Source organism: Streptomyces sp. NPDC020807 (genome assembly GCF_040641575.1).
Classification (GTDB): domain Bacteria; phylum Actinomycetota; class Actinomycetes; order Streptomycetales; family Streptomycetaceae; genus Streptomyces.
This window is the reverse complement of the sequence record NZ_JBFADU010000003.1, coordinates 1-115,061: the sequence shown is the minus strand read 5'-3', so window position 1 is coordinate 115,061 and position 115,061 is coordinate 1. Positions and strand designations below refer to the sequence as shown.

Genomic DNA, 115,061 nt, shown 5'->3' with positions numbered 1-115,061 from the left:
GCGCAGCCGCTCAGGGCGGTGGTGAGCGCGGCGGCGGTGGCCACGGCGAGTGCGAGACGGCGTCGCTTCACGAAGGGTCCTTCCCCAGGTACGTACGGCACAGAGACGGGCGGGCGGCACGGAGCTTATCCGTGTCGCCCGCCCGTGAGGACGCCGCCGGGGGGCTAGAGGGTTCCGTCGAGGGCCTTGCGCTGGATCTCGGCCAGTTCGGCGCAGCCGCCGGAGGCGAGGTCGAGGAGGGCGTTGAGCTCCTTGCGGTCGAAGGGCTCGGCCTCGGCGGTGCCCTGGACCTCGACGAAGCGGCCGTCGCCGGTGCAGACGACGTTCATGTCGGTGTCGGCGCGGACGTCCTCCTCGTAGCAGAGGTCGAGGAGGGGGACGCCGTCGACGATGCCGACGGAGACGGCGGCGACGGTGCCGGTCAGCGGCTTGCGGCCGGCCTTGACCAGCTTCTTGCCCTGCGCCCAGGCGACGGCGTCGGCGAGTGCCACGTACGCGCCGGTGATCGCCGCCGTGCGGGTGCCGCCGTCGGCCTGGAGGACGTCGCAGTCGAGGACGATCGTGTTCTCGCCGAGGGCCTTGTAGTCGATGACGGCGCGCAGCGAGCGGCCGATGAGGCGGGAGATCTCGTGGGTGCGGCCGCCGATCTTGCCGCGGACGGACTCGCGGTCGCCGCGGGTGTTGGTGGCGCGGGGGAGCATCGAGTACTCGCCGGTGACCCAGCCTTCGCCGCTGCCCTTGCGCCAGCGCGGGACGCCTTCGGTGACGGAGGCGGTGCAGAAGACCTTGGTGTCGCCGAAGGAGACGAGGACGGAGCCCTCGGCGTGCTTGCTCCATCCGCGTTCGATGGTGACGGGGCGGAGCTGTTCGGGGGTACGGCCGTCGATTCGAGACATGCGACGAGCGTATCCGTACGGGGGCGGGCGGCCGTACGAGCAGGGGCGCACGGGCGGCCGGAGGGCGTACGGGGGCGGCGGCCGTACCAGCCCGGGGGCGCGCGGGTTCGGAGGGCGTGCGGGGGCGGCGGCCGTACGAGCCCGGGGGCGCGGGCGGCGGGGGGCGTACGACGAAGGGCCCGTTCCCCTGCCGGAACGGGCCCCTGTCGGGAAGCGAGCGGGGCGGACGGGCCGCCCCCGCTCACATGAGGTCTTCGATCTCCGCGGCGATCGGGTCGGCGTCGGTGCCGATGACGACCTGGATGGCCGTGCCCATCTTCACGACACCGTGGGCACCGGCGGCCTTGAGGGCGGCCTCGTCGACCTTCGACGCGTCGACGACCTCGGTGCGCAGGCGGGTGATGCAGCCCTCGACCTCTTCGATGTTGTCGATGCCGCCGAGCCCGGCGATGATCTTCTCAGCCTTGCTGGCCATGCGTTTCTCCCTGTCCGTTCTGTTCGCGCGGGCGCGAATCTCGGCGCACCTGAGGTCTCACCTGAGGTCCGCTTTGTCACCGTAACCCACGGTTGGCCCAACTATGCGCGCGACTGCCGCCGTTCTGCCGAATGATGACGATCACCGGCGGCCTGTCCTCAGCGGGCCCCCGAAGGCTACCGCAACTGGTCTACACCAGTGTGCAACGGAACGCGGACCCGGCTTGTTCCGGGCAGGGAGGACGCCGATGAGTACCAGCAGCGCCGCGGCGGCGCCGAAGAAATCCGCCTGGAACGGACTCTTCCAAGGCCTCCAGAAGATGGGGCGCAGCCTCCAGCTCCCCATCGCCGTACTGCCGGCCGCGGGCATCCTCAACCGGCTGGGCCAACCGGACGTCTTCGGCGCCGACGGCCTGGGCTGGAACAACATCGCCAAGGTCTTCGCGGCGGCGGGCGGCGCGCTGCTCGACTCCAACCTCGGTCTGCCGCTCCTCTTCTGCATCGGCGTCGCGATCGGCATGGCGAAGAAGGCGGACGGCTCGACGGCGCTCGCCGCCGTCGCCGGCTTCCTCGTCTACTACGCGGTGCTCCGCGCCTTCCCCGAGGACTGCGTGCCCGGCGCGAACTTCTCGGGCGCCGGCATGTGGAGCGGTCTGTGCGTGGCGGAGGACGGGACGTCCAGTCAGGCGGCGTACCAGAACCCCGGCGTCTTCGGCGGCATCGTGATGGGCCTGCTGTCGGCCTGGTTCTGGCAGCGGTACCACCGCGTGAAGCTGGTCGACTGGCTCGGCTTCTTCAACGGCCGCCGTCTCGTCCCGATCATCATGGCCTTCGTGGGCCTGCTCTTCGCCGGGCTCTGCGTCTGGATCTGGCCGCCGATCGGTGACGCCCTGACCAGCTTCTCGGAGTGGCTGGTGGACCTCGGTTCGGGCGGTTCGGGCATCTTCGGCGTCGCCAACCGCGCACTGCTCGTGGTCGGCCTGCACCAGTTCCTGAACACCTTCGTCTGGTTCCAGTTCGGCGACTACACGAAGCCGGACGGCACGATCGTCCACGGTGACATCAACCGCTTCCTCGCGGGCGACCCGACGGCCGGCCAGTTCACCTCGGGCTTCTTCCCGATCATGATGTTCGCCCTCCCGGCGGCGGCGCTCGCGATCTACCACTGCGCGAAGCCGCACCGGAAGAAGGTGGTCGGCGGCATGATGCTGTCGGTCGGCCTGACCTCGTTCGTCACCGGCATCACCGAGCCGATCGAGTACTCGTTCCTCTTCATCGCCCCGGTGCTGTACGCGATCCACGCGGTGCTGACCGGTGTCTCGATGGCGGTGACGTGGGGGCTCGGCGTCAAGGACGGCTTCAGCTTCTCGGCCGGTCTGATCGACTACGTGATCAACTGGAGCCTCGCGACGAAGCCATGGATGATCATTCCGATCGGTCTCGCCTTCGCGGTCGTGTACTACGCGATCTTCGTGTTCGCGATCAAGAAGTTCAACCTCCAGACGCCGGGCCGCGAGCCCGACGAGGTGGAGGACGAGATCGAGCGGGAGAACGTGAAGTAGCGCCGCTCCCAGGGCTCCCGACCCTGTCCGTTTCGGGGCTTTAGACCCCTCCGTAAGCCCCTCATGAGGCCCCTGGACCTGACGGTCCGGGGGCCTTATGTCGTGCATTTCCGGCTATGGCTCGGACCACAAAATTCGCAGGTTCCTTATCTAAGTCTCACGTGCTAAAACTGGTCTACACCACTGATTGGTGTAGACCACGCGGTCCAGACCACCGCGTTCCACGAGACGTCGCCTCCCCCCGTGTTCATGTCCCTGGCGGCGCCTTGCCTTACTGGAGGAAGTTGATGAGTACGGCCACCGCCCAGGCCGCGGCTCCCGCGAAGAAGCGTGGATCCGGCCTGTTCCAGGGCCTGCAGAAGGTCGGTCGCAGCCTGCAGCTGCCGATCGCCGTTCTGCCGGCCGCGGGTATTCTGCTCCGTCTCGGCCAGCCCGACGTCTTCGGTGCCGACGGCCTCGCCTGGGGCAAGGTCGCGTCGGTCTTCGCCACCGCCGGTGGCGCGGTCTTCGACAACCTGCCCCTGCTCTTCTGCATCGGTGTCGCCATCGGCTTCGCCAAGAAGGCGGACGGCTCGACCGCTCTGGCCGCGCTCGTCGGCTTCCTGGTCTACAGCAACGTGCTGAAGGCCTTCCCGGTCACCGAGGCGGTCATCAACACGACCGCCAACAAGGGTGTCGACGTCGCCGCGACGTACAACAACCCCGGTGTCCTCGGCGGCATCATCATGGGTCTGCTCTCCGCGGTCCTGTGGCAGAAGTTCCACCGCACCAAGCTGGTCGACTGGCTCGGCTTCTTCAACGGCCGCCGTCTCGTCCCGATCATCATGGCCTTCGTCGGCACCGCCGTCGGCGTCGTCTTCGGCCTGGTCTGGGAGCCGATCGGCGAGGGCATCTCCAGCTTCGGCGAGTGGATGACCGGCCTCGGCTCCGGTGGCGCCGGCCTCTTCGGCCTCATCAACCGCGGTCTGCTCCCCGTCGGCATGCACCAGTTCGTGAACTCCGTCGCCTGGTTCCAGATCGGCGACTTCACCAACGCGGCCGGCGACGTCGTCCACGGCGACCTGACCCGCTTCTTCGCCGGTGACCCGAGCGCCGGAATGTTCATGACCGGCTTCTTCCCGATCATGATGTTCGGCCTCCCGGCCGCCGCCCTGGCCATCGCCCACGCCGCTCGCCCCGAGCGCCGCAAGGCCGTCCTCGGCATGATGCTCTCGCTCGCGCTGACCTCCTTCGTCACCGGTATCACCGAGCCGATCGAGTTCACCTTCATGTTCATCGCGCCGGTCCTCTACGCGATCCACGCGGTCCTGACCGCCGTCTCGATGGCCGTCACCTGGGCGTTCGGCGTCCACACCGGCTTCACCTTCTCCGCAGGTGCGATCGACTACCTGCTGAACTGGAACCTCGCGACCAAGCCCTGGCTGATCATCCCGATCGGCCTCGTCTTCGCGGCGATCTACTACGTGGTCTTCCGCTTCGCGATCACCAAGTTCAACCTCACCACCCCGGGCCGCGAGCCCGAGGAGGAGATCGAGGACCTCACCAAGGCGTGAGTCCCACCCGCAGCAAGGGGGAAGGCCCCGGAACCGATCAGGTTCCGGGGCCTTCCCCCTTGGTCGTACCGGCCGGGCTCAGACCTCGTACACCGCGCCCGGCCGCGCCAGCTCCGCCGGTCCCGCGTACACCTCGCGCGCGTCCTGGAGGTTCCGCTCGCCGTCCGTCCACGGCGGGATGTGGGTGAGGACGAGCCGCCCCGCCCGCGACCGCTCCGCCTGCGCCCCGGCCTCCCGGCCGTTGAGGTGGAGGTCCGGGATGTCCTCCTTGCCGTGGGTGAAGGAGGCCTCGCAGAGGAAGAGGTCGGTGCCCTCGGCGAGGTCGTCGAGGGCCTCGCAGACCCCGGTGTCCCCGGAGTACGTGAGCGAGCGCCCGCCGTGCTCGACGCGGATGCCGTACGCCTCCACGGGGTGCGCGACCTTCTGCGTACGGACCGAGAAGGGGCCGATCTCGAAGGAGCCCGAGGTCAGCGTGCGGAAGTCGAAGACCTCGCTCATGGAGGAGGGTGACGGTGTGTCCGCGTACGCCGTGGTCAGCCGCTGCTCGGCGCCCTCGGGGGCGTACACCGGGATCGCGGGGCAGCGTCCGCCCTCGTGGCGGTAGTAACGGGCGACGAAGTAGCCGCACATGTCGATGCAGTGGTCCGCGTGCAGATGGCTGAGGAAGATCGCGTCGAGGTCGTACAGACCGATGTGCCGTTGCAGCTCGCCGAGGGCGCCGTTGCCCATGTCGAGGAGCAACCGGAAGCCGTCGGCCTCGACGAGGTAGCTCGAGCAGGCCGAATCCGCGGACGGGAACGACCCGGAGCAACCGACGACGGTGAGCTTCATGGAGCGTGAACCTCCGGGACGGGTGCGGGAAACGCGCTGAGGGAGGGGGAGGCTGTGCGGTCAGTCGAGCGTAAGGCGCACTCGGGCCTGTCGCTCCTTCGTGGCGGCCCGTTGTGGGCGAACTCACGGGCTCTGTCACCGGTTCGGATGGATGGCGAGGCGTCACGGCGAAGTGGGCCGCGCGCGGGTACCGTCTTGCGGTATGGACACGTCATGGTGGCCCGCGCTGGTCGCGGTCGTGGTGATCGCGCTGGTGGTGGCGGTCGCCGACGGGTGGAAGCGGTCCTCGCGCCGCCGGCCTTCGGGGCGGCCCTCGGGCCGGCCGTCGGGGCGGACCCGGCCGCAGCGGAGGCCGCCGGGTCGGCCGGAAGGGCCGCGGAAGGGTCCCGCCCGGCCGGGACGGCAGCCGAAGGCGGGCGAGATCTGGTGGGCCGACGTGCCCTTCGAGGACGGTCCGGGGTCGAAGGACCGGCCGTGCCTGGTCCTGGCGCTGCACGGCGACCACGCGCTCGTCGCCAAGATCACCAGCAAGTACCACGACGAGCGGCCGGGCGTGATCCCGCTGCCGCCGGGCGCGGTCGGTGACGCGCAGGGGCGGCCGAGCTTCCTGGAGACGGACGAGCTGCGGGAGGTTCCCGTGGCGGACTTCCGCCGGAGAGTGGGAGAGGCGGACCCGGTCGTCTGGGACCAGGTCCGCCATCTCGCGCGGTGATCTGCGGTTGTGCGGTGATCTTCGGTACGGAGGAGGGGGCTCAGGCCCAGAGCTGGTCCTGGACCGCCGCGATCGCTTCCTCCGTGGTCGCCGCCGTGTAGAGGCCGGTCGACAGGTACTTCCAGCCGCCGTCGGCGACGACGAACGCGATGTCCGCGCTCTCCCCCGCCTTGACCGCCTTGTTGCCGACGCCGATGGCCGCGTGCAGGGCCGCGCCGGTCGAGACGCCCGCGAAGATGCCCTCCTGCTGGAGGAGTTCGCGGGTACGGGTGACCGCGTCGGCCGAGCCGACCGAGAAGCGGGTCGTGAGGACCGATGCGTCGTACAGCTCCGGCACGAAGCCCTCGTCGAGGTTCCGCAGGCCGTACACGAGGTCGTCGTAGCGCGGCTCGGCGGCGACGATCCTCACGTCCGGCTTCTGCTCGCGCAGGTACCGGCCGACGCCCATGAGCGTCCCCGTCGTGCCGAGACCGGCGACGAAGTGGGTGATCGACGGGAGGTCGGCGAGGAGCTCGGGGCCCGTGGTGGCGTAGTGGGCGCCCGCGTTGTCCGGGTTGCCGTACTGGTAGAGCATCACCCAGTCCGGGTGCTCGGCGGAGAGCTCCTTGGCGACCCGTACCGCCGTGTTCGACCCGCCCGCCGCGGGGGACGAGATGATCTCGGCGCCCCACATGGCGAGCAGCTGGCGCCGCTCCTCGCTGGTGTTCTCGGGCATGACGCAGACGATGCGGTAGCCCTTGAGCTTGGCGGCCATGGCCAGCGAGATGCCGGTGTTGCCGCTGGTCGGCTCCAGGATGGTGCAGCCGGGGGTGAGCCGGCCGTCCTTCTCGGCCTGCTCGATCATGTGGAGCGCGGGGCGGTCCTTGACCGAGCCGGTCGGGTTGCGGTCCTCCAGCTTCGCCCAGATGCGGACGTCGTCCGAGGGCGAGAGCCGGGGAAGCCGGACCAGCGGGGTGTTGCCGACCGCCGCCAGCGGGGAGTCGTAGCGCATGCGGATCAGACCATGCCACCGGCGACGGCCGGCAGGATCGTGACGCTGTCGCCGTCGGAGAGCTTCGTCTCGATGCCGTCGAGGAAGCGGACGTCCTCGTCGTTCAGGTAGACGTTGACGAAGCGGCGGAGCTTGCCGTCGTCGACGATGCGGGCCTCGATCCCGTTGTGGCGGGACTCCAGGTCGGCGAAGAGCTCGGCGAGGGTGCCACCGCTGCCCTGGACGGCCTTCTCGCCGTCGGTGTAGGTGCGGAGGATGGTCGGGATGCGGACCTCGATGGCCATGGCGTGGGCTCCTGAAGGGAAGTGGCGTGATGGGCGCGCTTCTGTGGCCCCGCGCGGAGGGGGTCGTACGGTGAGGGGCGCTCGGCGGGTCGCTCAGAGCGCAGCGCGGGACGGACACATCGCGCTGGCGAGGCGGCCCAGGTCGACGTGGAGGCGCGCCACGAGCAGGGCGCTGCTCGGCATCTGTTCGCTCACGTCGTGGGAAACCATGGGCTCATCGTATCGATTCCCGGTCCGGGTTTCGGAATGTGATCTCACATGATGGAAGATCCGCGCTCGCCTGTCGGACCGTTCCTAGGCGTACGCCTCGACGACCTCGACCTCCTCCTCGGTGACCACGCCGTCGACGATCGAGAAGGAACGGAACTGGAAGGGTCCTGCGCCGTCGGTGTCGGCGGTGGAGACCAGGACGTAGTGGGCCTGGGGCTCGTTGGCGTACGTGATGTCGGTGCGCGACGGGTAGGCCTCGGTGGCGGTGTGCGAGTGGTAGACGATCACGGGCTCCTCGTCCCGGTCGTCCATGTCGCGGTAGAGCTTGAGCAGGTCCGCGGAGTCGAACTCGTAGAAGGTGGGCGAGCGGGCGGCGTTCAGCATGGGGATGAAGCGCTCGGGGCGGCCGCTGCCGACCGGACCCGCGACCACGCCGCAGGCCTCGTCGGGGTGGTCGGCGCGGGAGTGTTCCACGATCTGGTCGAACAGGGCCCGGGTGATGGTCAGCATGCCGACAGGATAAACAGACGGGCCGTCTCGTACCGAGGATTGGTACGAGACGGCCCGAATGCTGAGACCTTGCAGGTCAGGGGCGTATCGAGTGCGTCCGGAGGATCAGGAGCGTCAGGAGCGCTTGGCGAAGGCGGCGCCCTCGGGGTTGCGGGCCTTGAGCACCAGGTAGGAGACGGCGAGGACCAGGCCCCAGACCGGCGCGCCGTACAGCGCGACCCGGTTGCCGGCGTCCATGCCCATGGTCACGAGGACCATGGCGAGGAAGGCCAGGGCGAAGGCGCTGAGCCAGATGCCGCCGGGCGCCTTGAAGGAGGACTCGGGGAGCTCGCCGCGGTCGGCCTTGGCGCGGTAGCGGATGTGGCAGACGAGGATGGCGATCCAGGCCCACATGCCGGAGATGGTCGCGAAGGAGACGACGTAGTTGAAGGCGTCGCCCGGCCACTGGTAGTTGATCCAGACGCCGACCATCATCAGCGCGGCGGAGACCGTGGTGCCGATGAGCGGGGTGCCGGAGCGGGTCAGCTTCGTGAAGACCTTGGGGCCCTGGCCGTTGAGCGCGAGGTCGCGCAGCATGCGGCCGGTGGAGTACATGCCCGAGTTGCAGGAGGAGAGCGCGGCCGTCAGGACGACGAAGTTGACGATCGCGGCGCCGACGCCGAGGCCCATCTTCTCGAAGGCCGCGACGAACGGGGAGACGCCCGGCTGGAACTCGGTCCACGGGACGACCGACAGGATCATGATCAGCGCGCCGACGTAGAAGACGGCGATGCGCCACGGCACGGTGTTGATCGCCTTCGGCAGGACCGTCTTCGGGTCCTTGGACTCGCCGGCGGTGACGCCGACGAGCTCGACGGCGAGGAAGGCGAACATGACCATCTGGAGGGTCATGAGGGTGGAGAGGATGCCGTCCTCGCCTGCGAAGAAGCCGCCGAGGTCCCACAGGTGGGTGACGGAGGCGGTGTCGCCCGCGTCGGAGAAGCCGAGGGTCAGGATGCCGGCGCAGATGAGGATCATGCCGATGATCGCGGTGACCTTGACCATCGAGAACCAGAACTCGAGCTCACCGAAGAGCTTCACCGAGATCAGGTTGGCGCCGTAGAGGATGACCGTGAAGACGAGGGCCGAGATCCACTGCGGGATGTCCCACCAGTAGGTCATGTAGGTGGCCGCGGCGGTGACCTCGGTGATGCCGGTGACGACCCAGAAGAGCCAGTACGTCCATCCGGTCACGAAGCCGGCGAAGGGGCCCATGAACTCGCGGGCGTACTCGGAGAAGGAGCCCGAGACCGGGCGGTACATGAGGAGCTCGCCGAGCGCCCGCATGATGAAGAAGATCACGAGGCCGGCGACGGCGTACGCCAGGATCAGGCTCGGTCCCGCGATGGAGATGCCCTTGCCGGCGCCCAGGAAGAGGCCGGTGCCGATCGCTCCGCCGATGGCGATCATCTGGATCTGCCGGGCGCCGAGTGCCCGGTGGTAACCCTCGCCCGGGACCTCGCCGGTCGCGTCGGGCTGCTTGTCGTCGACCCTCAGAGAGGTCATGGTCGTGCGCCTTTCTCCACACCGATCCGCGCGACTGCGAGTGCGTCTGCCGCGGATCAGATCCTGATCCCCCCGGATATGGATGGAGTGCCACCGGCGGTCAGCCGGTCAAAGCGCCCTCGGGAACAGGGGTGGCGTCCCCGAGCGGTCGTGAAGATGTATCACGCCCCACGGGGTGGCAAATGTGCGCAAAAGGGACTTAATGGAGAAGAGTGACAGCCTGATGACGCATTCGTTATCCGGATTTGAGCGTCCGCTGAGCGAACGTCCGCGCCTACGGCATCAGCGTGCCGACGAGCGACTCCTGGAGCGCCCCCAGCCAGAGGTACGCCATCACCATCGGCTTGCGCGGGTCGGAGTCCGGCAGCCGGTACAGCCGCTCGCTCTCCTCGTCGTCCTGGATGTCCAGGCGGGTCCCGATGGTCAGCCGGAGGTCGTTGAGCGCGCCGAGCCAGGCCCGGGACTCGTCCGGGGTCAGCTTCAGGACGGCCCCGCCCTCGCCCGCCGAGGCGCCGGAGAGCTCGTCGAGCGCGCGGACGACCGTGAGCGCGTCCGTCCGCTTGCGGGCCCGCAGGTCGTTCTCGGTGAAGCGGCGGAAGTCGGAGGCCGCCGCCCGGAGGTCCTCGCTCTCGTCCCCGTACGCGTCGGGGAAGAGGCGCCGCAGGGCCGGGTCGGACGGGGGCTCGGAGGGGCCCTCGGCGAAGAGCGCGGCCAGTGGGTCGGCGTCGGCGTCGGGCTCGTCGCCCGGGCCGATCAGCTCCATGAGCTGCACGGAGAGGGAGCGGAGGATGGAGATCTCGACCTCGTCGAGCGCGACGGCCGCCCCGCCGCCGGGCAGGGACTCGAACTGGCCGGCCATCAGAAGCGGTCCTGGGAGAGCGTCGCCCACAGCCCGTAGCCGTGCATGGCCTGCACGTCCCGTTCCATCTCCTCGCGGGTGCCGCTGGAGACCACCGCGCGGCCCTTGTTGTGCACGTCGAGCATCAGCTTGTGCGCCTTGTCCTTGGAGTAGCCGAAGTACGACTGGAACACGTACTCCACGTAGCTCATCAGGTTGACCGGGTCGTTGTGCACGAGGGTCACCCACGGCACGTCGGGTTCGACGACGGCGGAGACCTCCTCGGCCGATTCCGTACGTTCGATCTCAATAGGCGCGACGCTCACTCAGCCCATGTTGTCACCCCTGGGGGCCCGCCGCACAAACGGGGGCTCGCCCCGCCGGGAACGCGGGCGCACCACTATTCGTCAAACTGACGATTTCTGCGCTAGCATCCTTGCCATGAACGCTGCGGACCTTGGGCTGCCGGTGGACGTGCCGTCGACCGCGCTCTTCACCGATCAGTACGAGCTGACCATGCTCCAGGCGGCCCTGAGGGCCGGAACCGCCGACCGGCGCTCCGTCTTCGAGGTCTTCACCCGCCGGCTGCCCGAGGGCCGCCGGTACGGCGTCCTCGCGGGCGTCGGCCGGGTCCTGGACGCCGTCGAGAACTTCCGATTCGACCCCGCCGTCCTCGGCTTCCTGCGCGAGCGGGGCATCGTCGACGAGCCGACCCTGGAGTGGCTGGCCGGATACCGCTTCTCCGGCGACATCTGGGGCTACCCCGAGGGCGAGGTGTACTTCCCCGGCTCGCCCGTGCTGCGCGTCGAGGGCTCCTTCGCGGAGTGCGTGCTCCTGGAGACGGTGATCCTCTCGATCCTCAACCACGACTCGGCCATCGCCGCCGCCGCCTCCCGCATGTCGGCGGCCGCCGGCGGCCGCCGCCTCATCGAGATGGGAGCCCGGCGCACCCACGAGCTCGCGGCCGTCGCCTCGGCCCGTGCCGCGTACGTCGGCGGTTTCGACTCCACCTCGGACCTCGCGGCCGGCTTCCGGTACGGCATCCCGACCGTCGGGACCTCCGCGCACGCCTTCACCCTGCTCCACGACAGCGAGCGGGACGCCTTCCGCGCCCAGGTCGACTCGCTGGGCCGGGGTACGACCCTGCTCGTCGACACCTACGACGTGACCGAGGCGGTCAGGACCGCCGTCGAGATCGCCGGCCCCGAGCTCGGAGCCGTACGGATCGACTCGGGCGACCTGCTCCTCGTGGCCCACCGGGTCCGGGCGCAGCTGGACGAGCTCGGCGCGCGGGACACGCGGATCGTGGTCACCTCGGACCTCGACGAGTACGCCATCGCCTCGCTGGCGGCGGCGCCGGTCGACGCGTACGGGGTGGGGACGCAGCTGGTGACCGGCAGCGGCCACCCGACCTGCTCCATGGTCTACAAGCTCGTCGCGCGGGCCGCCTCCGCCGACCCGAAGGCGCCCCTGGTGCCGGTCGCGAAGAAGTCCCTGGGCGGCAAGGCCTCGGTCGGCGGCCGCAAGTGGGCGGCCCGGCGCCGGGACGCGTCCGGGGCCGCCGAGGCGGAGGTCGTGGGCACGGGACCGGTCCCGCCGGAGCTCGCCGACCACCAGCTCCTCGTCGAGCTGGTCAAGGGCGGCGACGTGGTGGCCAGGGAGCCCCTCGAAGCCGCGCGGGCCCGGCACATCGCGGCCCGCGCCGGGCTGCCGATGTCGGCGATCCAGCTCTCCCGGGGCGAGCCGGTGCTGCCGACGGAGTACATCTGAGGCTTCGGACGCCCCCTCCCGCCGGGAGGGGGAAGTCTCTAGGCTCGATCTCGCCCCTTTCCCCCGCCGACGCGCTAAGGACACCCGCCATGCACCGCGCATTGATCGTTGTGGACGTTCAGAACGACTTCTGCGAGGGCGGCAGCCTCGCGGTGACCGGCGGCGCGGACGTCGCCGCCGCCATCACCGACCTGGTCGGCCAGGCCGCGGGCAGCGCGTACCGACACGTGGTGGCCACCCGTGACCACCACGTCGACCCGGGCGCGCACTTCGCGCAGCAGGGCGAGGCCCCCGACTACGTCTCCTCCTGGCCGGCCCACTGCGTGGCCGGCACGGAGGGCGTCGGCTTCCACCCGAACTTCGCGCCGGCCGTCGCCAGCGGCGCGATCGACGCCGTCTTCGACAAGGGCGCCTACGAGGCCGCGTACAGCGGTTTCGAGGGCCTCGACGAGAACGGCACGACGCTCGCGCGGTGGCTGCGCGAGCGGGAGGTCACCGAGGTCGACGTCGTCGGCATCGCCACCGACCACTGCGTCCGCGCCACCGCGCTCGACGCCGCACGCGAGGGCTTCCGCACCCACGTCCTGCTCGACCTGACGGCCGGCGTCGCGCGGGAGACCACGGACAGGGCCCTGGAGGAGCTCCGCGCGGCGGGCGTCGAGCTCACGGGCAGCCCCGTGGTGGCGTAGCCGGGGTCAGGCCGCCGGTTCCCTCGGCAGGGACCGTACGGGGTGCCAGAGCTCCTGGGCCGCGCCCGGGGTGGACTTCCACAGGAGGCCGTCCGGGTGGTGCAGGACGGCCGTGATCTCGTCCGGGGTCGGCGGCTCGCTGTTGCCGCGGAGGTAGACCGCCCGGAGGCCCAGGTTCCGGAGCCTGGTCAGGGCTCGGGCCCGGTTCGCCGCGTGGACCAGGAAGCGGACCGAACCGCCGTCGCGGGCCGGACTCGGGAGCCCTATCGCGACGACCACGCTGCCGCCAGGCAGCTTGCAGAACCCTCCGTTGGGCATGCGGAACCACTCCCCCGTGGATCAGATGTCAATAAGAACCGCGTCAGACGCACCTAAACACGATCGGCCGCCGCCCGCTAGAGGGCGACGGCCGATCATGGTTTGACCTGCGGTTTTGCTAATTACTTGGTCGAGGGACCGACCTGAACCGTGATCGTCTGGCCATCCTTCGGCTCCTTGACGACCTGGATCTTGGTGTTGGTGTCAGTTACCTGGACACCCGCGCGCTCGGTCTCCTTGAACCAGTACGTGCCCTTGCGGTCGTCGAAGGTCGGGTTGCCGGCCTGCGACGGGACCCACGTCGGGTTGCCGAGCTTGTGCAGCTGGAAACCGTCGGTGCGGGAGAGGCTGAACGGGGCGTCGTACGACTGCACGCGGTTGCGCATGAGCGTGCCGTCCGTCCACTTCAGCGGGCTCGGGTGGGCGTCGATCGGGAGGACGCGGCCCACACCGGGGTGCTTGGAGGTGTTGTTGTCCTTCTGGGACAGGTCCCACTTCCAGATGAGCAGACCGTTCTGGTACGGGTAGTGCTCGACCCAGCTCGCCTTGTCACCCGTGAAACCGAAGTTGTACGGGCCGACCTTGAGGGTCTTGTCGTACGAGACGTACTGGCGGTTCTCCGCGAGGTAGTACTGCTCGTACTCCTTCGTGAAGCCCTTCCCGACGCGCGAGAAGCCCTTCGCGACCCAGCCGTTGTCGCCGTTCTCGGCGCCGTCGGACAGGACGGCCGCACCGTCGGCGGTCACCGTGATGGCGTCGGCGGTGAAGCCCTTGCCGCCCGCGCCGCCGTCCGTCTGGTAGCGGAAGCGGAGGTCGAACTTCTTGCCCGCGTAAGCGTTCAGGCCGTAGACCAGCTTCTGGTGCGTGCCGGAGACGTCCGTCAGCGACGGGGCGCCGGAGGCGTCCTTCGGCAGGGCCACGCCGTTGGCGGTGCCGTCGAGGGCGGTCCAGTTGGCGCCGCCGTCGGTGGAGACCTCCGCGTAGAGGAAGTCGTAGCCCTTCTCGATGTCCCACCAACCCTGGAGCTCCAGGGAGGCCGAGGACTTGCCCGTCAGGTCGACGGAGCGCGTCAGGGTGTTCTTGAGGTCGTCACCCATGTCGCTCCACCACTGGGTGGCGCCCTCGGCGGGGGGCACGATCTCGGTGGTGACGGCCTTCTTCGGCAGCTCGACGACGAGCGCCTGCGGGTTCTTGGTGTTGTACTCCGCGACGCCCAGCTTGTGGGTCGTCTTGGTGCCGCGCTGCCAGTCGCTGACCTTGGCGTAGTTCAGCCAGCCGAGCTGGAGCTTGTCCCACGCGGTCATGTCGCCGGGCAGGTCGCCGATGGCGTCCTTGCCCTCGCCGAGCCACGAACCGGAGGACATGAGGGTCCAGAAGCCGGTCGAGTTCTCGCCACCGGAGGTGTCGTAGTGGTCCGGCAGGCCGAGGTCGTGGCCGTACTCGTGCGCGAAGACGCCGAGGCCGCCGTTCTCCGGCTGCATCGTGTAGTCGCCGACCCAGATGCCGGTGTCGCCGATCGGGGTGCCGCCGGCCTTGTTGTTCGACGGGCCGGTCTTGCCCGCGTCGGTGCCGTAGGCGTACCAGCGGTGGGCCCAGAGGGCGTCGCCGCCCTGCGCGCCGCCGCCGGCCGACTCGTCCTCGCCCGCGTGCACGAGCTGGAAGTGGTCGATGTAGCCGTCGGACTCGTTGAAGTTGCCGTCGCCGTCGAAGTCGTAGCGGTCCCACGCGTCGTACGTGGCGAGCTCGGCCTTGATCTGGGCGTCGGTCTTGCCCTTGGCCTTCTGGTCGGCGACCCAGGCGGTCACACCGTCGCGGACGGTGTCCCAGACGTTGTTGCAGTTGGAGTCGCCGCACCAGTTGGAGCCGTAACGGGCCTCGTTGTACGGGACCTTGACCCAGTCGGAGACCGTGCCGTCGACCGAGTAGCGGCCGGACGAGGTCTTCTCGTAGTAGGTCTTCAGGGACTCCTTGGGCTTGCCCTGGGCGTCCTTGCCGGTACCGAAGTACAGGTCCTGGAAGTGCTGCTGGTTGTAGTCCGCCTGCCAGGCCGTGGAGTTGTCGTTCGCGCGGTCGGGCTTGGCTATCGCGTTGTGCAGCGGGCCGGGCTCGCCACCGTACTTCGGCTTGAGGTCGGTGGTGTCGTCGTCGTCACGGTCGACCAGGGTGGTGGTGTCCACCTGGTCGCCGAACTCGACGAGGATCGTGAAGATCTTGTCGGTCTTCTCGCGGCCCAGCTCGACGTACTTCTTGTTGTCGAGCTTGACGACCTTGGAACCGTTGCGGTTCTCGACCTTGGACTCGCCGCTCAGGACCTGCTGGAGAGCCGCCTTGCGCTGCTGCTCCTCCTGGCCGGTGAACGGGCCCTCGAGGTCGTGGTCGACCGTCGTCTTGTCGACGGTCTGGATGCCTGCCGGCTCCACGTTGCCGTGGTCGACCGCCGTGGCGGTGGTGAAGGCCGAAGCGGTGGCGGCCGTGGCCGCGAGCGCCACGACGACTGCGGACGCTCGGAACGCCCGTCGAGTGTTGGTCACTTGGTGTAGTCCTCCCCGGCGCCCACGCCTCGGACCGAAGGTGGGGTGTCCGTCCGGCGGGTGCGCGCGTCACAAGTGACGACATTTGACCGGAGTGACGCCAGAAAAGACAGATCTTGACTTGCACAGGCCAACTGCACTATGCGGGAGTGGAATTCCGATAATCGGACACACTCCTGGCCTGGGCAGGCGCATCTCCCGGCGCGTGTGGCGGATTTCATGACGCCGTGCGCCCCTCGTGCCCCCGCACCCCGCACTCCCCTGGGTAAGGTCACGCTTACCGCCGGCACCACCCGGGCAGGGAACTCGTAGAGTCGCCCGCAGAGTCGCCCGTTGAGTCGGCCGGTCGGCCGGGAAGCCCGAGGGACGGATCAGTCATGCCGCGTCCGAACACCGCACAGCTCACCTACGGTTCGGCCACCGTCGTGCTCGCGACCGTCGCCCTGCTGCTGCTCTCCGGTACGACGACGCCCCTGGGAATCGCGGTGGTCTGTACCGCCGGGCTGCTGCTCGGAGTCCTCGTGGCGGTGACGATGCCGGTGCGCACCCGGCACGTCAAGCCCCCCGTACGCGAAGAGATCCGGGTACCGGCTCAGCGCGTGGGCGCGGGGAGCGACACCCGGATCTCTTCGTGACGTTTCGTCCGTAAGCTCCGGCTACTGCGCGGACTTCTACCGGGCCGCCGTGACGACCACCGTCTTCGCCGCCTTGTCGTGCAGGCCCTGCTTGTAGGGCTTGTCGACCAGGATCAGGATGAGCAGGATCAGCGGCCACAGGCAGGCGCAGCAGATCAGGGCGGGCAGCCACAGCACCGTGGCCCGCAGCAGCGACTGGCTCATCGGGGGCGTCGAGCCGTCGTTGAGCATCGCGACCCGGAGCTTCATCAGCTTCTTGCCGACGGTCTGCCCCGTCTGGGCCGTCATCACCGTGTCGTACGTGATGTACGCGACGATCGTGAGGAGCTGGAACACCAGCTGCCCGCCGCCGCTGAAGGTCACGGTGTCGCCGAGGTCGTCCTCGGACACCTTCTTGTAGATGTCGAACGGGATGCCGATGAGCGCGAGCGGGATCGCGATGATCAGCCAGTCGATCAGCCGGGCGAGGACGCGCCGGCCGGTCTCCGCGAGCGGCGGCATGCCGGCGAGCGGGTCCGTGCCGCCGAAGCCACCGCTGTAGCTCCCCCCGTACGGCGGCGGGGGCATGTTGTCGTACGGACTGCCGTACGGGTTACCGGGCGGCGGCCCGCCCGGCGGAGGTCCCGCGGGCGGCGGCCCGGCGGGCGGCGGCTGCCCGCCGGAGGGGGGTGTGGGCTCCTGCGGCCTCTTGAGGAACGGATCCTCCTCGGGCGGCTGGCCGGGCGGCGGCTGGTCGGTGCTCATGGGGGCAGTGCATCCCGGGAGCGGCGGCCCCGCAAAAGATCGTCCCCCGAACGGGGGACGGCTTCCGCGAACGGGGGACGGCTTCCGCGAACGGGTCAGCGGGCCACGAAGGTGCGGGCCGCCTTGTCGTGCCAGCACTGGCGCCAGGGCCGGTCGAAGAGGCACCACAGGACGTTGACGACACCGATCGCCAGCAGCCCGAGGAGGCTGTAGACGAGCCAGCGGCGGAGCGCTTTGCCGAACGAGGGCGGCTGGTGCGCCTCGATGTCTCGGACCTGGACGCCGCACAGCTTCTTGCCGAGCGTGCGGCCCCACTTGGCGGTGGGGAGCGCCTCGTACAGGACGCCGATGACGAGGAGGGCGGCGAGCACGATGCCGAACTGGACGGAGGTCGTCCCGTCCAGGAGCCAGACCTGCACGGTGGTGCCGGACTGCTTGGCCGCCTCGATCTTGCCGTCGATGTGGTCGAGCGCGGCCGTCACGAAGGGCACGGCGGCGGCGCCCACGAGGGCGCCCAGGACGACGGTGTCGATCAGCCGGGCGAGCAGCCGGCGGCCGAGCCCGGCGGGCCGGGCCGCGGCCTGCTCACGGGCCGCCTTCTGGAAGACGTCCTCGACGGGGGGCTTCCAGGGGACGACCGGCGGCTGCTGCTCCTGGGGCTGCGGCTGGGGCTGGGGCTGCTGGGCCCAGGAGGGAGTCTTCTGCGGTACGGGAGCGGGGGCCGGGGCCTGCTGGGCCGCGGGCTCGGGGGCCGGGACAGGCGCCGGGGCGGGCGCGGCGGCGGGGGCCGGCGCGGGGGCCGGGGCCGGCATGGGGGTCACCGGCATGCCGCCGAGGCGGGCGGCTCCGCCGGCGGCCCGGGGGTCCGGTGCGGGGGCGGGCGCGGGCGCCGGGGCCGGGGCCGGGGCGGGCGCCGGTGCGGGGGCGGGCGCCGGGGCCGCCGCACGGGGTTCGGCGGCCGGTTCCGTCGCGCCCGCGACGGGCCACTCCGCCGGAGTACGGGGGTCCGGCACGGACTGCGGCGCGGACTGCGGTGCGGACTGCGGTGCGGGCGCGCCCCAGGAGATCCTCTGGTCGCGCTCGCCGCCGAAGCCGCCCTGCCGGGAGGTGTCCGCCTGCCAGGCCGAGGAGGGCTCCGGCGTCGCGGTGCCCTCGTCGTCGAGGTCGTCGAAGAAGACCGGCCCGGTCTCCTCGACGGCGGGAACGGGCGCGGGGGCGGGGGCGGGTGCCGGGGCCGGGGCCGGAATCGGGGCCGGGGCCGGAAACGGAGCCGGGGCCGGAGCGGGCGCCGGGGCCGTGACCACCGGCGCGGGGGCCGGGCCGGGGGCCAGGATCGGGCCCGCGGGGATCGCCCCGGCGGGCGGGGTCGGTGTGCCCTCGCCGTCCTTGGGCGCGGGCCGGCTCGTGCCGGGCACCCAGGCGCCCCCGTTCCAGTACCGGATGTATCCGGGAATGGAGGGGTCCGGGTAGTACCCCGCCTGCGGTACTTCTCCGCCGCCTCCAGGAGGAGTAGCCACTGCCCCGACTCCGTTCAGTCACAACGCCTTTGATCCCACGGCCGCTCCCCCGGGCGTGCCGCGCCCAAGGAGGACAGTAACGAAGAACGTCCCCCGGGGATGAAAGAGCCCACGAGAAAGGCCGCCTTCGGGCGACAGGAAACGGAATGAATCACTCACGGTGATGTTCGGGCCTCTGGAGAACCTCCCGGAAAAATTTCCCGGAAAAAACTTCCCGAACCCGCGTAATGAACCGCGTGGGCCCCGCTCTCTCCAGGTGAAGGCCCGTCCGGGGCCGGTCACGAGAGGACGTACCGACCATGCAGAACACCGACAACACCACCGTCGAGCGCGAGCTGGAGCTGAAGCTGGTGCTCTCCCCCGAGCGCGCCGTCCCTGTGCCCGCGCGGCTGTCGTACCGCACCGACGACCCGTACGCCGTCCACATCACCTTCCACGTCGGCACCGACCACCCGGTCAACTGGACCTTCGCGCGCGAGCTGCTCGTCGAGGGCGTCTTCCGGGCCTGCGGCCACGGCGACGTCCGCATCTGGCCGACGAAGGTCGAGGGCAGCAGCGTCGTCCTGATGGCGCTCTCCTCCCCCGACGGCGACGCGCTCCTCGAAGCCCCGTCCGCGCAGGTGTCCGCCTGGCTGGAGCGGACCCTGCGCGCGGTGCCGCCCGGCACCGAGAGCGAGCGGCTCGGGATGGACGAGGGGCTCGCCGAGCTCCTCGCGACCACCGTCTTCACCGACGAGCTGTGGCTGAGCGACCCGTGGCCGTCGGACGAGTCGCAGGACGGCGAGCTGTGACCGGCCGTCGCCTCACCCTCGTACCGCGGCCCGGGGACGCCTCAGAAGAGCTTTCCGGGGTTGAGCAGTCCGAGCGGGTCGAAGGTGCGCTTGATCCCTCGCTGGAGTTCGAGGCCGACCGGGCCCAACTCCCTCGCCAGCCACTCCTTCTTGAGGACGCCCACGCCGTGCTCGCCGGTGATCGTGCCGCCGAGCGCGAGGCCGAGCGCCATGATCTCGTCGAAGGACTCCCGCGCCCGCCGCGACTCGTCCTCGTCCCGGTGGTCGAAGCAGACGACCGGGTGGGTGTTGCCGTCCCCCGCGTGCGCGCAGACGCCGATCGTCAGGTCGTACTTCTCCGCGATCGCCGCCGTGCCGCCGAGCATCTCGGCCAGCCGCGTCCGGGGCACGCAGACGTCGTCGATCATCGTCGCGGACTTGATCGTCTCCAGGGCGGTGAGCGAGAGCCTGCGCGCCTGGAGCAGGAGCGAGGACTCGGCGGCGTCGGCGGCCGGGACGACCTCGGTGGCGCCCGCGGCCGCGCACAGCTCCCCGACGGCGGCCAGATCGGCGGCCGGGTCCGGGGTGTCGAAGGCGCACAGGAGCAGCGCCTCAGTGGTGTCGGGCAGCCCCATGTGGGCGAGCCTATTGACCGCCTGGACGGTGGTGCGGTCCATCAGTTCGAGCAGCGAAGGCGTGTGGCCTCGCTCCATGATGGCGCAGACCGCCTCGCAGGCGGCCGCCGCGGAGGGGAACTCGGCGGCGAGCGCGAGCTGCTCGGGCGGCTGGGGCCTGAGCGCGAGCACCGCGCCGACGACGACGCCGAGACTGCCTTCGGAGCCCACGAAGAGCCTGGTCAGGTCATATCCGGCGACGCCCTTGGCGGTGCGGCGGCCGGTGGACAGGAGCCGGCCGTCGGCGAGGACGACGTCGAGGCCGAGGACGTACTCGGCGGTGACGCCGTACTTCACGCAGCACAGACCGCCCGAGGCGGTGCCGATGTTCCCGCCGATCGTGCAGGTCTCCCAGCTCGACGGGTCGGGCGGGTAATACAGGCCGTGTTCGGCGACGGCACGTGAGAGCACCGCGTTGACGACACCCGGTTCGACGACGGCGATCCGGTCGACCGGGTTGATCTCCAGGATGCGGTCCATCTTGACCAGGGAGAGCACGATGCAGCCGTCGGTGGCGTTGGCGCCGCCGGACAGGCCCGTGCGGGCCCCCTGGGGGACGACGGGGACGCGGAGCTCGGTGGCGGTCCGCATCACGTGCCGGACCTGGTCGACGGTGCGCGGGAGCACGACGGCCGCGGGGGTGCCGGCCGTGCAGAAGCTCGCCATGTCGTGGGCGTAGGAGGCCGTGACGTCCGGGTCGGTGAGGAGCGCCTCGGGGGGAAGCCCGGTGCGCAGGGCCGCGTGGAGCCGGGTCGGGAGGTCCGCCCGGCGGTCCCTCTGGAGATCGTCGTCCATGCGTCAAGACTGGCACCGGGGGCCATCGGTGTGAACCCGCCGGGGCGGGCGCTTCGTGTGGTCTTCGTACCGGCGTCGGGGGGCGCACAGTGAGCGCCATGAAGAGCGAGAACGTGTCGAGGACGGTGCTCGCGGCGGGTGTGGGGGCGGTGCTCGCGGCGGCCGCCCTGGCGTACGTCCCCGGGATCGTCGACCCCGGGCCGCCACGCGCGCCCGGTCCTGCCGAGCGGGCGACGAGCGCCGCGCACGCCGGCGCGCAGGCGGCGCTGCCGGACCTGGCCGCGCTGATCACGGACCGGGAGACCTGGCTCGGCGACCACCCGGGCGACGCGGAGTCGTGGGCGGTGCTGGGCGCCGCGTACACCGAGCGGGGGACGCGCACCGGCGACGTACGGGACTACCCGCTCGCGGAGCGGGCGCTCAAGCGCTCGCTGGCCGAGCGGCCGGCGGCGCGCGGCAATCCGGCGGCGGAGCTGGCGCTCGGGGCGCTCGCGGGGGCGCGCGGCGACTGGCGGACCGCGCGGGAGCTCGGCGAGCGGGTGCGGAAGGCCGAGCCGAAGCGCTGGCCGGTGTACCCGCTGCTCATCGACGCGTACAACGGCCTCGGGCAGTACGGGAAGGCCCGCGAGGCCCTGGAGAGCCTGGAGGGGCTGCACGGGGGCGCGGTGGTGCGGGCCAGGGCCTCGGGGACGTACCGCGACCGGGGGTGGCGCGAGGGCGCCGACGCGGCGGCCCTGGACGCCGTGGCGCTCGCGGAGGCGGACCCGGACAAGGCGGCGGCGCTCGGGCGGCTGGGGGACCTGGCGTGGGAGCGCGGCGACGCGGCGGAGGCCCTCGCCCGGTACGAGTCGGCGCTGCGGCTCGTACCGGACCACGGCCCGTCCCTCGCGGGGCGTGCGCGGGCGCACGCGGCCCTGGACCGGCCGGAGGAGGCGCTGCGCGACTGGCGGGTGGCGCTGGCCCGGCTGCCGCTGCCCGAGTACCTGCTGGAGGCGGGCGAGCTGGCCGAGTCGATGGGGCTCGACGGCGACGCGCGGACGCTGTACCAGCGGCTGCGGACGGGCTCCTGGGTGCGGGCGGAGGTCGTGCTCGGGCTGCTCGACGCGGACCACGGCGACCCGGCGGCGGCGGAGCGGCGGATGCGGGCGGAGTGGGCGCGCGGGCACCGGTCGGTGGCGGCGGCGGACGCGCTGGGCTGGGCGCTGTTCCGGGCGGGGAAGGTGAGGGAGGCGCTGGGGTACGCGAAGCTGGCCACCGAGGAGGGACTGCGCAGCGCCCTGTTCACGTACCACCGGGGCGAGATCGAGCGGGCCCTCGGCCGGGAGGGGCCGGCGCGGCGGCACCTGGCGGAGGCGGTGCGGATCAACCCGCGCTTCTCGCCGCTGCACGCGCGGCGGGCGACGGAGTCGCTGGCGGCGCTCGGGGAGTGGTCGGACGAGCTGCCGAAGGAGCTGCGCGCGCGGGAGGGGGCCCGGGGCGAGGAGCCCCGGACCCCCTCCTAGCGCGCGGGGGTGCTACAGGTTGCCGCGCTTCTCCTGCTCGCGCTCGATCGCCTCGAACAGGGCCTTGAAGTTGCCCTTGCCGAAGCCCATGGAGCCGTGGCGCTCGATCATCTCGAAGAAGACGGTCGGGCGGTCCTGGACCGGCTTGGTGAAGATCTGGAGCAGGTAGCCGTCCTCGTCGCGGTCGACGAGGATCTTCAGCTCGCGCAGGGTCTCGACGGGCACGCGGGTCTCGCCGGCCCACTCGCCGAGGGTGTCGTAGTACGAGTCGGGGGTGTCGAGGAAGGAGACGCCGGCGGCGCGCATCGCGCGGACGGTGGCGACGATGTCGTTGGTGGCGAGGGCGATGTGCTGGACGCCCGCGCCGCCGTAGAACTCGAGGTACTCGTCGATCTGCGACTTCTTCTTCGCGATGGCGGGCTCGTTGATCGGGAACTTCACCTTGAGGGTGCCGTCCGCGACGACCTTCGACATGAGGGCGGAGTACTCGGTGGCGATGTCGTCGCCCACGAACTCCTTCATGTTGGTGAAGCCCATGACCTGGTTGTAGAAGCCGACCCAGTCGTTCATCTTGCCGAGCTCGACGTTGCCGACGCAGTGGTCGATGGCCTGGAAGGTGCGCTTGGCCGGCGGCTCGACGATCGGGTTCGCGGGGACGAAGCCGGGGAGGTACGGGCCGTCGTAGCCGGAGCGCTCGACGAGGGTGTGGCGGGTCTTGCCGTAGGTGGCGATGGCGGCGAGGACGACGGTGCCGTGCTCGTCCTTCAGCTCGTACGGCTCGGTGATGCCGGTGGCACCGTGCGCGACGGCGTAGGCGTACGCGGCGCGGGCGTCCGGCACCTCGATGGCGAGGTCGACGACGCCGTCACCGTGCTCGGCGACGTGGTCGGCGAGGAAGCGGCCCCAGTCGGTCGAGACCTTGATGACGGAGGTGAACACGAAACGGGCGGCGCCGTTGGTGAGGACGTAACTGGCGGTCTCGCGGCTGCCGTTCTCCGGTCCGGAGTAGGCGACCAGCTTCATGCCGAAGGCCGTGGAGTAGTAGTGCGCGGCCTGCTTGGCGTTGCCGACGGCGAAGACGACCGCGTCCATTCCCTTGACCGGGAAGGGATCGGCCTCGCGCGCGGCGGAAGGGGTGTGCTCGATGGTCTCAGTCATGGCAGCAATGTCCCGCCGGACGGCAAGGTGCGCAAGAGTTTGCTTTTCTACTGGTCAATCTGCACAGCAGTCGCCGAGTATGGCGGTGCGACTTGTACATCCTGACCACGGAGAGGCCGCTATGGCGATCGATCATTTGGACGGCCGGCTGATCGCACTCCTCGCACGGGAACCGCGGATAGGGGTCCTGGAGGCCTCGCGGCGGCTCGGAGTGGCACGCGGAACGGTGCAGGCCCGGCTCGACCGGCTCCAGGCGAGCGGGGTGATCAGGGGGTTCGGCCCCCAGGTGGACCCGGCGGCGCTGGGCTATCCGGTGACGGCGTTCGCGACGCTGGAGATCAAGCAGGGGCAGGGCGCGGACGTGCGCGAACACCTGGCGACGGTCCCCGAGGTGCTCGAACTCCACACGACGACGGGCCACGGGGACATGCTGTGCCGGCTCGTGGCGCGCTCGAACGCGGACCTCCAGCGGGTGATCGACAAGGTGGTGGCGTTCGAGGGGATCGTGCGGGCGTCGACGGCGATCGTGATGGAGAACCCGGTGCCGCTGCGGATCATCCCGCTGGTGGAGCAGGCGGCGGGCGCGGAGTGAGCGACGGGTGAGGCGCCGGCCCCGCTCGTCTTCCCCTCGTGGCGGGGCATGGACACCGCGCCGTCGCCGAAGGACATGCCCGGCCCGCCAGGTCCGGGTGCGGCGGGCGGCGGGGTCAGCAGCTCGGAACCTTCGACTCCTGCCCCTGTCCCAGGGCCCGCAGGGACTCCACCGCGTCGTTGAGGGTGGTGACGGGGACGAGCCTGAGGCCCTCGGGCCGCTCCGCCTCGGCGTCGGAGCACTCGTCCTTCGGGACGAGGAAGACGGTGGCGCCGTCGCGGGCGGCGGCCTGGGTCTTGAGCGAGACCCCGCCGACGGCGCCGACCTTCCCGTCGGGCGTGATCGTGCCCGTGCCGGCGACGGTCTTGCCGCCGGTGAGGTCGCCGCCGTCCCCGTCGCCGTCGAGCTTGTCGACGATGCCGAGGGAGAAGAGCAGGCCGGCGCTGGGGCCGCCGATGTCGGCGAGGTGCAGGGTGACCTTCACCTTGGCGGGGTCGAGGTCGAGGTGGTCGAGGGCGGCGAGGGTGGCCGCGTCCTGCGACTGCTGCATCTGGCCGAGGTTGTGCTTCTCGATCTCCTCGTCGGACGTGCCCGTCGGGTAGACGGAGTCGTGCGGGAGGACGGCGCGGTCGGTGCGGAACCAGGCGTCGGTCACGTCCCCGAGGTCGACCTCGGTGGAGGGGCCGGTGGCGACGATGGTCGTCATCCGCAGCTGCCCGGTGGTCGGACGGACCGGGGCACCGGTGATCGTGATGACCTCGCGCCCCTTGTCCTCGCCGAGCACGTCGGCCGTCGTGCCGGGCTGCGCGATGACGTACGGCAGCGGCGCGAGCGCGACGACGGCGAACAGCGCGGCGGCGGGCAGCGCGCAGAGCGCGAGGGCACGGGGACGGGAGAGACTGGAGAGCACGTCCCCAATCTACTGGGGCCCGGAGGATCCGTTCCCGACGCCCCGCGCTCCACGGGCTGTCTACCGCAGGGCGTCGGCGACTTCCCTGGCCGCGTCGACGACGCGGGGGCCGACGCGCTCCGGGACCGCGTCGGTGAGCATGACGACGCCGACACTGCCCTCGACTCCGGTCACCCCGACGAGCGGGGCCGCGGCGCCGCTCGCACCCGCCTCCAGCTCGCCGTGGGTGAGGGTGAAGCCGGGTTCGATCAGGGAGCCCTGGCGGGCGGCGAGGATCGCGCGGCCGGCCGCGCCCCGGTCCAGCGGGTGGCGGAAGCCCGCCCGGTAGGCGACGTGGTAGTCGGTCCAGGTCGGTTCGACGACGGCGACGGCGAGCGCCTCCGCCCCGTCGACCAGGGTCAGGTGGGCCGTCGCCCCTATGTCCTCGGCGAGCGAGCGCAGCGCCGGGAGGGCGGCCTCGCGCACCAGCGGGTGCACCTGGCGGCCGAGCCGCAGCACACCGAGGCCGACGCGGGCACGTCCACCGAGGTCGCGGCGGACGAGGGCGTGCTGTTCGAGCGTGGCGAGGAGCCGATAGACGACGGTCCGGTTGACGCCGAGTTTGTTGGACAACTCGGTGACCGTCAGGCCGTGGTCGGTGTCGGCGAGCAGTTTGAGGACTCTGAGTCCTCTGTCGAGCGTCTGGGAGGTCTCCGCGGTCACGACGCCCTCTCCTTCGGAGTGAGTGGCGGCGGGCTCTCACGGGATCGCGACGCCGGTCCCGTCGGCGACGCACGTCAGAGGCCGCCGGCAGGAAGGGGTACACCGGCTGCGCTCCGCGGCGGCGCTGCCACGGGGCGATTGCTTTGAGCCGGGACAGTAGCGACCCGCTCCGCTCAGCGGAAGACCTCGTCCAGAATCCGGGCGTCGGCGACCGGATAAAGACGGTTCGGGACCTTCGCCGGCCTGATGGGGGACTTTGGCGGACAAGATCCCCCCGGCTGTGCACCTAGCGTGGACAGTGCCCGGAGATCGACCGTGGGGGCCGGTCTCCGAGTCGGATCCCGTCGCCGCGGGATGCGTGAGGCCCGTACGCGCAGACTCGTACGGGCCTCAGTCACATCTCCACGGCCTGGGCTAACGCATGCGCGTGGCCCACTCCTGGACCTTCTTGATCCGCTCGCGGATCTGCCCGGCCGTCGCCTCGGCGCTCGGCGGGCCGCCGCACACCCGCCGCAGCTCGGTGTGGATCACGCCGTGCGGCTTGCCGGTCTGGTGCACGTACGCGCCGACCATCGTGTTGAGCTGCTTGCGCAGTTCGAGCAGCTCCTTGTGGGAAACGACAGGCCGCCGCTCGGCGGGGAGTTCGAGCAGGTCCGCCTCGCTGTCCGGCTTCTTGCGGCTGTGCGCGATCTGCCGGGCCTGCCGCTTCTGCAGCAGCAGCTGGACCTGGTCGGGTTCGAGGAGCCCGGGGATGCCCAGGTAGTCCTGCTCCTCGGCACTGCCCGGGTGGGCCTGCATGCCGAACTCCGCGCTGTTGTACAGCACGCGGTCGAAGACGGCGTCGGACTCCAGGGCCTCGAACGGCAGCATGTCCTGCTCGCCGGTGTCCTCGTCCTGCTGGCGCTCGGCCTCCGCCATCTCCTTCTCGGACTCGGCGTACGGGTCCTCGTCCTCGCCCGCCTTCTTCGGCTTGTCGAGGACGTGGTCGCGCTCGACCTCCATCTCGTTGGCGAAGCCGAGGAGGCTGGGGATCGTCGGAAGGAACACGGAGGCCGTCTCGCCGCGCCTGCGCGAACGCACGAAGCGCCCGACGGCCTGCGCGAAGAAGAGCGGGGTCGAGATCGTGGTCGCGTACACGCCGACGGAAAGGCGCGGGACGTCGACGCCCTCGGACACCATGCGGACGGCGACCATCCAGCGGTCGGTGCTCTCGCTGAACTCGTCGATGCGGTTCGAGGCGCCGCTGTCGTCGGAGAGGACGACCGTCGCCTTCGTCCCGGTGATCTCGCGGATCAGCTTCGCGTACGAGCGGGCCGAGTCCTGGTCGGAGGCGATGACGAGGCCGCCGGCGTCCGGGATCGACTTCCGGACCTCGGTGAGCCGCTGGTCGGCGGCGCGCAGCACGTTCGGCATCCAGTCGCCCTTGGCGTCGAGCGCCGTGCGCCAGGCCTGCGAGACGGCGTCCTTCGTCATCGGCTCGCCGAGCCGGGCCGCGATCTCGTCGCCCGCCTTGGTGCGCCAGCGCATGTTGCCGCTGTAGGAGAGGAAGATGACCGGCCGGACGACGCCGTCGCCGAGGGCGTTGCCGTAGCCGTACGTGTAGTCAGCGGACGACCTGCGGATGCCGTCGTTGCCCTCCTCGTACGTGACGAAGGGGATCGGGTTGGTGTCCGACCGGAAGGGCGTACCGGTGAGCGCGAGGCGGCGCGTGGCGGGCTCGAAGGCCTCCAGGCAGGCCTCGCCCCATGACTTGGAGTCACCGGCGTGGTGGATCTCGTCGAGGATGACGAGGGTCTTGCGCTGCTCGGAGCGGTTGCGGTGCAGCATCGGGCGGACGCCGACGCCGGCGTACGTGATGGCGACGCCGTCGTACTCCTTGCTGAGCGGCCCGGCGCTGTAGTCGGGATCGAGCTTGATCCCTATCCGGGCCGCGGCCGCCGCCCACTGCTTCTTCAGGTGCTCGGTGGGCGCGACGACGGTGATCTGCTGCACGACGTGGTGGTGGAGCAGCCAGGAGGCCAGGGTCAGCGCGAAGGTGGTCTTACCGGCGCCGGGCGTGGCGACCGCGAGGAAGTCACGGGGCTGCTCCTGGATGTACTTCTCCATGGCCCCCTGCTGCCAGGCACGCAGCTTGTTGGCGGTACCCCACGGGGCCCGTCCGGGGAAGGCGGGAGAAAGGTGATGGGAGGAGGCGGTGGTAGTAGTCACGATCTCCGGGTTCGACGCTCGTCACGGATGACAGTTCCAGATATGACAACCGGGCCACCTTACCGGCGGCCCGGCCGGAACCTCGTATGAAACGGGGTGCGTGTACCCGGGGTGCGACTCAGCTCACGTCGGGGGCGATCAGCTCGCGAAGGGCCTCCGCGATCACCCCGACCTCGTCGATCTCACCGGTGGCCACGGCGATGACCAGGCGTTCCGCGGCGTCGATGTCGGGCCGCAGCTGGACGCCGTTGATGGCGAGGAAGGTGACGCAGGACAGCCAGGCGGTGCGCTTGTTGCCGTCGACGAAGGGGGGGTTGACCGCCAGGGACTGCAGCAGCGCGGCGGCCTTCTCCACAAGGTGTGGGTATGCCTCTTCGCCGAACATCGCGGCCGAGGGGCGATGCACCGCCGAGTCGAGCAGTCCGGCGTCGCGAACGACGATCTTCTGGTCGTCGACCGCGTGCTCGGCGATGAGGAGGACGTCCTCGGGAGAGAGGTAGACCCAGGTCACTTGAGCCTCTCCATCAGCTCGTGCCACTTGGCCGCCTGCTCCATGGCCGTCTTGCGCACGATGGCCTCCTGGGCGGTACGCGTCAGGTAGTCGTCGACGGCCCGCAGCAGTATGGCGTGCATGCTCGTGCCCTCCTGCTCCGCGCGCAGCTTGAGGGCCTCGGTCTGGTCGTCACGGAGACGCAGGTTCATAGCCATACCAGAACGGTACCACCATGGGGTCATTCTAGTACCAGATTTATCGATCCGACCGCGGCTCCGCGTGCAGCCGCGTCGCGACCCACGCGCCCACCGCCGCCACCCCCGCCATCGGCAGGAAGACCGCCGCGAAGGCCGCCGGGTGGGAGCTCTGTGCCGCGTCCGCGGTCACCGCGTGACCGGCCGCGCCGCCGCCCAGCGCCGCGAAGGCCGCGCCGCCGACGGCGAGGAGGAGGACGTTGGAGAGGCCGTCGGAGATCTGGAGCGCGGCCGAGTTCGCGCCCGCCTCCTCCGGCGGCGACAGCTTCATGAGCAGCACGCTCGTCGAGGAGATCACCACGCCCATGCCGAAGCAGCTGAACGCCCACACCACCGCGACCACCCACACCGGCACCGCCGTGATCAGGACGCTCGGCACGGCCCCGATGCCGAGGGCGACGAGGACCATACCGAGGACGACGAGCCGCTCGCGGTACGGCTCCGTCCACGGCCGCGACTGGACCCAGGAGCCGAGCGCCCAGGTCAGGCCGCCGAGGGCCAGCGAGAACCCGGCCATGGTCACGCTCACGCCGCGCTGGGTGACCAGCATCAGCGGGATGAAGGACTCGGCGGCGATGAAGGATCCGGCGGAGATGCCGCGCAGCAGGATGACGGAGGGCAGCCCGCGCGCCGCGCGGACGGTGCCGCGCGGCAGGAGGCCCCGGATCGCGGGGACGAGGAGGGCCGCGCCCAGCGCGGCGGGGAGCAGCGCGAGCCAGCGCAGCTCCTGGCCCGCGTACTGGAGCAGCCCCGCGCCGGCCGAGATGGCGAGCGCGAGGACGATCCGCCGCCGGTCCCAGGGCGCGAGGGGCGCGTCCGGGTCGGTGGGTCCCGAGGCGGTCCGGCGGATCGCGGGGAGGGCGAGGGCGAGCGGGAAGACGACGAGCATCGGGATGCCGAGGAAGACCCAGCGCCAGCCGAGGTGCTCGGTGATCGTCCCGGCGGCGAGGGGGCCGACGACCGAGGGGACGACCCAGCTCGCGGCGAACGCGGCCATGATCGCGGGCCTGAGGTGTTCCTCGTACGCGCGGCTGACGATCACGTACAGCGCGACGATGACGAGCCCGCCGCCGAGGCCCTGGACGGCCCGGCCGAGGATGAACTGCCACATGTTGCCGGCGGTCCCGGAAAGGAGCAGGCCGGCGGCGAAGGCGGTCATGCCGCTGGTCAGGGAGGCGAGCGGGCCGCTCCGGTCGGACCACTGGCCGGCCAGGACCATGCCGAAGAGGCTGGTGGTGAAGTACGCGGAGAAGGCGAAGGCGTAGAGGTGGACGCCGTCGAGCTCGCGGGCGGCGACCGGCATCGCCGTGCCGACGGCGGTCGCCTCGAAGGCGATGAGCAGGACGACGGAGACGATGCCGATGCTGAGCGCCCGGTGGGCGGCGTCGAGGACGGTGCCCCGGGGGGCGGGCGGGTCGTCGACGGGTGCCGGGTTCCCGGCGGTGCCGAGATCGGGGGATTCGAGGGCGCTCATCCCCCCAGAGTAAGTGGCCAACCGGGCAATGACCCCTGTCGGGAGTCCTGCTCGTCCTCCGCCCTTGGTCGTACGTCCCGACACGCGTCCGGCGGCCGGTGCGGCCCGATTGTGAACGCGGTATGGCAGTCGCGTGGCGCGGCCCCGGCACCCCTTGAGCCCCTTCCGGGCCCCGCCCTACGGTCGTACCAGTGCGGAGGACGGGCAGGAACGGTCCGAAGCACCGCGACCGTGTGCCCGAGTGGTTCAGGGGCTCGCCTGCAAAGCGAGTAACGCGGGTTCAATTCCCGCCACGGTCTCTGACGAAGTACCCGTACGGGACCTTCAGGTCCGTCCGTTCCCAGCCGGTCACGGCTGACCGCGCCACTTCCTCGTCTCGAGGACGGGCCGGTCCGGCAGCCCCGCGTTGTTCTCGCACTCCAGCTTCTTCACGACCCCGAGCGCGACGGAGTGGAGGACGGTCAGGTACGCCTCCCGGGTCGCGGTGGTGTTCTCCGGGTAGGCGCCCTTGGCCGGCTTGTCGAAGGCGAGAGAGGCCCCGACGGGCGCGGGCCGCTTGTCCGAGCCCTTGAGGAGCGGGCTCGTGCACTGGACGAAGAGGTAGGCCAGCTGGTTGTCCGTGCTGGCCTCGCGGCCCATTGCGTAGAGGTACCGGCCCTGGTTCCACCACTTCGTGGTGCCGTCGTCGTACAGGGCGTCGGCGTCGTGCAGCCAGACGTCGATGCCGAGCCCCTTCCTCGGGGAGGCGTCGGTGACGATCTCGCACGTCGCGGGGTGGCCCGGCGGCCTTCCCTCCCGGGCCTGGTCCGCGATCAGCGCGTCCGTCGTCCGCCCGACCCCGAGGCCCGACTCCTGGTACTTCTCCGTGCCGAGCACCGACGCGACGGCCTCGACCGCGGCCGGCGACAGCGTCCCGTCGCACTTCGGCGCGGGCGGCGCCGCCTCGTCCTCGCCGCTTCCGCAGGCGGTGAGGAGCAGCCCGAGGGCCAGCACGGTCGACACGGACCTCGACGCGGTCCTCGGCACGGACCTCGGCACCGACCTCGGCACGGACCTCGGCACGGACCTCGGTACGGACGCTTTTCTCATCGGACTTCCTCGGCGGTTCGGTGGGGGGACGGGGCGGCGCGGCCGGATCAGCCGGTCTCGGGGGCGTTGCCGATCTGGTTCGCGTGGTCGTTGCCCTTCGCGTAACCGCCGTCCACGGACTCGATCATGTCCTGCTTGAAGTCGCTGCTCACCTGGCCGCTGTGCATCGCGAGGAAGCGTTCCATCGGCGACTCGGCGCTGTACCGGCCCGCCGTGTAGATCGCCGCGTTGTCCTCGTGGATCTTGTCCTCGGTCGCGTCCTTGTGGTCGTCGACCGACTTGTCCGACCAGTCGCCGATGACCTGCCCGGCGAGCTGCTCCATGACCCCCGAGCCGGTGTCGACGGCGAGCGGGACGAGGACGGCGGCCGCGCCGACGGCGGCGGTGGCCGGCAGGAAGGCGACACCCGCCGCGATGCCGACGGTGGCGCCGAGCTCGACCCAGCCGGCCTTGGCCGCCTGCGCCTTCTCGTACTCCTCGTGCTTCTTCATGCCCTCGGCCTCGACCTGGTTGGCCCGCGACTCGTCCAGGATTCCCTGGAGGGTGGCGCCCGTGTAGACGGTCGAGCGGGCCTTCCCCTCGTCGATCTTGCCGTCCGGGCCGACCTGCGCTTCGAGCACGCTGGTGGTGTAGAGCCGTTCGGCGGTCGAGACGGAGGCGTACGCGTCCGGGTGCTGCCCGAGCGTGCTGAGGAACTTCGCCGCGTCCTCGCGTTCGAGCTTCATGTGGCCCTCGGGGTCCTTCGTCGGCGCGAAGGGGCTCTCCGAGTCGTTCTTGGCGAGCGCCCAGTTGAGGTCGTCGACGTAGCCGGCGCCCATGTGGCCGAGGCTGTCCGCGAGCGGCGACTGCCACTTCTTGAGGAGCTCGGCGTCGCCGCCGTACTTCGCGACGACGTCCGTCATGATCTGGGCGGTGGTCTCGTCCCGCTTGAGCTCCGGCGTCGGGTCGTCCCAGGCGTGACCGAGCGTCGCCGCCTCCAGGGCGTGGCCGAGCGCGTCGGGCATGTAGTCGGCGGACTTCTTGGCGTCGTCCGGGTCGTGGCCGTCGATGTCGGGGAAGAGGTCGTACTTCTCGTTGGCGAAGAAGTCGAGGTAGCTCCCGATCTTCTGGCCGTCCTTGTCCTTGCCGAGGTCCAGCTCGCCGCCGACGGTGCCGTCCTCCTTGTACGAGGTCAGCGGGTCCTTCGAGAAGAACTCCTTCGAGGCCTCCGGGCTGTGGCCGAGCGCTTCGAGCATCGAGATCATCGGGTCGTACCCGGCGCCGTTGACGCCGGAGGGGTTGTACTGGTTCTTCAGCCCGCCGCTGATCATCGACTTGCTGTCGGCGAAGAGGTACGGGTCCTTCGCGTGGAGCTGGGTGACGTGCTCGGCGATCGGGACCAGGAACTTCTTGTCGTAGTCGCCGTAGCGCATGATGCCGCCGAGCAACTGGTAGCCGAAGGCGGGGTTGTTGTCGTACTTGACGAGCGGGATGCGCTCGGTGCCGAGCTTCCGCATCTCCGTGGACCACTTGTCGGTCCAGGCGTCGCCGCCCTGCGTGGCGGTCGCGAGGTTGAGGCCCAGGTTCTTCTGGAGCGCCTGGACGTCCGCGAGGCGCTCCTTGTCGACCTTCGTGTAGTCGTACGTGTCCGTCGACAGCTGACCGAAGAACTCCAGGGAGCCCTTGGGGCCGAGGCCGTCGTAGAAGGTGCGGGAGAACTCCTTCGAGCCGCTGTTGTCCTTCAGCAGCTCGTTGAGGCGGACCAGTTCCTCGTGCGAGATCTCCCGGCCCTTCTTGGCCAGGTCGACGGCGCGCTGCGCCTCCTCGGCGTCGAGGCTCGTGTACTTCGGGGCGCTGAAGTTGTGCTGGTCGCCGGTGATGTTGGCCTTGAGCGCGTTGGAGCAGGACACGTCGGCGTCGTCGCAGGTCTCGACGATCGCCTCGATCCGCTTCTGCATCGCCAGGATGTCGGCGTGCTCCTTGCGGACCATGTCCTGGAAGTCGGGGTCGTGCCGCATGCCCTGGTCCTTCGTCGAGGAGAGCGGCTCGCGCGCCTCGACGGTCCCGTCGGCCTTGACGAAGAAGCCCTTCGCGGGCGCCTCGGAGTCGGCGATGTCCTTGAGGTCGTCCTTCGCCTTCTTGAAGGCGTTGTAGCCGTCCTCCAGGACCTTGTGGATGCCGTCGGCGGCCTTGGCGGCGTCCTCGAACTCCTTGGCCGTCTTGTCCACGAACGGCTTGGTGACCTCGGCGTTCACCCCGCGCCAGTAGTCGTCCTTGGCCTTCGCGGCCATCGTCGTCCGGGCATCCTGGGCGAGCTTGTCCAGCTTGCCCTTCATCGCGGACCAGTCGTCGGCAGCGGCCTTCATCTTGTCGAGCGGCGCGTGGACGATGTTGTCGTACGTCAGCACAGCAGGTCCCCCGCCTACTTGAGGTATTCGTTGATCTTGGACGCCGCGAGGGACGCCCGGATGTCTTCCTCTTCCTTCGCGTGGGAGGCCGCGCTGTAGTCGAGGTGGTTGGAGATGTTCGCGCAGGCGTCGGCGAGCGTGTTCAGCTGCGAGCCCCAGGTCTCCTGCACGGTCGACATCGCGGAGCCGGTGCGGAAGCCGTTGGTCGACAGGCCGGTCGCGGCCTCGGTCGTGCTCGTACGGGCGTGGTTGCCGTCCTTCACCAGGCGGCCGTGCAGGGCGTACGCGGCGCTGCCGATCTCCCCGAGCTTGTCCTGGTCGACGCTGAGGTCGGCGCTGCCACCGCCACCGCCACCGGAGTCGGGGGCGACCTGGTTGAGCCTCATGCTCACGTTGGCCGTGGACGTCGTGCGTACGGACGCCCACTCCTCTTCGAACGACATGCTCTCCCCCGTGCGGTGTTCGATCCTGCGGTGTTCGATCCTGCGGTGTTCGCTCTGCGGTTCCGGCTCTGCGGTTCCGGCTCTGCGGTGTTCGCTCCGCGGTGCCCGATCGTGCGGTTCCGGCTTCGCCTCAGCAAGTTCCGGAAGTTCCGGGCCGTGGAAAACACGGCGATCGTAGTCCCCCGGCCAGGCGTTCGAGCAATTCCGGCCGGGAAATTCCGCACGGAGCGAGATCTTCACGGCGCTTCACCCGGCCCGCACCCCCACTTCACCTTCGCAACCCGGACAGCCCGGACGTACCGGCCGGGACCGGGGGAGGCGGCCTCGATAGGCTCGTCCCGCCCCGGGTGTTCCCGGGCGCGTCTGTGACGACAGGGGGAGTCAACGGTGGAACGGCCGCGCACGCGAGGAGACCGGCGCACCGGCCCGTACCGGCTCGTCACCCGCCTCGACCCGCCCGGCACCGCCGTCCCCTGCCACCGCTTCGTCGCCCGCGGCGGGGACGAGTACGGGGACGGGTTCGGGGACGGGTTCGGGTCCGGGGGCGAGGCCGGGAACAGGTTCGCGGGCGAGGCCGGGGACCAGCTCGGGAACGGGAACGGGGACAGGTACGGGGACGGCGGGCGTACGGTCTTCCTCACCGCCCCGCTGCCCGGCGCCGACCCGACGCTCTTCGCCGCCGAGGCGGAAGCCGCCCACCGGTACGTCGGCCCCTGGACCGCCCCGGTGACCGACCTCGCCGGCCCGGACCCGGCGACCGGCGACGCCCCCTGGTACGCGAGCCCGTACGTCCCCGCGCTGCCGCTCCCCGTGGCCCTCGCCGTCCACGGCGGCCCGCTCCCCGAGACCACCGTCCGCGCCGTCGGCGCCGCCCTCGCGGAAGCCCTCGCCGTCGCACACGCCCAGGGCGTCACCCACGCCGGGGTCTCCCCCGCCGCCGTCCTGCTCACCGCCGACGGCCCCCTCCTGACCTGCTTCGGCGCGGTACGGGCCGCCGGACCCGACGGCACGCCCCGCACCGGCCTGCCGGGCCTCGACCCGGGCGCCCTCGCCCCCGAGCAGGCCGCGGGCGGACGCCCGCGCCCGCCGGGCGACGTCTACGCGCTCGGCGCCGTCCTCGCGTTTGCCGCCACCGGCCACACCGTGCCCGAACGTGAGGAGCTCCCCTCGGCGCTGCGCCCGTTGGTCTCCGCCTGCCTGTCCCGCGACCCGGCCGACCGCCCCACGGCGGCCGCCCTGACGTCGTCCCTCGCCCCGCCGTCCGCGCACGACACGGTCCTCGACTCGGCCGGCACGCTGCTCACGCCGGGCTGGCTGCCCGGCCGGGTGGTCGCGGCGCTGGCGAGGCAGTCGGCGGAACTGCTGGCGGCGGAACTCCCCGTACTACCGGCCCAGTCGACCGGTCCCTGACCGGCCTGACGGGCCTGACCCGCCTAACCTGCCCGACCCGCCTGACCGGCCCGACCGGCCCGACCCGCCCGACCGGCCTGACCCGCCTGACCCGCCTGACCGGCCACCCCACCCACCCGTCACCGCTCGCCGTCCGCCCCTGAAGGACCTCACCCGCCCATGCTGTCGCCCCTCACCCACGACGACCCGGCCGCCGTCGCCACGTACCGGCTCCTCGCCCGCCTCGGCTCCGGCGGCATGGGCACGGTCTACCTCGCGCGCTCCCCCGGCGGCCGTACCGTCGCGCTCAAGACGGTGCACGCGCGGCTGGCGGCCGACCCCGCGTTCCGGGCGCGGTTCCGCCTGGAGACGGACGCGGCGCGGATCATCGGGGCGCGGCACGGCGCGGCCGTGGTCGACGCCGACCCGCTGGCGGAGACGCCGTGGCTGGCGACCGAGTACGTGCTCGGCCCGCCGCTCGACGACGCCGTGGCGCTCGCGGGCCCGCTGCCGGAGCCGACCGTCCGCGCGCTCGGCGCCGCCCTCGCGGGCGCGCTGGCGCAGCTGCACTCCTCGGACGTGGTCCACCGCGACCTGAAGCCGTCGAACGTCCTCGTCACCGCGTACGGCCCGAAGATCATCGACTTCGGCATCGCGCGGGCTGCGGGCGACGACCACCTGACGCGTACGGGCGCTGCGGCGGGCACCCCCGCGTTCATGTCCCCCGAGCAGGCGAGCGGCGAGGAACACCCGCCCGCGGGCGACGTGTTCGCCCTCGCGGGCGTCCTGGTCTTCGCCGCGACCGGGCACGGCCCGTTCGGCACGGGCTCCCCGGCCGACCTGCTCTACCGCGTGCGGTACGCGGACCCCGACCTCGCCGGCGTACCGGCGGGGCTCGTCCCGGTCCTGACGGCGTGTCTCGCGAAGGACCCGGCGGCCCGCCCGACGACGGCGGCCCTGGTCGACCACCTCCACGACGGCCACGGCGAGTTCGCCGACCACCTGCCGCCGCCGCTGCTCGCCGACATCGCCCGCCGCGCCACCGACGTCTGGACCCACACCCCCCGCCGCCTCCCGGCCCCGGCCGAGTCCGCGACGGCCCCGACCGCCGCCGACCGGGGAAGGACGCCCCGGCTCTCCCGCCGCCGCCTCCTCACCTTCGGCGGCGGCGCCCTCGTCGGCACGGCGGCGGCGGGCGGCGGCCTCTGGGCGTGGCTGGGCTCGCGCGACGACACCCCGCCGGGCGCGACCCCGACGGCCGCGGGTCCCACGGCCGTACCGGCGACGACGGCGGCGGACGGGGCACCGAAGGCGGCGTGGCGGGCGGAGTCGCTGGACCGGGAGGAGCGGGCGATGCCGTTGGTCGCCGGGGGCGTCGTGGGCTTCACCGAGACGGTGTCGTTCCGTGCGTTCGACGGGCGGAGCGGGGCGATGCTGTGGGAGGACGGGTTGGTGGATCCCGAGCAGATCACCACGGACGGCACGTACTTCTACGTCTCCGAGGGCCCCAGCGACGGGCCCTCGGCCCTGACCGTCCGGATGCTGGCTGTCCGCACCGGCGAAGAGGCGTCCAGGAAAGTCACGATCAAGGGCTTCGAGGGCTCCCAGTTCGGCACGCAGCTTCTCGCCGCTGCCGGAGGCCGCCTCTTCGCCGCCTCCCGGATCGGCGACCGGTCGACCTCCGAGACGGGCTGGCACCTGATCGCCGTCGACCCGCGCACGGGGAAGGTGACGTGGCGGGAGCCGTACGCCTGGGACGGCGTCCGCCCCTGGCTCGCCGAGGTCGTCGGCGACCGGCTCGTCCTCGGCAAGAACAGCGGGGACTGGGAGGACTTCGTCGTCCAGGTCCGGGACGCCCGCACCGGCCGCCTGCTGTGGCGCAAGAGCGTCCCCCTCAAGGACTCGTTGCGGTACAAACCCGGCCAGCTCGCCGCCGACGACCGGCACCTCTACCTCGGCGGCGACCGCCTGCGCGCGCTGCGCCTCACCGACGGCGGGACGGCCTGGGAGTACGGCAAGGGCGGGTCGTTCGGCGTCCCGGTCGTGTCCGACGGTCTGGTGTACGTCAGCGAGGGCGGCCGGGGAATCGTGGCCGTCGGCGCCGGCCAGGGCACGAAGGCCTGGGAAGAGGCCCCCTCCGGCCGGAACCTGAGCCCGGAACCCCTCTCCACGCCCGTGGTCGGGACGACGCACGTCTACGCCCCCGTCCGCGGGGGCCTGAGCGCGATCGACCGCGGCACCCGCCGCTCGGTCTGGGTCTTCCCCACGGACGCGACGCGGTACGTCGTCGACACGGCGAGGACGCGGATCATCGGCGCGGGCCCGTCGTCGGTCGTGGCCCTCCCGTACGCCTGACCACCCCACCTCTCCTCAGGGAAGCAGCCTCGTGACCATCCAGCCCCTCTCCACCGGCGACCCGCTCCGGCTCGGCCCGTACCGCCTCCTCGGCGTCCTCGGCGAGGGCGGCATGGGCAAGGTGTACGTCGGCAGGGACGACCGCGGCACGCCCGCCGCCGTCAAGGTGCTGCGTCCCGAACTCGCCCACGACCAGCACCTCGCGCAGCGCTTCGTCCGCGAGGCCGCCATGGCGCAGGCCGTCACGAGCCCGGGCGTGGCGCGGATCCTCGGCGCGCAGACCGAGGGCGGACGGCCGTGGATAGCCGCCGAGTTCCTCGCCGGGCCGACGCTCGACGAGGCCGTGCGGGCGTACGGCCCGATGGACGTGGCGACGGTCCGCGCGCTCGCCGCCCGGCTGGCCCGCACGCTGCACGACATCCACACCGCCGGGCTGATCCACCGCGACCTCAAGCCAGCGAACATCGTGCTCACCTCCACCGGCCCCCGGATCATCGACTTCGGCATCGCACGCCCCGAGCACGGCCTGACGCTCACCACGACCGGCCAGATCCCGGTCACACCGGGGTACGGCGCCCCCGAGCAGGTCCTCGGGCAGCGCGTCGGACCGGCATCGGACGTGTTCTCGCTCGGCGCGGTCCTCGTCCACGCGGCGAGCGGGCGGCGCGCCTTCGACGCCGGGCACGTGGCGGCCCTCCAGTACGAGGTGGTGCACGGCGCCCCGGACCTGAGCGCCGTCCCGGCGGAGCTCCAGGAGCTCATCGGCCCGTGCCTGGCGAAGGACCCGGCGTACCGGCCCCTCGCCCCGCAGGTCGCCGAGGCCTTCGCGCCGCCCAAGGGCGCCGACCGCGCCTGGCGCAAGGGCCCGCTCGCCGAGGACATCAAGCGCCGCGAGAACGCCACGAAGCGGCTGGCGGCGCCCGAGGACACCGCCGTACCCTCCGCCGCGCCGACCCGGCGCCGCTTCCTGACGGCGGCGGCGGTCGGGGTGGCCGTCCTGGGCGCGGGCGGCGGCGCCGGGGCGTGGTGGCTGAACCGGGACGGGGCGAACTCCGCGACCGCCGACGTGCCCCCGGCCGTGCCGAAGCCGGAGGCGGCCTTCGCCTCGCTCATCGACAGCGAACCCGGCAAGGCCCCGGACGCGCTGTGGGGGCCACTGGACGTGACCGCCCCCGGCGGGCACCTGCCCCTGCCCGTACGGGACGTCCTCGTCGTCCAGGCGAAGACGGGCGGCCTGCTCGCCCTCTCCGTGACGGACGGGAAGGAACGGTGGCGCGCCGAGGACCTGAACGGGGACGCCGGTTACGCCTCCGTAGCCGACCGGCTCGTCGTCGGCGCCGCCGAGGACGGCGTCCTGCACGCCTTCGTCGCCTCCACCGGCAAGCACGTCTGGCAGACCCCGGCCGACGCGGTCGACGTCCTCGCCGCCGACGACACCCACGTCTACGTGGTGACGAGGGACGACCAGCTGCGCGCCGTCGACGCCTGGGCCGTCAGGACGTCCTGGAGCCGCCCGATGCTCTCGCCCCGCTCCTCGCTCGGCCCGGCCAAGGCCGCCGCGGGCGGGAAGCGGCTCGTGATCCACGGCCGGGACGGACAGGTCGACGTCGTCGACACGGCCACCGGCGAGACCGTGTGGAAGCTCAAGGACCAGGGCACCCACGGCCAGGCCCCGGCGATCGGCGGCGACACGGTGTACGTCGCCGGTCCCGACCTGATCGCGCGCAAGCTCGACGACGGCTTCTCCCTGTGGGAGGAGGAGACCGGGAACCTCGGCGACCGGGACTTCGGCTGGAGCAGCCCGACCGCCGACGGCGATGCCGTCGTCGCCATCGACGGGTACCAGGCCTTCCGCCTCACCACCCTGGTGGAAGCCCGCACTTCGAGCACGGAGTGGAATGAGCCCCTCGGCGAGCTGGGCAGCACGAGCCGCTCGGTGACCGCCCCTGTGGTGGAGGGCGGGACGGTCTGGTTGCTGGAACCGGACGGCGACACCATGAAGGCGTTGAAGAAGTCGACGGGTGACACCCTGTTCACCGTGACGATGAAGCGCGAGGGCCCGTACCAGCTGGTGAGCGACGCCCACCGCGTCTTCCTCGGACGCGGCGGCCGGATCGCGGCGCTTCCGGTCTACGGCGAGTAGCCCGGCCTACGCCCCCGGCGGCACTCCCCCGGCGAGCCCGGTGTCGGCGCAGCCCAGCTCGGCGGCGACGTGGCCGGCCGCCGCATTGGCGACGGTGATCAGTCGGGCGCGGCTATCGGGGCCGCCGTCCGTCGTCGCTCCGTCAGGTCCCCACACGGCCGTCTCCACGACGAAGGGGTGGGCGGGCGCCGGGAGACGGCAGGCGAAGAACACCTTGCCCAGGTCGTCGTCGGCGTAGGCGCGCAGGCCGGTGGCGTACGACGTGACCTCGTCCGCGCGCCGGGGATCCGCCGGGGGCGCGGCCTTCACGGGCCTCAGCTCGACCCGTACGGTCTTCTCGCCGTCCTCGGCGCCGAGCAGCCAGCAGTACGGGACCGCCTGCGGCCGGTACGCGTCGGCGAGCGGCGCACGGGAGGCCTCACGGAGCAGCGTGAGGGCCTTGTCGGGCTCGGAGAGGTCGGCGCGGAACCGGTCCTCACCACCCAGACGTTGGAGCGCACCGGCGGTCACCGGGTCCTGGGCGAACCCGTCACAGACCTCGGCCGCCGCACGCCCCTCCGCCCCGGCCGGGGCGTCCTCGCCGGAGCAGCCCACGAGCGCTCCGGCGAGCACGGCGACGACACCGAGCCGCGTCAGTACGGGTCGCACAGCGGGCGTCAGCTCCGCCGCGAGCGAAGCACCGGTACGGCGATGCCGACGCCGAGCAGCACGGCCGCGCCGATCCCGAGGCCGATCCACAGCCCGGTGTTGCCACCGTCGTCGTCGGCCGTCACCTGCGTGGCCGAAGCGGTGTCGGCGGCGGATGCCGAGGCGGAGGCGGCGGGAGCGCTGGGCGCGGCGGACGAGGCTTCGGCGGAGGGCGCGCCACCGGCCGGGTCGCCGGTCGTGGGCGGCGCCGAGGTCAGCGTCTCGTCGAGGTCCTCGATGGGCCGCACCCCGGCCGGCCCCGGGTCCCCGGGCGTCTTCACCGCGCGGAGCGGCCGCAGGATGCCGTACCCGATGAAGTCGCTGCGCTCCTCACCACCGGCGGGCTTGTTGATGGTGTTGAGCATGACCTTGAGGACCTGGTTGTTGGTCCAGTCGGGGTGCTTCGACCAGATGAGGGCTGCGGTGGCGGAGGCGAGGGCGGTGGCGTCACTCGTACCGGTGCCTGTGCACGTCCCCTCCGCGCAGGTGGTGACCACGTCCTTGCCGGGAGCGACGACGTCGACCTGGGGGCCCGACTGGGAGAACGAGGCGTACTTCCCGTCCTTGTCGGTGGCACCGACGCCGATGACGCCGGGGGTCGCCCCGGGGTATTCCACCGTGTTGCTCTTGTCGCCGGTGTTGCCGACGGAGGCGAACACCAAAGCCCCCTTGTCCAAGGCGTACTTCACGGCATCGGTGAGCGCTTGCGAACCCGCCCTCGAACCCTGCGAGATGTTGAGGACCTTGGCTCCCGCATCGACGGCGAATCGGATCGCCTGGGGCACGACCGTGTTGAAACGGCGCTCGCCCTCGGTCGCGCTCTTGTCGCCGTCGGCGGAAGCCCCGGGCACTCGTACGGAGAGAATCTTGGCTCCGGGAGCGAGACCGTACGCGCCCTTGCCGCCGTTCGCCGCGCCGGTACCCGCGATGAGGACGGCCATGCTCGTGCCGTGTCCGGTGTAGTCGGTGAGCTCGTCACCGTCCTTCTGCGGCGCGAAGTCCTTCCCCTTGAGAACCTGCCCCTTGAGGTCTGGCATCTTCTGGTCCACGCCGCTGTCGATCACCGCGACGGTGACGCCCTTGCCGGTGCTGAGCTGCCAGATCTCCTCGGCCTTCATCGCGGTCAGGTGCCACTGGCTGTCCCGAACGCCCTCCGCGTGTGCGGGCACGGAAGCGATGCCCACGAGCAGCATCCCCAGGGCGGCCGAACCGGTCAGGCGGGCACGGCGACGACGAATCCTGCTGGTAGGCATCTACTTCCTCGCGCTGATCAGTCGATGACGGGCGGCGCCGGACGGCGGTTGCCCTGCTGCCAGGTTTCCTCGTCCTCGACCAGGTAGTCGGGACGCTCTCCGTTCCGCTCCTCGCGCTCCTCGCCGGGGCGGGTCGTGCCGCCGCGTACGAGTCCGGTGCCACCGGCCGTGAAGGGCCGGGCGCCGCCACTGGCGCCGCCGGAGCGCTGCGCCTTGCCGCCGACGATCCCGCCGGTCTCACCGGCGAGGCGGCGGCCGGTCGCGCCGTTGCGGCCAGCACCCGAGCCTCCGCCCATGGCACCGCCCATCCCGCCGCCCATGCCCATGCCGCCGCGCCCGACGCCCGAGCCGTTGCGCCCGCCGGTCTCACCGCCGATGACGGTGCCGCGCGGAATGCCCGTGGCGGGCCGCCCCTGCGTGCTGGGCACCGCACGGCCACCGCTGATGCCCTCACGGATGGCGCCGGGCATACCGGGCAGGCCACGCCCGGAGCCGAGCGGGCCACGGGTGCCGCCGGTGACGGGGCCGGTGGAGGGCAGCGCTCCCGGCAGTCCGCCCTTGCCGGCGGTCGGAGGGATGCCTGTGGTGGTGATGAACGGCGGCGTGGCGCCGCCGTCGGGCTTGGTGACCGGCGGCGCGCCGCCGGGGTTCTGCCCGGTCGGTCCGCTCGGCCCGGTCGGTCCGGTCGTGCTCGGAGGCAGCGTCTCGACGCTGTCGATACCGAGGTCCACCGGGGTGTCGGGCCGCGTCTCGGTGTGACTGTCGGGAGTGGTGGGCGTGCTCGGCCCGCTCGGCCCGGTGGGGCCCCCGGACGGCGGCGTCGAGGGGGTGTCGGGCGTCGAAGGGGTGTGGGACTGCGAGGGAGGCGTGCCCGTGTCGGTGTCCGTCCCGGTGTTCGCGTCCGGTCGCGTCCCTGTGACCGTGTCGGACCGCGTCCCCGACCGCGTGTCGGGGGTCGAGGAGTGCCGCTCCCCGCCCAGAGTGCCGCCCCTGCTGCCACGATCACCGGCGTAGTCCGGCACGAACTCCCCCGGCGGCGGCGGAAACGTCGGCGGCTCCATGCTCGTCATGTAGAAGCCCGACCACTGGTACGCGGACGAGAGCCGCGTCATCTCGGCCGCCGCCTCCTGCTTGCTCTGCGCCTCCTTGGCCAGGATGTCGTCCAGCTTGTCGCTGGCCGCGGCGGCCTTCGCCGCATTGCGGGCGACGACGGCCGAGTCGGGGTCGTTGGGGTAGTCCTGCGCGGCCCGCAGGTTCGCCTTGGCCTGCTCGTTCGACGTGTAACGGGGGATGGCGCTCTTCGCGCTGGCGATGGCCTGCGAGGCGTTGGCCATCCAGGTGGCCGAGTTGCCGCTGTAGTCGCTGAGCGAGAGGGTCGAGCTGACGATGCTCATCGCCCACTCGTCGAACGCCTGCTGCGCCTCGCCCTTCCACTCCTCGTTGGCTCTGCCGACGCGGCCCTTGAGCTTTTCGGCGACGTCCAACAGGTCCGCGGATGCCTGCCGCAGGCGGTCGCCCGCGAGCCTGACAGAGGGCTCGCTGGCCTCGTCCAGCCACTCCAGCATCTTCTGGTGGGTCATGGCGTAGAAGTTGGTCCCGCCGTATCCGCTGCTCTCTGCGTCCCTCATCCTTCGCCTCTTCCCCGTGTGCCTCGTGACGCCGTCCGACCGTGCCGGCCCTAGCTGTAGGCGCTGTCGCCTTCGCTCGCGGCTTCCTGGCTGCCCTCGCTCGTCGGGACGCGTCCGGCTTCCCGGTCGGCCTTCGTCTTCGCCTCGTCGGTCCGCTGATGAATGTTGATCATCTTCTGCTTGACGTCGTCGTCCATCTCCTGGAACCCGTCGCGGGAGACGACGACCGCGATGCTGAGGCCTTCGAGGCAGTCCCTGAGGAGGCCGGAGAGCTCCGTCAGCTTGCCGACGACGGTGGAGTACGACGTGTAGACGCCGTTGGCCTCGCTCCAGCCGGCACCGCCGCCGCCGAACTGGCTGCGCTGGACGGGGTCGGCCTCGACCCTGCCCTTGTCGGCCTCGGAGGCGACGAGCTGGTCGATGATGGCGTCGATGCCCTGCTTGAGATCGGTCATCGTCTCGGCGTTGTACCGCACCGCCGCCGCGCTCATCCCGCGCATCGCGTACGACCCGCCCCCGTCCACGTAGGCTTCCATGCCCGCGCTCCTCCCCCGTGTGTTCGACAGTTCACTGTACTGACGAACGACGACAGCGCGCACCTGCCAGTTGCACAAGCAACCGACATCACACGGTTACGAATTGGGCACGGCAACCGCCGCCTGCGGCCTGATCGGGAGGCGGTTGACGGGGCGTCCGGTTGCCGCGCGTACCGCTGAGGCCACTGCTGCCGGTGAGGTGACGACCGGGACCGCGCTCGCCGCCTTCGCGCCGAACGGGGCCACCACGTCGCGTTCTTCGACGAGTTTCACGATGCGAATGTCCGGGGCATCCAGGGATGTCGGAAGTGCGTATCCGGTGAGGTCGGGGTGTCGGACCAGGCCCCGCGCCGTGCGGAGGTTCTCCGTGAGGGCCGCGCCGACGCCCTGGGTGACGCCCGCCTCGATGCGCACGGCGAGCTGGGCGGGGTTGAGGATCCGGCCGACGTCCTGGGCGACGGCCATCTCCACGACGCGGACCGCGCCGAGTTCGATGTCCACGTCGACGACCGCGCGGATCGCGCAGAACGCGAGGCCGACGAAGGCGTCGCCCTGGCCGTCCTCGTCGAGGGGCTCGGTCGGGTGGGGGCGGCACTGGGCGGTGGCCCAGAGTTCCTTGCCGTCCATCGCCTCCGTCACCGTCGTCGACAGGACGCCGTCGTACGAGGTGATCTTGCCGTCGGTGATCTGGAGGAGCTCCGTCGACATGCCGAACTTGTGGGCCAGCGGCTGGAGCAGCTGCGTGCGGACCATCTTCGCGGCCCGCTCGACCGCTCCGCCCGACACCCACGTGTGGCGGCCGTGGGCGGCCGGTCCGGCCGGCGGCTGGTCGGTGTCGACGGGGGCCACGTGGACCTCGTCGATGCCGAGGGTCTCCTGCACGATCTGGCGGGCGAGCGTGGAGAAGCCGGAGCCGGTGTCCACGGCCGAGCAGATGACGGTGGCGACGCCGTCCATGACGCGCACGGTCGCCGTGGAGACCTCGTCCATGCCCTCCGCGCCGAGCATGTGCACCATGCCGAGCGCGTAGCCCACGCCCCGCCGCACCGCGCCGGGTTCGCCCGCGCCCTCGGGTCCGCCGGGCAGCAGCCAGTCGTCCTCCGGGGTGTCCTTGGGGAGGGGCGGGAGGGGGAAGTCGCGTACGGCGGCGAGGAGTTCGGCCACGGGGGCGGGGCAGGTGACGGTCTGGCCGGTCGGCAGGATGTCGCCGGTCGCCATCACGTTCCGCATGCGCAACTCGGCCGGGTCCACGCCCAGTCTGGCCGCGAGCTTGTCCATCTGCGCCTCGTAGGCCGCGCACACCTGCATCGCGCCCTCGCCCCGCACGTGGCCGGACGGGGGGTTGTTGGTGCGGACCGCCCAGCCCTCCACGAAGGCGTGCGGCACGACGTACGGGCCGCACGCGAAGGCCACGGCCGCCGCGAGCGACTCCGACGAGGAGTCGGCGTACGCGCCCGCGTCGAGCAGGATCTGCGCCTCCACCTTCACGAGGCGTCCCTCGGCGTCCGCGTGGTGGCGGTAGCGCAGCAGGGTGGGGTGGCGGTGGCCGTGGCCGAGGAAGGAGTCCTCGCGCGTGGCGGTGAGCTTGACCGGGCAGCCGGTGCGCAGCGCGAGCAGGCCGAGCGGGATCTGGAAGCCCGGGTCCTCGCGGTCGCCGGTGGCGCCGGGGACGCCGGTGACGACGACCTTGACCTGCTCGGGCGGCAGGCCGAAGCAGGCGGCGGCCAGGTCGCGGTCGGTGTGCGGGTCGGTCGACGCGGTGTAGAGCTCGACGCCGCCGTCGGGGCGCGGGACGGCGAGCCCGGCCTCGGCGCCGATCGGCGCCGGGTCCTGGCGGCCGATCCGGTACAGCCCCTCGACGACGACCTCGCCGGTGGCCTCGGGGTCGCCGAAGCGGAGCGGGATGTGCCGGATCAGGTTGCCGTCGGGGTGCAGCGCCTCGGCGGCGAAGGCCTTCTCCGGGTCGGTGACCGGTTCGAGGACCTCGTACTCGACGGTGATCGCCGCGGCGGCGAGCCGGGCCGTGTCGGGGTGGTCGGCGGCGACGGCCGCGAGGGCCTCGCCGTGGTGGCGCACGAGGTCGGCGGCGAAGACGGGCCGGTCCGCGACCTGGCGGCCGTACGTCGCCGCGCCCGGCACGTCGGCGGCCGTCACCACGGCCCGTACGCCCGGCATGGACGTCGCGGCCGAGGTGTCGATGGAGACGATCCGCGCGTGCGGGTGCGGGGAGCGCAGGATCGCGGCCCAGAGCAGGCCCTCGGCCCACAGGTCGGCGGCGTACGGGAAGGTGCCCTCGGTCTTCGCGCGCGACTCGGCCTGCGGGAGCGAGGCGCCGAGGCCGTGCGCGACGGGCTCCGGGTCCGGAGCCGCCCCGGGGACGTCCAGGAACACGGGAGCGGGAATCGCGGTGGTCGCGTCGCTGCTCACGCCATGCCTCCGTCATGCGGGTGGGGAATCTGCTGCGGTACGTGGATGCCCTCGGCGGCCTCGGGGCCGGTGGGCGCGGTCGCGGCGGCGGTCGCCTCGCGTTCGGCGACGACGTCCCGTACGGCTTCGAGGACGCCGCGGTAGCCCGAGCAGCGGCAGAGGTTGCCGGCGAGGGCCTGTCGGGTCTCCAGCTCGGTGGGGGCGTGGTTGCCTTCCAGGAGGTCGTGCACGGTCATGCACATGCCCGGGATGCAGAAGCCGCACTGGACGGTGCCGCACTTCGACATGGCCCGCTGCACGTCGGACGGCTCGCCGTCCACGGCGAGGCCCTCGACCGTCCGCACCTCGGACCCGGCGGCGGTCGCCGCGGGCACCAGGCAGGAGGCGACGAGCCGGCCGTCGACCTGCACGTTGCACGCGCCGCACTCGCCCTGCGAGCAGCCGTCCTTGGCCCCGGCGAGGCCGAGGCGCTCGCGCAGGACGTAGAGCAGCGACTCGCCGATCCAGGAACCGGTGACGGGCCGGTCGGTGCCGTTGACCCGCAGCGTGTACGAGGTGTGCGGGTGCTCCTCGCTGTCGGTGGAGGCGTACGCGGGCACGGGCGCGGGCGGCGCCGGTACGGGCGCGTGCTCCGCGTCCGGTCCGGCCTCCGGGGCGACCTCGGGCCCGGCCTCGGGCGCCGTCTCCGGCTCGGACTCGGGCTCGGGGGCCTCGACGGCCTCCGGTCCGGCGACCCCCGGTCCGGCGGCCTCCGCGGCCCCGGCTTCATCGGCCCCGACTTCCTCGGTCACGGCCTCCCCGGCCGCGGCCACCGGCTCCTCCGGGAGCGCCCACGGCGCGGGCGCGCCGCCCGGCAGCGTCGGCGGGGCGTTCTCGTACGACGGCGCCTCGGCCTCGTACAGGGCCGCCTCGGGCTCGTACGAGGGCACCTCGGGCACGACCGCCTCCGGCTCCGGGGGCGCCTCGGGAACGATCTCCGGGGCCGTCTCCGGCACCGCCGGGATCTCCCACTGGCCCGAGGGCCCGGAGACCTCCGTGAAGTTCCACTCCGCCGTCGCGTGCGGGTCGTGCGGGGCATGTACGTCGTGCGCGGCGTGCGCGGCGTGCTCCGACTGGTCGAAGTACTGGACCTGCTCCGCCTCCGTCGGCAGGTGCACGTTCCACGTGCCCGTCGCCGCCGGGTCCGTCGCCGCCGCCTGGGTCAGCGGCTGGAGCGGGACGATCATCGGCGGCGTGTAGCCGTGGCCGGGTGCCTCCAGGGGCACGCCGTCCAGCATGAAGTCGGGCGGCAGCTGCACGAAGGCCGTGGCGCCTTCGTCGTAGCCCTCGCTCTGCGGGATCGGCTCCCAGGCGCCCGGCACCCCGCCGTGGCTCCCGTACGGGTTCCCCTGCTGTTCGTCGCCGCTCATGCCAGCGCCCTCCCCAGTGCCCGTCGGGCGAGTGCGGCGACGGTGCGCCGCAGGTGCAGTACGGCGGGGGGCAGCGGCTCGCCGCCCTCCGGGTCCGGGATGCAGGCGGCGGCGACGTACTCGCCGAACGCCGTCAGCGCCTCGGGGGCCAGCGCCCGGTCGTTGTCCCAGTCCACGAGCGAGGCGATCCAGCGCTCCGCCTCCAGGGGGCGCAGCGGCATCGGGGCGACGGCGCCGACCGCGCAGCGGACGCCGCGCCGGGCCGGGTCGAGGACGACGGCGACGGAGGCGGTGGCGCGGGCGGGACCGGTGCGGCCGGTGGCCTTGAGGAAGACCTGGGGGGCGTGCAGCAGCGGCACGCGGACGAAGGCGACGAGCTCGCCCGGGACCAGCAGGTCGCGGCCGGCGAGCAGGTGGGAGACGGGGATCTCGCGGTTGCCGAGCGGGCCGACGACGACGAGGTCGGCTTCGAGGGCGGCGAGGACGGGCAGCGAGTCGCCGGTGGGCGCGGCGGTGACGACGTTGCCGCCGAGGGTGCCGGCGTTGCGGATCTGCGGCGGTCCGGCGGCGCGGGAGGCGGCGGCGAGGGCGGGGATGAGGGCGGCGAAGTCGGGGCGGCCCATCCGGGCGTGGGTGAGGCCGGCGCCGAGGAGGGCGTGGCCGTCCTGGTACTGCCAGCCGCGGATCTCGTTGATGCGGCTGAGGCCGACGAGTCCGGCGGGGCGGAGCTGGCCCCGGTTGACGGCGGCCATCAGGTCGGTCCCGCCCGCGACGGGCACGGCCGCCGGCATGGCGGTGAGCGCCGCCACGGCCTCGTCCAGCGAGGCGGGCAGCGTCACGTACTGCGCCGTCCGTGGTGCGTGCGTGGTCAACCCGCTGCCCCTTCCCGGTGTCCCGGTGGTCCCCGACTGTGCCCCGCCGACGCGCCTGCTGTCACCTCTGCCGTGACGTCCGCTGTCGCGCCCGCGTGTGGGCGTACCGTACGTGCTCACACGCCGGACGTGGCAACTCTGGCACATCTTCCGAGCCGTCCGGCGCGAGGGTCCGCGAAGGACGGTTCCGTCCGGGAAGCCCCGTGAGGGACCGTAACTTCCTCTTCGCCGCTCTTGGGTGAACCGGAGGCGCGACGTCCCTCACACGTTCGGGGGCGGGCCCTCCAGGGGACGGCCGGTCACTCCCGGGCGCCGCTGCGACGGGCGGGGCCCGGTCGGCGGGCGGTAGTCGACGCCGAGGGCGTCGAGGCGCCGGTAGTGGGTGTCCATCCGGCGCTCGAAGTCCGGGTAGTCGCGCGCCCCGGGCGCGGGGAGCGCGGACCAGGCGACCTCGGCGAAGGCGGCGAGGCGCGGGAAGACCTGGTAGTCGACGCGGGACCGGCTCTCCGTCACCTCGGTCCAGATGTTGGCCTGGGTTCCCAGGATGTGGGCGGCGGCCCCGGGCGTGAGGCCGGGCGGGACGGGCTCGAAGCGGTAGACGTCCTCCAGGGTGCGGACGTACCCGATGGGCACCGGCTCGTCCTCGCCGGGCGCCTGACGGTGGTCCAGGTAGACGTGCTGCTCGGGGCACATGACGACGTCGTGGCCGGCCTCCGCGGCGGCGATCCCGCCCGCGTACCCGCGCCAGGAGGAGACGGCGGCGCCCTCGGCGAGTCCGCCCTCCAGGATCTCGTCCCAGCCGATCAGCCGCCTGCCGCGGGCGGCGAGCCAGCGGTCGAAGTGGCGGATGAACCAGGACTGGAGGCCGTCCTCGTCGCCGACGCCGAGTTCCCGGACGCGGGCCTGGGCGGTCGGCGAGGCCTTCCACTGGTCCTTGGGGCACTCGTCGCCGCCGACGTGGACGAAGGGGGACGGGAAGAGGTCGAGGACCTCCTCGAAGACGTCCTCGTAGAAGCGCAGGACGGCCTCGGTGGGGGCGAGGACGTTCGGGTTGACGCCCCAGGTGTCCCAGACCGTGAGGGAGGCGGTGTCGACGACGTCGGTGTTGCCGAGTTCGGGGTAGGCGGCGATGGCGGCCTGGGCGTGGCCGGGGAGGTCGATCTCGGGGACGACGGTGACGTGCCGTTCGGCGGCGTGGGCGACGATCTCGCGGATGTCGTCGTGGGTGTAGAAGCCGCCGTGCGGGGTCTCGGTCCACAGCGGCGACGCCCGGTGCCCCCGCTTGGTACGGGCCCGCCAGGCGCCGACCTCGGTGAGCCTCGGGTGGCGCTTGATCTCGACGCGCCAGCCCTGGTCGTCGGTGAGGTGGAGGTGGAGGACGTTGAGCTTGTGGGCGGCGAGGAGGTCGACGTACCGCAGGACGTCGTCCTTGGGCAGGAAGTGGCGGGCCACGTCGAGGAGGAGGCCGCGCCAGCCGAAGCGGGGGGCGTCCTCGACGGCCTGCGTCAGGAGGGCGGCGGGCGGTTTCCGGCCGGCCTCGGGCGCCGTGCCGAAGGCGTCGGGACCGAGGAGCTGACGGAGGGTCTGGGCGCCCCAGAAGACGCCGGCGGGGCCGCCGCCGGTGATCTCGACGGACTGGTCCACGAGGACGTGCAGCCGGTACGCCTCCGGGGCGAGCGCCGCGTCCAGGCGGAGCCGTACGACGTTCCCCGAGGTCGCGGCGCGCGCGTCCCGGAGCGGGAGGCCGAAGGCGGGGCCGAGCGCGGCGCGCAGCCAGCGGGCGGTGCTCTCGGTGCCGGGGGCGGCGTCCAGGACGGTCTTGCGGTCGAGGAGGAACCCGCAGCGCCACGGCCCCTCCACGCGCGCGGGTGCCGGGATGAGGTCGTGCGGGTGGCGGGGCTCCATGGCCGGTCCTCCGAGCCTGCGTTGCACCCTGTGCAACGCGCGTTTCGTCTGGCACAACAGCCGTGAGCCTAGGGGCCCCTGCGCCCCTCCGGCAAGCAAAGGGAACGGCCCCCGTCGCGCGTGCCGAAACACGCGCGACGGGGGCCGCCCCGGGACTCGAGGACCTACTTCTTGTCCTTGCCGCCCTTGTCCTTGTCGCCGCCGCCGGCGCCCATGGACTCGTAGATCTCCTTGCACATCGGACAGACCGGGTACTTCTTGGGGTCGCGCCCCGGCACCCAGACCTTTCCGCACAGCGCCACGACGGGGGTCCCGTCGAGGGCGCTCGCCATGATCTTGTCCTTCTGGACGTAGTGGGCGTAGCGCTCGTGGTCGCCGTCACCGTGGGACACCTGCGGAGTCGGCTCCACGAGGGTTCCCGTACCTGCCCCGCGCTCGGGCTCGAGAGTGCTCATAACCGCCAAGGGTACTGAAAGCCGCGGGGCCGGGACGGCGGGGCTCGGACGGCCCGGCCGCTGAGGCTCGGACGGCCCGGTCGCCGGGGCTCGGACGGCCCGGTCGCTGAGGCTCGGACGGCCCGGTCGCCGGGCCTCGTACGGCCCGGCCCGCGGGCCCGGGCGGCTCAGTTGAGGGACGGGTCGTCCGGGTAGGTCGCGATCATCGCGAGCTCGCCGCGCTGGCGGCGCAGGACCTGGCGCCAGAGGGTCTCGGGGTGCGGGGCGGAGACGTCGCCGGGCTCGGACTCGACGACGTACCAGGCGCCGTCGGCGAGCTCGGACTCCAGCTGGCCGGGGCCCCAGCCGGCGTACCCGGCGAAGATCCGCAGCGAGCCGAGGGCGGGGCCGAGGAGCTCGGGCGGGGTCTCCAGGTCGACGAGGCCGATCGCGCCGTACACCCGCCGCCAGCCGAGGGGACCCTCGTCGCCGGGGATGACGGCGACGCCGAGGGCCGCGTCGAGGGAGACCGGGCCGCCCTGGAAGACGACCTCGGGCTCGCCGGCGAGCCCGGCCCAGGGCGCGAGGACGTCGCCGACGGTGACGGGGGTCGGCCGGTTGAGGACCACGCCGAGCGAGCCCTCGTCGTCGTGATCGAGCAGCAGGACGACCGCGCGGTCGAAATTCGGGTCCGCCAGCGCGGGGGTGGCCACGAGCAGCCGTCCTGTGAGCGAGGACACCTCGGTCATGCGACACATGATCCCGCATCCCGGCCGTTCGCGGGGGACGGAGGGCGTGAACGGGCGGGAACCGGGGAAGCCGGTGAACCGTCGCAGTTCACGAGGGCGAAGACGGCACCCGCCGGGGAGGCGGGACGAGGAAGCGGAGGGTAACGCTCCGCAAGGTCACGACGACTCAACGTGTTGTGCCGAATTCATTACATCTGACAGGCCCCCCAAGGCACACGATCGGGGTCCGCCCGCCCCTTACCCTTTTCTCTGGCCACCCGACCGACCCGACCGGAACGCGAGATTCATGACCGGCACAGACAGCCAAGACGTCCTGCTTGTCCACGGCGGAACCCCGCTGGAGGGCGAGATCCGCGTCCGGGGCGCGAAGAACCTCGTGCCCAAGGCGATGGTCGCCGCCCTGCTCGGCAGCGGTCCCAGCCGACTGCGCAACGTGCCCGACATCCGGGACGTCCGCGTGGTCCGCGGACTGCTCCAGCTGCACGGCGTGACGGTCCGCCCGGGCGAGGAACCCGGTGAGCTCGTCCTGGACCCGACGCACGTGGAGTCGGCGAACGTCGCCGACATCGACGCGCACGCCGGCTCGTCCCGCATCCCGATCCTCTTCTGCGGCCCGCTGCTGCACCGCCTCGGCCACGCCTTCATCCCGGGCCTCGGCGGCTGCGACATCGGCGGACGGCCGATCGACTTCCACTTCGACGTCCTGCGCCAGTTCGGCGCGACGATCGAGAAGCGGGCGGACGGCCAGTACCTGGAGGCCCCGCAGCGCCTTCGCGGTTGCAAGATCCGCCTCCCGTACCCCTCGGTCGGCTCGACCGAGCAGGTGCTGCTCACGGCCGTCCTGGCCGAGGGCATCACGGAGCTGTCGAACGCGGCCGTGGAGCCCGAGATCGAGGACCTCATCTGCGTGCTGCAGAAGATGGGCGCGATCATCTCCATGGACACCGACCGGACCATCCGGATCACCGGTGTCGACAAGCTCGACGGCTACACCCACCGCGCCCTCCCGGACCGCCTCGAGGCGGCCTCCTGGGCGTCGGCGGCGCTGGCCACCGAGGGCAACATCTACGTGCGCGGCGCCCAGCAGCGCTCGATGATGACCTTCCTGAACACCTACCGGAAGGTGGGTGGCGCCTTCGAGATCGACGACGAGGGCATCCGCTTCTGGCACCCGGGCGGCGAGCTCAACGCCATCGCCCTGGAGACGGACGTGCACCCCGGCTTCCAGACCGACTGGCAGCAGCCGCTGGTCGTGGCGCTGACGCAGGCCTCCGGCCTCTCCATCGTCCACGAGACGGTCTACGAGTCCCGGCTCGGCTTCACCTCCGCGCTCAACCAGATGGGCGCGCACATCCAGCTCTACAAGGAGTGCCTCGGCGGCTCCGACTGCCGCTTCGGCCAGCGGAACTTCCTCCACTCGGCCGTCGTCTCGGGCCCGACCAAGCTCCAGGGCGCCGACCTGGTCATCCCCGACCTGCGCGGCGGCTTCTCGTACCTGATCGCGGCGCTGGCGGCCCAGGGCACGTCCCGGGTCCACGGCATCGAGCTGATCAACCGCGGCTACGAGAACTTCATGGAGAAGCTCGTCGAGCTCGGCGCGAAGGTCGAGCTGCCGGGCAGCGCGCTGGTCTAGGAGGTACGGGGCCCCTCCGGGGGCCCGTACCGGCCCGCACCGACGCCGTGCAGGCGCCGTACGGACGCGAACAGAAGGGCGGCCACCCCCTGACAGGGTGGCCGCCCTTCGTGCGCCTACAGGCTGCCTTACTTGCCCTTGGCGGCTTCCTTGAGCTTCGAGCCCGCGGAGACCTTCACGCTGTAGCCGGCCGGGATGTTGATCGGGTCGCCGGTCTGCGGGTTACGAGCGGTGCGAGCGGCACGGAGGGTGCGCTCGAAGGTCAGGAAGCCGGGGATGGTGACCTTCTCGTCACCCTTGGCGACGACCTCACCGACGGTCTCGGCGAGAGCGGCCAGCACGGCGTCGGCGTCCTTGCGGGTCACCTCGGCGCGGTCGGCCAGGGCGGCCACCAGCTCACTGCGGTTCATGTTGTTACTCCCGTGTTCTTCTTGCCTGTGAGGCGTGCCACGCGGCGGAAGCCGCGCGATTGGGTTCAGCGAAGCCGATGCTGCCAGGGCCCTCGGACAGTCCCCGGACCCGGGTCAAATGACAGACCCTCGCGCCCAAACACGCATCCTGCCCCCACCAGCGGCGGGAAAGCCAATCCGGCACCCCCTGGGGTCACACGAAAAGCGCCGGGGACGCGGGTCGTGACGTCCCGTCGGCGCCGTGTTTTCGGCGCGGAGCCGAAAAGCCACCCTAAAGGCGGGTTTACGGCTCCGCGAATCGCGACGCGCCGTCAGTGAGATGTCAGCGGGCCGCCTTGGCGGCGTTCCGGACCGCTCCGGCGACCGCGCCGGCGACCTTGTCGTTGAAGACGGACGGGATGATGTAGTTCGGGTTGAGCTCGTCCTCGGAGACCACGTCGGCGAGGGCGGAGGCCGCCGCGAGCATCATCTCCGTGTTGACGGTGCGGGACTGGGCGTCGAGCAGACCGCGGAAGACGCCCGGGAAGACCAGCACGTTGTTGATCTGGTTGGGAAAGTCCGAGCGGCCCGTGGCGACGACGGCGGCCGTCTGGCGCGCGGCGGCCGGGTCGACCTCCGGGTCGGGGTTCGCGAGCGCGAAGACGATCGCGCCCTCCGCCATCGCGGCGACGTCCTCCGCGCCGAGCAGGTTCGGGGCCGAGACGCCGATGAAGACGTCCGCGTCGACGACGGCCTCCTTGAGGGTGCCGGTGACGCCCTCCGGGTTGGTGTTGTCGGCGATCCAGCGCAGCGGGGAGTCGGCCGGGGCGTCCACCAGGTCGGTGCGGTCCGCGTGGACGACGCCCTGGATGTCGGCGACGACGGCGTGCTTCACGCCGGCCGCGATGAGGAGCTTGAGGATGGCCGTGCCGGCGGCGCCGGCGCCGGACATGACGACCTTGACGTCCCCGATGCCCTTGCCGACGACGCGGAGGGCGTTGGTGAGGGCGGCGAGGACGACGATGGCGGTGCCGTGCTGGTCGTCGTGGAAGACCGGGATGTCGAGGGCCTCGCGGAGCCGGGCCTCGATCTCGAAGCAGCGCGGCGCGGAGATGTCCTCCAGGTTGATGCCCGCGAAGCCGGGGGCGATGGCCTTGACGATCGAGACGATCTCGTCGGTGTCCTGGGTGTCGAGGCAGATCGGCCAGGCGTCGATGTCGGCGAAGCGCTTGAAGAGGGCCGCCTTGCCCTCCATGACCGGCATGGCGGCCATCGGGCCGATGTTGCCGAGGCCGAGGACGGCGGAGCCGTCGGTGACGACGGCGACGGTGTTGCGCTTGATGGTGAGGCGGCGGGCGTCCTCGGGGTTCTCGGCGATGGCCATGCACACGCGGGCGACGCCCGGGGTGTAGATCATCGAGAGGTCGTCACGGTTGCGGATGGGGTGCTTGGCCGCCATCTCGATCTTGCCGCCGAGGTGCATCAGGAACGTCCGGTCCGAGACCTTGCCGAGGACGACGCCCTCGATGGTCTTCAGCTGCTGCACGATCTCGTCGGCGTGCGCGGTCGAGGTCGCGGCGATGGTGACGTCGATGCGGAGCTTCTCGTGGCCGGAGGCGGTCACGTCGAGGCCGGTGACGGATCCACCGTGGGACTCCACCGCCGTCGTGAGCTGGGAGACCGCGGTTCCGCTCGCGGGTACCTCAAGGCGGACCGTCATCGAGTACGAGACGCTGGGCGCCGTTGCCATGGCCGGGTTCCTCTGCTTTCCCTGAGCTTCGTTGCTACGCCGCCCCGGCTGGTTGCCCCGGCGGCGCCCTCCGATGGTCGCACCTACCTGCCGGTAGCAGGTAATGCGGTCATTTTGTTTTCGGAAAGTAGTTTCCACCATACGAGAGACGTGGGGGAAACAGAAGAGGCCCCCGTCACCGGAGGTGACTGAGGCCTCAACTTCGTACGTACGTCTAAGTGGCACCGACCCGCCATGCTCGCCTCGCGGCAAGTGGTCCCTCTGAGGGACGAAGGTTGGGCCCGGGGGCTTGGATCGAGCCGGTGCCACGACAAGGCTAACAAACCACCCTGCCCGGTGATTCCAGCGCCACAGGTTGACCTGAAATCAGCCCCCGTCAGCCCTGCCGGACCCCGGGAGGGCCGCCCCCGGACCCCGGGAGGGCCGGCCCGGACCCCGGGAGGGTCAGTCCCTGAGCAGGTCCGGCACCCCGTCCGCGTCCGGCATGTCCCGGTCCCCCGAGACGACCGTCAGGGCCTGCGTGGAGCGCGTCAGCGCCACGTACAGGACCCGCAGGCCGGCCGGGGACTCGTCGGCGATCTCGGCCGGCGAGACGACGACCGTGGCGTCGTACTCCAGGCCCTTCGCCTCCAGGGAGCCGAGCGCCACCACCCGGTCGCCGAGGTCCGCGAGCCAGCGGGCGGCCTCCGCGCGCCGGTTCATGGCGACGACGACGCCGACCGTACCCTCGACCTCCGTGAGCAGCCGCTGCGCCTCGAAACGTACGGTTTCGGCCAGATCCGCCTTCTCGGGGACCGTGACGAACCGGGGCTCGACGCCCGTCGAGCGGACCGCGCGGGGCGACTCCTTGCCGGGCATGGCGAGGGCGAGGACCTTGGCGGCGAGCTCGGCGATCTCCGCGGGGTTGCGGTAGTTCACCGTGAGCTCGAAGCGGCGGCGGGGACGGCTGCCGAGGGCCTCGTCGCGGGCGGCGGCGGCCTCGTCCGGGTCGGACCAGGAGGACTGGGCCGGGTCGCCGACGATCGTCCAGGTGGCGTGCCGGCCGCGGCGGCCGACCATCCGCCACTGCATGGGCGTCAGGTCCTGGGCCTCGTCGACGATGACGTGCGCGTACTCGGTCCGCTCGGCGGCGAGCCGCTCGGCCCGCTCGCGCTGCGTCTCCTCGCGCACGGGCATGAGCTCCTCCAGACCCGTCAGCTGGTCCAGCGGGTCGTACTCGCGCTTCTTGCGCGGCCGGGCCGGGGCGCCGAGCAGGGTGTGGAGCTCGTCGAGGAGGGCCACGTCGTGCACGGACAGCTCCGGGCGGCGCAGCGAGCGGGCCAGCCGCCGCACCTCGCCCGGGTTGAGGATCCGGCGCGCCCAGCGGCCGAGCCGCCGCTCGTCGGCCATGGCGTCGAGGACCTGACGGGGGGTGAGCTCGGGCCACCAGGCGTCGAGGAAGCCGAGGAAGGCGTCCTCGGTCGACACGTCCTCGTCGAAGGAGGCGCGCAGCTCGGCGGCGAGCTCGGGGTCGCTGTGCCGCCCCGCGGAACCGGACCTGGCGTACAGCGCGTCGAGGAGCAGGCGGCGGGCACGGGGGCGGAGCAGGTTGACGGGCGCGGTGCCGCCCAGGACGTTGTGGCGGATGCGGCGGAGCTCGTCGGCCTCCAGCTCCAGGCGGCGCCCGAAGGCGACGACCCGGAGCCGGGTCGGCGTCCCGGCCGGGGCGGCCTCCTCCTCGCCGAGCTCGGGCTGCTGGTGCGCCTTGGGCGCGGGGGTCTCCAGGGCGCCCCGGGCGGCCTTGCGGAGCACGGCGAGCATCCGGGAGGAGCCCTTGATCCGGGCGACGGCCGGGTCGTCGTACGCGGTGGCCTCGGCGCCGTCGACGAGCGAGCCGACGGCGCGGATGGCGACCTGGCCCTCCTCGCCGAGGGAGGGCAGGACGCCCTCGGTGTACGAGACGAGGAGCGGGGTCGGGGAGACGATGAGGATGCCGCCGGCGTAGCGCCGCCGGTCCTGGTAGAGCAGGTAGGCGGCCCGGTGCAGGGCGACGGCGGTCTTGCCGGTGCCCGGCCCGCCCTCGACGTACGTCACCGACGCGGCGGGCGCGCGGATGACGAGGTCCTGCTCGGCCTGGATGCTGGAGACGATGTCCCGCATGGTGTGGCTGCGGGCCTGGCCGAGCGCGGCCATGAGGGCGCCGTCACCGATGACGGGCAGCTCGTGCCCGTCGAGGGTGGCGCGCAGCTCGGGGCGCATGAGGTCGTCCTCGACGCCGAGGACGCGGCGGCCCTTGGAGCGGATGACGCGGCGGCGGACGACCCGGCCCGGGTCGACGGGGGTGGACCGGTAGAAGGGCGCGGCCGCGGGGGCCCGCCAGTCGATCACCAGGGGCGCGTAGTCGGAGTCGAGGACCCCGATCCGCCCGATGTGGAGGGTCTCGCCGATCTCGGCGGTGTTGTCGTCCCGTACGGCGTCGTCAGCGGGCTCGACGGACGTGTACGCGCCGTCGGGTCCCTTCTTCCCGTCCTTCCCGTAGAGGAGGTCGATCCGGCCGAAGAGGAAGTCCTCGAACTCGTTGTTGAGCCGGTTGAGATGGATGCCGGCGCGGAACACCTGGGCGTCGCGCTCGGCGAGCGCGCCGGGCGTGCCGACGTGGCCCTTCTGGGCGGCGTCGTTCATCAGGAACTCGGCCTCGTGGATCTTCTCCTCGAGACGTCGGTAGACCTGATCGAGATGTTCCTGCTCGACACCGATCTCACGGTCGACGACCGTGTCCACGGCTTCCTGCGCGGCCACCTAAGGCCCCCTTCTCACGTGCACTGGGCAGCCGTCGAGCGTACGGCACGAGGGGGTGCCGTGTCAGGCGCGCGGAGGCGGGTCGTCGTGCAGCAGCCGCTGGAAGAGGTGGTGGTCGCGCCAGGCACCGGCGATGTGCAGGTATCCGGGCGCGGTCCCGATCCGCCGGAACCCGCTCTTCTCCAGGACCCGTTGCGAGGCGACGTTGTCGAGCAGGGTCGACGCCTCGACCCGGTGCAGCCCGAGTTCGTCGCGCGAGGCGCGGAGGACGTGCTCGACGAGCGAGGAGGCGATGCCCCTCCCCACGTACTCCCCGTCGACCCAGTACCCGAGCGATCCGCTCCGGAAGGGCCCGAGCACGATCCCGGACAGGATCGCTGCCCCGACGATCCGCTCCCCGTCGACCACGAACCACCGCACGCCGCCGTCGGCCAGCCGCTCGGCCTGCCCCTCGGGGGTGTAGTACCGGTCGGGGTCGCGGTAGGGCTCGGTGGCGGCCATGTGGGCGCGGTTGCGGTCGAGGGCGAGCGCGAGGGCGGCGGCGTCACCGGGTTCGGCGGGCCGGATGCGGAGGACGCCGTCAACGCGAGGGGCGTTATCGGTGCGGGGGTCGTCGTCGGTGCGGGAGTCGTCGGGGGTACGGAGGGCGTCGGGGGTACGGCGGGCGTCGGGGGTACGGCGGGCGTCGGCGGTCATCCCCGTACGGTACGGACCGGGGGCCGCGCCCCGCCGCCTGCCCGGGCCAGTGCCCCTGCCAGTGCCCCGGCCCGTGCCCCGCCTCCCGCCCCGGCCCGTGCCGCTATCCGTCGTACTTGGCGTCCGCCGCCGGGTCGAGCGCCAGCCGGTAGCCCCGCTTCACCACGGTCTGGATCAGCTTCGGCGTCCCGAGGGCCGTCCGCAGGCGGGCCATCGCCGTCTCGACGGCGTGCTCGTCGCGGCCCGCGCCGGGCAGGGCGCGCAGGAGGTCGGCCCGGGAGACGACCCAGCCGGGGCGGCGGGCCAGGAGGCCCAGGAGGGCCATCCCGGCGGGCGGGACCGGGCGGAGGACCCCGTCGACGAGGACCGCGTGCCCGCGGACCTCGACCCGGTGCCCCGCCACGGGCAGGACCCGTGCCCGGGAGGGCAGTTCGGTGCAGAGCAGCTGGACGAGCGGCCCGAGCCGGAACCGCTCCGGCTGGTGGGTGTCGATGCCCTCCGCCTGGAGCGGCAGCGCGGTCACGGGCCCCACGCACACGGCGAGCACGTCGTGCCGCAGCGCCTCGACGAGCCTGTCCCGTACCCCCCGGTCCTCCGCCCGGACGAACAGCGAGGCCGCCGCCGGCGCGCTGGTGAACGTCACGGCGTCCACGCTCCGCGCGAGCACCGCGTCGAGCAGCCGGTCGAGCGGGGCGAGGTCCTCGGGCGGCATCCACCGGTAGACGGGCACGCCGACGACCTCCGCGCCGCCCGCCTCCAGCGTCTCGACGAAGCCGGGCAGCGGCTCCCCGTGCAGCTGGATGGCGATGCGCCGCCCCTCGACGCCCTCGGCGAGGAGCCGGTCGAGGACCTCGGCCATGGACTCGGAGGACGGCGACCAGGTCTCGGTGAGACCGGCGGCCCGTACCGCGCCCTTGACCTTCGGTCCCCGGGCGAGGAGTTCGACGCCCCGCAGGACGCCGAGGAGCTCCTCCCCGTACCCCCAGCCCTCGGCCGCCTCGACCCACCCCCGGAATCCGATCGCCGTCGTGGCGACGACGACGTCCGGGGCGTGCGCGATGAGTTCCTTGGTCGCGGCGAGGAGTTCGGTGTCGTCCGCGAGCGGCACGATCCGCAGTGCGGGCCCGTGGACGACGGCCGCGCCGCGCCGCCGCAGCAGCGCGATGAGTTCGTCTGCGCGCCGCGCCGCCGTGACGCCGACCGTGAAGCCGGCGAGGGGGCCGACGGGGGCGCCGTGTTCTTGCTCGTCCATGAGGCCTGAGCCTGACGCGGACGCGTGACGGATGAGGTTCGCCCGTATTTCCTGATCGTTACGGTCCACGCGGTCCGTGCCGGCCACCGCGGGTCAGACCTTCGCGTATCCGGTGCGGGGCTCCGCCTCCGTGACGGCGGCCGCGGTCTCCGGCACGGCGGTCGGCCGGCGAAGGTATACCGCCCAGGTGACGAGGATGCAGGCCGCGTAGAAGGCGAGGAAGGCGACGAACGCGCCGGTGCCGGTGCCGGCGGTCTGGAAGGACTGGCGGAAGGCGAGGTTGATGCCGAGGCCGCCGATCGCGCCGATGGCACCGATGAGCCCCATGGAGGCGCCGGAGAGCCGTCGGCCGTACGCCTCGGCCGCCTCGCCCGACAGCCCCTTGCGGTGGCCCTGGGCGAGGAAGATCGCCGGGATCATCTTGTACGTGGAGCCGTTGCCGAGGCCGCTGAGGACGAAGAGTCCGATGAAGCCGACGAGGAAGACGGTGAGCGACTCGACGACGGAGGCGTAGATGACGACGCCGGTCGCGGCGGCCATCGCGACGAAGGTCGCGAGGGTGATGCGGGCGCCGCCGTGCCGGTCGGCGAGGGAGCCGCCGACGGGCCTGATGAGGGAGCCGAGGAGCGGGCCGATGAAGGTGAGCGAGGCGGCCTGGAGCGGGGTGCGGCCGAACTGCGTCTGGAGGACGAGGCCGAAGGCGAAGCTGTAGCCGATGAAGGAGCCGAAGGTGCCGATGTAGAGGAAGGCCATGATCCAGGTGTGCCGGGCACGCACGGCCTGCTTGACCGCGCCGGTGTCGTTCCTGACGGGGGCGAGGTTGTCCATGAAGAGCGCGGAGCACACGGCGGCGACGACGATCAGCGGCAGGTAGACGCCGAGCACGATCCGGGGGTGCATCGCCCCGGCGGTGCCGATGACGAGCAGGCCGACGAGCTGCACGACGGGGACGCCGATGTTGCCGCCGCCCGCGTTGAGGCCGAGCGCCCAGCCCTTCTTCCGCAGCGGGAAGAAGGCGTTGATGTTGGTCATGGAGGAGGCGAAGTTGCCGCCGCCGACGCCGGTGAGGGCGGCGACGAGGACGAAGGTCGTGTACGAGGTCCCCGGCTCCATCACCACGAAGGCGAACCCGGCGGGCAGCAGGAGCAGCAGGGCGCTGAAGACCGTCCAGTTCCGGCCGCCGTAGCGGGCGACGGCGAAGGTGTACGGGACGCGGATGAGCGCGCCGACGAGGGTGGCGGTCGCGATCAGGAAGAACTTCCCGGCGGGGTCGATCCCGTACTGCGGTCCCATGAAGAGGACCATGACCGACCACAGGCTCCAGACGGAGAAGCCGATGTGCTCGGAGAAGACGGAGAAGAGGAGGTTCCTGCGGGCGATCCGCTCCCCCGTCTCGCGCCAGAACGTCTCGTCCTCCGGTTCCCACCGTTCGATCCAGCGGCCAGCCATCACGCACCTCCACGCAGTCGGAACCCTGACCCGACCGACGCTAGGGAGGCCGCGTTTCAGGCCGGTGCCGCGAGGTGACGGCGACGGAACCTTGCTCTCACCCGGCGCGCGCGAAGCCTGTGAGCGCCGGTCACGCCACCCCCGGCTCCCCCTCCGGCAGCCACGAACCCGGCGGGCGTTCCAGCCAGCCCTCCCGCGTCCCGATCTCCGCGGCGGCGGTCCGCAGGGCGTCGAGACCGGGGTGGTGACGGCCCTTGCGCCACACCAGGCTCACGGGTGACAGGGGTACGGGGTCGACGAGCGGCCGCTGGACGCAGCCCGGTGTCGGCGGGAAGCCGACCACGACGAGCACCGGGTTGCGGTGCTTCGCCATGATCCGCTGGAACTCCTCGTGGCCGATCGCCACCGGCCAGGACGTGGCGACCTCGATCCCGCGCCCCGCGAAGAGCCGGGCGGCGAGGTCGGTCCACTCCAGGGTGAGGTCGTTGCCCGCGCCCGCGTAGACCTGCTCCCCGGCGAGCGCGGCGAGCGGCACCTCGGGCAGGCCGGCGTGCTCGTGGTCCTCGGGGAGGAGCACGGCCATCCGCTCGTACCGCACGAGCACGCTGTCGAGCCGCGCCCTGAGCGCGGGGGCGAGCCCTCCGTACCGCCCGAAGGAGGCGTCGATGCGGCCGGCGAGGATCTCGCGCGCGGCGCCGGTGAGTCCGCTCTCGTACCGGCTCATCAGCTCCTGGTCGGGGGCGAGTTCGCGGGCCCGGCGCAGGACGCGCTCGTGGGCGAGGCCGGGGGTGTTGAGGTCGACGAGCAGGGGCCAGGGCGCGGCCCGGAAGGCGTCGGCGAGCTCCTGGTGGGCGGCCAACACCCGCCGGGCGTACGGGAGGAGGCGCTCGCCGTCCGGGGTGAGCGCGACCTGCCGGGTGGTCCGCACGAAGAACTCCGCGCCCAACTCCCTCTCCAGGCGCCGGATGTCACGGCTCAGGGCCTGCTGCGCGACGTACAGCCGGGCGGCGGCGCGGGTGAAGTGGAGCTCCTCGGCGACGGCGACGAAGGCGCGCAGGAGACGGGGGTCGGTGTCACGGGGAGCGGGAGCCGGGGAGATCACCGCGCCATCTAACAACACAGATGCGTGAATGGCGACCGATCAGGTGTTGGACCGGTGCCCGGCTCCCCCGCGAACCTTGGTCCATGCCGCAAGCCGACCTCACCCTCACCCCGGCGGGCCCGGCCCTCGCCCCGCGCTACACCGACCGCAGCCCGCTCCCCCGGAAGACCCCCCGCAGCCCCTACCTCCGCCTCTTCAGCGTCCCCGGCACCCGCGCCTTCACCGCGGGCAACATCGTCGCCCGCCTCCCCACCGGCATGTTCGGCATCAGCGCCGTGGTCATGATCTCGGGCCGGTACGACTCCTACGCCCTCGCCGGCGCCGTCACCGCCACCGGCATGGCCGCCGGAGCGGTCACCGCCCCCTGGATCGCCCGCTGCGTCGACCGGTACGGGCAGTCCCGCGTGGCCGTACCGGCCGCCGCGTACGCCGCGCTCGGCCAGCTGGTCCTGCTGCTCTGCGTCCACCAGAAGGCTCCGGCCTGGGCGCTCCTCCTGACCTGCGCGCTCACCGCCACCCAGCCGAACATGGGCGGCATGTCCCGGGCCCGCTGGGCGCACCTCCTGCGGGACGACCCGGACGCGCTGCACACCGCGAACGCCTTCGAGCAGGCCGTCGACGAGCTCTGCTTCATGCTCGGCCCGGTGCTCGCCGCCCTGGTCTGCGCGGCGCTCTTCCCCGAGGCGGGCACGCTCCTCGCCGCCACCCTCTTCCTCGCCGGGGCGCTGCTCTTCACCGCCCAGCGCTCCACCGAGCCGCCGGTCTCGCCGCGCACCGCCGCGGGCTCCCCGCTGCGCGCCCGCGGCATGGTGCCGCTGCTCGCGGTCTTCCTCGCCACCGGCGCGATCTTCGGCTCGATGGAGGTGGTCGCCCTGGCCTTCGTGGACGGCCCCGTCGCCGGTCCCGTCCTCGCCCTCCAGGCGGCGGGCTCCTGCGCGGCCGGCCTGCTCTACGGCCGTGCCCGCCGCGCCTTCGGACTCCGTACCTGCCTGGCGGCGATGACCGTCACGATGGCGATGCCGCTGCTCGCGGCCACCACCGGTTCGCTCCTCGCCCTCGCCGCCGGGCTGCTCGTCGCCGGGATGGCGACGGCCCCGACGATGGTCACCGGCATGGGCCTGGTCCAGCGCCTGACGCCCCCGGCCCAGCTCAACGAGGGCATGACCCTCGCGGTGACCGCGCTGCTCGCCGGGATCGCGGTGGGCTCGGCCACCGGCGGCTGGTCCGCCGACCACGCGCCCTTCCCGGCCTTCGGCTTCCTCGTCCCGGTCACGGCGGCGGCCGTGGCGCTGACCCTGTGCGCGGCGACCGGCGTCGGCCGCCGCGCACCGGACCCGCTCTAGGGTCTGTCCGACCCTGATCCGCCGGACAGGCCCTAGCTCTGGCGGAGGGCCGGCATCGGCACCTGGACGCCGTACGCGGTCGCGCCCGCGCCCGCGCCGCCCGCGCAGCCGTTCGGCTCCTGGGTGCCGAGGCCGCGGGTCGACGGCTTCTCGGCCGCCCAGAACATGTAGCCGAGGAGCCCGGCCGTGGTCCCGGCCCCGTTCGGGGCCGCGTTGCGCACCCAGTCGCCCGTGGCCTTCTGGAGCGAGTTCGCGAAGTCGGTGCACTCGGGCAGGGGGCTGCGCCCGTACGCGAGGTAGAGCCCGGCCGTGAACTTGGCGGGGGCCAGCGGGAGCACCGGCGGAGCGAACTGCGACTTGCCGTCGATGTGCTCCTGCCAGTTGGCGATGTGGGAGCTCGCCGAGGCGGGCCGCGCGGTCACCATCGCGTTGGCGTAGTCGAGGACGGGCCGGTCGGTGCGGAGCCAGTCGGCGGTGGCCTTGCGGTTGATGTCGATGAGCCAGCGGTCACCCGCGGCGGTGTCGATGGTGAGGCGCGCGGCCGGCTTCGCACCGGAGGCGTCGTAGGCGTGGACGGAGCGGTAGGCGTCGATGAAGGCCTGGAGCCCGGCGAGGTTCGGGTCGGTGTTCTGCTCGTAGTCGATCTCGATGCCGACGCCGAGGTCGGCGGCGACGGCGGCGGCGTTCAGGCCGAGCTGGGTGGCGTTCTCGGCAAGGGCCGCGTCCCACTCGTCGGTGTAGGTGATGCCGCCGATGGAGAGCATCACGCGGATCCCGCGCGAGGTGAAGTACTGGACGACGTCCCGGTTCATGCCGACGGGCACGCCGTTGGCGGTGGTGGCGTCGTTGGTGCGGCGCAGCAGCTTGAGCGGCTCGACGAAGCTGAGGACGACGAGGTTGACGGAGGGCCGGCCGTCGCCCCGGTCGATGATCCAGTGGTTCTTGGCGTCGAACTCGGCGATGTCGCGGACGGTGCCCCAGGTGCAGTAGTCGTCGCCGCAGTGCCAGGTGCCGTAGATCTGCACGGGCGCGGGGGCCGCGGCGCCGGCGCCGGCGGGGAGCGCGGTGGCGGGGACGACGAGGGCGAGGAGCATGAACAGGACCGCGAGGGCTCTGCGGCGCATACGTACCTCCGGGAAAGCCGTGGCGTGGGGGGCGGCGACCGAAGAGTGTCAGGTACAGACCAAGCCCACAAGGGGGCGGGACGCCCCGACCGGAGAGCATGACAAAGGCCCGGCAGTCGCTCGCGCGACCACCGGGCCTGTGCCCACATGGGATGAGTGGAGATGGCGGGAATCGAACCCGCGTCCAACGGTGCGGAATCAGGGCTTCTCCGTGTGCAGTCTGGTACGAGTTTCTCAGCCCTCCGGATCACCCAGACAAGTCCGGAACGGGCTCAGCCACTGTTTGATTTCCCTCCAACCCCCGTGACCGGGGCTGGAGGTTTAGATCCCTGAATGACGCCAGGATCCGGGTCGGGACCACCCCCGGGCTGACGCTCCTCACAGAGGCTTCTGTTCGTTACCTAAAATTAGGCAGCGAGGGCGAAGCGGGAGTTATCGCTCTTGGTGTTGGCGATTATTGGTTGCGACATATGGTTTACGAGATCATTGCCGCTTCCTCGACACGCTTCCCACTGCTTCGACATCCGCTGTCGAAACCGATCATCCCCATGTTGTGTTTTCAAAGCGCGCACCCTCTGTGGGGTGCGTGACCCATCGTACGTGACCGACGGGTGCGGTTGCCAGCGAATAAACCGCGTCAGCCGCGCGCCGCCGCCTGGGCCGCCCGCTGCCGCCGCTTCGCCGCCGCGATCGCCTTCGCGGTCTCGCGCGTGTCCTGCTTCTCCCGCAGGGTCTGCCGCTTGTCGTACTCCTTCTTGCCCTTGGCGAGCGCGATCTCGCACTTCACCCGGCCGTTCAGGAAGTACAGCGCGAGGGGCACGATCGTGTGACCCGTCTCCGAGGCCTTCGACTCCAGCTTGTCGATCTCGGCGCGGTGGAGCAGCAGCTTGCGCTTCCGCTTGGCGTGGTGGTTGGTCCAGCTGCCCTGCATGTACTCCGGGACGTGGATGTTGTGCAGCCACGCCTCGTGGTTGTCGATCTGGACGAAGCCGTCGACCAGCGAGGCCCGCCCCATGCGCAGCGACTTCACCTCGGTGCCCATGAGCACCACACCGCACTCGTAGGTGTCGATGATGTGGTAGTCGTGCCGCGCCTTCTTGTTCTGCGCGATGAGCTTGCGCTCCGGCGCCTTGTCCGCTGTCTTCTTGGCAGGCTTGCCCTGCACGTTCACGAGTCCCTTGGCCATAGTGCGGTCATTTTCGCACTAGGAGCCCCCTCCGAGGCCACTCAATACCGTTCTCGCCCGCTCCTCGGCCCGGTCCGCGGCGACCACGTCCGGGGTGATGCCCCGGCCGTCGACCGCGTGGCCCTCCGGAGTGCGGTAGTGGCCGACGGTCAGCTCGGCGACGGAGCCGTCCGGCAGCTCGCTCGGCATCTGCACCGAGCCCTTGCCGAAGGTCCGCGAACCGACGGTCACCGCCCGGCCCCGGTCCTGGAGGGCGCCGGTGAGCAGCTCGGCGGCGCTCATGGTGCCCCCGTCGACCAGCGCGACCAGGGGCCTCCCCGTGTCCCCGCCCCCCTCCGCGTACACGGCCCGCTGCTCGCCCTCGACGTCGTACGTGGCGACGAGCCCGCCGTCCAGGAACGCCGAGGCGGCGACGGCGGCCTCCGAGACGAGGCCCCCCGCGTTGCCCCGCAGGTCGAGGAGGACCCCCGCGCCGGCGGGGGCGGCCCGTACGGCGTCCCGGACGCGAGCCCCCGAGCCCGTCGTGAAGGCGGTCACCTTGATCAGCACGGCCCCGCCGTCGAGCCGTCGCACGGTGACGGGGTCCGTCTCCAGCCGCGCCCGCCGCAGGGTCTCGTCCCACACGTCCCGCCCGCGCCCGACGCGGAGCTCCACCGGCGTCCCGGGCTCCCCGTCCCCCCGCAGCAGCGACACGACCTCGGACACGGACAGCCCGTCGACCTCGCGCCCGTCGACCGCCACGATCCGGTCCCCGACCCGCAGCCCGGCCCGGTCCGCCGGCCCTCCGTCCTGGACCCGCGTCACCCGCACACCGTCGGCACCGGACCGCCCGGCCGAGAGCCCGACCCCCGTGTAGGCCCCGTCGAGGGACCGCTCGAAGGCCGCGTACTCCCGCTTGTCGTACACCGCGCTCCACCGGTCACCGCTCCGGCTCACGAACTCCTCGGCCGCCTCGGTCCCCGACTTCCCGTCGGCGATGGCCGCCGCGGCGACCCGCCGCACCGCGGCCCGGTCCCCACCCGCGCCCTCCGCCGCGGCCCCCGCACTCTCCTCCCGGGGCAGCACCCCGGTGGCGGCGGCGGTGGCGAGCACCCCGGCGAAGACCAACGTCAAAACGGCCCCACGGAGCACTCCGCGGGGCCGGATACACAGCCCTTCACCGCCGACCGGCACGCGGCCCACTCTAGGACAAGCAAAAGGCGCCGCACGGCCTTTGACCGCACGACGCCATCCGCCGTCAGTGGGCTCTTGTCACACCTTCAGGTACTTGCGCAGCGCGATGAAGGCCGCCACGGCCGGCATCAGAAGGCCGATCACGAGGACGAGCGGGAGGACCGAGAGGACGGCGTCCCAGCCGATGAACTGGACCAGCTGCATCTTCTCGGCGAGCGCGATGCCGTGGTCGATGAGGAAGTACCGGCCGACCAGCAGCAGCACGCAGGCGACGGCGCCGCCGAGGAGGCCCGCGAAGGCGGCCTCCATGATGAAGGGCATCTGGATGTAGAAGCTGGACGCGCCGACGAGCCGCATGATGCCGGTCTCGCGGCGGCGGCTGAAGGCCGAGACGCGGACGGTGTTGACGATCAGCATCAGGGCGATGACCAGCATCAGGCCCATGACGCCGAGCGCCGCGATGTTCATGCCGTTCATCAGGTCGAAGAGGTTCTGCAGAATGCCCCGCTGGTCCTGCACCGACTCGACGCCGTCACGGCCGGCGAAGGCGGTGGCCACGACCTTGTACTTCTCCGGGTCCTTGAGCTTGACCCGGAACGACTCCTGCATCTGGTCCGGCGTGATGACGGAGGCGATGGCGGTGTCGCTGTACTGCTCCTTGTAGTGCTTGAAGGCCTCGTCGGCAGTCTCGTGGTGCACGTTCTCCACGATGTCCATCTTCTCCAGATCGGCCTTGATCTGGTCCTTCTGCTGCGCCGTGACCGCGCCCTTGGCGCACTTCGGCGCCGTGGCCGCGTCCGTCTTGTTGCAGAGGAAGATGGAGACGTTGACCTTGTCGTACCAGTAGTCCTTCATCGTGCTGACCTGCTCGCGCATGAGCAGCGCACCGCCGAACAGGGCGAGCGAAAGGGCCACGGAGATGACGACGGCGAAGGTCATCGTCAGGTTGCGCCGGAGACCGACGCCGATCTCGGAAAGCACGAACTGAGCGCGCATGGGTCTGCTTTCTCCTACTCGCTACAGCTCAGTGCTGGTATCCGTAGACGCCGCGCGCCTGGTCGCGGACGAGACGGCCCTGTTCCAGCTCGATGACGCGCTTGCGCATCTGGTCGACGATGTTCTGGTCGTGGGTCGCCATGACGACGGTGGTCCCCGTCCTGTTGATGCGGTCCAGCAGCTTCATGATGCCGACGGACGTCTGCGGGTCGAGGTTGCCGGTCGGCTCGTCCGCGATCAGCAGCATCGGACGGTTCACGAAGGCGCGCGCGATGGCCACGCGCTGCTGCTCACCACCGGAGAGCTCGCCCGGCCGCCGGTCCTCCTTGCCGCCGAGACCGACGAGGTCGAGCACCTGCGGCACGGCCTTGCGGATCTCGCCGCGCGGCTTGCCGATGACCTCCTGCGCGAAGGCCACGTTCTCGGCGACGGTCTTGTTGGGCAGCAGGCGGAAGTCCTGGAAGACGGTGCCGAGCTGGCGCCGCATGTGCGGGACCTTCCAGTTGGAGAGCCGGGCCAGGTCCTTGCCGAGGACGTGCACCTGCCCTTGGCTGGCGCGCTCCTCACGCAGGAGGAGCCGCAGGAAGGTCGACTTTCCGGAGCCGGACGAACCGACGAGGAAGACGAACTCCCCCTTCTCGATCTCCAGGGAGACATCCCGGAGCGCGGGGCGGTTCTGCTTCGGATAGGACTTGGAGACGTTGTCGAATCGGATCACGGATGCACCACGGTCGGCCGGGAGTAGGTGTGCGTGACCTTACGCGAACGGCACAGGCCCGCGCAGTCGCGGTCCCGACTTACGTGGTTTATCCTTTTTCACCCTTTGCGGCGACGGCCGTGCCTTCCGGCGAGACGCGCCGAAACGTGCCGGAGCTGGCACAGTGGTAGGGGGAACGTCCGGAACTCACCGAACGTTGTCCTGGTGTGGATCCCTGTGCGGGAGGAGGAGAGCGCATGACCTACGACCGACTGGTGTGCGCCAACTGCGCGGCCCCGGTCGCCGAGGGCCGATGCCCCGTCTGCCGCGCGAACCGGGAGCGTCTGACCCCCCAGGGTCCGACCCCGGCGATGCTGCTGACGCTGGCGATCGCGCTGCTCGCCACCCTCGCCCTGCTCGCGGTGGTCCAGACGGCGTAGCCGTATCGGGCGTGGAAAGAAGGGCCGGGGAGATCTCTCTCCCCGGCCCTTCTCCGTCACACGGCCGTGCTTCGTCAGGCGGCGACGTTGCCGTCACGGGCGACGAGACGCGGCAGCATGCGGAAGCCGATGCCGCCCGCGATCATGGTCGCGGCGCCGATGATCAGGAACGAGGTCTCGGCCGCGCCGGTCTCGGCGAGCTCCTCCTTGGCCTCGCCCTGCTGCACGGGCTGCGAGCCGACGGCGTCGGTGTCGGTGTTGCCGTTGCCGCTGGCGTTGCCGCTGCCGGTGTCGACGCACTCCGCGCCGTCGAGGTCGACGGTGCAGGTGCCGACGTCACCGGAGCCGGTCGAGCCGGAGTCGCCCGAACCGGTGGAGCCGGTCGAGCCGGTCGAGCCGGAGGCGCCCTCTTCGGAACCGGTGGTTCCGGTGGTGCCCGTCGTGCCGGTGGTGCCCGTCGAACCGGTCGAACCCGTCGAACCGCTGGAGCCGTTCGAGCCGTTGGACCCGTTGGACCCGTTCGAGCCGTTGGACCCGTTCGACCCATTGGATCCGTTCGACCCGTTGTCCGTGGGGTCGGTCGGGTTGGCCGTGGGCTCGACCGTCGGCTCGACGGTCGGCTCCACCGTGGGCTCCACCGTGGGCTCGACGGTCGGCTCCACCGTCGGCTCGACGGTCGGCTCGACGGTCGGCTCCACCGTCGGCTCGACGGTCGGCTCCACCGTCGGCTCGACAGTCGGTTCCACCGTCGGCTCGACGGTCGGCTCCACGGTGGGCTCGACGGTCGGCTCGATCGTCGGCTCCGGGTCCGTGTCGCAGACCGCGGGCGGGACGCAGACCGGCGGCTCCGTCGGGTCGGCCTGGGCCACGCCCGCCACGGTCATCGAAGCGCCGGCGGCGATCACCGCACCGGCGGCGATGCGCGCGAGGCGCACTCGCGTCTTCTTCGTCATCTGGTTGCTACCCCCAGTAGCTCAACTCGTCATGGGGCAGCGCTCGGGGCCCCGCGCGCAGGGGGCGACATCGCGACTGAACCGGGCCCCCGTTCACACGCGCCCCAGAAATGCGCATGCCAATAGGCCACCCTTTCGACTTTCCGATGAGCCGTCAAGGTCGTTGCGCGTGCGATGCCGGAAAGATCCACAATCGCCCGCCATATGACGATGCAACTGTGACGTGAAGCCGTAACTCCGGCCTCCGGGAGCGCAGTTCCCTTGTCGACAAAGCGCCCGAGACCGCACTCCTCCGCTTGCTCCAGCGAATTCGTGCCCCCCTCGGAAACGGGTACGGGCCCCGCACCACCCAGGTGCGGGGCCCGTACTCGTACGAACGGGGTTACTTCTCCTGCTGCTTGCGCCAGCGGATACCGGCCTCCAGGAAGCCGTCGATCTCGCCGTCGAGGACCGCCTGCGGGTTGCCGACCTCGAACTCCGTCCGGAGGTCCTTGACCATCTGGTACGGGTGGAGCACGTACGACCGCATCTGGTTGCCCCAGGAGCTGCCGCTGTCCTTGAGCGCGTCCATCTTGGCGCGCTCCTCCTGGCGCTGGCGCTCGAGGAGCTTCGCCTGGAGGACGTTCATGGCGCTCGCCTTGTTCTGGATCTGCGAGCGCTCGTTCTGGCAGGAGACGACGATGCCGGTCGGGATGTGCGTGATGCGCACGGCCGAGTCGGTCGTGTTGACGCCCTGGCCGCCGGGGCCGGAGGCGCGGTACACGTCGACGCGGAGCTCCGACTCGTCGATCTCGACGTGGTCGGAGGACTCGACGACCGGGAGGACCTCGACGCCCGCGAAGGACGTCTGGCGGCGGCCCTGGTTGTCGAAGGGCGAGATGCGGACCAGGCGGTGGGTGCCCTGCTCCACGGAGAGCGTGCCGTAGGCGTACGGCGTCTTCACGACGAAGGTGGTCGACTTGATGCCGGCCTCTTCCGCGTACGAGGTCTCGTAGATCTCGGTCGAGTAGCCGTGGCGCTCGGCCCAGCGCAGGTACATGCGCTGGAGGCGCTCGGCGAAGTCGGAGGCGTCGACGCCTCCGGCCTCGGCGCGGATGTTGACCAGCGCCTCGCGCTCGTCGTACTCGCCGGAGAGGAGGGTGCGGACCTCCATCTCGTCGAGGGCCTTGCGGACGGAGGTCAGCTCCGTCTCGGCCTCGGCGAGGGTGTCCGGGTCGTCCATCTCCTCGGCGAGCTCGAAGAGCACCCCGAGGTCGTCGATCCGACGGCGCAGGGTCTCGGTCTTGCGGACCTCGGCCTGGAGGTGCGAAAGCTTGCTCGTGATCTTCTGCGCCGCCTCCGGGTCGTCCCACAGGGACGGGGCCGCGGCCTGCTCTTCGAGCACGGCGATGTCGGCCCTCAGCTTCTCGAGGTCCAGGACGGCCTCGATCGACCCCATGGTCGAGGAGAGGGACTTCAGCTCTTCGGATACATCGACGACTGCCACGCGTCCAGCGTAACGGCTCCGGGCCGGGAGCCGAACCTTCGCCCGTGACGCCGGGGCTCAGGGCTGCGAGGACTGCTTGGAGTCCTGCGGCGGCGCGTCCCCGTCGCCGGCGGCCACCAGGTAGCCGCCGGCGCCGAGCGCGCCCGCGACCACCACGGCCGCGACGGCCAGGGTGATCCGCCGCTTGCGGACCACACCCGCCTTGTGGCGGGCCGAGCCGGGGCGGCGGGCGCCGGCCGGCCGGGGGGCGCGGGCGGTGCCGAGGGGACCGCCGGAGAGCTCGTCGGGGGCGGGGACCCGCATGGAGGTGTGGGTGTCGCGGTTGGAGTCGGCGGAGGCGCCGGGGACCAGCGGGACGGCGGCCCGGCGCGGCCCGGGTTCTCCGGCACCGGTGCCCGCGCCCGTGGCGTACGGGTCGTCCTCGTACGGCTCCGCGGACGGCTCCGCGCCGGGCTCGTCGACGTCGAGCGGGGGGATGCCCTTGAGGAGCGGCAGGACGTCCCGGAGGCGGGCGCCGAGCTCGGAGGCGCGGAGCCGGGAGGCGGGGGCCTTCGCGAGGCACTGGACGACGAGCTGCCAGAGCTCCTCGGGGATGCCGGGGAGCGGGACGACGGTCTCGGTGACGTGGCGGCGCAGGACTGCGCCGGGGTGGCCGCCGCCGAAGGGCGTGAAGCCGGCGAGGAGCTCGTACAGGACGGTCGCGAGGGCGTAGATGTCGACGGCGGCGCGGGGCGGGAGGCCCTCGACGATCTCGGGGGCGAGGTAGTCGGGGGTGCCGATGATGCGGGTGGCCTTGGTGCGGCCGGGGGTGTCGATGAGCTTCGCGACGCCGAAGTCGGTGAGCAGGGCGGGGTGGGCGCCGCCGGGGCCGAGGGGGCCCTCCATGTCGAGCAGGATGTTCTCGGGCTTGACGTCGCGGTGGACGACCCCGGCCGCGTGCGCGGCGGCGAGGCCGTCGGCGACGTCGGCGATGATCGCGACGGCGGCCTCGGGGGCGAGGCGCCGCTCGCGGTCGAGGCGGGTGCGCAGGTCGGTGCCGCGGACGAGGTCCATGACGAGCGCGAGGTCGTTGCCGTCGACGACGAGGTCGCGGACCTTGACCACCCGGGGGTGGTCGAGACCGAGCAGGGCGGTCCGCTCCTGGACGAAGCGGCCGACGAGCTCCTGGTCGGAGGCCAGGTCCTCGCGCAGCAGTTTGACGGCGACGGGCCCTTCGGGCCCCTCGCCGAGCCACACCGTTCCGGCGCTGCCCCGCCCGAGGATCTGGTGGGCGGTGTAGCGGCTGCCGATGTTCCGTGCCAAGACTGCTCCCTCAGCGGCTGCGGTTCGCGTCAAAACTACGCGTCCGCGGCCGCCGGACGTCACTTCCGCGCGGAAATCACCCTCCGGAAGTCGACAAATCGACAGGGTTACCGCCGTTTACGACCTCCGGAGGACCGTGTCACTGGCCCTTACCGCCGGTAGTGCCACCGGAGCCGGTGGCCTCGCCGATGGTGGAGACCCAGTCGCTGACCTTGGAGATGCCGTCGCCGATGGCCTCCCAGTAGCCCTTGCCCTCGGCGATCCAGCCCTGGAGGGGGGTGAGCTCCCAGATGAGCCAGCCGGCGACCACGAACAGGACGATCGTGAAGAGGCAGCCCTTGAGGCAGCCGAGGCCGGGGATCCGCATCGGGTTCGCGCCGCGCTGGCGGGGCGGGCGCGGCTCGCGCGGGGCGGGCGGCTGCGGCGGGGCCTGCGGGGGCTGGTGCTGCTGCTGGGGCGGCCGCTGCGGCTGGGCGTACTGCTGGGGCGGCGGGGGCGCGTACTGCTGCTGGGGCTGCTGCTGGGGGTACGGCTGCGGCGGCCGCTGCTGCTGGTGCTGCGGGGGGCGCTGCTGGCCGTACGGACCCTGCTGCCCGTGCTGCTGGCCCTGCTGGGGTCCGTACGGGCCCTGCTGGCCGTACTGGCCCTGCTGCCGGCCCTGCGGTCCGCCGTACGGGCCGCCCTGCTGCGGGCCGCCCTGCTGCGGACCGGGCTGGGCCTGGGGGCGCTGGGGGCGGCGGCGCAGCGGGTCCTCGCTCGGGTCGAGGTACTGCACCTGGGTCTGCTCGTTGCGGTCGCGGGCCGCGCGCAGCTGGCTCTGCCAGGGGTGCGGGTCCTCGCTCTGCGGCGGCTGCGACGGCACGGGCGGCATCACGGCGGTGGGGTCCGCGACGCCCGCCGGGCCGCTGGTGGGCAGGACGGCCGTCGGGTCGGCGGCACCGGCCGGGCCGCTCGTCGGCATGACGCTGGTCGCGGCGGCGGGGTCGTACTGCGACGGGGGCACGGCGCCGGTGCTGGGCAGCACCTGCGTGGCGCCCGCCGGGTCCACGCCCGGGGTGTCGGGGACCGGCGCGGGGGCCGGGTCGGGGGCGAGGAGCGCGCCGACTCCGTCGGCCGCCTCGATCTGGGCGGGGGTGGCGTGGACGCCGATGCCGGCCGCGACCGCGCGCAGGGCGCGGGCGAGGTTCTCGGCGCTGGGGCGGCGGTCGGGGTCCTTGCTGAGGCAGCGCTCGATGACCGTCCACAGCGGGCCGGGGACGGTGGAGGGTCGGCGCGGCTCCTCGCTGAGGTGCCGGTGGAGGACTTCGAGGGCCGTGCCGCCGGCGAACGGGGGGCGGCCCGTGACGAGCTCGTAGAGCAGGATGCCCGCGCCGTAGATGTCGACGGCGGAGGTCTGCGGGCGGCCCTCGGCGGACTCGGGCGCCACGTACGCGGGCGTGCCGACGAACTCGTGGGTGCGGGTGAGGCCCGGGGAGTCGGCGAGGCGCGCGATGCCGAAGTCGGTGAGCATCGGGTGCATCTGGCCGTGCTGCTCGGCGAGCAGGACGTTGGCGGGCTTGAGGTCGCGGTGCACGACGCCGTCGGCGTGGCTGGCGGCGAGCGCGTCGGCGATCTGGGCCGTCAGGAGGGCGGCGGCGACCGGGGTGAGCGGGCCGTTCTCCCTCAGGTAGCGGTGGAGGTCGGGGCCTTCGACCAGGTCCATGACGAGGGCGAGGACATCGCCCTCGACGACGAGGTCGCGGGTGCGCACGATGTTCGGGTGGGTGAGCCGGAGCAGCACGGACCGCTCGCGCAGGAAGCGCATCACGATGTCCGCGTCGTTGGCCAGCTCCTCCTTGAGGACCTTGATCGCGACGGTCTCGCCGGGCTGGCCGGGAACGGCCGCCTCGGCGCCCGCCGTCTCCCGCTGGCGGGCTCGCCAGACGGTGCCCGTGGCGCCGCGTCCGAGCGGCTCCTCGAGCAGGTACTTGCTGCCGATTGGCCGCACGTCACGCGCTCCCTGCTGATCGTGGTCCTGGGTGGTCCCGTGTCTCCCGGGGTTTCCCTGTCCTCTGTTCTGACCCGTTCGGGCGTCCGACCCACTTTAGTGCCGCCGAACGGGTCCCAGACCGGTTGTCCACAGGCCGGTTCCCGGTCGGCGGTTCGGTTCCGGATCCCCGTGGAGGGGTCGGGAACCGAACCGGCGGTCGGTCCGTCCGACGACCCGCACGGGTCTCGGAGACGTCCTGAACTTGTCCGGAAGAAGACGCTCCGCGCGCCGCGATGGTTGCCGGGCATGGTCCGAAGGCATGCTCAACCAGGCATTTTTTGGACCACGAGCGACCGATCAAGATCACTTCTGGCCGACCCGGGGGCGTGTTGTCGGCAGCAGGTGCGAGGATGCCTCCAGCACGTCGCATCGGTGGGGTCGGGAGCCCCCGCGCCGTGCCGACCTGAACCGGACGACGCGTCCGTGTCGGGTGGGGGGAGTCACAGGGCGGTCCCCTGCCGGGCACCTCGCGCAGAAGGGACCGCTGACGGCGATGCAGATCCGCCTGACCGTCCTCGCGCCGCACGCCGGCCATGGCAGCCACACGGGCCATGGCGGCCACAGCGCCGCGCGCTCCTGCGACGTGCTCGTCACCGCCCCCGCCGGGACGGCCCTCGCCGCCGTGGCCTCCCATCTCGCCGCGGCCGTCACCGGCCCCGACACCTCCTCCTCGGGCACCACCGTGCTCTACGCGGGCCCGGAGCGGCTCGACGCGCAGCGCTGCGTGCTCGGCGAGCCGCCGCTCGTCGACGGCGCCGTCCTCTCGCTCCAGGTCCCCGGCCCCGACGACCGGGTCGGCGAGGCGGCCTCCGCCCGGCTCCACGTGGTGGCCGGTCCGGACGCGGGCGGCGTGCACCTGCTCCACGGCGGGGCCATCAGGATCGGCCGTTCCGTCGACGCCGACGTGCCGCTCGACGACCCCGACGTCTCCCGCGCCCACTGCACCGTGACGGTCGGCGACGACGGCCGCGTCACCGTCTCCGACCTCGGCTCGACCAACGGCACGACGCTCGACGGCTCCCCCGTCGGCGCCCGCCCGGTCCGCCTCCTCCCCGGCTCCCTCCTGCGCCTCGGCGAGTCCGCCCTCCGCCTGACGGGCCCGGGCGACGACCTCGCCGGTACGGAGACGGTGGCGACGGCCCCCGACGGCGAGGGCCACCTGCGCGTCGCGCCCTCGGCGCGCCCGGCGGACGGCGGCACGCGTGCGTACGAGCCGGCGCCCGCCGTCCGCCACCCGGAGCCGTACGCCGAGGACTCCCCCGGCCACACGCGCGTGGAGGACCCCGCGAGCGCCCACGGCGACGGCGACGGGGGCGAGGCGCACAGCAGCACCCGGCAGACCCGCCGCCAGGGCGGGAAGCGCGGCCTCGGCGCGTGGGCCCGGCGTCTCGCGGGCGGCCGCGAGGAGCAGCCCGCGCCCCGGCCGGACGACCGGCGCCCGGCCCCGGCCGCGCCCGCCGCCCCCGCTCCCGTACCTCTTCCCCTCTCCCCCTCCCTCGCGGACGCCTGGCCCGACCCGGCCACCGTCCTCCTCACGGCCCTGGGCCCCGGCCCGCGCCTGTGGGAGCGGCCCCAGGACCACCCCGAGTCCCTCGTGGTGCGGCTCGGCACGGCCGACCGCGCCGAGCTGTCCGGGGTGCCGGTCACCGTCGGCCTGCGCGAGGCCGGCTCGCTCGGCCTCGCGGGCCCCGCCGACCGGCTCGCCGGGCTCGCCCGCTCGGTCGTGGCCCAGCTCGCCGCCCTGCACTCCCCCTCCGACCTGGAGATCGTGCTGATCTGCGCCGACCGGAACCGCTCCCTGGAGGAGCGGCGCCGGGCCTGGGGCTGGCTCGGCTGGCTCCCCCACGTCCGTCCGGCCCACGGCCAGGACTGCCGCCTGCTCCTCGCGTACGACCGCGAGCAGGCCCATGCCCGTACGACCGAGCTGACCCGACGGCTCGACGACGGCCCCCTCGGCCCCGGCTGGCCCAGCGCCGACCGCGCGACCGTCGCCGAGGCCGCCGCCCGCCACGACGGTCCCTCGACGGTCGTCATCGTCGACGGCGACCCCGGTTCGGCGGCGCTGCGCGAGACGGTCGCGCGCCTCGCGGGCGTCGGCGCGGCGGCCGGCATCCACGTGCTGTGCCTCGCGGAGGCGCCCGCCGCGACCCCGGAGTCACCGGTCACCGCGACGTACGAGTCCGCGTGCGTCGCCTCCCTCGCCTTCCGCGAGTGCGGGGCCGTGGCACTCCTCAGCGGCGACGTGGCCACGGCGCTGCGACTCGTGCGCGCCTCGGGCGGGCAGGTCGCGGGCCACGGCACGGTCGGCGTGCTGGACGCGGTCTCGGTGGCCTGGGCGGAGCGGTTCGGCCGCGCCCTCGCGCCGCTGCGCACGGAGACGACGACGGCGCCCCACGGCCGGGCCGCCGCGCTGCCCCCGTCCTCCCGGCTCCTCGACGAACTGGGCCTCGCCCGGGCCACCCCGGCGTCCCTCCTCGCCCGCTGGGCCTCGGCCGGCGACGGCACGGTCGTCCTCGGCACCGGCCCGCGCGGCCCGCTCGCGGTGGACCTCACCCAGGAGGGCCCCCACCTGCTGATCGAGGGCCCCGCGGGCAGCGGCCGCACGGAGCTGCTCCGCGCCGTCGCCGCGTCCCTGGCGGCCGGCGGCCGCCCCGACCGCCTCGGCCTGCTCCTCGTGGACGGCGCGGGCGGCGAGCGCGGCGAGGGCCTCGCGGCGTGTACGGAGCTGCCGCACGTCAGCGAGCACCTGGTCGCCTCGGACCCGGTCCGGATGCGGGAGTTCGCGCAGGCGCTCGGCGCGGAGCTGAAGCGCCGGGCGGAGATCCTCGGCGACGGTCACTTCGCCGACCGGCAGGGCGCGCGGGCGGCCGAGCGCCTGATCGGCGGCCAGCGCACCGCGAGCGCGGCGGAGTCGGTGGGCTCCCGCGTGACGGTCCGCCTCCCGGAGTCGGCCGACCTCGACGGCCGCGCGAGCGGCCGCACCCTCCGCACGGGCGACGGCACCGTCGGCGCCCTCCCGAGCGGCCGCACCCCGTACCGCACCCGGGACGACGGCACCCCCGGCGACCGCCCCAGCGGCCGCACGGTCCACGTGGACGCCGCCCCGTCCGCGGCGGACCGCGAGGCCCCCGCCGGAGCCGACGACCTGAACCGCCGCCCGAGCGCCCGCATCCCGCACCCGGGCGCGGGCGGCCACGGAGCCGACGACCTGGACGGCCGCGGCAGCGGCCGCATCACCCGCCAGGGCGGGGACGACCTGGCCGGCCGCGCGAGCGGCCGCACGGGAGCGGACGACCTCGGCCGCCGCGCCAGCGGGCGGATCCCGCACCCCGGCACGGGCGGCCACGGCGCGGACGACCTCGACGGCCGGAGCAGCGGCCGCATCGCGCGTTCCGGCGCGGACGACCTGGGCCGCCGCGCGAGCGGACGCGTCCCGTACCCGAGCGCGGACGACCTCGACGGCCGGAGCAGCGGGCGCGTGGCCCGGCCCGGCGCCGACGGCCTCGACGGCCGTGCGAGCGGCCAGGTCCCGTACAACGGAGCCGACGACCTCGGCCGCCGCCCCAGCGGGCGGATCCCGCACCCGGGCGCGAGCGACCACGCCCGCGGCCAGGGGACGTACCCGGGCGCGGACGACCTCGGCCGCCGCCCCAGCGGGCGCGTCCCGCACCCCGGCGCGAGCGACCACGCGAGCGGCCGGACGCCGTACCCGGGCGGCGACGACCTCGACAGTCGCGCCAGTGGCCGCGCGGGCGCCGACGACCTGGGCCGCCGCGCCAGTGGACGGATCCCGTACCCGAGCGCCGACGACCTCGACGGTCGCGGGAGCGGGCGCGTGACGCGGGCCGGTGCCGAGGACCTGGGGCGTCGTCCCAGTGGGCGCGTCCCGCACCCCGGCGCGGGCGAGGCCGACGGTGACGACCTCGGCGGCCGGAGCAGCGGGCGCGTGTCGCGTGAGCGTGGCGGTTGGGGCGAGGCCGGGGAGCGGTCGAGTTCCCGGACCCGGCCCGCGGCCGGCGGCTACCTGCCCGACACGCCCAGCGGGCGCCTGCCCCGGCGTGACGGCGGGGCCCTGGAGGACCGCCCCAGCAGCCGGACCTACCGCGCGGACGACGCCGACCTCCGCAGCCGTCCGAGCAGCCGCACCCACCGCGCGGACGACGCCGACCTCGGCGGCCGCCCGAGCAGCCGCACCCACCGCGCGGACGACGGCGACCTCGGCGGCCGTCCGAGCAGCCGCACCCACCGCGCGGACGACGCCGACCTCGGCAGCCGTCCGAGCAGCCGGACCCACCGCACCGGCGACGGTGGCGGTGACGGTGATCTCGTCGACCGGTCCAGCGGGCGGACCCTCCGTTCGGGTCCGAGCGGCCGGACCCTGCGGACCGGGGACGGCGAGCTCGAGCAGGCCGTGGCGACGCCGGCCGCGGGCACGCGCGTGCCGCGGCCCGAGGCCGCGTACGACGGCGCGGCCGAGAGCGGCCCGCTGCCCCGGCTCGTCGTGCTCGTGGACGACTTCGACGCCCTCGTGGCCCCGGCCCTCGGCGCCCCCGGCCGCCCCGCCGCCGGTTCCGTCGTCCGGGCGCTCGAAGCCGTCGCCCGGCACGGCGAGCGGCTCGGCGTCCACCTCGTCGCGACCTCGGCGCGGCCGGACCGCACGTCCGACACGGAGCTCGCCCACGGCGCCCGCCTGCGCATCGTGCTCGACCCGCCGCCCGTCGCCCCTGGCCCGGACGTGCCCGCCGCGGGCCGTGGCCGGCTCGGGCACCCGGACGGGCGGCTGACCCCGTTCCAGACGGGCCGCGTCTCGGGCCGGATCCCCCGGACGGCGACGCTCCGCCCGGTCGTCGTCCCACTGGAGTGGGAGCGGATGGGCGACCCGCCCGCCCGCCGCCCGGTCCGCGAGCTGGGCAACGGCCCGACGGACCTGGCTCTCCTGGCGAGCGCGCTCGACCGGGCCGCCCGGTCCGTCGAGGCGACGCCGATACCGCCGCTCGCTCCCGCGACGCGCACCTGACGGGGCGCCCGACGGCGACCTGACGCGACGTCACGAGGGCGTCACGATCGCCCGCTTGACTCGGGAGGCGGTATTGCGGCGCGCTCGCCACCCGGCGTAGACCTGTCGGCACGGGACAGTGACGCGCACGGGAGAGACGGGGCTGCAGCGATGCGATCAACTCTTCACCCACGCAGGACCGCGGCGACCGCGACCGCCGCCTTACTCGCCCTGGCCCTCGCGGCCTGCGGCGGCGGTGGCGGTGGGGACGGCACCGGCGGCGGCAACGGGAGCGGCGGCGGGGACAGTTCGGCGCCCGCTCCGAACTCCCGCCCCCTCGCGGGCCAGAAGATCGAGGTCGCCGCCGTCTGGACCGGCCCCGAGCAGGAGAACTTCACCAAGGTCCTCAAGGAGTTCGAGAAGCGCACCGGCGCCACGGTGACCTTCGTCCCCGCCCAGGACCCGATCGTGAACTTCCTCGGCACGAAGATCGCCGGCGGCTCCCCGCCCGACGTGGCCCTGCTCCCGCAGGTGGGGGCCATCCAGCAGGCCGCCGCCCAGAAGTGGCTGAAGCCCGTCGGCCCCGAGGCCAAGGCCGCGCTCGCCGCGAACTACTCGCCCGGCTGGCAGGCCCTCGGCGCGGTCGACGGCACCCAGTACGGCGTCTACTTCAAGGCCGCCAACAAGTCCCTGGTCTGGTACAACACGGCTGCTTTCGAGAACGCGGGCGCAAGCGAACCGAAGACCTGGAAGGAGTTCCTCGCCACCGCCGAGACGATCTCCGCCTCCGGCGTCACCCCGGTCTCCGTCGGCGGCGCCGACGGCTGGACCCTCACGGACTGGTTCGAGAACGTCTACCTCTCCCAGGCGGGGCCGGAGAAGTACGACCGGCTCGCGAAGCACCAGATCAAGTGGACGGACCCGTCCGTCGCCGCCGCCCTCAAGACGCTCGCCGAGCTCTTCGGGAAGCCCGCGCTCCTCGCGGGCGGGACGAACGGCGCGCTCCAGACCGAGTACCCGGTCTCGGTCACCCAGACCTTCACCGGCGGCGACCGCCCCAAGGGCGCGATGGTCTTCGAGGGCGACTTCGCGGCCGTCAACATCGCCCAGACGAAGGCGGAGATCGGGACGGACGCGAAGGTGTTCCCGTTTCCGGCCGTCGGCTCCGGCGCCGCCCCCGTCGTGACGGCGGGCGACGCGGCCGTCGCCCTGAAGGACACCGAGGGCGCGCAGGCGCTGCTCGCTTTCCTGGCCTCTCCGGACGCGGCACGGATCTGGGCGGCCGAGGGCGGCTTCCTCTCCCCCAACAAGAACCTGGACCCCGCCGCGTACCCGAACGACGTCCAGCGCGAGATCGCCAAGGCGCTGATCGGCGCGGGCGACGACTTCCGCTTCGACATGTCGGACCAGATGCCGCAGTCCTTCGGCGGGACGCCGGGCAAGGGAGAGTGGAAGGCGCTCCAGGACTTCCTGAAGAACCCGGCCGACGTCGCGGGGGCGCAGGCCCGCCTGGAGGCGGACGCGGCGAAGGCGTACAAGGCCGCGGCGAAGAGCTGAGGCGGGCCGCCATGCCCCGCACTCCCGCCACTTCGCACGCTCCCAGCCCTCCCGGCACCCGCGGCGCTCCCGGCGCTCCCGGCGCTCCCGGCGTGAGGAGGCGCGCCAAGGGCCGTCTCGTCGCCGCCGCCTTCCTCCTCCCCTCCCTGCTCCTCCTCGGTGCCCTCGTCCTCTACCCCATCGGCTACTCCGTCCAGCGCTCCCTCTTCGACCGCTCCGGCGCCACCTTCGTGGGTCTCGACAACTACCTCGCGCTCGTCACCGACGACTCCCTCCGCACCGCCCTCCGCAACAACCTGATCTGGCTGGTTCTCGCCCCTACGGTCGCCACCGTCCTCGGTCTGGTGTTCGCCGTCCTGACCGAACGGGTCCGCTGGGGCACCGCGTTCAAGCTCGTCGTCTTCATGCCGATGGCGATCTCGATGCTCGCCGCCGGGATCATCTTCCGGCTGGTGTACGAGCAGGACCCGGACCGCGGGGTCGCCAACGCGGTCTGGGTCGCCGTCCACGACACCTTCGCCGAGTCCTCGGTCTTCCCGCGCGCCCGCCCGCTGCCCGTCCACCCCCTCACGGCGGCCGGCGGCGGCGCGTACGTCACCAAGGAGCCCGTCAGGGCCGGGGACCCCGTACGGCTGCCGCTCGTCGGCGTGGCCCCGGGACAGATGCCGGAGGAGGCCCGCCCCGCCCGCCAACCGGACGGCGCCACGGGCACCCCCGACACCACCAGCACCACTGGCACCCCCGACACCTCCGGAACCCCCCGCACCGTCACCGGCACCGCCTGGCTGGACTTCACCCGCGGTGGCGGCGGAAAGCCGAACGTCGTCGACCCCGCCGAACTCGGCCTCGCGGGCCTCCGCATCGAGGCCGTGCGGGACGGCGAGGTGGTCGCCACGACCACCGCCGCCGCCGACGGCACCTTCTCGCTGCCCGCCGACCGCGCCGACGGAGCCGTACTCCGCCTGCCCGCGAGCAACTTCCGCGAGCCGTACGCCGGGGTCGAGTGGCTGGGCCCCTCGCTCGTCACCCCGGCCGTCATCGGGGCGTACGTGTGGATGTGGGCCGGGTTCGCGATGGTGCTGATCGGCGCCGGTCTCGCGGCCCTCCCGCGCGAACTGCTCGAAGCGGCGCGGGTGGACGGGGCGAGCGAGTGGCAGGTGTTCCGCCGGATCACGGTGCCGCTCCTCGCGCCGGTTCTCGCGGTCGTCCTCGTCACGCTCATGATCAACGTCCTGAAGGTCTTCGACCTGGTCTTCGTCATCGCGCCGGGTTCGGCACAGGACGACGCGAACGTCCTCGCGCTCCAGCTCTACCGCTCGGCCTTCGGCACGGACGCGGACCTCGGCGTCGGTTCGGCCATCGCGGTGGTCCTGCTCCTGTTCGTGCTGCCGGTGATGGCGGTCAACATCCGCCGCATCCGAAGGGAGACCCGCAGGTGAGACCGCCCGACAGCGGGTTCGCCGCCCGACTCGCCGCCAGGGCCGGATCCGGCGCCGTCCGCGTCCTGCTGCTCCTCGCCGGCCTGTTCTGGCTGCTCCCGACCCTCGGCCTGCTGCTCTCGTCCCTCCGTTCGCCCTCCGACATCGCGGCGAGCGGCTGGTGGCAGGTGTTCACGGAGCCCGCCCGGCTCACGACCCGGAACTACGCCGACCTCCTCGCGAACGGCACGATCACCGGCTCCCTCCTCTCCACCGTCCTCATCACCGTCCCCGCCACGCTCCTCGTCCTCGTCCTCGGTTCCTTCGCCGGGTACGCGTTCGCGTGGATGGAGTTCCCTGGCCGGGACTGGTGGTTCCTGGGAGTGGTCGCCCTGCTCGTGGTCCCCGTCCAGGTCGCCCTGGTCCCGGTCTCGAAGCTCTTCGGGGCGGTCGGGCTCTTCGAGACGACGCTCGGGGTCGTCCTCTTCCACACGGCCTTCGGCCTGCCGTTCGCGATCTTCCTGCTGCGGAACTTCTTCGCCGAGATCCCGCGCGAGCTCCTGGAGGCGGCGCGGCTGGACGGCGCGGGGGAAATCCGGCTGTACGCGCGCGTGGTGCTGCCGTTGGGCGCCCCCGCCCTCGCCTCGCTCGGCATCTTCCAGTTCCTGTGGGTGTGGAACGACATGCTGGTCGCGCTGATCTTCGCGGACGCGCAGTCGCCGCCGATCACGGTGGCGCTCCAGCAGCAGGTGCGGCAGTTCGGCAACAACGTGGACGTGCTGGCGCCCGGGGCGTTCCTGTCGATGGTGGTGCCGCTTGCGGTGTTCTTCGCGTTCCAGCGCCAGTTCACGTCGGGGGTGATGGCCGGCGCCGTGAAGTGACCCGCAGCCCGGCGCGTACGCCTCAGGCCTTGAGCGCCGCCACGGCCGCGCGCGCGAGCTCGTCCACGTACCCGTCCGGCAGCTCCGTACGCACGACGACGAGGCGCCAGTACAGCGGGCCGACGACGAGGTCGAGCGCCTTGGCCGGGTCGGCGCCGGCGGGCAGCTCGCCGCGCGCGACCGCCTCGCGGACGATCTGGGCCATGACGCCCTGCTGGCTGTCGAGCAGCCGCTCGCGGATGGCGTCGGCGATCTCGGGCTGCCGCGCGGCCTCGACGAGCAGGTCGGGGATGACCTGCGAGGCGACGGGGTGGCGGAGCGCGTACGAGGCCATCTCCAGGAGCGCGCGGACGTCCCCGTGCAGCGAGCCGGTGGCGGGGACGGGCAGGCCCTGGGCGGCGAAGGCGCCCACGAGGTCGAGGACGAGGGAGAGCTTGGACTTCCAGCGCCGGTAGACGGCGGTCTTGCCGACGCCGGCGCGGCGCGCGATGCCCTCGATGGACATGCGGGCGAAGCCGACCGCCGCGAGCTCGTCGAAGACGGCGGTGCGGATGGCCTCGGTCACGTCCTCGCGGAGTACGGCGGCTCCGGCGGGGGCGCGGCGGGGCGTCGGTTCGGTCATGACGGCATCCTAACCAACGCCTACGTCACGACGATACGGTTGCGTTCCGACGTACCGACGTCCTACTGTCCACGTAGCGACGATACGGACCCGTCCCGTCGTACCCGTCCCGTCGTATCCGTCCCTTCGCACCCGTCCCGTTGTCTCCGTCCGAGCGCCACCGTCTCCGAAAGCCGCCCGCCCGTGACCACGACCACCCTCGCCCCGCCCGCCGCCCCGCGGCCCGCCACCGGGCCCCTCTCCGGGGAACCCCTCTCCGACGAGGAGCTCCACGCCCTCGCCCTCCGCCACGGCCTCACCGTCAGCGGAGCCCGCCCCTCCCTCCCGGAGTACGTCCGTCAGCTGTGGGCCCGCCGCGGCTTCGTCACCGCCTTCGCGACCGCCCGCCTGACAGCCCAGTACAGCCAGGCGCGCCTCGGCCAGGTCTGGCAGGTGGCGACCCCGCTGCTCAACGCGGCCGTCTACTACTTCATCTTCGGGATCGTCATGAACGCCGAGCACGGCGTCCCCGACTACGTCCCCTTCCTCCTCACCGGCATCTTCGTGTGGACGTTCACCGCGAACACCGTCCTCGCCGGCACCCGCGCGATCAGCGACAACCTGGGCCTGGTCCGCGCCCTGCACTTCCCCCGCGCGAGCCTGCCGGTCTCGCTCGCGCTCCAGCAGCTCCAGCAGCTGCTGCTCTCGCTGACCGCGCTCGCCGCGATCCTGGTCTGCTTCGGCGAGTTCCCCACCTGGAGCTGGCTGCTCGCCATCCCCGCGCTCGCCCTCCAGGCGCTCTTCAACGTCGGCGTGGCCTTCGTCCTCGCCCGGCTCGCGGCCCGCACCCCGGACATCGGCCAGCTGATGCCGTTCGTCCTGCGGACGTGGATGTACGCGTCGGGTGCGATGTTCTCGATCCGGAACCTGTCGACGGGCGGGCGGGTCCCCGAGGCCCTGGTCCTCCTGCTCCAGTGCAACCCGGCGGCGGTCTACATCGACCTCGTGCGCTTCGCCCTGATCAGGAGCTACACGTCCGAGCAGCTGCCGCCGCACGTCTGGGCGCTCGCCGCCGGCTGGGCGGTGCTCGCGTTCGCGGGCGGCTTCATCTGGTTCTGGAAGGCGGAGGAGACGTACGGCCGTGGCTGAGACGCACGAGGCACCCATGACCCCCGCCCCTACGGCACCCGAGCGCACGCCGACCGTCGTCGCGACCGGCGTCCACGTCACCTACACCGTCAACGGCGGCGGTGGCGGCCGCGGCAGCGCCACCGCCGCGCTCGGCCGGATGCTCCGCCGGGGCGGCACGGCTCCGGCCGGGCGCCGGGTCCACGCCGTGAAGGGGGTGAGCTTCGCCGCGTACCGGGGCGAGGCGATCGGCCTGATCGGTTCGAACGGCTCCGGCAAGTCGACCCTCCTGAAGGCCGTCGCGGGCCTCCAACCGGTCGAGCGCGGCCGGATCTACACCCATGGCCAGCCCTCCCTCCTCGGCGTCAACGCGGCCCTGATGAGCGACCTGACGGGCGAGCGGAACGTGATCCTCGGCGGCCTCGCGATGGGCATGAGCCGCGCGGAGATCCGCGAGCGGTACGCCGAGATCGTCGACTTCTCCGGCATCAACGAGAAGGACGACGCGATCTCCCGTCCGATGCGGACGTACTCCTCCGGCATGGGCGCCCGGCTGCGTTTCTCGATCGCCGCCGCGAGGAGCCACGACGTCCTGCTCATCGACGAGGCCCTGTCGACCGGCGACGCCCGCTTCCGGCGCCGCAGCCAGCAGCGGATCGACGAACTGCGGGCGGAGGCGGGGACGGTCTTCCTGGTCAGCCACTCGAACTCCACCATCACGGAGACCTGCGAGCGGGCACTGTGGCTGGAGGCCGGGACGCTGCGGATGGACGGCCCGGCGGACGAGGTCGTGGCGGCGTACGAGGAGTTCACCAAGACGGGGGGCAAGACCGGGGGAAAGCAGGGCATACCGGTCTAGAGTGCTGAGGGATGACGAACGACGCCCCTCAGCCACCGGGCGGGCCGGCCCCCCAGCCCCCGGGCGGGCCGCCCCGCAGCGCCCCACCCGCCTCGCAGCCCTCCCCTGCCACCGCCCAGGCGTCCCGCGCCGCTGCCCCAGACTCCTCCTCACCCACCGCCCAGGCGTCCCGCGCCGCTTCCCCAGGCTCCTCCTCACCCACCGCCCAGGCGCCCCCGCCCGCCCTCACCGGCTCCCCCTTCGACTCCGACACCTTCACCTCCGCCACCTTCGTCACGGTCGGCCGCGGCCCCTCCCTCGCGCTCGCCGTCCTCTGGGTGCTCACCCGGGCCGGCATGCTCGTCCTCTTCCTCCGCGACGACCTCGGCATCGGCGGGGTCTCCCGCGAGATCGACCTCTACCGGCACTGGTACGGGCAGTTCGCCTCCGGCACCTTCCCGCTCGGCGACCAGACCTGGCAGTACCCGCCCGGCGCCGGACTCGTGGTCGTCCTCCCCGGCCTCGTCCCCGCCCTCACCTACACCCAGGCCTTCGTCGCCCTCGCGCTCCTCGCGGACGCCGTCATCACCCTCGCCCTGGCCCTCGCCGACCGCGAGCGCCTCACCCACGGCGCCTGGTTCTGGGTCTGCGGCCTGCCGCTGCTCCTGCACCTCCCCCTCGCGCGGTACGACCTCCAGGCCACCGCCCTCGCCGTCCTCGCGCTCCTGGCCCTCGGCCTGCGGTCCACCGCCGCCCACCAGATCGGCGGCGCGCTGGCGGGGATCGGCGCCATGGTCAAGGCGTGGCCCGCGCTCGCCCTGATCGGCACGCCCCGGGGGCGTACCACCCGCGAGGCGTGGACCGCCGCCGTCGTCGGCGCCCTCGCGCTCACGGCCACCCTCGCGCTGCTCTTCTCCGGCCCGCTCGGCTTCCTGCGCCAGCAGGGCGGCCGCGGCGTGCAGATCGAGTCGCTCGGCGGCACGGCCCTGGGACTCGCCCGCGCGGCCGGCGTCTGGCAGGGCCGGGTCGAGATGCGCTACGGCTCGTTCGAGTACGTCGGCCCGTACGTCTCCACCCTCGGCAACCTCGCCCTGCTGCTCACCGTCGCCGCCTTCGGCTGGCTGCTCCTCTGGCGCGTACGGGCCCGCCGCTGGACCCCGGCGACCCCGCTCGACGCGGCCTTCGCCGCCGTCCTGCTCCTCACCGCGACGAGCCGGGTGATCAGCCCCCAGTACATGGTCTGGCTGCTCGGCCTCGCCGCCGTCTGCCTGACCTCACGCAGTACGGTGATGCGCCCGGTGGCACTGCTCATGCTCCCGGCGGCGGCGCTGAGCTCGCTCGCGTACCCCGTCCTGTACGCGGACGTCCTCACCGGCACGGCCTCCGGCCTGCTCGTCATGGTGCTCCGCAACGGCCTCCTCCTCGCCGCCGCCCTGCTCGCCGCCCGCCGCCTGTGGACGTCTACGGTCGCCGCACCTGCTGCGGCCCCCGCACGCGCGTGACGACCCCGGCCGGATGACGGAAGGGCCCCGCCGGAATCCGGCGGGGCCCTTCCTCACGTGCCTACCCTCAGCTGTGCGTACGGAGCAGCGTGCGCATCGTCCGCATGGCCACCGACAGGTTGGCCAGGTCGAAGGTGTCCGAGCCCTGGATCTCCTCCAGGGTGGTCCGCGCGCGGCCCAGGATCGCCGCGTTCTTCTCCTCCCAGGCCTTGAACCGCTCCTCGGGGCTCGTCGTGCCGTTGCCGACGCTCAGCACGTCCGCGGTCAGCGCCGCGTGCGCCGCGAAGAGGTCCTCGCGGATCGAGGCGCGGGCCATGGACTGCCACCGGTCGGCGCGCGGCAGCTCGATGATGCGGTCCATGAGGTCGGTGATCCGCAGGCGGTCGGCGAGGTCGTAGTAGACCTCGGCCACCGCGAGGGGGTCCTTCTCCATGCGGTCCGCGATCGCGACGACGTCGAGGATCGGGAAGGCGGAGGAGAAGCCGGCGACGCGACGCGCGAGCTCCTCCGGCACGCCGACCTCGGTCAGCTCGTCGAGGATCGACTGGTACCACTCCAGGTCCGCGCCGCGCAGGAGCTGCGGCAGATCCTGCCAGACCTGCTCGACGCGCTCGGCGAAGAACTCGATGGTCTCGCCGATCTGGAGCGGCTGCGGCCGGTTGTTGAGCAGCCAGCGGGTGCCGCGCTCGACGAGCCGGCGGGAGTGCAGCCGCATCCGGGTCTGGATCTCGGCGGGCACGTGGTTGTCGAGGGCCTCGACGGCGTCCCAGACCTGGCCGAGGCGGAAGACCTCACGGGCCGCGGTCTGCGCGCGGACGATCTCCTCGATCGACGCGCCCGTCTCCTCGCGGAGGCGGTGCAGGAAGGTCGAGCCACCGGTGTTGACGGTGTCGTTGACCAGGACGGTCGTGATGATCTCGCGGCGCAGCGCGTGGTTGTCGACGGCCTCGGGGAACTTCTCGCGCAGCAGCGTCGGGAAGTAGGCGCGTAGCAGGCCGCTCAGGTACGGGTCGTCCGGGAGCTCGGTGCCGATGAGCTCGTCGGCCACCGTGATCTTGGTGTACGCGAGGAGGACGGCGAGCTCCGGCTGGCTGAGGCCGCGGCCGTTGTTGAGGAGCTCGCGGATCTGCCGGTCGTTGGGCAGGAACTCCAGCGAACGGTCCAGGCTGCCGTCGCGGCCCAGGCGGCGCATGAAGCGCTGGTGGGCGTGGAGCAGCGAGGGCGACTGGGTGACGGCGTTGGCCAGGGCGGTGTTCTGCGCGTAGTTGTTGCGCAGGACGAGCCGGCCGACCTCGTCGGTCATCTCGGCGAGGATCTTGTTGCGCTGCTTGACGGTCATGTCGCCCTCGGCGACGAGCCCGTTGAGCAGGATCTTGATGTTGACCTCGTGGTCGGAGGTGTCGACGCCGGCGCTGTTGTCGATGGCGTCGGTGTTGACCTTGCCGCCCTCGCCCCCGGGGCCGCCGGTGCGGGCGAACTCGATCCGGCCGAGCTGGGTGGCGCCGAGGTTGCCGCCCTCGCCGACGACCTTGGCGCGGACGTCCTGGCCGTCGACGCGGATGGCGTCGTTGGCCTTGTCGCCGACGTCCGCGTTGGACTCGGCCGAGGACTTGACGTACGTGCCGATGCCGCCGTTCCACAGCAGGTCGACGGGGGCGTGCAGCACGGCCTTCATGAGCTCGGCCGGGGTCAGCTTGGTGATGCCGTCCTCGATGCCGAGGGCTGCCCTGACCTGCGCGTTGATCGGGATGGCCTTGGCGGTGCGGGGGTGGATGCCGCCGCCCGCGGAGAGCAGCGAGGTGTCGTAGTCGGCCCAGGACGAACGCGGCAGGTCGAAGAGGCGGCGGCGCTCGGCGTACGAGGTGGCCGCGTCCGGGGTCGGGTCGAGGAAGATGTGCCGGTGGTCGAAGGCGGCGACCAGGCGGATGTGCTCGGAGAGCAGCATGCCGTTGCCGAAGACGTCACCGGACATGTCGCCGACGCCGACGACCGTGAAGTCCTCGGTCTGGGTGTCGTGGCCGAGCTCGCGGAAGTGGCGCTTGACCGACTCCCAGGCACCGCGGGCGGTGATGCCCATGCCCTTGTGGTCGTAACCGGCGGAGCCGCCGGAGGCGAAGGCGTCGCCGAGCCAGAAGCCGTACGCCTCCGCGACGCCGTTGGCGATGTCGGAGAAGGTCGCGGTGCCCTTGTCGGCGGCGACGACGAGGTAGGTGTCGTCCTCGTCGTGGCGGACGACGTCGACCGGCGGCACGACCTCGCCCGCGACGAGGTTGTCGGTGATGTCGAGCAGCGCCGAGATGAAGGTCTTGTAGCTCTCGATGCCCTCGGCGAGCCAGGCGTCGCGGTCCACGGACGGGTCCGGGAGCTGCTTGGCGACGAAGCCGCCCTTGGCGCCGACGGGGACGATGACGGTGTTCTTCACCATCTGCGCCTTGACCAGGCCCAGGATCTCCGTACGGAAGTCCTCGCGGCGGTCGGACCAGCGCAGGCCGCCTCGGGCGACCTTGCCGAAGCGCAGGTGGACACCCTCGACGCGGGGCGAGTACACCCAGATCTCGAAGGCGGGGCGCGGGGCCGGCAGGTCGGGGATGGCCTGCGGGTCGAACTTCATCGACACGTAGGAGTGCTGCTCGCCGGCCGCGTTCTTCTGGAAGAAGTTGGTGCGCAGGGTGGCCTTGATGACGGTGAGGAAGGAGCGCAGGATGCGGTCCTCGTCCAGGCTCGCGACCTGGTCGAGGGCGCCGTCGAGCTCCTCCAGGATGCCGTCGGTGAGCTCCGTGCCGGCGCGCTGGCGGCCGGGCGCCATCCGGGCCTCGAAGAGGGAGACGAGCAGCCGGGTGGTGTGGACGTTGTTGCGGAGGGTGTCCTCCATGTAGTCCTGGCTGAACGTGGAGCCGGCCTGGCGCAGGTACTTGGCGTAGGCGCGCAGCACCATCGCCTCGCGCCAGGTGAGCCCGGCGGAGAGGACGAGGGAGTTGAAGTTGTCGTTCTCGGCCTCGCCGGTCCAGGTGGCGGCGAAGGCCTCCTGGAAGCGCTCGCGGGCGTCGTCGCCGACGTAGTCGCCGCCGTTGCCGCTCGGGGCGGGCATGCGCAGGCCGAAGTCGTAGACCCAGGCGTGGGCGCGGTCGGCGCAGCGGAGCTCGTACGGACGCTCGTCGGTGACCTCGACGCCGAGCCGGTTGAGGACCGGGAGGACGGCGGAGAGGGAGATCGGCTCGCCGGTCTTGTAGATCTTGAAGCGGCGCTCGCCGGGGCCCGAGGCGACGGGCTCGTACAGGGAGAGCGCGAAGTCCTTGCCGCTGGCGGCGAGGGCCTCCATGCGGACGAGGTCGGCGACGGCGGCGCGCGGCGAGTGGTCGGCCTTGTAGCCCTCGGAGAAGGCGTTGCCGTAGCGGCGGAGCAGCTCGGCGGCGCGCTCCTCGCCGAACTCGGCGTTGAGGGCCTCGCCGAAGCCGTCGGCCCAGGAGCGGGCGGCCTCGACGAGCCGGGCCTCGATGCGGTCGACGTCGGCGTCGGTCAGCTTGGCGAGCTCGGTGCCGGGCTTGACGCGGACGACGAAGTGGAGGCGGGAGAGGATCGACTCGGTGTTCCAGGCGGTGAAGTCGACGCTGGTGCCGCCGAGCTCCTCCTTCAGGATGTCGATGATCCGCAGCCGGACGCGGGTGGTGTAGCGGTCGCGCGGCAGGTAGACGAGGGCCGAGTAGTAGCGGCCGTACTCGTCCTGGCGCAGGTAGAGCCGCAGCCGGCGCCGCTCCTGGAGGTACAGGACGCTGGTGACGATGGACTGGAGCTGGTCGACCGGGGTCTGGAAGAGCTCGTCGCGCGGGTAGGTCTCCAGGATCTGGAGCAGGTCGCGGCCGTCGTGGCTGTTCGACGAGAAGCCGGCGCCGGCGAGGACCTCCTGGACCTTGCGCTTGACGACCGGGACGCGGCGGACGGACTCCGTGTAGGCGGCGGAGGAGAAGAGGCCGAGGAAGCGGCGCTCGCCGATGACGTTGCCGTCGGCGTCGAACTTCTTCACGCCGACGTAGTCGAGGTACGAGGGGCGGTGGACGGTCGCTCGGCTGTTGGCCTTCGTCAGGATGAGCAGCTTGTGCTCGCGGGCCTTGGCGCGGACGTCGTCGGGCAGCCGGCTGAAGGAGGGCGAGACCGGGTGGGCGTGGTGGCCCTGGTCGCCGCCCGCGTGCTTCGGGTCGGAGCGCAGGATGCCGAGGCCGGTGCCGGGCACGGCGGACAGGGCGTCGCCGTTGACGAGCTCGTACTCGCGGTAGCCGAGGAAGGTGAAGTGGTCGTCGGCGAGCCAGCGGAGCAGCTCGCGGGCCTCCTCGACCTCGGTCGGGCGCAGGTCGGAGGCGGTGGGCTCGTCGGCGAGGCCGTCGGCGATGCGCAGGGCCGCCTCGCGCATCTTCTCCCAGTCCTCGACGGTCTCGCGGACGTCGGAGAGGACGCGGAGCAGGTCGGCGGTGATCTGCTTGAGGTCGGCGCGGTCGGTCTCGCGGTCGATCTCGACGTGGATCCAGGACTCGGGGAGCGCGTCGTGCGGCAGCTCGCCCTGGATCTGGGTCGACAGGACCTCGATGAGCTTGCCGGTGAGGTCGCGGCGGACGAGGACCTGCGGGTGGATCACGACGTGGATGCCGCGTCCCTGGCGGGACAGCTCGTTGGTGACGGAGTCGACGAGGAAGGGCATGTCGTCGGTGACGACCTCGACGACGGAGTGGCTGGAGGTCCAGCCGTTCTCCTCGACCGTCGGGGTGTGGACGCGCACGTTCGCGGTGCCCTGCGGGCGGTTCTCCGCGAGGCGGTAGTGAGAGAGCGCGGCACCGAAGACGTCGACCGGGTCGCGGTCGCCGAGGTCCTCCGGCGCGGTGTGCAGGTAGTAGCGCTGGAGGTATTCGAGCACCGTGTCCCGGTCCGGGCGCTCGCCCGAACCGTCAGGGCCCGTCGGAAGTCGCCCCCCGACCGGGCTGTGCTCAGCTACCCGGGCGGCCCTTTCGAGCAGCTCGGCCTTGGCTTCGTCCAGCTTGGTCTGCATGTCCTCTGACTCCTGTCGCGCGCCGTTGCGTGACGTCGGTGGAAGAAAGGGCACAACGCCACGACGCGGTGATTCCGGTCGAAGACGACGTTATGCCCGAATGAGAGATGCCCGGTTCGTTATCGGCCACGGAACGCGGCGCGACCGGACGGAAGGGATCGGCGAACGCACGGTGGGCCCGGCCGCTGTCGCGTGCCGGGCGGCAGCCGGGGGCTTCACTGCCCCCTCGGCGTATCGCGCTGATCACGGGAAAAGCCTATCGCTCCCGACCCCCGAACCGTCATGAGCCGTATGTGTACAAAAGAGGGGGTGGAAGTTTGACGTTATGGACAGCGACACAGGCCCTCTTGGCAAGACGTCTCCGCGCGGGCAGCGTGGGGACCGGCAGGAACCACCTCTGATCTGGGAGAGCCATGGCGAAGATCCTGATCGTGACCGGGGACGCGGCGGAGTCGCTGGAGGTGATGTACCCCTACCAGCGGCTGCTCGAAGAGGGGTACGAAGTCGACATCGCGGCCCCGGCCCGCAAACAGCTCCGCTTCGTCGTGCACGACTTCGAACCGGGCTACGACACGTACACCGAGAAGCCCGGCTACACGTGGCCGGCGGACCTGGCGTTCTCGGAGGTCGACCCGGGCGCTTACGCCGCCGTGGTGATCCCCGGCGGCCGCGCGCCGGAGTACCTGCGCAACGACCCGGAGCTCCGCAAGATCCTCAAGGCCTTCTTCGACGCGGACAAGCCGGTGGCCCAGATCTGCCACGGCCCGCTCCTGACGGCGGCCGTCGGCGCCCTGGAGGGCCGCCGGGTCACGGCCTATCCGGCGCTCGAGATCGACATGCAGACGGCCGGCGCCACCTTCCAGGACTCGGCGGCCGTCGTCGACGGCCTCCTCGTCTCCTCCCGCGCCTGGCCGGACCACCCGACCTGGATGCGCGAGTTCCTGAAGATCCTCCGCACGAAGGCCTGACCGGCCCGACGGCACGGGGGCGGTCGCCGGCGCCGCGGCGGGTGCGGCCTGGGGGCGTTCCTAGGCCAGCTCCTCCGCCACCGCGACCGCCTCCGCCAGGGAGTCCACGACGGGGACGCCGACCCGCTCCAGGGACGTCCGGCTGTGCGATCCCCCGGTGTACAGCACGGCCTTCGCGCCGACGTGCAGCGCCGCCACCGCGTCGTCCGCCGCGTCCCCGATGACGACGATCCGGTCGGCGGGCAGGCCGAGGGCCGCGAGGTGCCGCACCATGTGCCCGGACTTGCCGTCGTTGGACGCGTCGGGCCGCCCGTCCACCCGGACGAAGCGCTCCTCGATCCCGTGCTCCCGCACGAGCGGTATGAGCCGGGCGTGCGGCGCGAGCGAGAGCAGCGACTGCGTGTGCCCGGACGCCTGCCGGGCGGCGAGCAGCTCGGAGGCGCCCTCGGTCAGCCCGCAGCCGACCGCGCGCTCCCAGTAGTGCCGGTGGAAGGCCCCGTCCATGACGAGCCACTCCTCGTCGGTGGGTAGGCGCCCGAGCAGCCGCTCGTAGAACTTCGGCACCGGCACCGTGTACAGCTCGCGGTACCGCTCCAGCGTGATCGACGCGAGCCCGAGCTCGGCGAAGGCCGCGTTCGTCGCCCCGATGACCGCGCCGGTGTCGTCGAGCAGTGTGCCGTTCCAGTCCCAGACCAGGTGCTTTCCGTGCTTCCCCATGGAAAAACGGTACCCGGGCCCACTGACGGCGAAGCCGCGGCCCTCAGCCCAGCAGGCCGGGGATCTCCTGCACGCCGAACCACAGCAGTTCGTGGTCCTCGGCACCGTCCACGACGAACCGCGCGTCGTCGTCGCCCCGGTCCGCCGCCCCGAGCGCGGCGGCCGCCGCGCTGACGTCCGCCTCGGCGTCGTCGGCGTCGGCGTGCACGGCCGCCGCCCTGGCCATCGGCACGGCGCCGGCGATCCGCACCTCGCCGATCGAGTCGGCGTCGAGACCCCGGTCCGGGTCGGCGACGGCGGCACCGTCGGCCACGTCGACGGCGACGACGATCCGGCGCCGCGGCGCCTCGGGGGCACCGGCGAGCAGCCGCAGGGAGGCGGCGGCGGCCCGGTTGAGCGCCGCGTACTCCAGCTCCTCGATGTCGTCGGAGACGTACCACTCGCGCAGCGCGGGGGTGACGGCGTAGGCGGTCAGCGGGCCGGGGCCCAGCTCGCCCGCCTTGTGCGCCTGTGCGAGACCGGGGAGGGTCAGGGGAACGTACACGCGCATGGCTGGCCGCTTTCGTCGACGGAGAGGCCCTCAGGATACGTGCGGAGTCCCCCTTCGGGCTGGGGGGCCGGACGCGCCGCCGTCCACCGCCGGGGCCGCGCGCCTGGGACCCCGGAGAGCCGATTTCCCGCGCGACCACCCGGATAGGTGAATCACCCTGCGTACACGCCCGAGGTCAGCGACGCCTTGCGAGGGTTCCGACCCCGCCCGTACAAGATCTCCAAGAGAAGTTACTGACTGGTACCAGCCGGTTACGCAACGACAGGGGATCTCATGACCACCACGCCGCCCACCACCGCAACCGGCATCACCGCAACCGCCACCGCCATTACCTCCACCGCCACCGCACACGGCGTCCCCACCGCCACCACCCGTCCGCACACCCCCCGCACCCCCCGCCCCCGCACCGCCCCCGGCGGCCCCGCCGGCACCCGACCGCGCGGCGCCGCCGGAACGCACCCGCAGACCGCACCCCGCGCCCGCCCGCCGCACACCCTCTTCGCCGAGCGCCTGCTCGCCGTCCTCAGCGGCGAGCGCCCGGTCCACTGGATGCTCGGCCACACCGTCGGAGAGGCGTACGAGCAGCTCGTCCTGCTCGCCACGACCACGCCCCTGCGCTCGCTCGGCCCCCGCCCGGTCCTGCGCCGCTGCGCCGTCCAGACGGACCCCCGCCGCACGGTCATGGAGGCCTTCGCCAGCATCGCCACCGGTCACCGCGTACGGGCCATGGCCTTCCGCCTGGAGCGCGGCGACGACCTGCGCTGGCGCTGCGCCGCCGTCGAGCTCGACGGCCTCGGCACCGCCGCCGCCCTCCGCCCATGACGAAGGGGCCGGCGCCCACCGGGCACCGACCCCTCCACCACGCTCACGCCGTCACGGCGTCGACGGCGTCACTTCTTGCGACGACGCCCACCGCTCGCGTTCTTCTGCGCCTTGCGGCGCTCCGCCCGCGTCAGGCCGTCGCCCGACTCGTCGCCGTCGGAGGCGAAATCACCCTCGACCACGCCGCCGTCGCCGTCCACGGTCGGCGCGGAGAAGTGCAGCCGGTCGGGACGCTGCGGGGCGTCGAGCCCCTTGGCGCGGATCTCCGGACGCCCGGCGCCCGCCGGCACGGCGTCCTGCTTGTCGAGCGACGGAGCGCTCGCCTGCACCGGGACCTCCTCGACCTGCTGCTCGACCTGGACCTCCAGGTTGAACAGGTAGCCGACGGACTCCTCCTTGATGCCCTCCATCATGGCGGTGAACATGTCGAAGCCCTCGCGCTGGTACTCGACCAGCGGGTCCTTCTGCGCCATCGCGCGCAGGCCGATGCCCTCCTGGAGGTAGTCCATCTCGTAGAGGTGCTCGCGCCACTTGCGGTCCAGGACGGAGAGGACCACGCGCCGCTCCAGCTCGCGCATGATCTCCGAGCCGAGCTGCTTCTCACGGGCGTCGTACTGCTCGTGGATGTCGTCCTTGACGGAGGTCGCGATGAACTCGGCGGTGATGCCCGCCCGGTCACCGGCCGCGTCCTCCAGCTCGTCCACGGTCACCTTCACCGGGTAGAGCTGCTTGAACGCGGTCCACAGCCGGTCGAGGTCCCACTCCTCCGCGAAGCCCTCGGCGGTCTCCTGGCGGATGTAGTCGTCGATCGTGTCGTCCATGAAGTGCTGGATCTGCTCGTGCAGGTCCTCGCCCTCCAGGACGCGGCGACGCTCGCCGTAGATGACCTCGCGCTGGCGGTTGAGGACCTCGTCGTACTTCAGGACGTTCTTGCGCGTCTCGAAGTTCTGGGTCTCGACCTGCGACTGCGCGGAGGCGATCGCGCGGGTGACCATCTTGTTCTCGATCGGCACGTCGTCCGGCACGTTGGCCATGGCCATGACGCGCTCGACCATCTGCGCCTTGAACAGACGCATCAGGTCGTCGCCGAGGGAGAGGTAGAAGCGGGACTCGCCCGGGTCGCCCTGACGGCCGGAACGACCGCGGAGCTGGTTGTCGATACGGCGCGACTCGTGGCGCTCCGTGCCGAGGACGTACAGCCCGCCGAGGTCCTTGACCTCCTCGAACTCCGCCTTCACGGCCTTCTCGGCGCGCTCCAGGGCGGCGGGGAGGGCCGCGGCCCACTCCTCGACGTGGTCGACCGGGTCGAGACCGGCCTGACGCAGTTCGGCCTCGGCGAGGTCGTCCGGGTTGCCGCCGAGCTTGATGTCCGTACCGCGACCGGCCATGTTCGTGGCGACGGTGACGGCGCCGCGGCGGCCGGCCTGCGCGACGATGCTGGCCTCGCGCTCGTGGTGCTTGGCGTTGAGGACCTCGTGCGGGATGCCCCGCTTGGAGAGCTGCTGCGAGAGGTACTCGGACTTCTCGACGGAGGTGGTGCCGACGAGGACCGGCTGGCCCTTCTCGTGCTTCTCCGCGATGTCGTCGACGACGGCGGCGAACTTGGCGACCTCGGTCCGGTAGATCAGGTCGGACTGGTCCTTGCGCTGCATCGGCCTGTTCGTCGGGATCGGGACGACGCCGAGCTTGTAGATCTGGTGGAACTCCGCGGCCTCGGTCATGGCCGTACCGGTCATGCCGGACAGCTTGTCGTAGAGGCGGAAGAAGTTCTGGAGGGTGATCGTGGCGAGGGTCTGGTTCTCGTCCTTGATCGCCACCCCCTCCTTCGCCTCGATCGCCTGGTGCATGCCCTCGTTGTAGCGGCGACCGGCGAGGATACGGCCGGTGTGCTCGTCGACGATCATGACTTCGCCGTCCATGACGACGTAGTCCTTGTCCTTCTTGAACAGTTCCTTCGCCTTGATGGCGTTGTTCAGGTACCCGACGAGGGGGGTGTTCACCGACTCGTAGAGGTTGTCGATGCCGAGCCAGTCCTCGACCTTGGCGACGCCGGCCTCGTGGATGCCGACGGTGCGCTTCTTCTCGTCGACCTCGTAGTCGCCGGTCTCCTCGATGCCCTTGAGGGGGTTGCCGGGCTCGCCCTTGGTGAGGCGGGTGACCAGCTTCGCGAAGTCGCCGTACCACTTGGTGGCCTGGTCGGCCGGGCCGGAGATGATCAGCGGCGTACGGGCCTCGTCGACGAGGATCGAGTCGACCTCGTCGACACAGGCGTAGTTGTGGCCGCGCTGGACGAGCTCGTCCTGGGACCACGCCATGTTGTCGCGCAGGTAGTCGAAGCCGAACTCGTTGTTCGTGCCGTACGTGATGTCGCAGTTGTACTGCTCGCGGCGCTGCGCCGGGGTCATGTTGGCGAGGATGCAGCCGACCGTCAGGCCCAGGAACTTGTGCACCCGGCCCATGAGCTCGGAGTCGCGCTCGGCCAGGTAGTCGTTGACCGTGATCAGGTGCACGCCCTTGCCGGAGAGCGCGTTCAGGTACGCGGGGAGGGTGCCGACGAGGGTCTTGCCCTCACCGGTCTTCATCTCCGCGACGTAGCCGAGGTGGAGCGCGGCGCCACCCATCAGCTGGACGTCGTAGTGGCGCTGCCCGAGGACGCGCTTGGCGGCCTCGCGGACGGTCGCGAAGGCCTCCGGAAGCAGGTCGTCGAGGCTCTCGCCGTCGGCGTACCGCTGCTTGTACTCGTCGGTGAGCGCCCGCAGGTCGGCGTCGGAGAGGTTGACGAAGTCCTCTTCGATGGAGTTGACCTGGTCCGCGATGCGGTGCAGTTTGCGCAGGATCTTGCCTTCGCCTGCACGCATGAGCTTGTTGAAGACGGACACTGAGGCTGGTCTCCTTGCCGGTCGGGCCTGGCACTGGGTCTGGTGAAGGACGCGAGCGCGGGCACGGCAGGTGGTCCCCACCGCAACGGCCATCGTAAGCGAGACCGCCCTCGCGAAGGGAGGCCCGCAGTGCCCGAGCCGCAAGGCCGCCCTCAGAGAGAACGCACGAGGTGGGCGGAAGGTGCCGCCCCACCCGAAAAGTGTTCGCTTCCGATCCGCGAGGTCACCACAATCCCGGCATGGACCCCATCACCCTCACCACCGACCGTCTGCGTCTGCGGAACTTCGTCCCCGACGACATCGACGCGGTGTACGAGATCTGCCAGGACCCGGCCATCCGCCGCTGGACCACCGTCCCCGACCCCTACACGCGGCCGGACGCCGAGTTCTTCGTGAACCGGCTGGTCCCCGACGGCTGGCGCGACGACAACTCCTACGCCTTCGCCGTCGAGCCGCTGGCCGGCGGCCCGCTGCTGGCGTCGATCGCGCTGACCAGTCGCGGCGTCGGGATCTGGGAGGTCGGCTTCTGGCTCGACGCGGCGCACCGGGGCCAGGGCTACATGACGGAGGCGGTCCGGGCCGTGGCGCACTGGGCCTTCACGGGCCTGGGCTGCGTCCGCCTGGTCTGGCACGCCGAGGTGGGCAACGCCGGATCGCGGGCGGTGGCCGAACGCGTCGGCTTCGCGCTGGAGGGCGTGCAGCGCGCCGGCCTCGCCAACAAGGGCACGCTCCGGGACGGCTGGGTGGCCTCGCTGCTCCCCTCCGACTTCGGTCTGCCGAGCCCGGTGCCGTACCTCCCGGCCCGCGAGGAGCCCGCCCAGGCCTGACACCGGCCGGATGTCAGTGCCGCGCTCTAGGGTGCGGATCATGACGACCGCTCCGCGCCCCGCCGCCGAACTGTCCGCCGACGACGCCCGCCGGATCGCCCTGCGGGCCCAGGGCTTCCTGGGCGCGCCCGACCGCAGGGCCGGTGTCCGGGGGGTGCTGCGCGCCCTCGGCCAGGTCCAGCTGGACACGATCTCGGTCCTGGCCCGCTCGCACGAGCTCGTTCCGTACGCGCGCCTCGGCGCGGTGGGCCGGCCGGCGGTCGAGAAGGCGTACTGGTCGGAGGCGCACGCCTTCGAGTACTGGTCGCACGCCGCGAGCATCCTGCCCATCGAGGAGTGGCCGCACTTCGCGTTCCGCCGCCGCGCCTACCGCGACCGCCCGCACTGGCACCACGAGCTGTCCCCGGGGGCGTACGAGAAGGTGATCGCCCAGCTGCGGGACGAGGGCCCGCTGACGGCGACGGAGCTGGGCGGCGCGAAGAACAAGGGCGAGTGGTGGGACTGGTCCGACTCCAAGATCGCCGTCGAGCGGGCGCTGATGTTCGGCGAGGTCGTCGTCACCGAGCGGCGGGGCTGGAAGCGGGTGTACGACCTGGCGGAGCGGGCGATCCCGCCGGAGCTGCGCCACGACGATCTGGACGACACCGAGTGCGTGCGGCGCCTGGTGCGGCAGGCGGGCGAGGCGCTCGGCGTGGGCACGCGCGCGGACATCGCGGACTACCACCGCATCAAGACCGAGCAGTTCGACGCGGTGGTGGAGGCCTCGGGCCTGGTGCCGGTGACGGTCGCGGGCTGGGGGAAGCCCGCGTGGGCGGACCCGGCGGCGCTGGCGACGGAGCCGCGCGGCCGGCACCGGACGACGCTGCTCTCGCCGTTCGACTCGCTGATCTGGGAGCGGCCGCGCACGGAGCGGATCTTCGGCTTCACCCACCGCCTCGAGGCCTACGTGCCGAAGCCGAAGCGGATCCACGGCTACTTCGCGATGCCGGTCCTGGCCGGCGGCCGGCTGGTCGGCCGCGTGGACCCGGCCCGCGAGGGCTCGACGCTCGTCGCGCGCCAGATCACCCTGGACGGCCCCAAGGCCGTCCCCGCGGTGGCCCAGGCGCTGCGCGAGGCGGCCGAGTGGGTCGGCTGCGACACGGTCGCGGTGGAGCGCCTTAACCATCCGCACCTGGCGGCCCCGCTCCTCAAGGCACTCGCCTAGCGGGCCGGGGCCGGGCCGGGCCGGGCCTCAGCGGATCTCGAGGATCTTCTCCCGCATCGCGTAGACCACGGCCTCCATGCGGGAGTGCAGCTGGAGCTTCTCCAGGATGTTCCGCACGTGGTTCTTCACCGTGTTCTCGGAAATGAACAGCTCCTTGGCGATGTCCCGGTTGTTCATCCCGGTCGCGACGAGCTTGAGGACCTCCAGCTCGCGGTCGGTCAGCCGGGGCGCGGGCACGAGCCTGCGCTCGTCGGTGCGCTGGATCATCGACTTGAACTCGGTGAGGAGCTTGGACGCCATCGACGGGCTGATCTGCGACTGGCCGTCCGCGACGGCCCGGATCGCGGTGGCGACCTCGTCGGTGGAGATCTCCTTGAGGAGGTAGCCGGTGGCGCCCGCCTTGATCGCTTCGTAGAGGTCGGCCTCCTCGTCGCTGATCGTCAGCATGATGATCTTCGCGCTGGGGGCCACCTCCTTGATGGAGGTGCAGGCCTCGATCCCGCCGCGCCGGGGCATCCGGACGTCCATCAGGACGATGTCGGGGAGCAGGTCGGCGGCCTTGTCCACGGCCTCGGCCCCGTCGCCGGCCTCGCCGACGACCTGAATGTCCTCTTCCTGGGCGAGGACGATCTCCAGGCCTCGGCGGAAGAGCGCGTGGTCGTCCACGACGAGAACGCGGATGGGCTCCTTGCGGTAGCCGCCGCTGTCCGGTTCCGAACGCTCCGGAGCACTCTCCGGAGGAACCTCGCCATAGGGTCCACGCCCGCTGAGTACCGGGCCGAAGCTGTCCGCCATCGTTCCTCCCCCTGAAGGCCGTGGCCTGAATTCGATTCCGGTCCTCCAACCACTGCCCACAGAGCACCGGTTGGCGTGCACGACATGATTTCATGCCCCGGCGACGCGAGGGGTGCCCACGGACGCAGGAGGGTGCCCCTGGGGGCGCGAAACGCGCTCCAGGGGCACCGGAGGGACATCCTGATGTGCGGGTGCGGTGCGGCGGCGGCCGGTCAGCCGCCCAGCGCACCACCGGCGCCGCCGCCCTCGGCGAGCGGGTCGCTCTCCAGGTGGATGACGCCGTAGTCGTACGCATGTCGCCGGTAGACGACGCTCGGCTGCTTGTTGTCGGAGTCGACGAACAGGTAGAAGTCGTGGCCGACCAGCTCCATCTCGTAGAGCGCCTGGTCGAGCGTCATGGGAGCGGCCCGGTGGGTCTTCTCACGGACCACCATGGGGCCTTCGCCCTGGACCTCGATCGAGCCCATCATCGTGGTGGGCACCTTGTCCGGCTCGTCGACCGCGAGTTGGCCGTCCCCGTTGAGCTGGGCGGCGCCGGGCACCACGTCCCCGACCTCCGCCGCCGACAGCCTGCCGTTGCCACGGCGGGTGTAGCGCTTGTCGTGCTGCTTGCGCAGCCGGGCCTCCAGCTTGTCGCTGGCGAGGTCGAGGGCTGCGTACGCGTCGGCTGCGGACGCTTCCGCCCGGATCACCGGGCCTCGGGAGTGGAGGGTGATCTCCACGCGGTCGGACCGGTCGGCCTGCCGCGGGTTGTGCTCCTTGGACACCTCGACGTCGAGGCTGATCACCTTGCCGTCGAGCTTCTGGATCTTCTCCAGCTTCAGCTTCTCGGCCACGTGCTTGCGGAACCGCTCGGGCACCTCGGTCTTGCGGCCCTTGACGACGATGTCCACGCAGAACTCCGTTCCCGGATCGCCCTGGTCGGCTCCTTGGCCGCCGGGCATCTCCCTTTGCACCAGACTCCGGTGGTCACCGGAGCTCGGACTTGGCGAGTTTCACCTCTCCTCCCCCGCCGGCACGATCCTCATCCCACCGGCACGAGGTTAATTCGCCCTTAACTCCTGTCCTGTAGGCGCAACCATGTTTGTTGTGAGGCTCTGGCATTCGCCATTCCTCACAACCGAACATAGCCCCTTCGGACGGGTGTCGGCACCCTCTGCCGAGACTTACCTCCGTTCGGGTGCTTTCACCTCTCACCACCTGCAACGATGCAAGTTCCTGGCGAGTTCCCGTTTATTTCGAACGAAGAGGGAGAGGATGCGATTACAGCCGCCCGCCGCTGTTCGAATTCGTGCTGCGCGGATCTTTCCGGCGCGCTCCGTGCCGCCGCCTCCGCCATTCCCCTGGGTAATGCCGGAATGAACGCCGGGTGTACGTCCCCGAGGGCGCGAGCCGCCTCCGCGAGCGAGGCGCCCGTGGTCATCACGTCGTCGACGAGAACCACCCTTCCGGCCTCCAGGAGCCGCCCGCCGCCCGGCACGACCTCCAGCGCCCCGGCCAGGTTCGCGCGCCTCCCGCGCGCCCCGAGGCCCGCCTGGTCCGCCACGAAACGCCGCTGCCGCAGCACGGAGACGACCCGCGCGTCCCGGCCCGCGCGCCGCAGCCGGACGGCCGCGGCCAGCGCGATCCGCCGCGTCGGATCGTGGCCACGCGCCCGTACGGAGCTCCGCGAGGACGGCACCGGCACGAGGAGCAGCGGAGGAGCCGCTGAGCCGGTGGCGGGCCCGTCGGCGGCCGCCACGGCGGCGGCGAGCGCCCCGCCGAGGGGCCCGGCGAGCGGCAGCACCCCGCGCTCCTTGTGGGCGACGAGCAGTTCCCGTACGGCACCCGCGTACGGCGCGACGGCATGGACCACCGGCAGCCCGGCCGGCTCGGGCGCGGGCCGCACCCGGCGCGGCCCGCCGTCGGTCAACTCACCGGCGCACGCCCCGCACAGGGCCGTCCGCGGCGCGCCGCACCCGCCGCAGGCGACCGGCAGCACCAGCCCGGCGATCTCGCGCCACCACCCCCGCATGACTCCACTGTGCGCGCTCCGGCCGTTGCGGACCACCCCTGTGGAAAACCCGACGAGAGCTCCCTCACCGTCCGGCGGAGTACGTCAGGTACCCCCGGCCGGACCGGCACCGGGCGCCCGCCGGACCGACGCCCACCGGCGGCCCGGGGGCCCGGCGGCCGTGCCGTGCCGTTTCGGTCAGCCGGGGTAGACGGGCAGGTCGCCCTTCTTGAGCAGTGGCTGCCAGTTCGTCCCCGGGGCGAGGCGGACGATGCCGTCGTTCCCGGAGTCCGCCACCACCGGCGCGTTGTCGCTGTTCGGCGCGGCGACCGAGGTCACCCCGTTGAGCCCGGGAAGCACCGAACTCGCCGACGTCGAACCGTCCGTCTGGAGGTAGCGGATCTGCTGGACGCCCCCCGCCTCCTTGCCGACCACGACCAACCGGCTCGGACCGGCCCAGGAGACGGCCGTGACCGACTCCATCCGCGGGGCGACCGGCTGGAGCTCGACGACGGACACCGCGGGCTCCGCCCCCGACGCCTGCCGCTCGACCCGCCCGATCTGGAGCGTGGTGCGGTCGCCGCGCGTGACGAGGAGCGCGACCCGCACCCCGTCCGCCGAGACCCGCAGCGCCTCGACCCGCGTCCCCTCGGTCAGCCACGGCGTCCGGACCTCGACGGGCTCGCCCGAACCGTCCGGCACCAACCACAGGTGCGGCGACGCCGGGTTCCGGTCGGCGACCCACAGGTCACCCCTGCCGTCCCAGCTCGGCGCCGACAGCCGGTCCCCGGGGCGGACCCCCTTGCTCGTCAGCACGGCCGGAGACGGGTCCTGCTCGGTGGTGATCGAGGAGACGAGCAGGTCGCGCCCGTTCGCCGCGACCCCCGCGGCACGGGTCTCGCCGCGGTCGACCGCGACCGACGTCAGCGGCGTCGTGCCCTGGCCGAACGGCCCCGGCACCTCCACCGCAGCGTCGTCCTGCTTGCCCTCGACGTTCAGCGACATCAGCTTGCCGTGGTCCAGGAGGTACGGCCGCTCCCTGGGCACACTGCTGCGCACCGCCGCGAACTCCGACGCCTGCCCCTGGCCCATCCGGCACAGCGAGCGGCCCGACGCGTTCTGCAGTTCGACCTGCTCGACGCGGACCGAGGTCAGGTCGCCCAACGTGAAGAGGAGCTGCGCCGCCATCCGCCGGCAGGCCTCGCCGCCCACTTCCTTGTTGAGCGGCACCTTCAGCGTGGAGGTGTCGTCCGGCGTCAGCGAGGTGATTCCCGGCTTCAGCTGCGTACCGGAGGGGAAGTACGAGTCGACGGCCCACTTCAGCCAGTTCGTCGGCCCTTCGAGAAGCGCCTTGACCGTCTGCGTCACCGGATCCATCCGGGTGACCGGGTCCTGCCGCTGCCGGATGTAGACGGGGTCGGCCACGACCCAGTCCTCGCCGGACGCGAAGTAGTACTTGTTGACGGACCGGTAGTTGCGCAGGAAGTCCGCCTCGCCGAGCACCAGGCCCGGGGGCAGGCTGTCGATGCGCCACTCCTTGCCCTTCCCGTTCGCGACGGGCTGCTGCACGACGTGGATCGACTGGAGGTACTCGGCGGGGGCGACCGGCTTGTACGCGTGCCGGGCGTCGACCGTCGCGATCTGCCGACCGGACAGCGGATAGACCCGGCTCCTGCTGTCAGGGTCGGCGTCACGGTCGGTCGGCTGACGGCCGGGCGCGTTCGAGAGCACGGTGATGCTCTGCTCCGGCTTCCAGTTCCGCAGGGCCCGCTTCGTCAGGTACTTGCGCGCGGTGGCGAAGCCGGGGTCGTCACTGGTCATCGCCTCCAGGAAGCCCTCGACGATCTCGTCCGGATCGGCGTTCTCCCGCGGCGCGACGGCGTAGACCCGCACCTGCGAGTCCCCGGCGTTCGCCCCCTTCACGACCTCGACGTCCCCGCTGTCGGGCATCGTCGCGCAACCGGTCGCGAGCAGCCCGCCGCACACGGCGAGCACCACGGCCCGGCTGCTCCTGCCCCACCCCGCGCGTCCCTCTCGGGAATCAGCGCCCACGTGTCCCGTCCTCCCGCTCCACGGACCCTGCCCCTCCGGCCGTCCCCGCCCCGCCGCCGTCGGCGTCAGCCGCCGTACGCGCCACCACCCGGGCACCGCTGCCGGGCAGGGCCGTCGGATCGACGGTCGCCCGCGGCTGCGCGGGAAGCCTCGGCGGCACGGGGAGCGCCGGCCGGTCACCGGCGGACTGCGCGGGCACCGCCGCGGCCCGCGCGCTCTCCTCCTGTACGCGGCCGGCGGCGGCCGCCTGCTCCCGGTTGCGCCGCGAGTCCTCGGGTTCCAGCGGGATCGGGGAGCCGCGCAGCGGCTCGTCCGCGGTCCTCGGCAGCGTCAGCCGGAACTGCGAACCGCCCCCGGGCTCGCCCCACGCCTGGAGCCAGCCGCCGTGCAGCCGCGCGTCCTCGACGGCGATCGACAGACCGAGACCCGTGCCACCGGTGGTACGGGCACGAGCGGGGTCGGCCCGCCAGAAACGGTTGAACACCCGGGTCGCCTCGCCGGGCTTGAGGCCGACGCCGTAGTCGCGTACGGCGATGGCGACGGCCCCGCCGGCCGCGGCGAGCTTCACCACGACGTCCCGGCCCTCGCCGTGCTCGACGGCGTTGACCACGAGGTTGCGCAGCACGCGCTCGACCCGGCGGGCGTCCGCCTCGGCCACCACGGGCTGTTCGTCACCGAGGACGACGATCCGGGTGCCCTTGCGTTCGGCGAGCGGCTCGGCACCGCCGATGACCCGGCGCACGACCTGGCGCAGGTCGATCGGCTCGGCTTCGAGCGCGGCGGCTCCCGCGTCGAAGCGGCTGATCTCCAGGAGGTCGGAGAGCAGCGACTCGAAGCGGTCCAGCTGGTCCCCGAGGAGTTCGGCGGCGCGGCCGGTGACGGGGTCGAAGTCGACCCGGGCCTCGTGGATGACGTCGGCCGCCATCCGGACCGTGGTGAGCGGCGTGCGCAGCTCGTGCGAGACGTCGGAGACGAACCGCCGCTGCATCCGCGACAGCTCCTCCAGCTGCTGGATCTTGACCTGGAGGCTCTGCGCCATCTTGTTGAAGGCTTCGCCGAGCCGCGCGATGTCGTCCTCGCCGGTGACCTTCATCCGCTCCTGGAGGCGCCCGGCGGAGAGCCGCTCGGCGATCCCCGCGGCCATCCGGACGGGCGTGACGACCTGCCGCACCATGAACCAGGCGATGGCGCCCAGCAGGACGACGACGAACAGCCCGGCGGTCGCCAGGGTGCCCTTGACCAGCGTGAGGGAGTCCTCCTCCTGCGTCAGCGGGAAGAGGTAGTACAGCTCGTACGGGGTGCCGTCGGCGTCGTTCAGCCGCTTGCCGATCACGAGACCGGCCTCGGACGGCCTGTCGTTCGTGTAGTGGATCCGGGTCGACTTCTGGAAGGTGTCCGCCCCCTGCGCGACGTTGTGCCGCAGGTCGGCGGGGATGCTCGTGGTGGGGTCGACCTCGCCGGAGGCCCGTGCGCCGCGGCTCGCGCCGACGCCGGTGTCCAGCGACAGGGCCACGACGTTGAACGCGCTCTGCCCGCCGCTGGCGAGCTGCTCGACCAGCGTGGAGCGCCAGTTCACGGACGAACCGTCCCGCGCGCCCTCCTGCTGCCCGGGCCCCGACGGCGTGGTCGCGGCCCGGTCCTGCGCGGCGGAGAACCCGCCCGCGGCCTGGCTCTGCGCGGCCCGCTCCTTGGCGTCGAGCAGACCGTTGCGGACCTGGCCGATGACGACCAGGCCGAGGAGCAGCACGACACCGAGGGACATGAGGAGGGTGCCGGTGACGACCCGCAGCTGGATGTTCCGCCGCCACAGCCGGACGGCGGGCAGCAGCGGACGACGCACCCAGCGCGCGACCAGCCGGATCACCGGTCCACCCGGTGCCCCGTCGTTGAGGAGCCGCCCGCCCAGCAGACGCCGGAAACGCGGGCCCCCCCGTCCCGGTCCGGCAGCCCGCCCCGTACGGACTCCCGGAATCCCGGGCTTCGGAGCAGCACTGCCTTCGCTCATGTCAGCTCGGTCCCGCCTTGTAACCGACACCGCGGACGGTCACCACGATCTCCGGGCGCTCGGGGTCCTTCTCGACCTTCGAGCGCAGCCGCTGGACGTGCACGTTCACCAGACGGGTGTCGGCCGCGTGCCGGTATCCCCAGACCTGCTCCAGCAGGACCTCACGCGTGAAGACCTGCCACGGCTTGCGCGCCAGCGCGACGAGCAGGTCGAACTCGAGCGGGGTCAGGGCGATGGACTGCCCCTCCCGCTTCACGGAGTGCCCGGCCACGTCGATGACGAGGTCACCGATGGTGAGCTGCTCCGGCGCGGGCTCCTCGGACCTCCGCAGCCGCGCCCGGATCCGGGCGACGAGCTCCTTCGGCTTGAACGGCTTGACGATGTAGTCGTCGGCCCCGGACTCCAGGCCCACGACCACGTCGACCGTGTCGCTCTTGGCCGTGAGCATGACGATCGGCACCCCGGACTCGGCCCTGATGAGCCGGCACACCTCGATGCCGTCCCGTCCGGGCAGCATCAGGTCCAGCAGCACCAGATCCGGCTTGGCCTCACGAAACGCGGCAAGCGCCTTGTCACCGTCCGCGACGAACGATGGATCGAACCCTTCACCCCGCAGCACAATCCCGAGCATCTCGGCCAGTGCGGTGTCGTCGTCGACGACAAGAACGCGTCCCTTCATATCGACATCATCCCATTTCCGTATCAGTCCTGAGGCGACTGGTGAGATACCTCACTGACCTGCGGCAACGCCCCTGATCAACCCGTGATGACTGCCCGTGTTCATGGGTGTTGATGTCCGTCATGAAAGGTCACCCCCGTGCCCCCGTGGTCGCGCAGAACCGTACCCCGTGACCGGCAGTCTCCTCCCCGCCCCCGCCCCGCGCGGCACGAACCGCGAAGGTACGGACAAAGGTACGAACGAGACGCGCCCACTCCGGCCCACGGCAGAGCCCCGCGTGGCACGATGGCACCCGGCCCGCCGCCGTCCCAGGTGTCGGCCGCCGTGACCGAGCCGGTTCGCCGATCCGGCACCGCGACCATTCCTCCGAGGTGGACGACCGTGAACGACACTCCGGGCTGGACCTCGCCCGGATCCGCCCCCTCCGACGGCCAGGACGGCCCGGGAACCTCCCGGCCCACCCCCGCCGACGCCGACGGCTCCGCCTCCCAGTGGTCCAAGGACCAGCCGCCCGCCGGCCAGTGGTCGCCACCGGCCGACCGGACCCCGGCGCGGTCCTCCTCCGGCCCGTGGGGTCCGCCGTCCCCGCACAGCGGGCGGGGCGCGCCCCAGGCCGCGCAGCCCGGCGTGATCCCGCTCCGCCCCCTGGGTGTCGGTGAGATCCTCGACGGATCGGTGAAGACCCTCCGCACCCACTGGCGCACGGTCCTGGCCATCGCCATCCCCGTCGCGGTCTTCACCCAGGTCGTCAGCATCCTGGTCCAGCGCTACCTGGTCCCCACCACCCCGGCGCTCAGCCCCGACGCCACCCCGGCCGAACAGCTGGAGCAGGCGGTCCAGGAGGCTCAGAACACCCTGATCGGCCTCGGCCCCGAAGCGCTCCTCACGCTGATCGCCACCGTCATCAGCACCGCCCTGCTGTCCGTCGTCGTCAGCCGCGCCGTCATGGGCCGCCCGGTCTCGCTCGGCGACGCCTGGCACGAGGCCCGCCCCCGCCTGCTCCCGCTCCTCGGACTGACCCTGCTCCTCGGGGTCATGAGCGCGGGCATCATCGTCGTCGGCGTGCTGCCCGGCATCCTGATCGGCGGCGGGGTCGGTATCGCCCTGACGACGGTCGGCGGCCTCGGCGCGGCCATCGTCACCCTCTGGCTCATGATCCGCTTCAACCTGGCCTCCCCCGCGCTGATGCTGGAGCGTCAGGGCGTCCTGACCTCGCTGAAGCGCTCGGCCAAGCTGGTCCAGGGCTCCTGGTGGCGGATCTTCGGCATCACGCTGCTCACGCAGCTGCTGGTCTTCGTCTTCGCCATGATCATCCTGATCCCGTTCACGATCATCGGCTTCGCCGTCGACGGCGGCTTCGGCTCCGTCCTCTCCAACTCCGCCGCCGACTCCGGCTGGCCCTTCCTGATCGTCACGGGCATCGGCGGCGTGATCATCAGCGCGATCACGTACCCCATCACGGCCGGCGTGAACGTCCTCCTCTACGTGGACCAGCGCATCCGCCGCGAAGCCCTGGACCTCGAACTGGCCCGGGCCGCCGGCATCCCCGGCTACGGCACCGCCCCGGGCACCGACACCGTCGGCGGCTGATGCCGTGACGGTCACGGGGGGATCGGCCGCGGCACCCGCACTCCCGCGCGCCGACGACGCACCGCTGGACATCTCCCGCCTCCCCGCCCGCGAGGCGGCGGAGCGGGAGCTGTCCAAGCCGATGTACCACGAGAACGACCCGAACATCGTCGAGCGCGGACTCGACCGCTTCTGGGACTGGGTCGACGGCATCCTCCACGCCGCCTCCCAGTCCACCCCCGGCGGCCTCGTGGGCCTCCTCGCCGTCGCCCTGCTGGGCATCGCCCTGGTCGCCGCCCTCTGGTGGCGCCTCGGCACCCCCCACCGAGCCCCCGGCGCCACCGCCGACTCCCTCTTCTCCGACGGCCCGCGCACCGCCGAGGAACACCGCGCGGCCGCCGCCCGCCACGCCATCGCGGGCCACTGGAACCAGGCCGTCCAGGAACGCATGCGGGCCATCGTCCGCTCCCTCGAAGAGCGCGCCCTCCTCGACCACCGCCCCGGCCGCACCGCCGACGAGGCGGCCGCCGAAGCCGCCCGCACCCTCCCCGCCCACGCCGACGCCCTCCGCCTCGCCGCCCGCGCCTTCGACGACGTCACATACGGCGGCCGCACCGCCGACGAAGCCGCGTACCGTCGCGTCGAAGAGCTCGACACCGCCCTGGAACGGACCCGCCCGACCCTGGACTCCGCCCCGACGGGGACGCCCTCATGAGCCGACCGGTCACCGCCCCCACCTCGACCGCCCTCTCCGCCCGGCAGGTCTGGACCCGAACCCGCGGTGCCGCCCTCGTCCTCGCTCTCCTCCTCATCGGCGGCATCACCGTCGCGGCCCTCAACTCCACCAAGGCCCACGGCGCCCTCGACCCCCGCTCCGCCGACCCCACCGGCAGCCGCGCCGTGGCCGAGCTCCTCCGCGGGCACGGCATCACCCTCACCGTCGCCACCAGCCTCGACGAGGCCACCGCCGCCACCGACAGCCGCGCCACCCTCCTCGTCACCACACCGGACCTGCTGACCGCTCCCCAACAGGCGGCCCTCCGCGCCACGATGACGAAATCCGCCGGCCGCACCGTCCTCGTCGGCGCGGGCGGCACCTCCCTCGACACCCTGGCCCCGACCGTCACCAGCGCCCTCAGCGCCCCGGTCTCCGCCCTCTCCCCCGCCTGCACCCTGCCCGCCGCGGTCCGCGCGGGCACCGCCGAACTCGGCGGCGAGCGCTACACCGTCACCGCCGGCACCGAGGCCGACAGCTGCTACCCCTCCGACGGCCTGCCGACCCTCGTCCGCCTCCCCGGCCCCGGCCCGAACCCCACCGACACCGTCCTCCTCGGCTCGCCCGACATCCTCTACAACAACCGCCTCGCCCATCAGGGCAACGCCTCGCTCGCCCTTCAACTCCTCGGCTCCCGACCCCATCTCGTCTGGTACCTCCCCTCCCTCGCCGACACCTCGGCCACCACCGACGCCCCCGCCGGCGACACCACGGACAACTTCCTCGCACTCATCCCCTCGGGCTGGCTGTGGGGCACACTCCAACTCGCCGTCGCCGCCCTCCTCGCCGCCCTCTGGCGCGGCCGCCGCCTCGGCCCCCTGGTCACCGAGCGACTTCCCGTCACCATCCACGCCTCCGAGGCCACCGAAGGCCGAGCCCGCCTCTACCGCAGGGCGAACGCCCGCGACCGCGCCGCCTCGGTCCTCCGCACGGCGACCCGCACCCGCCTGGCCCCCCTCGTCGGCGTATCCACCCGCGACGCCCACTCCTCCGAACTCCTCCTCCCCGCACTCTCCGCCCGTCTCCCCCAGACCACCGCGGACCCCAGGACCCTCCTCTTCGGCCCGGCTCCCGCCGACGACGCCACCCTCGTCCGCCTGGCGGACCAACTCGACGCCCTCGAAAGAGAGGTACGCACCTCATGAGCGCCCCGACCCCCGAGACCCCCACCGACTCGGACAGCGCCCGCGCCTCCCTGGAGTCCCTGCGCACCGAGATCGCGAAGGCAGTGGTCGGCCAGGACCCCGCCGTCACCGGTCTCGTCGTCGCCCTGCTCTGCCGGGGCCACGTGCTCCTCGAAGGCGTCCCGGGCGTCGCGAAGACCCTGCTGGTCCGCTCGCTCGCCGCCGCACTCGAACTCGACACCAAGCGTGTCCAGTTCACCCCCGACCTCATGCCGAGCGACGTCACCGGCTCCCTGGTGTACGACACCCGGACCTCCGAGTTCTCCTTCCAGCCCGGCCCGGTCTTCACCAACCTGCTGCTCGCCGACGAGATCAACCGCACACCCCCGAAGACCCAGTCCTCGCTCCTGGAGGCGATGGAGGAACGTCAGGTCACCGTCGACGGCACCCCGCGCGCGCTCCCCGAACCCTTCCTCGTCGCCGCCACCCAGAACCCCGTCGAGTACGAGGGCACCTATCCGCTCCCGGAAGCCCAACTGGACCGCTTCCTACTGAAGCTGACGGTCCCTCTGCCCTCACGGGCGGACGAAATCCAGGTCCTCACCCGCCACGCCGAGGGCTTCGACCCCCGCGACCTGAAGGCCGCGGGCGTCCGCCCCGTCGCGGGCCCCGCCGAGCTCGAAGCCGCCCGGGCAGCCGTCGCCAAGGTCGCGGTCTCCCCCGAGATCGCCGGCTATGTCGTCGATATCTGTCGTGCCACGCGTGATTCCCCCTCACTCACGCTCGGGGTCTCCCCCCGAGGCGCCACCGCCCTGCTCTCCACCGCCCGCGCCTGGGCCTGGCTCACCGGCCGGGACTACGTCACCCCGGACGATGTGAAGGCCCTCGCTCTCCCCACCCTGCGTCATCGCATCCACCTGCGGCCCGAGGCCGAGATGGAAGGAGTCACCGGTGACTCCGTCATCCACTCGATCCTCGCCCACGTCCCCGTCCCCCGCTGAGAACGGCGCCTCATGGCCCTCACCGGACGAACCGCCCTGATCGCCGCCCTCGGATCGCTCCCCGTCGGCATCCTCGCCCCCAGCTGGGCGGGGATGCTCGCGGTGAACGCGCCCCTCTCGCTAGCAATTCTGTGCGACTACGCGATGGCCGCGCCAGTACGAACGCTCCAGTTCACCCGAAGTGGTGATACATCCGTTCGACTCGGTGACGCCGCAGAAGTCCAGCTCACCGTCGCCAACCCGTCCTCCCGCCGCCTCCGCGCCCGGCTCCGCGACGCCTGGCCGCCCAGCAGCTGGCTCCCCGGCGCCGACCAGGCCGCCTCCCGCCACACCCTGACGGTTCCCGCCGGCGAACGCCGCCGCCTGACCACGACCCTGCACCCCACCCGCCGCGGCGACCGGCACGCCGCACGCGTCACCGTCCGCTCCTACGGCCCCCTCGGCCTCGCCGCCCGCCAGGGCAACCACGAGGTCCCCTGGACGGTCCGCGTCCTGCCGCCCTTCACCAGCCGCAAGCACCTGCCGTCCCGCCTGGCCCGCCTCCGCGAACTCGACGGCCGCACCAGCGTGCTGACCCGAGGCGAGGGCACCGAGTTCGACAGCCTCCGGGAGTACGTCCCCGGCGACGACACCCGCTCGATCGACTGGCGCGCCACCGCCCGCCGCGCCGAAGTCGCCGTCCGCACCTGGCGCCCCGAACGCGACCGGCACATCCTCGTCGTCCTCGACACCGGCCGCACCTCCGCCGGCCGCGTCGGCGACGTCCCCCGCCTGGACGCGGCGATGGACGCCGCCCTCCTCCTCACCGCCCTCGCTTCCCGCGCGGGCGACCGAGTCGACCTGCTCGCCTACGACCGCCGTCTCCGCGCCCAGGTCCAGGGCCGCTCAGCAAGTGACGTCCTCCCTGCCGTCGTCAACGCCCTGGCCCCACTCGAACCGGAGCTCGTCGAGACGGACACCCGAGGTCTCGCGGCCACCGCCCTGGCCCGCGCACCTCGCCGCTCGCTGATCGTTCTCCTGACCACCCTCGACGCGGCCCCCGTCGAAGAGGGTCTCCTCCCCGTACTGCCGCAGCTCACCCAACGCCACACGGTTCTGCTGGCCTCCGTCGCCGATCCCCGCATCACGGCGATGGCCGACTCCCGCGGATCGGTAGAAGCGGTGTACGAGGCCGCTGCGGCCACCCAGACCGAGAACCAGCGCACCCGCACCGCCGACCAGCTCCGCCGCCACGGCGTCACCGTCGTCGACGCCACCCCCGACACCCTCGCCCCTGCCTTGGCCGACGCCTACCTCGCGCTGAAAGCCGCCGGCCGCCTCTGACGATCTTCTTGAGGCACTCCCGAAAGGGGTTCCGTGCCGTAAACGCAGAAAAGCCCCGCACCAGAAGGTGCGGGGCTTTCCCACAATGATTGTTCGGCGGCGTCCTACTCTCCCACAGGGTCCCCCCTGCAGTACCATCGGCGCTGAAAGGCTTAGCTTCCGGGTTCGGAATGTAACCGGGCGTTTCCCTAACGCT

Annotated in this window: 93 protein-coding genes, 1 tRNA gene, 1 rRNA gene, 1 other RNA gene and 1 pseudogene (1 of these 97 running past the window's edge); 32 read left to right on the top strand and 65 right to left on the bottom strand. The window is 72.3% G+C overall.

The genetic code is table 11. The features are described 5' to 3' along the window. The 3 genes from AB0G79_RS06115 to AB0G79_RS06105 form a co-directional block, all read right to left on the bottom strand. Positions 1–71: the 5' portion of a hypothetical protein gene (locus tag AB0G79_RS06115; RefSeq protein WP_360800863.1), read on the bottom strand. 313 nt of this gene lie to the left of the window's left edge; the window shows 71 of its 384 coding nt (coding positions 1–71); the start codon lies at positions 69–71; its stop codon lies beyond the left edge, outside the window. Positions 72–164: 93 nt separating this feature from the next. Next, positions 165–896 carry a ribonuclease PH gene (gene rph, locus AB0G79_RS06110; protein ID WP_360800860.1) on the bottom strand — a complete coding sequence of 244 codons (732 nt, stop codon included), beginning with the start codon at positions 894–896 and terminating at the stop codon, positions 165–167. A 241-nt stretch (positions 897–1,137) separates the two neighbouring features. Next, a complete protein-coding gene (locus AB0G79_RS06105; RefSeq protein ID WP_360801827.1) occupies positions 1,138–1,410 on the bottom strand; it encodes a PTS glucose/sucrose transporter subunit IIB in 273 nt (90 codons plus the stop codon). Positions 1,411–1,618: 208 nt separating this feature from the next. On the opposite strand from AB0G79_RS06105, the gene AB0G79_RS06100 reads away from it, so the two are divergent. Together AB0G79_RS06100 and AB0G79_RS06095 are read left to right on the top strand one after the other, a co-directional pair. Next, entirely contained in the window at positions 1,619–2,932 is a 1,314-nt protein-coding gene (locus tag AB0G79_RS06100; protein WP_360800857.1) for a PTS transporter subunit EIIC, read from the top strand. Between the two features lie 287 nt (positions 2,933–3,219). Next, positions 3,220–4,485 carry a PTS transporter subunit EIIC gene (locus AB0G79_RS06095; RefSeq protein ID WP_360800854.1) on the top strand — a complete coding sequence of 422 codons (1,266 nt, stop codon included), beginning with the start codon at positions 3,220–3,222 and terminating at the stop codon, positions 4,483–4,485. A gap of 78 nt (positions 4,486–4,563) precedes the next feature. Here the strand turns inward: AB0G79_RS06095 and AB0G79_RS06090 are convergent, their stop codons facing one another. Next, positions 4,564–5,316, bottom strand: a complete 753-nt coding sequence (locus tag AB0G79_RS06090; protein WP_360800851.1) for an MBL fold metallo-hydrolase — start codon at positions 5,314–5,316, stop codon at positions 4,564–4,566. A gap of 202 nt (positions 5,317–5,518) precedes the next feature. Here AB0G79_RS06090 and AB0G79_RS06085 point away from each other — a divergent pair, with 202 nt between their 5' ends. Then, a complete protein-coding gene (locus AB0G79_RS06085) occupies positions 5,519–6,028 on the top strand; it encodes a type II toxin-antitoxin system PemK/MazF family toxin (protein ID WP_360800848.1) in 510 nt (169 codons plus the stop codon). 40 nt (positions 6,029–6,068) lie between these two features. On the opposite strand, the gene AB0G79_RS06080 is transcribed toward AB0G79_RS06085, so the two are convergent. From AB0G79_RS06080 to clpS, 7 genes are all read right to left on the bottom strand, one after another. Continuing rightward, positions 6,069–7,019 (bottom strand): cysteine synthase, encoded by a 951-nt coding sequence (locus AB0G79_RS06080; protein WP_360800845.1) that lies wholly within the window; start codon positions 7,017–7,019, stop codon positions 6,069–6,071. A 5-nt stretch (positions 7,020–7,024) separates the two neighbouring features. Further along, positions 7,025–7,303, bottom strand: coding sequence for a MoaD/ThiS family protein (locus AB0G79_RS06075; RefSeq protein ID WP_360800842.1), 279 nt, complete (start codon positions 7,301–7,303; stop codon positions 7,025–7,027). 93 nt (positions 7,304–7,396) lie between these two features. After that, entirely contained in the window at positions 7,397–7,513 is a 117-nt protein-coding gene (locus tag AB0G79_RS06070) for a putative leader peptide (protein WP_360800839.1), read from the bottom strand. An 84-nt stretch (positions 7,514–7,597) separates the two neighbouring features. After that, positions 7,598–8,023 (bottom strand): M67 family metallopeptidase, encoded by a 426-nt coding sequence (locus tag AB0G79_RS06065; RefSeq protein WP_360800837.1) that lies wholly within the window; start codon positions 8,021–8,023, stop codon positions 7,598–7,600. Between the two features lie 114 nt (positions 8,024–8,137). Continuing rightward, positions 8,138–9,568 carry an amino acid permease gene (locus AB0G79_RS06060; RefSeq protein WP_360800834.1) on the bottom strand — a complete coding sequence of 477 codons (1,431 nt, stop codon included), beginning with the start codon at positions 9,566–9,568 and terminating at the stop codon, positions 8,138–8,140. A 274-nt stretch (positions 9,569–9,842) separates the two neighbouring features. Continuing rightward, a complete protein-coding gene (locus tag AB0G79_RS06055; protein ID WP_360800831.1) occupies positions 9,843–10,427 on the bottom strand; it encodes a DUF2017 domain-containing protein in 585 nt (194 codons plus the stop codon). Beyond that, positions 10,427–10,732, bottom strand: a complete 306-nt coding sequence (clpS, locus tag AB0G79_RS06050) for an ATP-dependent Clp protease adapter ClpS (RefSeq protein WP_041129438.1) — start codon at positions 10,730–10,732, stop codon at positions 10,427–10,429. Before clpS ends, AB0G79_RS06055 begins: the two co-directional genes overlap by 1 nt. Before the next feature lie 115 nt (positions 10,733–10,847). Here clpS and AB0G79_RS06045 point away from each other — a divergent pair, with 115 nt between their 5' ends. Together AB0G79_RS06045 and AB0G79_RS06040 are read left to right on the top strand one after the other, a co-directional pair. Continuing rightward, complete coding sequence (locus AB0G79_RS06045) at positions 10,848–12,176, top strand: nicotinate phosphoribosyltransferase (protein ID WP_360800828.1); 1,329 nt, start codon at positions 10,848–10,850, stop codon at positions 12,174–12,176. Positions 12,177–12,265: 89 nt separating this feature from the next. Then, entirely contained in the window at positions 12,266–12,865 is a 600-nt protein-coding gene (locus AB0G79_RS06040; RefSeq protein ID WP_360800825.1) for a nicotinamidase, read from the top strand. 6 nt (positions 12,866–12,871) lie between these two features. Here the strand turns inward: AB0G79_RS06040 and AB0G79_RS06035 are convergent, their stop codons facing one another. Together AB0G79_RS06035 and AB0G79_RS06030 are read right to left on the bottom strand one after the other, a co-directional pair. Further along, positions 12,872–13,183 (bottom strand): hypothetical protein, encoded by a 312-nt coding sequence (locus AB0G79_RS06035; RefSeq protein WP_360800823.1) that lies wholly within the window; start codon positions 13,181–13,183, stop codon positions 12,872–12,874. Between the two features lie 122 nt (positions 13,184–13,305). Beyond that, on the bottom strand, positions 13,306–15,714 hold the full coding sequence (locus AB0G79_RS06030; protein ID WP_360800820.1) for an immune inhibitor A domain-containing protein: 2,409 nt from the start codon (positions 15,712–15,714) through the stop codon (positions 13,306–13,308). A 377-nt stretch (positions 15,715–16,091) separates the two neighbouring features. On the opposite strand from AB0G79_RS06030, the gene AB0G79_RS06025 reads away from it, so the two are divergent. Further along, on the top strand, positions 16,092–16,349 hold the full coding sequence (locus tag AB0G79_RS06025) for a hypothetical protein (RefSeq protein WP_360800817.1): 258 nt from the start codon (positions 16,092–16,094) through the stop codon (positions 16,347–16,349). Positions 16,350–16,385: 36 nt separating this feature from the next. Here AB0G79_RS06025 and AB0G79_RS06020 read toward each other — a convergent pair whose 3' ends face one another. Both AB0G79_RS06020 and AB0G79_RS06015 read right to left on the bottom strand, forming a co-directional pair. Continuing rightward, positions 16,386–17,093, bottom strand: coding sequence for an RDD family protein (locus tag AB0G79_RS06020; RefSeq protein ID WP_360800814.1), 708 nt, complete (start codon positions 17,091–17,093; stop codon positions 16,386–16,388). A gap of 95 nt (positions 17,094–17,188) precedes the next feature. Next, positions 17,189–18,610 (bottom strand): RDD family protein, encoded by a 1,422-nt coding sequence (locus tag AB0G79_RS06015; protein ID WP_360800811.1) that lies wholly within the window; start codon positions 18,608–18,610, stop codon positions 17,189–17,191. A gap of 299 nt (positions 18,611–18,909) precedes the next feature. Here AB0G79_RS06015 and AB0G79_RS06010 point away from each other — a divergent pair, with 299 nt between their 5' ends. Continuing rightward, positions 18,910–19,401 carry an SsgA family sporulation/cell division regulator gene (locus AB0G79_RS06010; protein WP_360800808.1) on the top strand — a complete coding sequence of 164 codons (492 nt, stop codon included), beginning with the start codon at positions 18,910–18,912 and terminating at the stop codon, positions 19,399–19,401. 41 nt (positions 19,402–19,442) lie between these two features. Here AB0G79_RS06010 and AB0G79_RS06005 read toward each other — a convergent pair whose 3' ends face one another. Then, on the bottom strand, positions 19,443–20,849 hold the full coding sequence (locus tag AB0G79_RS06005; protein ID WP_360800805.1) for an FAD-linked oxidase C-terminal domain-containing protein: 1,407 nt from the start codon (positions 20,847–20,849) through the stop codon (positions 19,443–19,445). Positions 20,850–20,947: 98 nt separating this feature from the next. Between AB0G79_RS06005 and AB0G79_RS06000 the strand changes: the two genes are divergently transcribed. After that, entirely contained in the window at positions 20,948–22,351 is a 1,404-nt protein-coding gene (locus AB0G79_RS06000; protein WP_360800802.1) for a tetratricopeptide repeat protein, read from the top strand. Positions 22,352–22,363: 12 nt separating this feature from the next. Here AB0G79_RS06000 and hppD read toward each other — a convergent pair whose 3' ends face one another. Continuing rightward, entirely contained in the window at positions 22,364–23,509 is a 1,146-nt protein-coding gene (gene hppD, locus AB0G79_RS05995; RefSeq protein WP_360800799.1) for a 4-hydroxyphenylpyruvate dioxygenase, read from the bottom strand. 121 nt (positions 23,510–23,630) lie between these two features. Here hppD and AB0G79_RS05990 point away from each other — a divergent pair, with 121 nt between their 5' ends. Beyond that, on the top strand, positions 23,631–24,101 hold the full coding sequence (locus AB0G79_RS05990) for an Lrp/AsnC family transcriptional regulator (protein WP_360800796.1): 471 nt from the start codon (positions 23,631–23,633) through the stop codon (positions 24,099–24,101). A 115-nt stretch (positions 24,102–24,216) separates the two neighbouring features. On the opposite strand, the gene AB0G79_RS05985 is transcribed toward AB0G79_RS05990, so the two are convergent. The 6 genes from AB0G79_RS05985 to AB0G79_RS05960 all read right to left on the bottom strand — a co-directional run bounded on the left by AB0G79_RS05985 (position 24,217) and on the right by AB0G79_RS05960 (position 30,142). Further along, positions 24,217–25,011, bottom strand: a complete 795-nt coding sequence (locus AB0G79_RS05985; RefSeq protein WP_360800793.1) for a S16 family serine protease — start codon at positions 25,009–25,011, stop codon at positions 24,217–24,219. Positions 25,012–25,071: 60 nt separating this feature from the next. Continuing rightward, entirely contained in the window at positions 25,072–25,713 is a 642-nt protein-coding gene (locus tag AB0G79_RS05980; RefSeq protein WP_360800791.1) for a helix-turn-helix domain-containing protein, read from the bottom strand. Between the two features lie 414 nt (positions 25,714–26,127). Beyond that, the gene (locus AB0G79_RS05975; RefSeq protein WP_360801824.1) at positions 26,128–27,924 is read right to left on the bottom strand and encodes a DEAD/DEAH box helicase; all 1,797 of its coding nucleotides are present in this window, start codon (positions 27,922–27,924) and stop codon (positions 26,128–26,130) included. Between the two features lie 115 nt (positions 27,925–28,039). Then, a complete protein-coding gene (locus tag AB0G79_RS05970) occupies positions 28,040–28,432 on the bottom strand; it encodes a type II toxin-antitoxin system death-on-curing family toxin (RefSeq protein ID WP_360800788.1) in 393 nt (130 codons plus the stop codon). Beyond that, entirely contained in the window at positions 28,429–28,629 is a 201-nt protein-coding gene (locus AB0G79_RS05965; protein ID WP_360800785.1) for a CopG family transcriptional regulator, read from the bottom strand. The genes AB0G79_RS05970 and AB0G79_RS05965 overlap by 4 nt, the downstream gene beginning before the upstream one ends. Before the next feature lie 40 nt (positions 28,630–28,669). Then, on the bottom strand, positions 28,670–30,142 hold the full coding sequence (locus AB0G79_RS05960) for an MFS transporter (protein WP_360800782.1): 1,473 nt from the start codon (positions 30,140–30,142) through the stop codon (positions 28,670–28,672). A 227-nt stretch (positions 30,143–30,369) separates the two neighbouring features. Here AB0G79_RS05960 and AB0G79_RS05955 point away from each other — a divergent pair. Continuing rightward, positions 30,370–30,441: transfer RNA gene (locus tag AB0G79_RS05955), tRNA-Cys, on the top strand. A gap of 49 nt (positions 30,442–30,490) precedes the next feature. Here the strand turns inward: AB0G79_RS05955 and AB0G79_RS05950 are convergent. From AB0G79_RS05950 to AB0G79_RS05940, 3 genes are all read right to left on the bottom strand, one after another. After that, positions 30,491–31,144: a hypothetical protein gene (locus tag AB0G79_RS05950; protein WP_360800779.1), complete on the bottom strand. Its 654-nt coding sequence runs from the start codon at positions 31,142–31,144 to the stop codon at positions 30,491–30,493. Between the two features lie 134 nt (positions 31,145–31,278). Next, positions 31,279–33,618 (bottom strand): hypothetical protein, encoded by a 2,340-nt coding sequence (locus tag AB0G79_RS05945; protein ID WP_360800777.1) that lies wholly within the window; start codon positions 33,616–33,618, stop codon positions 31,279–31,281. A 14-nt stretch (positions 33,619–33,632) separates the two neighbouring features. Continuing rightward, a complete protein-coding gene (locus tag AB0G79_RS05940; protein WP_360800774.1) occupies positions 33,633–34,061 on the bottom strand; it encodes a hypothetical protein in 429 nt (142 codons plus the stop codon). A gap of 387 nt (positions 34,062–34,448) precedes the next feature. On the opposite strand from AB0G79_RS05940, the gene AB0G79_RS05935 reads away from it, so the two are divergent. The 3 genes from AB0G79_RS05935 to AB0G79_RS05925 all read left to right on the top strand — a co-directional run bounded on the left by AB0G79_RS05935 (position 34,449) and on the right by AB0G79_RS05925 (position 39,948). Beyond that, positions 34,449–35,471 (top strand): serine/threonine protein kinase, encoded by a 1,023-nt coding sequence (locus AB0G79_RS05935; RefSeq protein WP_360800772.1) that lies wholly within the window; start codon positions 34,449–34,451, stop codon positions 35,469–35,471. A gap of 159 nt (positions 35,472–35,630) precedes the next feature. Continuing rightward, positions 35,631–37,805: a PQQ-binding-like beta-propeller repeat protein gene (locus AB0G79_RS05930; RefSeq protein ID WP_360800769.1), complete on the top strand. Its 2,175-nt coding sequence runs from the start codon at positions 35,631–35,633 to the stop codon at positions 37,803–37,805. A 31-nt stretch (positions 37,806–37,836) separates the two neighbouring features. Next, positions 37,837–39,948, top strand: a complete 2,112-nt coding sequence (locus tag AB0G79_RS05925; RefSeq protein ID WP_360800766.1) for a serine/threonine-protein kinase — start codon at positions 37,837–37,839, stop codon at positions 39,946–39,948. 6 nt (positions 39,949–39,954) lie between these two features. Here the strand turns inward: AB0G79_RS05925 and AB0G79_RS05920 are convergent, their stop codons facing one another. The 10 genes from AB0G79_RS05920 to AB0G79_RS05875 all read right to left on the bottom strand — a co-directional run bounded on the left by AB0G79_RS05920 (position 39,955) and on the right by AB0G79_RS05875 (position 51,848). Continuing rightward, entirely contained in the window at positions 39,955–40,596 is a 642-nt protein-coding gene (locus AB0G79_RS05920) for a hypothetical protein (RefSeq protein WP_360800763.1), read from the bottom strand. 8 nt (positions 40,597–40,604) lie between these two features. Further along, positions 40,605–41,888, bottom strand: a complete 1,284-nt coding sequence (mycP, locus tag AB0G79_RS05915; RefSeq protein WP_360800760.1) for a type VII secretion-associated serine protease mycosin — start codon at positions 41,886–41,888, stop codon at positions 40,605–40,607. Positions 41,889–41,905: 17 nt separating this feature from the next. After that, positions 41,906–43,516: a hypothetical protein gene (locus tag AB0G79_RS05910; RefSeq protein WP_360800757.1), complete on the bottom strand. Its 1,611-nt coding sequence runs from the start codon at positions 43,514–43,516 to the stop codon at positions 41,906–41,908. Between the two features lie 50 nt (positions 43,517–43,566). After that, entirely contained in the window at positions 43,567–44,052 is a 486-nt protein-coding gene (locus AB0G79_RS05905) for a hypothetical protein (protein WP_360800754.1), read from the bottom strand. Positions 44,053–44,148: 96 nt separating this feature from the next. After that, on the bottom strand, positions 44,149–46,443 hold the full coding sequence (locus AB0G79_RS05900) for a molybdopterin cofactor-binding domain-containing protein (protein WP_360801821.1): 2,295 nt from the start codon (positions 46,441–46,443) through the stop codon (positions 44,149–44,151). Positions 46,444–46,475: 32 nt separating this feature from the next. Beyond that, the gene (locus AB0G79_RS05895) at positions 46,476–47,888 is read right to left on the bottom strand and encodes a 2Fe-2S iron-sulfur cluster-binding protein (RefSeq protein ID WP_360800751.1); all 1,413 of its coding nucleotides are present in this window, start codon (positions 47,886–47,888) and stop codon (positions 46,476–46,478) included. Beyond that, on the bottom strand, positions 47,885–48,760 hold the full coding sequence (locus AB0G79_RS05890) for an FAD binding domain-containing protein (protein ID WP_360800748.1): 876 nt from the start codon (positions 48,758–48,760) through the stop codon (positions 47,885–47,887). The genes AB0G79_RS05895 and AB0G79_RS05890 overlap by 4 nt, the downstream gene beginning before the upstream one ends. 261 nt (positions 48,761–49,021) lie before the next feature. Then, positions 49,022–50,665, bottom strand: coding sequence for a beta-N-acetylhexosaminidase (locus tag AB0G79_RS05885; protein ID WP_360800745.1), 1,644 nt, complete (start codon positions 50,663–50,665; stop codon positions 49,022–49,024). A 164-nt stretch (positions 50,666–50,829) separates the two neighbouring features. Next, a complete protein-coding gene (locus tag AB0G79_RS05880) occupies positions 50,830–51,120 on the bottom strand; it encodes a DUF3039 domain-containing protein (protein WP_318106551.1) in 291 nt (96 codons plus the stop codon). A gap of 167 nt (positions 51,121–51,287) precedes the next feature. After that, positions 51,288–51,848 (bottom strand): YqgE/AlgH family protein, encoded by a 561-nt coding sequence (locus AB0G79_RS05875; protein WP_360800741.1) that lies wholly within the window; start codon positions 51,846–51,848, stop codon positions 51,288–51,290. Between the two features lie 286 nt (positions 51,849–52,134). Between AB0G79_RS05875 and murA the strand changes: the two genes are divergently transcribed. Then, on the top strand, positions 52,135–53,481 hold the full coding sequence (gene murA, locus AB0G79_RS05870; RefSeq protein WP_360800738.1) for a UDP-N-acetylglucosamine 1-carboxyvinyltransferase: 1,347 nt from the start codon (positions 52,135–52,137) through the stop codon (positions 53,479–53,481). 128 nt (positions 53,482–53,609) lie between these two features. Here the strand turns inward: murA and AB0G79_RS05865 are convergent, their stop codons facing one another. From AB0G79_RS05865 to AB0G79_RS05835, 7 genes are all read right to left on the bottom strand, one after another. Next, positions 53,610–53,891: an HU family DNA-binding protein gene (locus tag AB0G79_RS05865; RefSeq protein WP_360800735.1), complete on the bottom strand. Its 282-nt coding sequence runs from the start codon at positions 53,889–53,891 to the stop codon at positions 53,610–53,612. Positions 53,892–54,213: 322 nt separating this feature from the next. Further along, a complete protein-coding gene (locus AB0G79_RS05860) occupies positions 54,214–55,620 on the bottom strand; it encodes an NAD-dependent malic enzyme (protein ID WP_360800732.1) in 1,407 nt (468 codons plus the stop codon). A 444-nt stretch (positions 55,621–56,064) separates the two neighbouring features. After that, positions 56,065–58,398: a UvrD-helicase domain-containing protein gene (locus tag AB0G79_RS05855; protein WP_360800729.1), complete on the bottom strand. Its 2,334-nt coding sequence runs from the start codon at positions 58,396–58,398 to the stop codon at positions 56,065–56,067. 63 nt (positions 58,399–58,461) lie between these two features. After that, complete coding sequence (locus AB0G79_RS05850) at positions 58,462–59,094, bottom strand: GNAT family protein (RefSeq protein ID WP_360800726.1); 633 nt, start codon at positions 59,092–59,094, stop codon at positions 58,462–58,464. Positions 59,095–59,197: 103 nt separating this feature from the next. Next, on the bottom strand, positions 59,198–60,346 hold the full coding sequence (locus AB0G79_RS05845; protein ID WP_360800724.1) for a uroporphyrinogen-III synthase: 1,149 nt from the start codon (positions 60,344–60,346) through the stop codon (positions 59,198–59,200). Between the two features lie 93 nt (positions 60,347–60,439). Beyond that, on the bottom strand, positions 60,440–61,795 hold the full coding sequence (locus AB0G79_RS05840; RefSeq protein WP_360800721.1) for a nitrate/nitrite transporter: 1,356 nt from the start codon (positions 61,793–61,795) through the stop codon (positions 60,440–60,442). A 130-nt stretch (positions 61,796–61,925) separates the two neighbouring features. Further along, entirely contained in the window at positions 61,926–62,897 is a 972-nt protein-coding gene (locus tag AB0G79_RS05835) for a LysR family transcriptional regulator (RefSeq protein ID WP_360800718.1), read from the bottom strand. Between the two features lie 83 nt (positions 62,898–62,980). Between AB0G79_RS05835 and AB0G79_RS05830 the strand changes: the two genes are divergently transcribed. Continuing rightward, on the top strand, positions 62,981–64,240 hold the full coding sequence (locus AB0G79_RS05830) for an MFS transporter (RefSeq protein ID WP_360800715.1): 1,260 nt from the start codon (positions 62,981–62,983) through the stop codon (positions 64,238–64,240). Positions 64,241–64,272: 32 nt separating this feature from the next. Here the strand turns inward: AB0G79_RS05830 and AB0G79_RS05825 are convergent, their stop codons facing one another. The 6 genes from AB0G79_RS05825 to ftsE all read right to left on the bottom strand — a co-directional run bounded on the left by AB0G79_RS05825 (position 64,273) and on the right by ftsE (position 69,437). Continuing rightward, on the bottom strand, positions 64,273–65,364 hold the full coding sequence (locus AB0G79_RS05825) for a hypothetical protein (RefSeq protein WP_360800712.1): 1,092 nt from the start codon (positions 65,362–65,364) through the stop codon (positions 64,273–64,275). A gap of 154 nt (positions 65,365–65,518) precedes the next feature. Then, positions 65,519–65,912, bottom strand: a transfer-messenger RNA (tmRNA) gene (ssrA, locus tag AB0G79_RS05820). Positions 65,913–66,001: 89 nt separating this feature from the next. Next, a complete protein-coding gene (gene smpB, locus AB0G79_RS05815) occupies positions 66,002–66,550 on the bottom strand; it encodes an SsrA-binding protein SmpB (RefSeq protein WP_360800709.1) in 549 nt (182 codons plus the stop codon). An 18-nt stretch (positions 66,551–66,568) separates the two neighbouring features. After that, entirely contained in the window at positions 66,569–67,663 is a 1,095-nt protein-coding gene (locus AB0G79_RS05810; protein ID WP_360800706.1) for a S41 family peptidase, read from the bottom strand. A 138-nt stretch (positions 67,664–67,801) separates the two neighbouring features. Then, positions 67,802–68,719: a permease-like cell division protein FtsX gene (gene ftsX, locus AB0G79_RS05805; protein ID WP_360800703.1), complete on the bottom strand. Its 918-nt coding sequence runs from the start codon at positions 68,717–68,719 to the stop codon at positions 67,802–67,804. A gap of 28 nt (positions 68,720–68,747) precedes the next feature. After that, the gene (ftsE, locus tag AB0G79_RS05800; RefSeq protein WP_150269743.1) at positions 68,748–69,437 is read right to left on the bottom strand and encodes a cell division ATP-binding protein FtsE; all 690 of its coding nucleotides are present in this window, start codon (positions 69,435–69,437) and stop codon (positions 68,748–68,750) included. 236 nt (positions 69,438–69,673) lie between these two features. On the opposite strand from ftsE, the gene AB0G79_RS05795 reads away from it, so the two are divergent. Further along, a complete protein-coding gene (locus AB0G79_RS05795; protein ID WP_360800700.1) occupies positions 69,674–69,856 on the top strand; it encodes a hypothetical protein in 183 nt (60 codons plus the stop codon). A gap of 74 nt (positions 69,857–69,930) precedes the next feature. On the opposite strand, the gene AB0G79_RS05790 is transcribed toward AB0G79_RS05795, so the two are convergent. The 4 genes from AB0G79_RS05790 to AB0G79_RS05775 form a co-directional block, all read right to left on the bottom strand. After that, entirely contained in the window at positions 69,931–70,809 is an 879-nt protein-coding gene (locus tag AB0G79_RS05790; protein WP_360800697.1) for a hypothetical protein, read from the bottom strand. 382 nt (positions 70,810–71,191) lie between these two features. Further along, entirely contained in the window at positions 71,192–72,295 is a 1,104-nt protein-coding gene (gene prfB / locus AB0G79_RS05785) for a peptide chain release factor 2 (protein ID WP_360800694.1), read from the bottom strand. A 57-nt stretch (positions 72,296–72,352) separates the two neighbouring features. Next, the gene (locus tag AB0G79_RS05780) at positions 72,353–73,597 is read right to left on the bottom strand and encodes a serine/threonine-protein kinase (RefSeq protein WP_360800691.1); all 1,245 of its coding nucleotides are present in this window, start codon (positions 73,595–73,597) and stop codon (positions 72,353–72,355) included. Between the two features lie 139 nt (positions 73,598–73,736). Further along, positions 73,737–75,584, bottom strand: coding sequence for a serine/threonine-protein kinase (locus tag AB0G79_RS05775; RefSeq protein WP_360800688.1), 1,848 nt, complete (start codon positions 75,582–75,584; stop codon positions 73,737–73,739). 535 nt (positions 75,585–76,119) lie between these two features. Here AB0G79_RS05775 and AB0G79_RS05770 point away from each other — a divergent pair. The 4 genes from AB0G79_RS05770 (at position 76,120) to AB0G79_RS05755 (ending at position 84,478) form a co-directional block, all read left to right on the top strand. Continuing rightward, positions 76,120–80,643 (top strand): FHA domain-containing protein, encoded by a 4,524-nt coding sequence (locus AB0G79_RS05770; protein WP_360800685.1) that lies wholly within the window; start codon positions 76,120–76,122, stop codon positions 80,641–80,643. A gap of 150 nt (positions 80,644–80,793) precedes the next feature. Continuing rightward, positions 80,794–82,179 (top strand): ABC transporter substrate-binding protein, encoded by a 1,386-nt coding sequence (locus AB0G79_RS05765; protein ID WP_360800682.1) that lies wholly within the window; start codon positions 80,794–80,796, stop codon positions 82,177–82,179. Between the two features lie 11 nt (positions 82,180–82,190). Next, positions 82,191–83,618 (top strand): sugar ABC transporter permease, encoded by a 1,428-nt coding sequence (locus AB0G79_RS05760; protein ID WP_360800679.1) that lies wholly within the window; start codon positions 82,191–82,193, stop codon positions 83,616–83,618. Beyond that, positions 83,615–84,478 (top strand): carbohydrate ABC transporter permease, encoded by an 864-nt coding sequence (locus tag AB0G79_RS05755; RefSeq protein ID WP_360800676.1) that lies wholly within the window; start codon positions 83,615–83,617, stop codon positions 84,476–84,478. Before AB0G79_RS05760 ends, AB0G79_RS05755 begins: the two co-directional genes overlap by 4 nt. 22 nt (positions 84,479–84,500) lie before the next feature. Here AB0G79_RS05755 and AB0G79_RS05750 read toward each other — a convergent pair whose 3' ends face one another. Next, positions 84,501–85,100: a TetR/AcrR family transcriptional regulator gene (locus AB0G79_RS05750; RefSeq protein ID WP_360800673.1), complete on the bottom strand. Its 600-nt coding sequence runs from the start codon at positions 85,098–85,100 to the stop codon at positions 84,501–84,503. A 183-nt stretch (positions 85,101–85,283) separates the two neighbouring features. Here AB0G79_RS05750 and AB0G79_RS05745 point away from each other — a divergent pair, with 183 nt between their 5' ends. Genes AB0G79_RS05745 through AB0G79_RS05735 form a run of 3 tightly spaced genes read left to right on the top strand, consistent with a single transcriptional unit; the run spans position 85,284 to position 88,547 of the window. Continuing rightward, complete coding sequence (locus AB0G79_RS05745) at positions 85,284–86,228, top strand: ABC transporter permease (RefSeq protein ID WP_360800670.1); 945 nt, start codon at positions 85,284–85,286, stop codon at positions 86,226–86,228. A 16-nt stretch (positions 86,229–86,244) separates the two neighbouring features. After that, positions 86,245–87,066: an ABC transporter ATP-binding protein gene (locus tag AB0G79_RS05740; protein ID WP_360801818.1), complete on the top strand. Its 822-nt coding sequence runs from the start codon at positions 86,245–86,247 to the stop codon at positions 87,064–87,066. An 11-nt stretch (positions 87,067–87,077) separates the two neighbouring features. Further along, positions 87,078–88,547: a glycosyltransferase 87 family protein gene (locus AB0G79_RS05735; RefSeq protein WP_360800667.1), complete on the top strand. Its 1,470-nt coding sequence runs from the start codon at positions 87,078–87,080 to the stop codon at positions 88,545–88,547. 67 nt (positions 88,548–88,614) lie between these two features. On the opposite strand, the gene AB0G79_RS05730 is transcribed toward AB0G79_RS05735, so the two are convergent. Further along, positions 88,615–93,582 carry an NAD-glutamate dehydrogenase gene (locus AB0G79_RS05730; protein ID WP_360800664.1) on the bottom strand — a complete coding sequence of 1,656 codons (4,968 nt, stop codon included), beginning with the start codon at positions 93,580–93,582 and terminating at the stop codon, positions 88,615–88,617. Positions 93,583–93,995: 413 nt separating this feature from the next. Between AB0G79_RS05730 and AB0G79_RS05725 the strand changes: the two genes are divergently transcribed. Further along, entirely contained in the window at positions 93,996–94,550 is a 555-nt protein-coding gene (locus AB0G79_RS05725; RefSeq protein ID WP_360800661.1) for a DJ-1/PfpI family protein, read from the top strand. A gap of 60 nt (positions 94,551–94,610) precedes the next feature. Here the strand turns inward: AB0G79_RS05725 and AB0G79_RS05720 are convergent, their stop codons facing one another. Continuing rightward, positions 94,611–95,267 carry an HAD hydrolase-like protein gene (locus AB0G79_RS05720; RefSeq protein WP_360800658.1) on the bottom strand — a complete coding sequence of 219 codons (657 nt, stop codon included), beginning with the start codon at positions 95,265–95,267 and terminating at the stop codon, positions 94,611–94,613. Between the two features lie 43 nt (positions 95,268–95,310). Further along, a complete protein-coding gene (locus AB0G79_RS05715; RefSeq protein ID WP_360800656.1) occupies positions 95,311–95,817 on the bottom strand; it encodes a hypothetical protein in 507 nt (168 codons plus the stop codon). A gap of 273 nt (positions 95,818–96,090) precedes the next feature. Here AB0G79_RS05715 and AB0G79_RS05710 point away from each other — a divergent pair, with 273 nt between their 5' ends. After that, complete coding sequence (locus tag AB0G79_RS05710) at positions 96,091–96,639, top strand: Rv3235 family protein (protein ID WP_360800652.1); 549 nt, start codon at positions 96,091–96,093, stop codon at positions 96,637–96,639. A gap of 68 nt (positions 96,640–96,707) precedes the next feature. Here the strand turns inward: AB0G79_RS05710 and secA are convergent, their stop codons facing one another. Continuing rightward, positions 96,708–99,518 carry a preprotein translocase subunit SecA gene (gene secA / locus AB0G79_RS05705; RefSeq protein WP_360800649.1) on the bottom strand — a complete coding sequence of 937 codons (2,811 nt, stop codon included), beginning with the start codon at positions 99,516–99,518 and terminating at the stop codon, positions 96,708–96,710. A 239-nt stretch (positions 99,519–99,757) separates the two neighbouring features. On the opposite strand from secA, the gene AB0G79_RS05700 reads away from it, so the two are divergent. Both AB0G79_RS05700 and AB0G79_RS05695 read left to right on the top strand, forming a co-directional pair. Then, the gene (locus tag AB0G79_RS05700) at positions 99,758–100,345 is read left to right on the top strand and encodes a GNAT family N-acetyltransferase (RefSeq protein ID WP_360800646.1); all 588 of its coding nucleotides are present in this window, start codon (positions 99,758–99,760) and stop codon (positions 100,343–100,345) included. 40 nt (positions 100,346–100,385) lie between these two features. Continuing rightward, entirely contained in the window at positions 100,386–101,549 is a 1,164-nt protein-coding gene (locus AB0G79_RS05695; RefSeq protein WP_360800643.1) for a crosslink repair DNA glycosylase YcaQ family protein, read from the top strand. Positions 101,550–101,576: 27 nt separating this feature from the next. Here the strand turns inward: AB0G79_RS05695 and AB0G79_RS05690 are convergent. The 6 genes and pseudogenes from AB0G79_RS05690 to mtrA form a co-directional block, all read right to left on the bottom strand. Then, positions 101,577–102,251: pseudogene (locus AB0G79_RS05690) on the bottom strand (response regulator transcription factor); the annotation flags it as partial. A 305-nt stretch (positions 102,252–102,556) separates the two neighbouring features. Then, positions 102,557–103,288 carry a ribosome-associated translation inhibitor RaiA gene (gene raiA / locus AB0G79_RS05685; RefSeq protein WP_360800640.1) on the bottom strand — a complete coding sequence of 244 codons (732 nt, stop codon included), beginning with the start codon at positions 103,286–103,288 and terminating at the stop codon, positions 102,557–102,559. 242 nt (positions 103,289–103,530) lie between these two features. Beyond that, positions 103,531–104,358 carry a ComF family protein gene (locus AB0G79_RS05680; RefSeq protein ID WP_360800637.1) on the bottom strand — a complete coding sequence of 276 codons (828 nt, stop codon included), beginning with the start codon at positions 104,356–104,358 and terminating at the stop codon, positions 103,531–103,533. Between the two features lie 177 nt (positions 104,359–104,535). Beyond that, positions 104,536–106,287, bottom strand: a complete 1,752-nt coding sequence (locus AB0G79_RS05675; RefSeq protein ID WP_360801815.1) for an LpqB family beta-propeller domain-containing protein — start codon at positions 106,285–106,287, stop codon at positions 104,536–104,538. Positions 106,288–106,378: 91 nt separating this feature from the next. After that, positions 106,379–108,394, bottom strand: coding sequence for an MtrAB system histidine kinase MtrB (mtrB, locus tag AB0G79_RS05670; protein ID WP_360800634.1), 2,016 nt, complete (start codon positions 108,392–108,394; stop codon positions 106,379–106,381). A gap of 1 nt (position 108,395) precedes the next feature. Continuing rightward, on the bottom strand, positions 108,396–109,073 hold the full coding sequence (mtrA, locus tag AB0G79_RS05665; RefSeq protein ID WP_024758631.1) for a two-component system response regulator MtrA: 678 nt from the start codon (positions 109,071–109,073) through the stop codon (positions 108,396–108,398). A 381-nt stretch (positions 109,074–109,454) separates the two neighbouring features. On the opposite strand from mtrA, the gene AB0G79_RS05660 reads away from it, so the two are divergent. From AB0G79_RS05660 to AB0G79_RS05640, 5 genes are read left to right on the top strand one after another with little or no spacing between them, the layout of a single operon-like run. After that, the gene (locus AB0G79_RS05660; RefSeq protein WP_360800630.1) at positions 109,455–110,663 is read left to right on the top strand and encodes a hypothetical protein; all 1,209 of its coding nucleotides are present in this window, start codon (positions 109,455–109,457) and stop codon (positions 110,661–110,663) included. A gap of 4 nt (positions 110,664–110,667) precedes the next feature. Next, positions 110,668–111,357, top strand: coding sequence for a DUF4129 domain-containing protein (locus AB0G79_RS05655; RefSeq protein WP_360800627.1), 690 nt, complete (start codon positions 110,668–110,670; stop codon positions 111,355–111,357). After that, positions 111,354–112,562 carry a DUF4350 domain-containing protein gene (locus AB0G79_RS05650; protein WP_360800624.1) on the top strand — a complete coding sequence of 403 codons (1,209 nt, stop codon included), beginning with the start codon at positions 111,354–111,356 and terminating at the stop codon, positions 112,560–112,562. Before AB0G79_RS05655 ends, AB0G79_RS05650 begins: the two co-directional genes overlap by 4 nt. After that, positions 112,559–113,542 (top strand): MoxR family ATPase, encoded by a 984-nt coding sequence (locus AB0G79_RS05645; RefSeq protein WP_360800622.1) that lies wholly within the window; start codon positions 112,559–112,561, stop codon positions 113,540–113,542. The genes AB0G79_RS05650 and AB0G79_RS05645 overlap by 4 nt, the downstream gene beginning before the upstream one ends. 12 nt (positions 113,543–113,554) lie before the next feature. Beyond that, positions 113,555–114,865: a DUF58 domain-containing protein gene (locus AB0G79_RS05640; protein WP_360800619.1), complete on the top strand. Its 1,311-nt coding sequence runs from the start codon at positions 113,555–113,557 to the stop codon at positions 114,863–114,865. Positions 114,866–114,956: 91 nt separating this feature from the next. Here AB0G79_RS05640 and rrf read toward each other — a convergent pair. Then, a 5S ribosomal RNA gene (gene rrf / locus AB0G79_RS05635) occupies positions 114,957–115,061 on the bottom strand; the annotation flags it as partial.

Bases quoted from the DNA above. Each gene is read 5' to 3' on its own strand.
- rph (WP_360800860.1), bottom strand. From the start codon at position 896: ATGTCTCGAATCGACGGCCGTACCCCCGAACAGCTCCGCCCCGTCACC.
- AB0G79_RS06100 (WP_360800857.1), top strand. From the start codon at position 1,619: ATGAGTACCAGCAGCGCCGCGGCGGCGCCGAAGAAATCCGCCTGGAAC.
- AB0G79_RS06095 (WP_360800854.1), top strand. From the start codon at position 3,220: ATGAGTACGGCCACCGCCCAGGCCGCGGCTCCCGCGAAGAAGCGTGGA.
- AB0G79_RS06090 (WP_360800851.1), bottom strand. From the start codon at position 5,316: ATGAAGCTCACCGTCGTCGGTTGCTCCGGGTCGTTCCCGTCCGCGGAT.
- AB0G79_RS06085 (WP_360800848.1), top strand. From the start codon at position 5,519: ATGGACACGTCATGGTGGCCCGCGCTGGTCGCGGTCGTGGTGATCGCG.
- AB0G79_RS06080 (WP_360800845.1), bottom strand. From the start codon at position 7,019: ATGCGCTACGACTCCCCGCTGGCGGCGGTCGGCAACACCCCGCTGGTC.
- AB0G79_RS06075 (WP_360800842.1), bottom strand. From the start codon at position 7,303: ATGGCCATCGAGGTCCGCATCCCGACCATCCTCCGCACCTACACCGAC.
- AB0G79_RS06070 (WP_360800839.1), bottom strand. From the start codon at position 7,513: ATGGTTTCCCACGACGTGAGCGAACAGATGCCGAGCAGCGCCCTGCTC.
- AB0G79_RS06065 (WP_360800837.1), bottom strand. From the start codon at position 8,023: ATGCTGACCATCACCCGGGCCCTGTTCGACCAGATCGTGGAACACTCC.
- AB0G79_RS06060 (WP_360800834.1), bottom strand. From the start codon at position 9,568: ATGACCTCTCTGAGGGTCGACGACAAGCAGCCCGACGCGACCGGCGAG.
- AB0G79_RS06055 (WP_360800831.1), bottom strand. From the start codon at position 10,427: ATGGCCGGCCAGTTCGAGTCCCTGCCCGGCGGCGGGGCGGCCGTCGCG.
- AB0G79_RS06045 (WP_360800828.1), top strand. From the start codon at position 10,848: ATGAACGCTGCGGACCTTGGGCTGCCGGTGGACGTGCCGTCGACCGCG.
- AB0G79_RS06040 (WP_360800825.1), top strand. From the start codon at position 12,266: ATGCACCGCGCATTGATCGTTGTGGACGTTCAGAACGACTTCTGCGAG.
- AB0G79_RS06035 (WP_360800823.1), bottom strand. From the start codon at position 13,183: ATGCCCAACGGAGGGTTCTGCAAGCTGCCTGGCGGCAGCGTGGTCGTC.
- AB0G79_RS06025 (WP_360800817.1), top strand. From the start codon at position 16,092: ATGCCGCGTCCGAACACCGCACAGCTCACCTACGGTTCGGCCACCGTC.
- AB0G79_RS06020 (WP_360800814.1), bottom strand. From the start codon at position 17,093: ATGAGCACCGACCAGCCGCCGCCCGGCCAGCCGCCCGAGGAGGATCCG.
- AB0G79_RS06010 (WP_360800808.1), top strand. From the start codon at position 18,910: ATGCAGAACACCGACAACACCACCGTCGAGCGCGAGCTGGAGCTGAAG.
- AB0G79_RS06005 (WP_360800805.1), bottom strand. From the start codon at position 20,849: ATGGACGACGATCTCCAGAGGGACCGCCGGGCGGACCTCCCGACCCGG.
- AB0G79_RS06000 (WP_360800802.1), top strand. From the start codon at position 20,948: ATGAAGAGCGAGAACGTGTCGAGGACGGTGCTCGCGGCGGGTGTGGGG.
- hppD (WP_360800799.1), bottom strand. From the start codon at position 23,509: ATGACTGAGACCATCGAGCACACCCCTTCCGCCGCGCGCGAGGCCGAT.
- AB0G79_RS05990 (WP_360800796.1), top strand. From the start codon at position 23,631: ATGGCGATCGATCATTTGGACGGCCGGCTGATCGCACTCCTCGCACGG.
- AB0G79_RS05965 (WP_360800785.1), bottom strand. From the start codon at position 28,629: ATGGCTATGAACCTGCGTCTCCGTGACGACCAGACCGAGGCCCTCAAG.
- AB0G79_RS05960 (WP_360800782.1), bottom strand. From the start codon at position 30,142: ATGAGCGCCCTCGAATCCCCCGATCTCGGCACCGCCGGGAACCCGGCA.
- AB0G79_RS05940 (WP_360800774.1), bottom strand. From the start codon at position 34,061: ATGTCGTTCGAAGAGGAGTGGGCGTCCGTACGCACGACGTCCACGGCC.
- AB0G79_RS05930 (WP_360800769.1), top strand. From the start codon at position 35,631: ATGCTGTCGCCCCTCACCCACGACGACCCGGCCGCCGTCGCCACGTAC.
- mycP (WP_360800760.1), bottom strand. From the start codon at position 41,888: ATGCCTACCAGCAGGATTCGTCGTCGCCGTGCCCGCCTGACCGGTTCG.
- AB0G79_RS05910 (WP_360800757.1), bottom strand. From the start codon at position 43,516: ATGAGGGACGCAGAGAGCAGCGGATACGGCGGGACCAACTTCTACGCC.
- AB0G79_RS05905 (WP_360800754.1), bottom strand. From the start codon at position 44,052: ATGGAAGCCTACGTGGACGGGGGCGGGTCGTACGCGATGCGCGGGATG.
- AB0G79_RS05895 (WP_360800751.1), bottom strand. From the start codon at position 47,888: ATGAGCGGCGACGAACAGCAGGGGAACCCGTACGGGAGCCACGGCGGG.
- AB0G79_RS05885 (WP_360800745.1), bottom strand. From the start codon at position 50,665: ATGGAGCCCCGCCACCCGCACGACCTCATCCCGGCACCCGCGCGCGTG.
- AB0G79_RS05880 (WP_318106551.1), bottom strand. From the start codon at position 51,120: ATGAGCACTCTCGAGCCCGAGCGCGGGGCAGGTACGGGAACCCTCGTG.
- AB0G79_RS05875 (WP_360800741.1), bottom strand. From the start codon at position 51,848: ATGACCGAGGTGTCCTCGCTCACAGGACGGCTGCTCGTGGCCACCCCC.
- murA (WP_360800738.1), top strand. From the start codon at position 52,135: ATGACCGGCACAGACAGCCAAGACGTCCTGCTTGTCCACGGCGGAACC.
- AB0G79_RS05865 (WP_360800735.1), bottom strand. From the start codon at position 53,891: ATGAACCGCAGTGAGCTGGTGGCCGCCCTGGCCGACCGCGCCGAGGTG.
- AB0G79_RS05860 (WP_360800732.1), bottom strand. From the start codon at position 55,620: ATGGCAACGGCGCCCAGCGTCTCGTACTCGATGACGGTCCGCCTTGAG.
- AB0G79_RS05850 (WP_360800726.1), bottom strand. From the start codon at position 59,094: ATGACCGCCGACGCCCGCCGTACCCCCGACGCCCGCCGTACCCCCGAC.
- AB0G79_RS05845 (WP_360800724.1), bottom strand. From the start codon at position 60,346: ATGGACGAGCAAGAACACGGCGCCCCCGTCGGCCCCCTCGCCGGCTTC.
- AB0G79_RS05840 (WP_360800721.1), bottom strand. From the start codon at position 61,795: ATGGCTGGCCGCTGGATCGAACGGTGGGAACCGGAGGACGAGACGTTC.
- AB0G79_RS05830 (WP_360800715.1), top strand. From the start codon at position 62,981: ATGCCGCAAGCCGACCTCACCCTCACCCCGGCGGGCCCGGCCCTCGCC.
- AB0G79_RS05825 (WP_360800712.1), bottom strand. From the start codon at position 65,364: ATGCGCCGCAGAGCCCTCGCGGTCCTGTTCATGCTCCTCGCCCTCGTC.
- smpB (WP_360800709.1), bottom strand. From the start codon at position 66,550: ATGGCCAAGGGACTCGTGAACGTGCAGGGCAAGCCTGCCAAGAAGACA.
- ftsX (WP_360800703.1), bottom strand. From the start codon at position 68,719: ATGCGCGCTCAGTTCGTGCTTTCCGAGATCGGCGTCGGTCTCCGGCGC.
- AB0G79_RS05795 (WP_360800700.1), top strand. From the start codon at position 69,674: ATGACCTACGACCGACTGGTGTGCGCCAACTGCGCGGCCCCGGTCGCC.
- AB0G79_RS05790 (WP_360800697.1), bottom strand. From the start codon at position 70,809: ATGACGAAGAAGACGCGAGTGCGCCTCGCGCGCATCGCCGCCGGTGCG.
- AB0G79_RS05770 (WP_360800685.1), top strand. From the start codon at position 76,120: ATGCAGATCCGCCTGACCGTCCTCGCGCCGCACGCCGGCCATGGCAGC.
- AB0G79_RS05765 (WP_360800682.1), top strand. From the start codon at position 80,794: ATGCGATCAACTCTTCACCCACGCAGGACCGCGGCGACCGCGACCGCC.
- AB0G79_RS05760 (WP_360800679.1), top strand. From the start codon at position 82,191: ATGCCCCGCACTCCCGCCACTTCGCACGCTCCCAGCCCTCCCGGCACC.
- AB0G79_RS05750 (WP_360800673.1), bottom strand. From the start codon at position 85,100: ATGACCGAACCGACGCCCCGCCGCGCCCCCGCCGGAGCCGCCGTACTC.
- AB0G79_RS05740 (WP_360801818.1), top strand. From the start codon at position 86,245: ATGACCCCCGCCCCTACGGCACCCGAGCGCACGCCGACCGTCGTCGCG.
- AB0G79_RS05735 (WP_360800667.1), top strand. From the start codon at position 87,078: ATGACGAACGACGCCCCTCAGCCACCGGGCGGGCCGGCCCCCCAGCCC.
- AB0G79_RS05730 (WP_360800664.1), bottom strand. From the start codon at position 93,582: ATGCAGACCAAGCTGGACGAAGCCAAGGCCGAGCTGCTCGAAAGGGCC.
- AB0G79_RS05725 (WP_360800661.1), top strand. From the start codon at position 93,996: ATGGCGAAGATCCTGATCGTGACCGGGGACGCGGCGGAGTCGCTGGAG.
- AB0G79_RS05720 (WP_360800658.1), bottom strand. From the start codon at position 95,267: ATGGGGAAGCACGGAAAGCACCTGGTCTGGGACTGGAACGGCACACTG.
- AB0G79_RS05715 (WP_360800656.1), bottom strand. From the start codon at position 95,817: ATGCGCGTGTACGTTCCCCTGACCCTCCCCGGTCTCGCACAGGCGCAC.
- AB0G79_RS05710 (WP_360800652.1), top strand. From the start codon at position 96,091: ATGACCACCACGCCGCCCACCACCGCAACCGGCATCACCGCAACCGCC.
- AB0G79_RS05700 (WP_360800646.1), top strand. From the start codon at position 99,758: ATGGACCCCATCACCCTCACCACCGACCGTCTGCGTCTGCGGAACTTC.
- AB0G79_RS05695 (WP_360800643.1), top strand. From the start codon at position 100,386: ATGACGACCGCTCCGCGCCCCGCCGCCGAACTGTCCGCCGACGACGCC.
- raiA (WP_360800640.1), bottom strand. From the start codon at position 103,288: ATGCCCGGCGGCCAAGGAGCCGACCAGGGCGATCCGGGAACGGAGTTC.
- AB0G79_RS05680 (WP_360800637.1), bottom strand. From the start codon at position 104,358: ATGCGGGGGTGGTGGCGCGAGATCGCCGGGCTGGTGCTGCCGGTCGCC.
- AB0G79_RS05675 (WP_360801815.1), bottom strand. From the start codon at position 106,287: ATGCCCGACAGCGGGGACGTCGAGGTCGTGAAGGGGGCGAACGCCGGG.
- mtrB (WP_360800634.1), bottom strand. From the start codon at position 108,394: ATGAGCGAAGGCAGTGCTGCTCCGAAGCCCGGGATTCCGGGAGTCCGT.
- mtrA (WP_024758631.1), bottom strand. From the start codon at position 109,073: ATGAAGGGACGCGTTCTTGTCGTCGACGACGACACCGCACTGGCCGAG.
- AB0G79_RS05650 (WP_360800624.1), top strand. From the start codon at position 111,354: ATGAGCCGACCGGTCACCGCCCCCACCTCGACCGCCCTCTCCGCCCGG.
- AB0G79_RS05645 (WP_360800622.1), top strand. From the start codon at position 112,559: ATGAGCGCCCCGACCCCCGAGACCCCCACCGACTCGGACAGCGCCCGC.
- AB0G79_RS05640 (WP_360800619.1), top strand. From the start codon at position 113,555: ATGGCCCTCACCGGACGAACCGCCCTGATCGCCGCCCTCGGATCGCTC.